Below are 110921 nucleotides of genomic sequence, written 5' to 3' on the forward strand. Positions count from 1 at the left end.
CCGTCGAATTCGGCACCCGCCGCGGACGCAAGGTCGTCAACATCGTGGGAGCAGCAGCAGAGTAATTCTGCCTGTACACGGTGCGAGAAGCATTCGGGTGGGGTGAGCCTCTACGGCTCGCCCCACCTTCTTTTAAGCCGATTAGACTCGGCACAGCGAGAGATTTGTAGAAGGAGACCACCGTGGCGAGCTTCGTTGACCGCGTAGTCCTGCACGTATCCGGAGGCACCGGTGGCCATGGCTGCGTCTCCGTCCACCGGGAGAAGTTCAAGCCCCTGGGCGGGCCCGACGGCGGCAACGGCGGCGACGGCGGCGACGTCATCCTCCGCGTCGACCACCAGACCACCACCCTCCTCGACTACCACCACGCCCCCCACCGGCACGCCACGAACGGCGGCAACGGCATGGGCGACTGGCGCGGCGGCAAGAACGGGGAGACCCTCATCCTGCCCGTCCCGGACGGCACCGTCGTCAAGACGAAGGACGGCCAGGTCCTCGCCGACCTCGTGGGCGAGGGCACGGAGTTCGTCGCCGCGGCCGGCGGTCAGGGCGGGCTCGGCAATGCCGCGCTGTCCTCCCAGAAGCGCAAGGCACCCGGCTTCGCGCTCCTCGGCATCCCCGGCGACGAACGGGACGTCGTGCTCGAGCTCAAGTCCATCGCGGACATCGCCCTCGTGGGCTTCCCGTCCGCGGGCAAGTCCAGCCTCATCGCCGCGATGTCCGCGGCCCGCCCGAAGATCGCCGACTACCCCTTCACCACGCTGGTGCCGAACCTCGGCGTCGTCGAGGCCGGCTCCACGCGCTTCACCATCGCCGACGTCCCCGGTCTCATCGAGGGCGCGAGCGAGGGCAAGGGCCTCGGCCACCACTTCCTGCGCCACGTCGAGCGGTGCGCCGCCCTGGTGCACGTCCTGGACTGCGCCGCGCTCGAGACCGACCGCGATCCGCTGGCCGACCTCGAGATCATCGAGCGTGAGCTCGAGAAGTACTCGGTGGACATGAGTTTCGCGGGTCCCGACGGCGACGTCGTCCCGCTCAACGAGCGCCCCCGGCTGATCGCACTCAACAAGGTGGACGTGCCGGACGGGCGCGACATGGCCGACTTCGTCCGCCCGGACCTGGAGGCCCGCGGCTACCGCGTCTTCGAGGTGTCCGCCTCGAGCCACGAGGGCCTCCGCCAGCTCGGCTTCGCCATGGCGGAGATCGTCGAGAACGCGCGTAAGGCCGTGGCCGCGGCGCCGCCGAAGGTCGCCCCGCCCGTGCTGCGCCCGCGCGGCGTCAACGCCGCCTCGTTCAGGATCCGGCACGAGGAGAAGGACGCCCTGCCGCTCTTCCGCGTGCTCGGCGAGAAGCCCGAGCGCTGGGTCATGCAGACGGACTTCACGAACGACGAGGCCGTCGGCTACCTCGCCGACCGGCTCGCCAAGCTCGGCGTGGAGGAGCAGCTGTTCAAGACCGGCGCCAAGCCCGGCGACACCGTGGTGATCGGCGAGGGCGACGGCGTCGTCTTCGACTGGGAGCCGACCATGATGGGCGGCGCGGAACTGCTCGCCGGCCCCCGCGGCTCCGACCTCCGCCTCGCCGAGTACGTGCGGCCCACGCGCGAGCAGAAGCGCGAGGAGTACCAGGAGCGCAAGGAGGCGAAGGCCGCGGCCCGCGCCGACCTCGAGGCCGACCGCAAGGCCGGTATCTGGACCGAGTCCGTGCAGAACCGCGCGCGTCCTGCCGGTGCCCAGCGGGACACGGACGGCGAGACCGGGGACTGACGCGTGGCGCTGGAGCGGGCCGGTCAGCCCTCCGTGTCCCGGGCGGGGCTCGCCGCTGCCGGGCGGATCGTCGTGAAGGTCGGGTCGTCGTCGCTCACGTCCGTGTCCGGCGGCATCTCCGGTGAGGCCCTCACGGGCCTCGCCGACGTCCTCGCGGCACGGCGGACGGCGGGCACCGAGATCATCCTGGTGTCCTCCGGGGCGATCGCCGCGGGGCTCGCGCCCCTCGGCCTCGCCCGCCGGCCGTCCCAGCTGTCCACCCAGCAGGCCGCCGCGAGCGTGGGACAGAGCCTCCTGATGGCGCAGTACGCGCAGGCCTTCGCCGCCCACGGCGTCACCGTGAGCCAGATCCTGCTCACCGCCGACGACCTCGTCCGCCGCTCCCACTACGCCAACGCGCACCGCGCGATGGAACGGCTCCTGAACTTCGGCGTCGTGCCCATCGTCAACGAGAACGACACCGTCGCGAGCCACGAGATCCGCTTCGGCGACAACGACCGCCTCGCCGCGCTCGTGGCGCACCTCGTCAAGGCGGAGGCGCTCGTGCTCCTGTCCGACGTCGACTCCCTCTACGACGGCCCGCCCGCCGACGGTGCGCGCCGCATCCCGCTCGTCGGGTCGCCGGCGGACCTCGACGGCGTCACGATCGGCCGTGCCGGCAAGGCCGGCGTGGGGACGGGCGGCATGGTCACCAAGGTCGAGGCCGCGACCATCGCCGCCTCCTCCGGCATCCCCGCCCTCGTCACCTCCACCGCCAACGCCGCCGCAGCACTGCGCGGCAAGGACGTGGGCACCTGGTTCACGCCGACCGGCAAACGCCAGCCCATCCGCCTGCTCTGGCTGGCGCACCTCGCCCGTGTCCTCGGCACCCTCGTGCTCGACGACGGCGCGGTGCGCGCCGTGGGGGAGCGGCGCCGGTCCCTGCTGCCCGCCGGGGTGGTCGACGTGTCGGGTGTCTTCGAGGCCGGCGATCCCGTGCAGCTCGTGAGCGGCGACGGGACCGTGGTGGCGCGAGGCCTCGTGAACTACAGCTCGGCCGAGCTGCCGCGGATGCTCGGGCGGTCCACCCACGACCTCGCCGACGACCTCGGCGCCGAGTACGAGCGTTCGATCGTGCACGTCAACGATCTGGTGGTGCTGCGGACCGCCGCGGCGTCATGAACGGCATCGCACACCCCGGGCGGGCGGCTCCTCGCTAGACTGCTGGGATGACCGATCTGCAGGCCGAGACGACCCCCCGGACCGACGACGCCGACGTGCTGTCCCCGGACCAGCTCACCGCGGCAGTCCACTCCATCGCCGACCGGTCCCGTGTCGCGTCCCGGACGCTCGGGCGCGCCAACCGCGCCCGCAAGGACCGTGTACTCCTCGCCGTCGCCGACGCCCTCGTCGCCCGGCGCGACACCGTCCTCGCGGCCAACCGGTCCGACGTCGAGCGCGGCCGTGCCTCCGGCACCTCCGCCTACCTGCTGGACCGGCTCACCCTCGATGCCGCGCGCATCGACGGCCTCGCCGACGCCCTGAGGGAGCTCGCAGCGCTCCCGGACCCCGTCGGGACGGCGGTCCGTGCCGAGACCCTGCCCAACGGGCTGAGGCTGCGGCAGGTCCGCGTGCCCCTCGGCGTCGTCGCGGCCATCTACGAGGCGCGCCCCAATGTCACCGTCGACATCGCGGGCCTCGCCCTCAAGAGCGGCAACGCCGTCATCCTGCGCGGCGGCAGCGCGGCGGCCACCACGAACGCCGCGCTGGTCGGCATCATCCGCGACACCCTCGAGGACCAGGGGCTGCCGGACGACGCCGTCCTCACCATCGACGAGTTCGGCCGCGAAGGAGCCCGCGTGCTCATGGAGGCCCGCGGACGCGTGGACGTCCTCATCCCGCGCGGCGGCCGGGACCTCATCCAGTCGGTCGTGACCTCGGCGCGGGTCCCGGTGATCGAGACGGGGGAGGGGAACGTGCACATCCTCCTCGACGAGAGCGCGGACGAGGAGATGGCGATCGACATCCTCCTCAACGCCAAGACGCAGCGCCCCAGCGTCTGCAACACCGTGGAGACGCTTCTCGTCCACAGCCGTTCCCGCGCCGCTGCAGGCGTCCTCGCGGCGCTCGTGCGCGCCGGGGTGGCCCTGCACGTCGACGACCGCTCACGCGTACTGCTCCCCGCAGGCACCGACGCCCAGCCGGCCACGGAGGAGGACTGGGGCCGTGAATACATGCAGCTCGATCTGGCGGTGCGCACCGTGGACAGCGTCGACGAGGCGCTGCAGCACATCCGGCGGTGGAGCACGGGGCACAGCGAGGCGATCATCACGAACAACCTGGCGTCCTCGGAGGAGTTCGTCGCCGGGGTGGACTCGGCCGCAGTGCTGGTCAACGCCTCCACCCGGTTCGTCGACGGCGGCGAGCTCGGCCTCGGCGCCGAGGTGGGGATCTCCACCCAGAAGATGCATGCCCGCGGACCCATGGGCCTGGCCGAACTGACGACGACCAAGTGGATCGTGCAGGGCGAGGGGCAGATCCGCCGTTGACGGCAGGTCGTGACGGGCCGGGCGCAGGGGGTCCGGCCCACGGTACGCGTACCATGGGAGAAACGACCGCGCCGGACCGGACGGACCGGCAGACCCAGACCCAGAGGAACCACGATGCTCTATTCCCTCGGCAGCACACTGCTGGCGACCGAAGCCATGGAACACCATACGGAGCTGCCGATGCCCGCTCTGGCCTACGGGCTGATCGTCATGGGCATCCTGCTCACCCTGATGATCATCGCCGTCTCGTTCTCGAACGTGCGGAACCGCCACGAGGCCGTCGAGGAGCACATCGACCCGCACAAGCAGCACGCCAACAACCACGACCACGGTGAAGCGAACCGGCACTAGCGGTCCAGGTGGCGACTGACAGCATCGCGCGGGACGTCATGGGCGGCCGGCGGCATCGCGACGGCTCACCATGGCGCCTCGGCGTCATGGGTGGCACCTTCGATCCGATCCACCACGGCCACCTCGTCGCTGCGAGCGAGGTGGCCTCGGTGTTCGACCTCGACGAGGTGGTGTTCGTCCCCACGGGCCAGCCCTGGCAGAAGGCCGACAAGGACGTGACCGCGGGGGAGCACCGTTACCTCATGACCGTCATTGCGACGGCGTCCAATCCCAGCTTCACGGTGAGCCGCGTGGACATCGAGCGCCCCGGGCCCACCTTCACGATCGACACCCTGCGCGACCTGAAGGCACAGCGGCCCGACGCGCAGCTGTTCTTCATCACCGGTGCCGACGCGATGGCCCAGATCCTCACCTGGAAGGACGCGGAGGAACTGTGGTCGCTCGCGCACTTCATCGGGGTCACCCGGCCCGGCCACGAGCTGAACGGGCGTGGGCGCGACGTCAGCCTGCTGGAGGTGCCCGCCATGGCCATCTCGAGCACCGACTGCCGCCGCCGTGTGGGTGAGGGCAAGCCGGTCTGGTACCTGGTGCCGGACGGCGTCGTCCAGTACATCGCCAAGCACCGGCTCTACCGGAGCGAGGCACCGCCCGAGGACGGACTCACCACGGGCGCCGACGACGAGGAAGTCCTTCCCGCAGAAGGGAAGCACGCGGGCAATCCCCGCTCCGTACAACAACCAACTGGGTGAACACGCGATGGGCAAGGCAGAGGACGACGCACGGAGGACCGGGTCTCAGGAAGCGGACCGTGCCGAGTCGGGGGGACTCGGGATGACAGGCAGCGACAGGTCCGGATCCGTCGTGGGCGGAGCGGACACGACCACGAGCAGCACGGACAGCACGGATGGCACGGATGGCACCGACGGCGGAGCACGGCGGAGCAGGAGGGCCGCCGAAGCTCCGCTCGACGCGGTCCCCGAGCAACGGCAGGAACGGGAGTCGCAGGCGCGCGCCCGGAACCGGGAGGCGCTGAGGACGTACCGGGCCCTCGCCGACGGTCACGGGGCGCCGGAGGAGGCAGGGACCCGCGTGGAGACACCCACCCGCCGGCAGCTGCGGTTGCAGCAGGTCGACGGCAGGGCGGTGCCCCCCGCCGTCGGTACCGCACGGACGCCGGTCCCCGGAGGACGCCGCGACCGCCGTCGGCACGCCGGCTCGACGGCGGATGCTCCGGCGACCGCCGTCGACACCCCACCGGTCCACGGCACTCCTGCCGACCGCCCGTCCACCGACGCAGGCGAGGGACGACGCCCGGAAGGCATGACCGTCGAGGAGGCCCTCTCCGCACGGAATGCGATCGCCGCGGAGGCGGGGGAGCACGTCCTCACCCTCCAGGCGTCGGGCACCGATGATCCGTTCACGGTGGACCTCGAGGTACTGGCGCAGCAGAAGGCCCTCGCCGAGCGCGCGGCGGTCCTCAACTCGCGTGCCCGCCGGATGCAGGAGCTCTCGGAGCAGAACCGCCAGCCGTCGGCTGAGCCGAGCGACCCGACCACGGCGCACAACCTCTCGATCATCGCCCCGCAGGAGTTCGTCATCGCGCCGGGAGGCTCCCGGGCCGTCCTGCAGGCGCCCTCCACCTCCCTCGTGCCGGTGGTCCTGCCTCGGCCCGCAGCAGTACCGGCCGATGCGCCCGCTGCACCCGCCATCGGCGGGGACCGCATCGACGCCGCGGCGCCCCAGCACCCCGGCGCACACGAGACCGAGCCGATCCGGGCCCGCAGCGCCTTCGGGCTCGACCCGCTCGATGCGATGACCGCAGGCCTGGGGCGCCTGCGCCGGGTGCGCTACCTGCAGTATTCGTTGCTCGGCGTGGGCGCGGCGGCACTCTCAACCGGAATAGTATTGACAGTCAGCTCCCTCAATGGGTGAAACCGCTGGCACCACACAAGGAGATCAGTGAGCGCTACCGAAGAGTCCATCAGCATCGCCCGCACGGCGGCCCACGCCGCAGCGGACAAGATCGCACAGGACATCACCGCCATCGACGTCAGCGACCGGCTCGCCATCACCGACGTCTTCCTGATCGCATCGGCGCCGAGCGAGCGCCAGGTCAACGCGATCGTCGACGGCATCGAGGAGGAACTCTCGAAGCAGGGCCTCAAGCCGGTCCGGCGTGAAGGGCGCAGCGAGGGCCGCTGGGTCCTGCTCGACTACGCCCAGGTGGTCGTCCACGTACAGCACGAGGAGGACCGCGTCTTCTACGCCCTCGACCGGCTCTGGAAGGACTGCCCGTCCGTCGACCTCCAGCTCGAGGGTGCGCTGCAGAGCTCGCCCCAGGTCGCGGCGTCCGACGACGCCGAGTGACGCGGTACCCCCACGCCGACCCCGCCGCCCGCCGCATCATCTTCTGGCGGCACGGCCGCACGGAGTGGAATCGCTCCGGCCTGTTCCAGGGCCAGGAGGACATCGACCTGGACGAGACGGGCCGGGAGCAGGCGGCGCGGGCGGCCGAGGTGCTGGTCACCCGGCAGCCCGCCCTGATCGTCTCGTCCGACCTGCGGCGCGCGGCTGACACCGCTGCCGCGCTCGCGGAGCTCAGCGGCGTGGCCGTGTCCTTCGACGAGCGTCTCCGCGAGACGGACGCCGGGCAGTGGCAGGGCCTGTCCTTCGCCGAGATCGACGAGAGGTTCGCCGAGGACAACGCGGCCTGGCGCGGGGGCGACCCCGACGTGCGTGCAGGCGGCGCGGAGAACCGGATGGACGTCGGGGATCGCATGCTCGCCGCGGTGACCGATGCGGTCGCCCGCATCGAACCCGCGGAGACACTCGTGGTGGTCAGCCACGGTGGGTCGATCAGGGCCGCCCTGGCGGCGCTCATGGGGTTGCCGCCCCAGCGGTGGGGTTCCCTCGCCGGGCTGTCCAACTGTCACTGGTCCGAGGTCCACGAGGTGGTGGGCAGGGCCGACGCCCTCTTCTCGTGGCAGCTGACCGAGCACAATGTGGGTCTCGGCTCGCTGCCGGTGGAGCCCATGGAAGGCTGAGCCGCGGAGGACCGTCGATTTGGCGAAGCCGCCAGAATTTACTACACTGATCAAGTTGCTTCGGCGGGGTGAGAACCTCCGGAAGCGGCACAGTACGGGGCTATGGCGCAGCTGGTAGCGCACCTGCATGGCATGCAGGGGGTCAGGGGTTCGAATCCCCTTAGCTCCACGACGAACCGCTGGACCACAGGGTGAAAACCCTGGGACGGCGGTTTTTTGTTGCCTTGAACAGGCCCACCTGTCGGCCGTCCCTCCGGCCCGTGTGTCCTACGTCTCACTCCTTCCCCGTCGCCAAGGCTTCCGTTCTGCCTGCGCTCGGCCTAGAGTATTTATTGTCTGAATGACAATAAATGGGGGACGATACATGAACGCAGTACTGGAGTGGATGAACTCGCCGGCGGCACAGCTGCTCGGAGCACCCGTCAGCTGGATCGAAGTGATCGGTTTCGTCACCGGCGCCGCCTGTGTCTACGGCGTCGCGCGGCAGCGGGCCTGGAACTGGCCGGTCGGCATCGTCAACAACATCGCGTTCATGATCCTCTTCCTAGGCGCCGGACTCTACGGGGAGACTGTTCTGCAGGCCGTGTTCGCCGCCGTCGCGGTCTACGGCTGGTACAACTGGATCCGCGGGGCCAGGGACACCGAGGTGACCGGCGACCTGCCCATCCGCGACGCGACCCGCCACGAGATCCTCGCCGGCCTGGGAGCCGTGGTCCTTGCCACCGTCGGGATCGCGATGATCCTCACGCATGGCACCGATTCCCAGGTCCCGTGGCCGGACGCCTTCGTCCTCGCCGCCTCCCTGCTGGCCACCTACGGGCAGGCCAGGAAGGTCTTCCAGCACTGGTACGTCTGGATCGGCATCGACCTGGTGTCCATCCCGCTCTACTTCTCCCGCGGCCTGAACCTCACCGCCATCCTCTACATCGGCTTCACGGCCCTCTGCGTCTACGGCCTCATCGACTGGAAGCGCACCCGCACCGCCCGGACCACCCCCGCCACCGAGACCGGGAAGGTGCCGGCATGACCGTCCACCAGGGACTCGTCATCGGGAAGTTCTACCCTCCCCACGTCGGCCACCGGCACCTCATCGCCACCGCCGCCGCGGCGAGCACGAAGCTCGCCGTCGTCGTCCTCGGCAACCGCTTCGAGAACATCTCGGTCGAGGACCGGGTGAAGTGGCTCGCCGCGGAATTCGACGGGACCGACGTGACCATCATCGGGATGCCGGACGACTGCCCCGAGGACTACGCGTCCAAGGCGATCTGGAAGGCGCACGACGAGCTGATGCGCATCGCTCTCAAGGTCAAGGGCATCACCACCGTCGACGCCGTCTTCAGCTCCGAGGAGTACGGCAAGGAGCTGGCCGCTGACTTCAGCGCCGAGCACGTCATGGTCGACAACGCCCGCACCGCCTACCCCGTCAGCGGGACCCTGTGCCGCGACGATCTCACGGCGGCCTGGCGGAACATCATCAAGCCGGCCCGACAGGACATGGCCGTGCGCATCATCCTCGTCGGCGCCGAATCCACCGGCACCAGTACGCTCACCCGGGCCCTCACCGAGCACTACCGGGCCCAGTACCCCGAGCTCGTCGACGTCCCCGAGTTCGGCCGCCAGTACACCTACGACAAGCTCGCCGCCGCGCAGGCCGACGACCCCGACACCGTGCTCTCCGACCTCGTCTGGACCTTCGAGGACTTCGCGGTCATCGGGGAACGACAGAACGAGATGGAGAACGAGGCGGCCGCGCGGTGCCCGCTGGTCATCGCCGACACCGACAGCCTCGCGACGACCCTGTGGGAGCGGTACTACATCGGCGACGGCAGCCACGGCTCCTACCGGGCGCTGGACCAGCTGCCGCACCGCGACCTCTACCTCATCACCGACCACGAGGGCGTCGACTTCGAGGACGACGGCTGGCGCGAGGGCGAGCACCGCAGGGCCGAGATGACCGAATGGTTCAAGGAGGAGCTCACTGCCGCCGGCCACTCCTGGATCCTCGTCACCGGCGACCACAAGGGGCGCCTGGACACCGCGACTGAGATCATCGACCTGATCATCGCCCAGCGCAACCGCTTCACCTCCCCACCCTGGGCCAGGCGCACGGTACTGGCAGGAGACCGATGAGCACCGAAGAAGAGCAGTTCCTCAGGGACTACGAGCCCAAGGAGTACCCCTCCGTCGCGCTGACCGTGGACCTGGTCGTCTTCGCGGTGACCGACAGCATCCTCCACGGGGCGTTCGTCCGCCGCGGCGGCCACCCGTTCAAGGGCGCCCTGGCCCTGCCCGGAGGATTCGTCGAGCCCGACGAGGACGCCCTCCAGGCTGCCTGGCGCGAGCTCGAGGAGGAGACGGGACTGGACCTCGGTTCGCACCGCGCGCACGTCGAGCAGCTCGCCACGTTCAGCTCCCCGAAGCGGGACCCGCGCATGCGCGTCGTCTCCGTCGCCCACCTGGCGCTGCTCGCCACTGACGGCCGGACCCTGCCGGAGCTGAACCCCGGAAGCGATGCCAGTGCCGCGCACTGGCAACCCGCCCATGAGGTGCTCGCCGACGAGGAGCTGGCGTTCGATCACCGGGACATCCTCACCGCCGCCCTCGAGCGCCTCGCCGGGAAGATCGAGTACACGCTCACCGCCGCGAAGCTCGTCCCCGAGGAGTTCGCTCTCTACCAGCTGCGCCACGTCTACGAGGCGGTCTGGAACACCGCGAAGCTCGACGCCGGCAACTTCACCCGCAAGATGAGCGGAGCCCTGAACGACACAGGGAAGAAGCTCACCCGCTCGAAGGGCGCGCCGGCCTCCGTGTTCACCGTGAAGGACGAATACCTCAGCCCACCCCTGGTGCGGCCCTCGGCGGGTGCCCAGTGACCGGCGATGCCACAGCTGCGACGGACACCGTCCCGCGCGCCTTCAGGGCCACGGCCTACTACCGGACCTCGCGGTGGCTGCGCCGCCGGGAGCGTGCCTTCCGTTACGACGTCCTCTGGTCGGACGGCACCGTGGACCATGACATCGACCTGGTGAAGGTCATGTACCGGCGCGCCCCTGCGGACTTCGACGTCACCAAGACCGGCATGATGAAGCACACCCCCGACGTCGGAACCGGGCCCTGGATCGCCTATTCCTACGGGATGCCCGTCGACGGCCCTGAGTGGATCCGGTTCATGACCGAAGAGGGCAGGAAGGCTGCTCCCAGGCTGCCCGTGGTCGCCGTCAGAGCAACGGAGGTCACCAAGCAGCGCCGGACCCTCATCCTGCGGCGATCCGTCCCCTGGTCGCACAACGCCTATGACGTCCGGTACGCAGACGGGACGGTCCGGCATGACGTCAACCTCAACGCGGAGCTCAAGGGCGGACGCTACCCCGCGGACTTCTGGACCACCGAGCGGGGCGCACGGGCGGCAATCGGAGTGTGGGTGGACTACCCCTATGGTCGGCCGCTCCGCGCCGACGGCAGCCCCGACCGGTAGTACCGGGGAAACGGGTCCGGTCCGCCGCACACCCGGGCGGTACATCACCGACCGGGGATTCTCCAGGGCCCTACACTTCGAGCCCCGAAGGTGTGACGATGGCCTGACACTCTTCGAGATGGGGGACATCGATGAAGGCACGGCCTCCGCTCGGCGTCGCGCTGAGTACCGGTGCCGTCCTGATCGGCGCATGCTCCGCCTGCACCGCGGCAGCGGGAGCGCCGGCCGAACTGCCGGAGTTCGCGTCATTGCAGCAGGCGGTCGACGCGGTCGACGAGCAGATCGGCTGCCTCGACGAGGTGGACGGACCGACGTCCGTCCACGACGCGGCCGGCCTGGTCACGACGGAGTCGGTCAAGTGCACGGAGACCGTCGAGGTGTTCCACTTCGACCGTCCGGAGGAGCTCGATCACGTCGTCACCACCTTGTCCGCCGCGGCGGAGGCCGACGGATCCATGCAGTTCGTGGAGGGCGGTAACTGGTTCGTCGTCGACTTCACCGAGGTCGCTGCCGGCGCGTCACCCGACGGCACCCGCGATCTCGCGGGGCTTGCCGAGGCACTCGACGCCGACTTCAGGGACGTCCCGTAGCGACGCATCCCGGAGCGACCCACGGCGCCGGAGATGCCACCGAGGGAGATGCCTAGCCCCGGACCGCCGTGAGCGCATCCCTCACCGCGCGGACGGCGAGTGCCGCGTCGTCGTCGTCCGTGCTCCAGTTGCTCACCGAGATCCGGAGGATGTCCCGGTCCTGCCATCGTGAACCGGACATCCACACCCGACCGTCGGCGATGATCCGTGCGGTCACTGCCCGCGTGGTGGCATCGTCGCCGAACGCCAGCGACACCTGGGTGTAGGAGACGTCGTTGAGCACCTCCACGCCCTCCAGATCGGCCAACTCCTCCGCGAGCCGACGCGCGTGGAGCACCAGGCGCCGGACCTGGTCGGCGACGCCGTCCCGACCCAGCGACTTGAGCGCCGCCCACACCGGCACCCCGCGGGCGCGCCGCGACAACTCCGGGACGGTCTCGAAGGGATCGGCAGGGCCGGTCACCTCGTGCATGAGGTAGTCGGTGTGGAAGCCCATGGCAGCGCGCAGCGCGACGGTGTCGCGGACCACCGTGACCCCGCAGTCGTACGGCACGTTCAGCGTCTTGTGCGCGTCGGTACCCCAGGAGTCCGCGCCCGCCACCCCCGCCGTCAGGTCGGCCAGTTCCGGTACGGCGGCGGCCCACAAGCCGAAGGCACCGTCCACGTGGACCCAGGCACCGTGGGACTTGGCCACGGCGATCGCCTCCCTGAAAGGATCGAAGGCGCCGGAGTGCAGGTTGCCGGCCTGCAGGCAGACCAGCAGCGGGGTGCGGCCCGATGGGCCGGATCCACTGTGCCCGGAACCGGTCAGGGCGAGATCCAGGGCGCAGTCCAGTTCTGCCGGGTCGATGCGGCCCTGCCGGTCGACGGGCACCACCGTGGGCCGGCCCAGTCCCAGATGCCGGAGGCCCAGATCGATCGTGTCGTGCCGCTCCTTGCCCACGAAGCAGCGGATGCGGGGGCCGCCGGCAAGGCCGTCGGCATCCAGGTCCCAGCCGGCGTCGGTCATCAGGCGCCACCGCGCGGCGGCCAGGCCCGTGAAGTTGGCCATCGTCGCGCCGGTGGTGAAACCGACGTCGGCACTCCGGGGGAGGCCCAGGAGGTCGAGCAGCCACGCACCGGCGGCCTCCTCGATGGCCGCCGTGGCAGGGCTCGCGAAGCGGAGTGCCGAGTTCTGGTCCCACGCGCTGACCAGCCAGTCGGCGGCCAGCGCCGCGGGCAGGGCCCCGCCGATGACCCAGCCGAAGAACCGTCCGGAGGGCATCGCCATCAGTCCGGGATCCGCCTTCGTGGCGAGCTGGTCCACCACGTCGGCGGCTGGGGTCCCGTCCTGCGGCAGCGGACCGCCGAACTCCGCCGCGAGCTCCGCGGCAGTCAGGCTGGGGCCGACACGCCGGTCGTCCTGGCTCTCCAGCCACTGCCGCGTGTGCCGGTGCGCTGCGGCCAAGGCGTCACTGTACCGATCCTCCGGTGCTGACATAGCAGCATGCTACGCCCGCACGCGGCGTTCAGCGCCCGGAGCGCGGCCGTGAATACCTGCGGGTCAGATCGGTCAGGGCGAGGGTGGCGATGATGATCGACACCGCGACGGCGGCCAGCATCACATAGAGCCCCGTCAGCATGGCCATGGGCGAACTCGCGTCGTGCAGGAAGCCGATCCCGCCGACCGCCCCGACGACCCAGAACAGGGCGACGCCGGCCAACGCGACGATGGACGGCAGAGCCCCCCGATTGTTCTTCAACCACTGCGTCGGTCGTGCCGATTCGAACCCCATGAGCGCCATGCTCCAAGTGTCGGGTTCGGGAAGTAGGAAGGGCACTGACGACACGTATCGGTTGGGTCACGGTTCCGGCGGCGGCCCGACCGGGACGACCGGGCAGTGCACCGGCACCGCCCGTGCACGCCGCATCAGCTCAGGCGCGCTCGGCCTCGGCCCGTGTCCCCTCAGGTGCGGCGGCGTCCCCGGACGACTGGTCACGCGCCTCCTGGCGACGATCGAGTTCCTCGCGGAGGTCGTGGTGCCGGCCCTCCGTCTCGGGATCCACTTCTCCGTCACGGATGTACTGGAGGTCCCGTGAGCGGTGGTTCCTGCTGTTCAGGATGTCCAGGTCGTCCCGGTCCACACTCGTCAGATCGTCCGGGAACTCCTTGTCCGGATCCAACCTGCTGCTCTCGCTCATATCGCCTCGTTCCCGTCGTAGGTTCCCCAACCTCCCTGATTCTAGGGCCGGAACCGGCGCCGGGACGCACGCCCTGCCCGTCAGGTGCTCCTGCCGCAGACCGGCGTGCCGAGCCTCGGGCGGGCACGATCGCCGGTCGGACTCCCATGCGTCGGTCGTCCGGACCAGGAGGAGGCGACAGGGGCACCGGCTCCCGCACGCCAAGACCGCGGCTGTTAGTCTGGCGCCACCCGATCGAGGAGCGCAGTGCCAGCTGATATCGACCCGCACGACCTGACCCCCGGACAGATCGAGCTGATCAACGAGGGCCGCAAGCTCGAGGGCGTTCATCTGACGATCTTCGGCTACTTCGGTGGTCCGGAACTGCAGGGCGCCTGTATCGGACGCATGCAGCTCGATGAGGACGGCCAGCTGCCGGCTTCCAACTACGACTCGCCCGAGGACCGGCTGAGGGACCTCGTGCTCGCCCAGCTCCTGCGTGGCGCACTGCGGCAGTCCATCCCCATCGTGCTCGCAGGGATCTTCGACGACGTCTTCGCCCTGCGCACCCTGGAGGCCGCGGGTGGTGATACGCAGGGGTACATCACCTCCGCCGGAGCACAGGTGGTGGACCTGCTGCCGCCGGCGTACCGGCACCACTACACGTCCGGTTTCCTCCAGCGCTTCGCCGTGGTGGCGGCCGAGGTGGCCTCGGACTTCGAACTCGGCTGGGAGGAGCCGCGCACCTTCGCGCATGCGCTCGCCGCCTACTGCTTCGCCAGGAAGGGCATCCGGAACGCCGATACGGAGTACGGGGCCAACCTCGGCGCAGTGAACCTGGACCGGACGATGGCGGGGCTGCTCGAGGACCCGACCGTGATCGAGGAGGCGTATCGCGCGGTTCCCGACGACGACGTCGCTCCCGCCTGGTTCGTGCCCTACGACCCGGCGTCCCGGGTGAACCCCTACCTCTATCCGGAAGGGATGCCCAGCACCGAGCAGGTCGACCTGCTCGAGCACCAACTCGCCCACGAGATCCCGGAGAAGTACGTGGGACCCGCACGACGGCGGGCCCTCCAGGAGGGCACGCTGATCGACATCAGCCCTTTCGCTTCACGTCGGTACTTCCTCTGCCCGGTCGCCGTCGAGCACACCGTCGTCTCCGCCCTCGGCCTCGCCGACCTGCCGGCCGACTCCGAATGGGAGGACCTGCTGCTGCAGACCGCATGGTACGGCGCCGCCGAACACCCCACCTGGAAGAGCTTCGACTACGTGGCCACCGGATTGGAGGGGCAGCACCTGTACGTAGCGCTCGTCGCCGGCACCGACGAGATGGAGTCACCGGTCCTGACGATCCAGTACGTCGGCGAGGTCATCGAGGAACCGGACGCGGGGGAGTGACACCGGAGCCCGGTACCACTCCCCGGCGCCGATCCGGTCACGCCCGGTGTCAGCCCTCGCACTCGGTGCAGTACTTGTCGCCGTTCTTCTCGCGGGCGAGCTGGGTGCGGTGGTGGACGAGGAAGCAGGACATACACGTGAACTCGTCCTCCTGCACGGGGACGACCAGTACCTGCAGTTCCTCGTCGAGGATCGCGCCCGGCAGGTCGAAGCCTTCGGCGGTATCGACGTCCTCGGTGTCGATCACTGCCGTCTGCGAGGTGGCGCTGCGCTGGGCCTGGATCGCATCGAGCGACTCGTTGGCGGGCTGGTCCTCTTCGCGGACGCGCGGTGCGTCGTAGTCGGTTGCCATGGCGGTGTCTCATCCTTCTGTTGTGGGGGAGTCGCAACAGGTTACATGCGCAAACAGGGAGCCCGTGACGCCGCATCGGCGACCGCGGACCGGGTGAGCGGGTGTACCCTGCCCTCCTGCCGCGGTGCTCGAGCAGCACCGCCGGCCTCACCTCCCCGTGCGCCCGCCGTCGTCCTCGGCAACCGGATCAGGACTCCCCTTTCGTCGGCGCCTCGTCGAGCAGATCGCAGACGTCGGTCATGTTTCGGGCCGTGTTCCTGGTGATCTCGACGGAGGTGGGCTCCAGGACGGCCGGATCCTCCCGGAACTCGAGGTCGACCGTGGAGCCGCCGCGGTACCTTATGACGGTGCTGCCGTCGTCCCGCACCCTCACTTTCCACTCGACATCCCGGACGTCAGCGCGACCGTCGTGCCACAGGCCTCGATGGCGATCGGGTCGTAGTAGTCCGACGGAACCGGCACGAAGTTCCCATCCGTGTCCTGCGACAGGCCGCCAGGTGATTCGTCGGTGGGCTCCGCTCCGGCAGGGGCGACGCCGGCGGTGAAAGTCAGTGCGAGCAGCAGGGGGAGAAAGCGGAATGTACGGGGGTCTTTCACGGTGGCTCCTCGGCCAACGGACCCTCGGCCACGTCGTCGTCGAGGGTGCCGTGGCTCCAGGACGGTTCCGGGCGAGGACGAGGACGCGGCGGACGACGGCCTCAGGCGCGTTCGCGCCTGCCCCGGTGGAGCGTGTCGATCCTGTGTCCGGAGACCCGTCCCGCCGTCAGCTGCAGGTCGTCGAGCGACCCGTGGGAGCCCTTCTGCCCGGGGATGCCGACGACCCGCACGAGCCCGGCGAGGCATCCGACGATCACGACCGACAGGAGTGCGAGCAGCGGGGCGTTCGGGCCCGGCCGGGAGTCGCTGCGCTCGATGGCGACGGCCTCTGCGCTCGCGGTGGTCGACGGTGATGCCGAAGGACCGGCCGTCGGAGTAGGTGATGGGGTGGCACGGGGCGATGGCACGGCAGGGCTCGTGGTCGCCGGCGCCGCCTCCGTGGGCTCCTCGACAGGGATCTCGAGCGGGACGTCGGGGGCGACGTCGGGAACGACACCGGGAGCAACCGGCGCGAGGATCGAGGGCCCGACCTGCTGGAACTGCTCGACGGGCGCGACGGGCGCGACGGGCGGCGGTGGGGGAGCGGGGGTTTCCGTCGTGGGCGGAGGGGTGGTGGGCAACGGGGTGGTCGGAGGGGTGGTCGGCGGAGGGGTGGGTACCGCTGTCGGGGCGGGCGGTGTCACGGGCTCGTCCGAGGGCGGCGGAGGGACAGGCCCCGGGGTGACGGGAGCCCGAGGCACCGAGGCAAGGGGAGGGGCCGGCACCTGCGGACCCGGACTCGGGGACACCGGAGCAGGCGACGTGGGGGGCGGCCCCGGTACGTTCTCGACTGCAGCTGCCGCCGGAACACCGAAGGTCAGGCCGGCCGAGACGACGACGGCAGCGCAGAACGTCCGCTTCAGCGCATTGCTCATGATTTCCCCCAGTCCGCGGGCCCAGCGCCCACCTCGGACAGCTTATCCTCCAGCAGCACCGTCGTTCTGCGCCCCGGGGAGGGAAGCCCTCCCGGTCCCGGTCATGTCCCCGTCATCGAACCCCTCGGGCCGTTGCCGTCGATGTGCCGTCAGGTCGAGGCACTCGGAGTTGTCGCCAGGTTCTGGAGGCCGGTGACCCGCAGCAGGTCGAGTCTGGCCTCGTCCTCGGAACCGGGGACCACGGTGTAGACGACGACGCGCAGATCGCTTCCCGGCACGGTGAGGACGTCGCAGTCGACACTGATCGGGCCGGCGGGAGTACCCGTGACGGTCTTCCGGCTCGAGCGGTGCTCGGCGACCCGCGCTTCCGCCCAGCGCCGTTCGAACTCCGCCGACGCCGCCCGGAGCCCCGCGACGAGCCGCCCCAGTTCGGCGTCGTTCGGGTAGCGTCCCACCGCGGTGCGCAAATCGGCGGCGAGGTCGCTCGCGAAGTCGTCGGCGTGCCGGTCGTCGAACTCCGTACCCTCGTGGCCGGAGGTGAAATGACGCCAGACGAGGTTCCGTTCGAGCCCGGTCAGCGCGGAGGGGTCGCCGTTGAGGGCCGCCCAGAGCGGGTTCCACAGCAGGATGTCGTGCGCGACGCTGAAGACGGCCAGCGGGACGTCCCCCAGGCGGTCGACGATCCGCTGCACGCCGGGCGAGATGTGCCGGGGCACCTGGCCCGACGGCGGCGCGGCGCCGGCGGCCCGGTAGAGGTGGTCCCGCTCGCTGTCGGACAGCCGCAGGGCGACGGCGAGCGCGCCGAGGAGCTGCGGCGAGGGATGGGTGGCCCGCCCCTGTTCCAGCCGCACCACGTAGTCGACACTGATGTTCGCGAGGGACGCGAGTTCCTCGCGCCGGAGCCCCACGCTCCTGCGACCGGCACCTGCAGGAAGCCCGACCTCCCGGGGCGTCAACCGCTCACGCCAGGACCTGAGCACACTGGCGAATTCGTTCTCGGCGCTCACGAGGGTCCGCCCTCCCCGGGTGGTACTCCCGGTCCTACCGTCCAACGGTGCCTTGGAGTCCCGACGAGCCGGGCACAGGATGAACTCATGACAACAACACTAATCACCGGGGCCAACAAGAGCCTCGGCCTCGAAACAGCCCGCCGCCTGATCGATGCCGGCCACACCGTCTACGCAGGGATGCGCGACGCGGCGAACGGGGACGCCGCCCGCGGACTCGGGGCGCACGTCGTCGAGCTGGACGTCCTGGACCAGGCGAGCGTCGACGCGGCGCTCGGCACCCTCCCGGCCCTCGACGTCCTGATCAACAACGCGGGGATCCTCGGCACCTCCTACGGCGTCGACGACCTCACCCCGGAGGCCATGCAGGGCGTGCTCGAGACCAACGTGGTGGGCATCGTCCGGGTCACGCAGGCGGCACTGCCCCTGCTGCAGGCGTCGCACCAGCCGGTGATCGTGAACGTCGCCTCGGGCGTGGGCTGGCCCCGCAGCCTGTCCACCGAGGGCTCGGACGAATTCGCCGTCCCGGTCATCCCCTACGCGGCGTCGAAGGCGGCCGTGATCGCGCTCACCGTCCAGTACGCGAAGAACCTGCCGTCGTTCCGCGTCAATGTCAGCGACCCCGGCTACACGGCGACCGACTTCAACGGCCACGGCGGGCACCAGACGGTGACGGAGGGCACGGACGCGACGGTCGCCCTCGCTCTGGTCGGCGCGGACGGGCCGACCGGGGAGTTCCACAACCGGTTCGGGCGGATCGCCTACTGAATCCCCGCTGAGGGAGCCGTGGCCGACGGACCGTCGTCACGGCTCCCGACCGGACCGATGATCCCGGCGGGCCGAGATCGCGTCTGTCCGGTACATGCCCGCAGGGCCCAGCCCTGGGGGCGCCATGGTGGTACCGGACAGATAAGGAAGAGCTCATGACCGAAGCAGCAGGCTCCGCCGTCAACCGCGTTATCACAGCACCGCCCGAGGCAGTCTTCGACGCCTGGGTGACTCCCGCGACCCTCTCCCGATGGTGGGGCGGCCGGGAGATCGAAGTGCCCCTCGACTCCATCGCCATGGACGTCCGTCCCGGGGGCACCTGGAAGGCCACCATGATCCTGGGCGAGGACATGCCCGCGTTCCATTGGCGGGGGGAGTTCCTCGAGGTCGACCGCCCACGCCGGCTCGTGCTCACCATGACGGACGAACCCGGCGAGGACCGTGAACTGCTCAGCGTGGCGCTCACCGCGGTGGACGGCGGCACCGAGCTGCGGTTCACCCAGACCGGAGGCCATCTCTCGCCTGAGCAGTACGAGGGGACCGCAGCGGGCTGGCAGCTGGCCTTCGACGAGATGGACACGGTCCTGGCGGCGTCGCCCCACCCGGGTCCCTGACCGCGCGCAGGTCAGGAGCCCGCGATCGTCTCCAGCGGGTGGTGTGCCAGTTTCGCGGCGACCCCTCCCTGGACGATCCGCTGGGCCGCGGTCGCGGGCTTGCGCCCTGCCTGGTCCGTCACGCTCGCCGTGAACTCCTCGCCGAGGGTTAGGCGGGGGTAGGCGGCCAGCACCTCGCGCACCAGGCCGTCCGGCAGGACGTCCGCCCGGGCGCCGCTGATGTCCAGTCCCGTGGCGATCTCCAGCAGGTATCCCTCGACGTCCAGCGCCGGGTCCACCGAGGGCCAGTTGTGACGGACGATCACCTCGAGTGCACGACGTCGTCGTTCGGGTGCCCAGCCGGCACCGGCGGTCAGGGCGACGGCGACGTGCCCGCCCGCCTCCTCGTAGGACAGCGCCACGTTGTCGTAGGCGGGGACCAGCCCGATGTCATGCAGGATCGCGGAGGTGTACAGCAGTTCGTGATCGATGTCCCGCCGGTCCTCGACCCGCGCGAACGCCTCCGCCCAGAGCCACGACCGCACCACGTGGTTGAGGACGGCGGGTGTGTGGTGGGAGGCCGCGAGCTCCAGTGCGGCCGCGGCTGCCGGTGTGGCGGGCGCGATGAAGTCGTGCAGATGCATGGCGCCATCATCGCAGACCCGACCAGACCGGACGGGGCCGGGAGAGGACGCCGCGCCGGCCTCCGGGGAGTTACTGCAGCAACCAGCGCACGGCCTCGTCGCGGTCCGTGAAGAACCGGATGTCGGAGGAGGATTTCACGGTGAAGGCGGTCAGCACGAGGTCGACGGCGTCCGAACCGACGATCGCGATCCTCGCCGGATGTGCGTACCCGATGATCGCCGTCCGCGCGTCCCAGGTGATCTCCTTCAGGCCGGCCACCTCCACCAGCAAAGGGAGTGTCGAACGGCCGGAGGCCGCCACCGCGGCACCGACGCGCGAGATGTCCGCCCGGTGGATCTCGAGGCGCGGAGCCCACTGCAGCCGGAGCGCGAAGGGCAGCACGGTGAGCGAGAACCGGTCCGCCCCATCGGCGGCTGCCTGCACGGTACGGCTGTCCGCCACGATCGATTCCATCCCTGTCCAGCGCCTCCCGGGCGGTCCCGCCGGCACGCCGGAGCGTGGATCGGGACATCAGTCGGGCCGCCGTCGGCGGCAGGCCGCGCAGGAAGGCGGCGGCCGGTCGGTATTCGGCGCTGGAAACGGGGCGGATGGGTGGGCGGGGGTGGGTCAGAGCTGCCAGGCGGGCTGGCCGTCCCACAGGCCACGGCCCGGCAGGCCGTCGATGAGCTGCCGGACGCCGGGAGCGAGCGCGGGGAGGCCGTCCACCACGGCGATGAGCGGGCCGTAGTGCCGTAGCTCGGCCATCTCGTTGGCGAAGTGCAGCGCCCGGGCGTGATCGACGGTGAGACCCACGCCACCCGCCGCTACTGCCTCGAGGGCGGCTTGGGCCCGGCCGAAGAGCACGGCGTGCGCCAGGTCGGCGGCCGCGGTGTCGGGGTCCTCGAGAGCGGCGCTGTCCCACGCCCTCAGGGCGACCCCTTCCTTGGAGCGGACGCCGATCGGTTCTCCCTCATATGCCATGGTTCCCCCGGATGGTGATGCGCTGACTGGAGGTTCCAGAGTCGCAGCCACCGGTTCCCGCCTACAAGACGGCGCACGAGTGATCCGGAAGTTGTTAGCCGCCCGTTACCTGTGCACACGCGCCCGCTCCGGCCGACGGCGTGCCGGTGCACCTCGTCCGGCGGGGCGCGCCGTGCCAGACTGGGACGCATGTGTCCCCGTTCCGCGAAGCCGCAGCCTCCCTCCACGACCCCGAGCAGTAGCTCCTCGCCGAGGGGCGGTGTCGGGGAACGCCACCTCGCCATGCGCCTCGACGACGCCTGGCTCCGGCTCCAGACCCGCCTCGCGGTGCGGCGCGGCAGGGTGGAGACGGTCATCCCGTACACCGGGTACGGCACGACGTCGTGGGTGCGGGTACTCGCCCGCGTGGTCCTCAGCGACCCGCGCGACACGGGGCGCGGGTCGGAGGCCGGTCCGCTGAAGCCACTGGCCGAGGGCATGCGCGGCTGGCGCAACTTCACGAGCGCCCCGGTCCCGCACGCCGTCGTGCACGTCACCATCGGTGACACGGTGCACGATGTCGAGGCGGACCGCGGCGGCGTGGTGGACTCCCGCATCCCGGTGACCCTCGACGCCGGCTGGCACACCATCACGGTGCAGTCCGGCGAGTCGAAGGCCGTCGAGGCCCCGGTGCGGATCGTCGCGGACGGCACGGAGTTCGGCGTCGTCTCGGACATCGACGACACCGTCATGGTCACCGCCCTGCCCCGGCCGTTCCTGGCCGCGTGGAACACGTTCGTCCTGGACGAGCACGCCCGGACCCCGACGCCCGGCATGGCCGTGCTCTACGAGCGGATCGTCCGGTCGCTTCCCTCGGCGCCCGTCCTGTACCTGTCGACGGGCGCGTGGAACGTCGCGCCCACGCTGTCGCGCTTCCTCTCCCGCAACCTGTACCCGGCGGGGCCGAAGCTGCTCACCGACTGGGGCCCCACCCGCGACCGCTGGTTCCGCAGCGGCCAGGAACACAAGCGGACGTCCCTGGAGCGCCTGGCCGAGGAGTTCCCCGACGTGAAGTGGCTCCTGGTGGGCGACGACGGCCAGCACGACGAGGCCATTTACTCCGAGTTCGCGCAGCGCCACCCGCAGAACGTCCGTGCCATCGCGATCCGCCAGCTCTCCACGGGTGAAGCGGTCCTCGCGGGCGGACGTTCCAAGACCGGGGTCCAGCCGACGCCCGGCATCCCCTGGATCTACGCGCCCGACGGTGCGGGGATGTCCGACCGGCTCGCGGACCTCGGCATCATCCAGAAGGATCCGGAGATCGCCGACGTGCCCGACGTACCGGAGGAGCCCGAGTAGACCTGACGGGCCGGCGGCCGCGCGTCATTCTTCCGCCGATCCTTGATGCACGCAGCGGCCTGTCGTAGCGTGTGGTTCCAGGTACAGCCGGTCAGCGACTCCCGCAGGGGAGTGTGGGTGCCCCCATGCGGGCCTGACATTCGTACGCAGCACCGCCGCGGCACCTCGCGGTCATCCGCCTTTCGACCGCTCCCATGCCCTCCGGGCGACGGACGGCACGTACGAAGAGGACCCCATGTCGTCACCGTCCTACCCTGCACTCTCCTACGAACTGTATCCACCGCGGAACGCCGAGGCGGAGGAGTCCCTGTGGACGACCGTCCGCCGGCTCGAGGACACCCGGCCCGACTTCGTCTCGGTCACCTACGGCGCCGCCGGCAGCAACCAGGAGACCGCGATCGCCCTGCTGCGGCGCCTGCTCACCGAGACCACGCTGAAGCCACTGGCGCATCTCACCTGCATCGGCAGCAGCCGCGAGGAGCTGACGGGCATCGTCGAACGGCTGATCGGCGGGGGAGTGCGCGGCATCCTCGCGCTGCGCGGTGATGCGCCGGACGGCCACGCCCACGACGCGGACGGGAGCCACGCGGGCGACGTCGAGCACGCCGACGAACTCGTGCGCCTGATCCGCGAGGTCGAGGCCCAGCACACCGCGCAGCTGGCCGCCGGACGGGTCTCCGTGGGGGTGGCCGCCTACGCCACCCGTCACCCGGACTCGCCCTCCCTGGAGCAGGACATCGAGGTGCTCCTGGCGAAGGAGGCCGCCGGAGCGGACTTCGCGATCACCCAGGTGTTCTTCCGGCCCTCCGACTACGCGGGCCTCGTCCGCCGCGCACGCCGCGCCGGCGTCACCCTGCCGATCATCCCGGGCGTCATGCCCCTGACGAGCACGCGGCGGCTGAAGAGGCTCAGCGGGCTCGCAGGGATCGACGTCGACCAGGGTCTGTGGGACCGGCTGGAGGGCGCGCGCAGCCCCGAGGAGCGCCGCCGCATCGGCGTCGCCGCTACCGTGGACCTCGCGCGGGCCGCACTCGCGGACGGCGCCCCGGGCATCCACCTTTACACCTTCAACGAGCACGCCGCAGCACTGGACGTCCTCGACGCCCTCGACCTCGAGCGACCCCCGCAGGCAGGCCTCGCGGCATCCCTGTAGGGCAGGCACCACCCGAGCGAACCCCGAGCAGGCAGCACGCCCCATCCACGACAGCCGTCAGGAGACCCCGTGTCCGTCCCCTTCCCGCACAGCACGATCATCGGCTACCCGCGCATCGGGCCGCGCCGCGAACTGAAGAAGGCACTCGAGGCCTTCTGGTCGGGACAGGCCGACGGCCCGACCCTCGAGCGTGAGGCCCGACGGCTCCGGGAGGCCACCTACGCCCGACTGACCGATCTCGGGCTCGATCCGCACGGAAGCGCCATCCCGGCGTCCTTCTCCCTCTACGACCAGGTGCTGGACACGGCCGTCGTCCTCGGTGCGGTGCCCGAACGCTTCGCGGACCTGCCGGGCCACGACGGCGCCCTCGACCTCCCCGCGTACTTCACCCTCGCACGGGGCGACGCCGAGCGGCCGCCCCTCGAGCTGACCAAGTGGTTCGACACCAACTACCACTACCTCGTCCCCGAGATCGGCGAGCAGTCACCGTTCCGGCTGTCCGCCGGCACGATCCTGCGCGACGTCGGGGAGGCCGCGGACGCGGGTTACAGCGTGCGCCCCACGCTGATCGGGCCCGTGACGTTCCTCCTGCTGAGCAAGGCGGCCCGCGGGTCGCGGGACTCCTTCGGCCCGCTCGACCGTCTCGACGACGTGCTGCCCCTGTACGCGGAGCTGCTGCGGCACCTCGCCGGGAGGGGCGTGCGGTGGGTCCAGTTCGACGAGCCCGCGCTCGTCGCCGACTGGCCCCTGCCCGAGGAGCGCATCCACGCGGCCGTCGGGCGCGCCTACGGCAGGCTCGCCGGGGAGTCCGAGCGTCCCGCGCTCTTCGTGACCACCGCGTACGGATCACCGGGGACACGGCTCGCCGCGCTCGCCGGAAGCGGCGTCGACGCCGTGCATCTCGACCTGGTCCGGGGCGCCCCGCCCGCCGCCGAGGACCTGGCCCTGCTGCGGGGCAGGACGCTCGTGGCGGGGGTGATCGACGGGCGCAACGTGTGGAAGGCCGACCTCCGGGCGGCGGCCTCGACCCTCGATGCGCTGAGGACGGACCGCATGGCGCTGTCCGTGGCGACGTCCACCTCGCTCCAGCACGTCCCGCACGACACGGGCGCGGAACAGGCACTCGACGCACGGCTCCGCTCCTGGCTGTCCTTCGCCGACCAGAAGGTCCGGGAGGTCACCGTCCTCGCGGAGCACGCCGCGCATCCCGGGGCGGTGGACCGCGAGATCGCGGCGGCGTCGCGGCTCCTGGCCGGGCGGAGCGCCGCCCCGGGCGTCCACGTCCCCGCGGTCCGCGCCCGCGCTGCCGCGCTCACGCCGTCGGACGCGCAGCGCAGCCCCTACGCGGAGCGGCGCGTCGCCCAGCAGGCGGCGCTGGGCCTGCCGCTCCTACCGACGACGACGATCGGCTCGTTCCCGCAGACGGCGGACGTGCGGTCCGCACGGGCCCGGGCAGCGAAGGGGGTGCTCTCCGCCGGGGAGTACGAGGCGGCCCTGCAGGACGAGATCCGTCGGGCGATCGGGCTCCAGGAAGAGCTCGGCTTCGACGTCCTGGTGCACGGGGAGCCGGAGCGCAACGACATGGTGCAGTACTTTGCGGAGCACCTCGACGGGTTCGACGTCACGCAGCACGGCTGGGTGCAGTCCTACGGCTCCCGGTGCACGCGCCCGTCCCTGCTCTGGGGGGACGTCGCCCGGACGGCACCCATCACCGTGCCCTGGACGTCCTTCGCCCAGTCGCTCACGGAGAGACCGGTCAAGGGCATGCTCACAGGGCCGGTCACCATCCTCGCCTGGTCCTTCGTCCGCGACGACCAGCCGCCGGCCGACACCGCCGTGCAGGTGGCGCTCGCACTGCGGGACGAGGTGGACGACCTCGAGCGGTCCGGGACGCGCATCATCCAGGTGGACGAACCCGCGCTGCGGGAACTGCTGCCGCTGCGGCGGTCCGATCAGCCGGCCTACCTCGACTGGGCGGTGCGGGCCTTCCGGCTGGCGACGTCGTCGGCGGCTCCGGCGACCCAGATCCACACGCACCTCTGCTACTCCGAGTTCGGGGCCGTGATGTCCGCGATCGACGGCCTCGACGCCGATGTCACCTCCCTCGAGGCCGCCCGCTCCCGCATGGAGGTGGTGCACGACCTCGAGGCCCATGGCTTCGGGCGCGGCGTCGGGCCCGGGGTGTACGACATCCATTCGCCGCGCGTGCCCGACGACGGGGAGATCCGCCTGCTGCTGGAGCGCGCCCTCCGGCACATCCCGGCCGAACAGCTCTGGGTCAACCCGGACTGCGGGCTGAAGACGCGCGGGTACCGGGAGGTCGAGCAGTCGCTGCGGAACCTGATCGAGGCCGCCCGCGTCGTGCGCACGTCGGTTCCGGTACCCGGCTAGCGGACGGTCCGCCCGGCCGGAGGTCGGTCGCGCCGGCCCAGGAGCCGTCGCGGACGTCGGCGAGGCTCAGGAATCGCCCACGGCCCGTCGGGCGGCCGCCGTCACCGCGGGAGCGGCCGCCTTCAGCTTGTCGCTGAAGACGACGGCGCCGACACCCACGAGCGCCGTGCCGAGGACCATCCGCTGCGCGGTGCGTCGCCGGCCGCTCCAGCCGCCGGCCACCGCAGCGTTCGCGGGATCGAGCGAGGGGCCGTAGAGGTTGCCCGTCGAGTCCTCCGCGGACTCCTTCTTCGACAGCTGGCTGAGCTCGGCCTGCACGGCCATGCTCTTCTCCACCTGGGCCGGCATGAGGCGGTGCTGCCGCACCATGGCGCGACCGATCCGGCCGACGGCGATCTCGCGGACCGGCTTCTCGACGACCGCGAGGATCATCCTGGCCACCTGGTCCGCGGGGTAGACGGGAGGCATCGCCACCACGCGACGGCCGGTGTAGTTGGCCGCATGGTGGAAGAACGGCGTGTCGATGGTCGGTGGGAGCACGGTGGACACATGGATGTGCTTCTTCTTCTCCAGCATCAGTTCCGAGCGCAGGCTCACGCCCAGGGCCCGCACCGCGGCCTTCGCCATGGAGTAGGCGGAATTGTAGGGCTGCGGGACCACCGCCAGGATGGAGGACACGTTGACGAGGACGCCGGAGCCCTGGTCGTGCATCTGCGCCAGCGCCGCGCGCGCCCCGTACACGTACCCCATGAGGTCGACGTCGATCACGCGCTGGAAGTCGCGGAGCGGGACCTCGAGGAACGGCGAGAAGGCGGCTACGGCGGCGTTGTTCACCCACACGTCGATCCGCCCGAACTCCTCGACGGCCCGGCTCGCGAGCTCCTGGACGGCGTCGTGGTCCGAGGTGTCCGTGGGTACGGCGATGGCGCGGGACCCGAGGGCCGTGCACTCCGCGACGAGGGATTCGAGGGCCTCGACGCGACGGCCGGCCAGGACGAGGCACGTCCTGCGGCGCGCGAACCGCAGGGCGGTGGCCCGGCCGATGCCGCTCGCCGCCCCGGTGATGACGACCACGCTGTTCCTGATGCGCATTGGATCTCCTCCTCGACAGGCTCCGGACGGCGCGCGGCTGTGTGCCCGCCCTGTCCCGAAGCTACGGAGTGACCGGCGGCGGCGCAACGGCTGATCAGCGACCGGCGGTGGGTGCGTATCCGGTGGCCGTATGCTTCGGCCCGATGCTCTGGCTCCGCAGGATGTCGGCGAGCTGGTCCATGAACAGCCGCACGCGCGCATCGTCGGCATCGCCCGTCCGCAGGGCGAAGATGCTGCGGGCGAGGCGGATCTCCGGGACGTCGAGCGCCACGATGCCCTCGGGTCGGTTGACCATGGCGAGTTCGGGGACGAGCGCCGCGCCGAGCCCGGCGGCGGTGAGCTCCAGGCTGGCATTGAAGTCGTCGCAGTACGCGGCGATCCGGGGGTGGAGGTTGCAACTCGCGAAGAGCCGCTCGATCACCGTGGCGTCGGCGGTGCCCGGATGGTGCATGATCCACGGCATGTCCGCGAGCTGGTCCGCCGTGACGCGGGAGCCGCTGCGGATACCCCAGCTCGAGGGCAGGATCACCCGGAAGTCGTCGTCACCGATCCACTGGCGGCTGAGCGTGGACGGCCAGGCGAGACCTGCCTGACCCACCTGGTAGACGAGCGCGAGGTCGAGGTCGCCACCGCTCCGCAGCCCCTGGATGGCGTGCGCGGGTTCGCCGACGAACAGGCGCAGCGAAACCCCGAGCCGCTGCCACTCCGGCATGCGGAGCAGCCGCGGCAGGGCGAAGGTCGCGAGGCTTGGGAAGATCCCGAGCCGGAGCTCGTGCGCCGGCCCGGACCCGGCGCGGGCCGTCGAGGCGAGCAGGGCGTCGATGTCCGTGAGGACCTTCGCCGCGTGCCGTGCCATGGCGAGCGCGGCGTCCGTGGGGATGGCGCTCCGTGCGGCGCGGGTGAACAGGGTGGCGCCCGTGTCGCGCTCCAGGGCGGACATCTGCTGGGACACGGCGGACGCCGTATAGCCCAGGCTGACGGCGGCCCCGCTGAAGGACCCGTGCCGGATGACCTCGAGCAGCGTCCGCAGGTGGACCGGGTTGACCATGGCGTACTCTCCCTTGCAGTCGTCCGGCGGGTTCCCGAACGGATCGCGTCGAGCCTACCGGGGGCAGCCGGGGGACCGGCCTGCGCTCCTCCTGCGGGGCGGTGTCGGCCGTCGTCGTGTCCGGCCGATTCCTGCCCGTCGGGACCGACGCGACACGCCAGGAAAAGTGCGACACGAAAATTCTTGCGCCTGTGTGGAAGTCCTCCACAGCGTGTGGACCGGGGCCCCGGAACAGGCCGAATTCGGCGCGTTTCCGGGGTTCCGCCGGGCGCGGATCTGTGGACATCATGTGGACTACTCACTCCCGGAATGACATACTTGTAATACATCATGTAGGGGTATGTCCCAACGGCCCGCACTAGATGTAGTATCGAGGGACAGAAACAACCGCTGCACAGCATGAGCCGCAAGGTGCGAGAAACCCCAGATTTCTTCCCCATTTCCGGGGCCGCGCCGCTCATGTCTCGACAGCACGCTGCTGGTATGAAATCAGCAGCCGAATGAGGAAAAGGGGATCAGGATATGACCGTCACGGTTTACACGAAGCCGGCTTGCGTTCAGTGCAATGCCACCTACCGCGCCCTGGACAAGAAGGGCATCGCCTACCAGAGCGTCGACATCTCGCAGGACCCGACGGCGCTCGAGCGCGTCCGGTCGATGGGCTACATGCAGGCCCCCGTCGTCATCACCGACAACGACCACTGGTCCGGCTTCCGTCCTGACAAGATCAGCGCCCTCGCGGACTCGACCGTCAGCTCCGTAGCCTGAGCGGAACCCTCCGGGGTTCCCAGCGTGGCATCGCCATGAGCGCTCTCGCCGTGGACGACCAGGCGCCCTCCGCATCCCCGGTCGGGGACGCGGAGGGGCCGGTGACCGACGCCCCGCTGATCTACTTCTCGTCGGTCTCCGACAACACCCACCGCTTCGTCACGAAGCTGGGGGTCCGGGCCGCCCGCATGCCGCTGCTCACCAAGGAGCCGACCCTGCAGGCAACCCGCCCCTACGTCCTGGTCCTCCCCACCTACGGAGGGATCACCGGCAAGGGCGCGGTGCCCCGGCAGGTCGTCAAGTTCCTGAACAACGAGCAGAACCGCACCCTCCTGAAGGGGGTCATCGGGGCGGGGAACACCAATTTCGGTGAGACCTACTGCCTTGCCGCCGACATCATCGCGGCCAAGTGCCACGTGCCGGTGCTGTACAGATTCGAAGTCATGGGCACGTCCGAGGACGTGGACCGAGTAACCAAAGGATTGGAAGAGTTTTGGACATGAGTGTTGCAGAGACGGAGACGGGCGCACCCGCTGCCGCGGCCGACCGCTTCAAGGACCTGGGCTATCACGAGCTGAACGCGATGCTCAACCTGTACGGACCGAACGGGGAGATCCAGTTCGACGCCGACCGCGAGGCTGCGCACCAGTACTTCCTGCAGCACGTGAACAACAACACGGTTTTCTTCCACGACCTCGAGGAGAAGCTCGACTACCTGGTGAAGAACGAGTACTACGAGCGTGAGACGCTCCACCAGTACACGATGAACTTCATCCGCGACCTCTTCAAGCGCGCCTACGCCAAGAAGTTCCGCTTCGAGACCTTCCTCGGCGCTTTCAAGTACTACACCTCGTACACGCTGAAGACGTTCGACGGCAAGCGCTACCTCGAGCGCTACGAGGACCGCGTCTGCATGGTCGCCCTGCACCTGGCCCGCGGCAACGAGCAGCTCGCCGAGCAGATGGTCGACGAGATCATCGACGGCCGCTTCCAGCCTGCCACCCCCACGTTCCTCAACGCCGGCAAGCGCCAGCGCGGCGAGCTCGTCTCCTGCTTCCTCCTCCGCATCGAGGACAACATGGAGTCGATCGGCCGGTCCATCAACTCGGCCCTGCAGCTCTCCAAGCGCGGCGGCGGCGTCGCGTTCGCGCTCACCAACATCCGCGAGGTCGGCGCGCCGATCAAGCAGATCGAGAACCAGTCCTCCGGCGTCATCCCCGTGATGAAGCTCCTCGAGGACAGCTTCTCCTACGCCAACCAGCTCGGCGCCCGCCAGGGTGCCGGCGCCGTGTACCTGCACGCCCACCACCCGGACATCAACCGCTTCCTCGACACCAAGCGCGAGAACGCGGACGAGAAGATCCGCATCAAGACGCTGTCCCTCGGCGTCGTGGTTCCCGACATCACGTTCGAGCTCGCCAAGCGCGACGAGGACATGTACCTGTTCTCCCCGTACGACGTCGAGCGCGTCTACGGCATGCCGTTCTCCGACATCTCGGTCACCGAGAAGTACTACGAGATGGTGGACGACGCCCGCATCAAGAAGACCAAGATCAAGGCCCGCGAGTTCTTCCAGACCCTCGCGGAGATCCAGTTCGAGTCCGGCTACCCGTACATCATGTTCGAGGACACCGTGAACCGGGCCAACCCGATCGAGGGCAAGATCATCATGTCCAACCTGTGCTCCGAGATCCTCCAGGTCTCCGAGCCCACCACGTACAACGAGGACCTGTCCTACGACCAGGTGGGCAAGGACATCTCCTGCAACCTCGGCTCGCTGAACATCGCGAAGACCATGGACTCGCCCGACTTCGGCCGGACGATCGAGACCGCGATCCGCACCCTCTCGGCCGTCTCGGACATGAGCCACATCAGCTCGGTGCCCTCGATCGCGAAGGGCAATGACGCCTCGCACGCCATCGGCCTCGGCCAGATGAACCTGCACGGCTACCTCGCCCGGGAGCGGGTCCACTACGGCTCCGAGGAGGGCCTGGACTTCACCAACATCTACTTCTACTCCGTGGTGTACCACTGCATCCGGGCGTCGAACCTGATGTCCATCGAGACCGGCCGCCGGTTCGCCGGCTTCGAGAAGTCGAAGTACGCCAGCGGCGAGTTCTTCGACAAGTACACCGATCAGGTATGGGAGCCGGCGACGCCGCGCGTGCGTGAGCTGTTCGCCGACGTGCACATCCCCACGCAGGAGGACTGGCGTGCCCTGAAGGCCTCGGTCATGGAGCACGGCATCTACAACCAGAACCTGCAGGCCGTGCCGCCCACCGGTTCCATCTCGTACATCAACAACTCGACGTCCTCCATCCACCCGGTGGCGTCGAAGATCGAGATCCGTAAGGAAGGCAAGCTGGGCCGCGTGTACTACCCGGCCCCGTACCTGACCAACGACAACCTGGAGTACTACCAGGACGCGTACGAGATCGGTTACGAGAAGATCATCGACACCTACGCCGCTGCCACGCAGCACGTGGACCAGGGCCTGTCCCTGACGCTGTTCTTCAAGGACACCGCCACCACGCGCGAGATCAACAAGTCGCAGATCTACGCCTGGCGCAAGGGCATCAAGACCGTCTACTACATCCGTCTCCGCCAGCTCGCGCTGGAAGGGACGGAGGTGGAGAACTGCGTCAGCTGCATGCTCTAGGCAACTAAATCAGTTCAGTCATCCGGAGGTGCGGAATGGTGGGGACGACGGTGGCAACGGGCGGGCTGGTCTACGGCATCCGGCTCAAGCAGGATGGTGAGTACCGGTATGTGGGTATCACGACCAAGACCGCGAGCCGTCGTTTCCACCAGCATCTTCGGGTGGCCGCCGAGGGGCGAAAAACGCCGTTCTACGACTGGCTTCGAAAACATGACGAGGTCGATGTCGCAATCGACGAACTGGATCGGATTGAAGGTCTGCCTGAACTCGGGCAGGCCGAGATCGACTGGATCGGCTATCTGAAGCGCCAAGGTGATCGGTTGCTCAACCTGTCGGATGGCGGGCTAGGACCGACCGGCGTCGTCTGGACAGAAGAACAGCGACAAGCTGCCCGGCTCCGAAGTACAGGCAGAAAGGGCCTCAGCCGGCCCGGTCCCGCAAATCCTTTCTATGGCAAGAAGCACAGCGACGAGCAGCGGGAACAGTGGACAGTTGATCGCAAGGGAACGAACTCGGGCGCCAGCAATGCGAATTTTGGGAAGTTCGGAGCGGATCATCCAAGCTTCGGTCACGCGATGAGCGTGGAATCCCGTAACGCTCTTTCGGAGGCGCGGAAGGGCGCGGGGAACGTCAACTTTGGTAAGAAATTTACTGATGAAACTCGAGCGAAGATGTCAGCAGCACAAAAGGGCCGTCCGAAGCCTGCCAGCCAGCGAAGCGCTCACACCAGGCATCACACCAACAAGGGCATCGAGAAAGCCGACTGCAGGCACTGCGTCGAGGACTCAGCCACCTTACGCAACACATCAGAAAGTTAATCACCGTCATGACTGAGAAACTGAAGCTCGTCGACCAGGTCCAGGCCATCAACTGGAACCGCATCCAGGACGACAAGGACGTGGACGTCTGGAACCGCCTGGTGAACAACTTCTGGCTGCCCGAGAAGGTGCCGCTGTCCAACGACGTGCAGTCGTGGGCGACACTCACGCCGGAGGAGCAGCAGCTCACCATGCGCGTGTTCACCGGCCTCACCCTGCTCGACACCGTGCAGGCGACGGTCGGCGCGGTCAGCCTGATCCCCGATGCGGTCACCCCGCACGAGGAGGCCGTCCTTACGAACATCGCGTTCATGGAGTCGGTGCACGCCAAGAGCTACTCGTCGATCTTCTCCACGCTGGCCTCCACCAAGGAGATCGACGAGGCGTTCCGCTGGTCCACCGAGAACGTGAACCTGCAGAAGAAGGCGCACATCGTCACGGACTACTACCGCGGCGACGATCCCCTGAAGCGCAAGGTCGCCTCGACCCTGCTCGAGAGCTTCCTGTTCTACTCCGGCTTCTACCTGCCGATGTACTGGTCCTCGCGGGCCAAGCTCACGAACACGGCGGACCTGGTGCGCCTGATCATCCGTGATGAGGCCGTCCACGGGTACTACATCGGGTACAAGTACCAGCGCGGACTGGAGAGCGCGACGCCGGAGCGCCGCCAGGAGCTCAAGGACTACACGTTCGAGCTGCTCTTCGAGCTGTACGAGAACGAGGTCCAGTACACGCACGACCTCTACGACTCCGTGGGCCTGGCCGAGGACGTCAAGAAGTTCCTGCACTACAACGCCAACAAGGCGCTGATGAACCTGGGCTACGAGGCGATGTTCCCGTCGTCCGTGACCGACGTGAACCCGGCGATCCTCTCGGCGCTGTCCCCGAACGCCGACGAGAACCACGACTTCTTCTCGGGCTCGGGCTCCTCGTACGTGATCGGCAAGGCCGTGAACACCGAGGACGAGGACTGGGACTTCTAGGTCCGTGTGAGACGCAGACCTAGTTGGAAGAATGCGGCTCTAGTTGGAAGATGCGGAGCACCTAGTTGGAAGTCTTCCAACTAGGTGCTCCGCCCTCAGGCGACCTTGAACCTGCCGGTTCGTGTAGATGGACAAGCTTCTTGGTCCTGAGTGTGAGTTGACAAGATAGTTGGCCGCCGTAGGGTGCAGACCTATCTAAGCAATTGCGGCGCACTCGAGCAGAAGTAGCTTTGCATCTGGGCATTGCTCCTATAGGAGACCTGCACCTTCTGTGGCACCCGACACCAAGCTGGTGTGAGCACTGCCAGGCTGCAAGCGCGTCCGCCAGTCGATGGGCGGTGCAGAAGGTCCAAGTTTCACGTCAAGTGCGTGCCCCAAGCCCCTCCTCGTTGATGAGTGGGACTAGTCGTCACAGCTGTAGAAAGACCACCACGTCGCTGATGCTGTAATGCGTCATCGGCTGATGTGTTCGATAGCCGTATTTGAAGCATCGAAATGTGAGCATTTTGCAGACAATGTTCCGACGCAGTCGGCACCTTGAGAGACTGACCTGAAACACTGAGCCGTCGACCTCTCAAGAAGTTGGCAAACGCTGCTTGAGATACGGCAGCTAGATCGACGTAGGTCTCAGATCGTTCGAAACTCGACAGCTCGCCGCCGGCCGACCGAAACGGCCGAAAAAAGATAGGAACAAATATGACGCGCGACAGGGGACGTTTCGCCAAATACGACGTGGCTGCGAAGTGAGTGCCACTATGACAACCAGTAACTCATTGCTTGCGAGCCTGGCCATCATTAAGGCGAACTGGGACTACTCACAGGAAAGCTACGTCGACAATTTTCTTCCCTTTTTCCTCGATGCAGTGAAAAATGCCGAAGGGCCAATCCCAACCGCTACCGCCAAAGTCCATATCAGGGAACGGTTTGGGATCGACATACCAGAGGGCGTACTCAGTACCTTAAGCCGTCGGGCCGTCCATAAAGGTTATGGCCAGCGCGAGAATGGCAATTTCGTTGCTGATCCAACAAAATTCGAAGATATTCGGGATTTGGGTCGCCAGAAGGCAGATTATCTACGGAAGCAGTCCGCATTAGTAAATGAACTTGTGAAGTACTCAGCGGATAGGTTTCAGCGGCATCTAAGTGTCGAGGACGCGGAGGATGCCCTGCTGAATCATATAGAGGAACACTCGGTCCCGATTCTTGGCTCAGTGATGAATGGCGCACCGTACGACAGTCGATCACCGTCCCGCTCTAACCCCGATACCGAGTATGTCGTCAACTCGTTCATCAGCGATGTTGTGAGCAGTATGCCAGCATCCTTTGACCACCTGGAAACAGTTGTGAAGGGAAGCATGCTTGCAGTTTCACTCTATCTCCCAAACAACAGCGAATTAGGTAAGCGCTTCGACCGCACGACTCTGTACTTAGACGCCCCCGTGTTGTTGAAGGCCCTGGGCTATGAAGGAAGTGAGGCGGGAGCAGCTGCGAAGGACCTCATAGTTTTGTCGAAATCTGCCGGCGCCGAGCTTGCCTGTTTTGAGCACAGTGTAGGCGAGGTCAGGGGTATTCTCGACAGGTCAGCTGGAAAAGCCAAGAACGGCGGTTTCAACGGTACTCATCGTAGAGCAACGGACGCCTATTTCGCCGGTGAAGGATTTGGCGCGAGTGACATTCTGTTGCTGTCGCAGCGCTTGGAGGATAATGTTGCTGCTCTTGGAGTATCGATTCATGAACGCCCCGAACCCACTGCGGAGCTAACGGTAGATGAACTTGCTTTGGAAGAAGCAATGGAATCAAGCATTTCTTACTCAAGTCGCGATACGCTGCTCAATGACCTGGACAGCCTCACTGCTATCCATCGTCTCCGCAGCGGGCGTAGCAGCTCTCGCCTAGAGACAAGCCGCGCCCTGCTGGTCACTACAAATGGCGCATTGACTCGTGTCGCTCGCTCGTTCTTTTCAAAAGAGGGCGACCATGGTTGGCCCGTGGCTTTGACTGATCATCACTTGGCCACTCTCGTATGGCTCAAAAAACCGCAAGCTGCCCCCAACCTGCCTCGGCGTCAGATCCTTGCTGACTGTTTCGCTGCGCTCGAACCGGGAGGGCGCGTTTGGGATCGGTACTTAGAGGAGATCCATCGGTTGGGAAGCCGGGGCAAAGCATCTGAAAATGATCTCATGCTGCTCCGCTACTCAACAGAGGCGCAGCGCAGTCTCATGGATCGAACGTTGGGGGACCATAATCAGGTAACGGCGGAAACGGTGGCCGATATTCTAAATAAAGTTCGGCAAAATATACTCTCTCCGACGGAAGAAGAGCGCGATGCTGCATTCCAGGCAGCAAGTACGACGAAATCTGCGCTTGACGAAGCGAAACAGTTGATTCGGAATCAGGATGCCTCTCTGGTGGCCGAACAAGCAGCTAAGCAAAAAGCAGAGAATCGATCCTCCGCGTTGGAAGACCGGCTTGCCGCACTGGAGGCTACAGCAAGAAGTCGGCGCGCGGCAGCTTCCGCGAAAGCGAAACGACGAGCCGCGCTTGCCTATCGGGGGGTTCTTATTTTCTGTGGTGCGGTGCTCCTCTACGCTGTCGCCGCTACGGTCCTGCCTGACGGCATCATCCCGGGCTGGGGGGAGCCCGCCGTGCCCTACTGCTTTACGTTCTCGGCTTTGGGGGGAGGCGCAACTCTAATGTGGGGCGGCAGCATTGAGGGGACAGCAGGCTATCTCAGGCGTCAACTCGAGAAGCGACTGGAGAGAAGGTATTTGGGTGATCTTGGAGGATAAACTCAGCCGCTTTCTCAATCCGTCACGACGACAGGTTCGTTGAGCGCCTTTTGATCACCCGGCAGGCTGAAGAATATGACAGCGCGGGTATCTTAGCGCCACCTGATCACGGGAAAGAGATTGATGGTTTGGTGGTAGCTCATGGTTCTAAGCCTCGCAAAAAGAAAGCATCGCTGGAGTGTGGTTCTGCAACTGCCGATGAATTGCGCGGTTAGCTTTCCATTCGGAGGGTTTGCTGGGTTGGACCCCGGTCGAATGTGGCCCCTCCTTTTGATCTTTGAGATCATGAAAGTGACCTAGATGCTAGGCGCCAACCCTGCCGGCTTAGGTGTGGCCGTGATGCTCATCGAGATCACTCAGCAATGTCGTGATGGGGATACCTAGAACATCGGCGATGTCCCAGAGCCGTTCGAAGCTCATACCTCGGCGGCCGAACTCAAGACTAATGATCATGTTGCGGCTCAGTCCGGACTCGAGCGCTAGCGCCTCCTGGCTAAGACCTTGGTCAACGCGGAGACTCCTGATGCGCCGTCCAACTGATTGCCGGCGCTTCGTCCACTTTTGCTGCGTTTCGGCGGAGGTCTGAGTCGGTCGGATGGGCACACTCCATGGCACTAGCTGTAGACCTCGATGTCTGCTCTACTAGTGATACATCGCGGGTGTAGGGAGGTGAGATGTGGCACTGCACGTCATCATCAGCCTTGATAACCCTGTGTCCCTGCGTGACCTCAGGAGGTTTGTCTACCTGACGGAGTCGAAGACGGGTCTCGATGAGGACCTGAGGTACCTCGATGAAGAGACGGGGCACGCGGAATTTCTGGAGGTAATTCTCTCTGACTCTGCTGCAACCGTTCACCTGTACAAGGACATCCTCGACTTGCGAAGGGACGGGCGGACCTTTCGCCGTGGCGCCACAGGCGAATCCGCATCAGAAGCTAGTCCGCCCAAGGATTGAGGCCTGGTACACCGTGAGTGAGCATGGACGCTGACAGGAACGCGGCACCAGCGAGCGAACCCGCCAGGGTGGTACGAGACACCGATCGTGGCGAATTTCTTGTCGAGACGTTCACGGGCAGCGTGTATGCCCTCGACTTGGACTTGCGAGTTATTAGTCGCTATGTCGGAGATGGAGGAGGTGTGCTCTTTGCTCCAGCCGGTTTGCGGAAGGACGGACTGCCGATCCCACTGCTATCGATAGTGATCTGCGAAGTCGAGAAACCTGCGGTGTTCTGGGTGCAGGTCCGCGAGGATCGCACGCCGACGCTGCGCACAACCAGCCCGGTGACGTCCATCTCCCGTCCCGGGCAGAGCCCCCAGTACTCAGGGAATCTCTGACCCACGCTCCGGTCAGTGCATGCCGCCATTTTGTTCTGGGCCCACGAAGAACGTTTATTCACCGACCTACGACGAATAGCGGTTCGGCCACCAGGGACCCGGTGTTGGTCGGAATCAAGAGGACGGCATTGCCCTCCCGGTTCAGCTCCTTGCCAAGGACATGCACTCGCGTTTCGGTGCCCTCGGCATGTGGAATCGAATGCTGGCGGCGGTGATGCCAGTGGCCACAGAACATCACCGGAGGCTGAAGGCGTTCGACGACCGAGTCCAGCAATCGCCTTGTTTGCTCAGCTCGGTCCGCAATGTGCGGCGGCAGGTCGAATTCCCCCTTCATGGGAACGGAGGCCGGTACATCGTGGGTGAGCAGAACCTTAACAGGTCCGCCGGCGATGAGATGCTCGGCTTCCTCCTGCGTGGGTTCCTCGTTGGGCCACCAGTCTTTTCCTGTTTTGCGCCATCCTTGGTCGACGCTGTAGGCGCCGCCGAGCCCGCCAATCACGACACTCTCAATGGTGGTGCGGCCACCACGGGGAAGTATCAGGACCTGCTCCGTGAACTGCGCGGTGCCGTCCTCACCTACGGGTAGTTTGAGGATCGTGCTCCAGTTGTCGTGATTACCGGGAGAGATGAGAATGCGCATGTCTGAGGCAGCCAGGCGACGGCTGAGCTTGCTTTCGTACCGGCCCCGCTGAGGACCGGGGAAGTCGAGACCGAAGTCTCCCACATGCAGCAGAGTCCTCACTCCGGCGCGTTCAGCAGCGTCGATGGCACCGAGGGCCCAGCCAAGGTGCCCGTGCCAATCGCCGAAGACGGCCAGGAGAGGGTTGGACAGTTCCATGCGATAAACCTATGTGCTGGTCCCAGATGAAGCTGCGCGTTGATGCTCCGACCCGTGGAGGCGGCAAGATGGGTACGGGCATCGGGGCGCTTGTTGCTGGCCTGTAAACCAGGGGTGCGTGACGTTCTCACCCTTTCACCGCTGCCACCTGCTCGTAAGCGGAGAAGACAAAGCGAGGGCCCTCCGCAAGGGGGTTGCTACTTCGAACTACCCCAAATTTTTCAGGCACGCGCTTCCAGGTATCTGCCGCTCGAGCCTATGATCAGGCCCAGACCTCTGCTGCGGTGGCGCATGCTGCCTGCCTGTAATCGTTTGGAGTGCCAGTGGATGAACTAGTGGAGTGGTCAAAAGATTTCGAGTACGACCTTCGGAACGGGTCAGGCGCACCGACGCTGCTCACCCTTGCGATCGCGGACAATGACGCACAAGCAGGACTGCTTGTAGAGACAGCATTGAAGCTGATTGAGTCCGCGGACGGACCGGTGGACGAAGTGTCGGCCAGACAGTTGACGCCTGAAACTGCGGCTTTCCAGCATGTGATCTCGCGTCTTCCGGGATTCCTGATCGTTCGGGATGTGGAGGTACCGCTGAACCAACTGGTGGTCAGTATGTGCGCTGCGCACCAGCACCGCATACGCGAAGACTCGCAGGCGGGTCTACTCGTTATCGGTACACCCGCAGGCATCGCCGCCCTACGGTCGCACCCAGCAATGGGCTTCCTGAGCCGGGCCACACCCTTGGACGTGCGTAATGGGCAGGGCCGGCCTCGTTAAAGGACGACAGCAAACGCGTGGGAGCAGGCCTGACAGATAATCCATTTGATGGGCATCCGGAGCGACCCCGAGGGCGAATTGACCTGGTCCTCGCCCTCGTTTCGGAAGACTGGGGGCGCTCAGGGGCTGATCAGCGATTCTTCCAGTACGTCACTAATCTCGCTCACGACACCATCGGCGCGAAGGACGCGTTCGTGGTCGAGGATGACACAGTCATCGAGGCCCTGCGGGCGCGGATCGATCTCAGGAGTCAGCGCTGGCCAGCGGGGTGCCGAATAACCTCCCACAGATAGCTGGGGCGGTCGTGACCGAATCCTTTGCTCAATCCTGCTTGCGGCTCGACGAACACCCAAGGATCCCGTGGAACGAGTGTGCGGGGCGCTTCATGGGTAGCGATTCCGGCGGGGTGCTCGCACTCTAACCCGGCGTGGCAGTACGCACTTGCTCGGCGAACTGAAATGCTGGGTGCATGACAGGCCACCCTTCGCGTGAGCAGTCCCGGCCGTTGCGTTTCCTCACCTTGCAGCAGGTAGCCGATGAATTGAACACCAAGCACAGCACCGTCCGCGCACTCATTCAATCGGGTGAACTGCCTGCTATTCAGATAGGCGGTCGCGGCCAGTGGCGTATTGAACGGGCCAAGCTCGAGGATTACATTGCAGGTGCCTACGTGCGGGCCCGGGTCGACATCGCCCGAGAAGAGGCCGATGAGGGTTCTAACCTCACCGTGGGGTGAGCGCTCTGACGTGCAATCCTGTTGCAATGCGCGGATTGCTCGGCGTGGCAATTCATAGTGTGCGTCGATGCACTAACAACGGCGCAGGCCGGAGACACTGGACAGCTGTCCCAGGAGAATTATCCCCATGATGTCGGAAGCATGGTGTTCTCCCACGCGGTCCGGTACCTAGCCAGGCTATAGGGTGCGGTGGCGGCTAGGAAGCGCCCCTGGCGCCGGAAGCTTCTCACCTGTAGGACTGCCAGGACAGCGAAGGCTGTGAAAAAGGCCAGGTACACCCAGTCCAGGTTTCCCATCGCTTGGCCGATGAAGTAGGTGTAGGCGGGGACGATCAGGAGCGTGGTGGCGGCGTCCTTGCGGCTGCGCACGGCAACGGCCCGTGCCACGCTGAGGTGGGCTGCTGGTACGGGTTCCTTGCCGTTGATGCCGCGCATCAAAGCCTTCTGCTCGTCCTTCTCCAGGGGGAAGGTGATGGCAATGTTTGATCCGAGCTTGACCCGGAGTTTGAGCCGCTTTGCGTTGTACACGAGCCCGCCGCCTAGGGCGGTGATGGCGAAGATGAACCACCCGGCCTGCACGAGAGTCGGGACCTGTTCTGGCCCGTCTGGAATGACGATGGGGCCCAGCAGGGCCAAGAGAAGGACGATGGCGAGGGCGCCGAGCGGCAGATAGCGGCTGTAGTAAACCCGCAGCGCCTCGTCCATGCCGTTGTCGGCGTAGCCTTGCGCGTACTGCCCGGCTTTCGCCCACCGGGCATCGGCTGCCGTTCTCGGATCCTCCACCCGGCCATCGCCCCCTGTAATCGATTTGAGCCGGTCAGCTTCTAGTGGGCTTCGTTGTAGGCGTCGATGATGGACTGGGTGATCCGTCCGCGGGAGCTGGGGTTGTAGCCGTTGTCCTGCGCCCACTGGCGGATCTGCTGGGTGTCCTCACGCTTAGCCCTGCCCGTCGAGGCGGACGTGGGTGTTTTCTGGCCGCCCTGGCCCCTGCGCCCGGTTTTGGCTTTGCGGGCCTTGTCCACGTAGTCGGACAGGGTTGAGCGCAGCTTTTGCGCGTTCTCCGTGGTCAGGTCGATCTCGTAGTCGATGCCGTCGATCCCGAAGCGGACCGTTTCCTGTGCGACGTCACCATTGAGGTCGTCTACCAATTGCACCTGTACGCGCTGCGCCATTTCCACTCCTGAGTTATTAGACATGAATCAATGATCCCCAGCCTTCCACCCTATCGTGTCGAAAAAATGTGGTGCACGCCTGCAAACTGTCCCGGTTTCATTCGCCGGTCCGGTTGTTCTTCTTTTTGTCGCGATTGCCGGTCTGCTTGTCGTCGTGATTGCTGTGACTGCTGTAGTTGGTGCTATTGGGGACGGGTAAGACCGAATTGAGCCATACCCAGCCCTCACGCTGGATCTGAATGAGAGGCTCCAGGAAGCGAATCTTCACCGCAGTCCGGGTGTAGGCGACCGCGTGGGCCTGAATCCGGATGGCTTTGGAGGGGTAGCGGATCCACGCGTACACCCGGCGTGGTTCGGGGAAGTCGGTGGGTTGGGTGTTCTCGAGGTCGAGTTCGGCTGCGGTGAGCATGATCAGCTCCTCGCGCATCACGAACTCCTCAATCCGGTCGTCCATTAGCCTCGCGTACCGTTTGGCGTATCTCTTGTTCTGACTCATGGCCTCGCACTTCGCCCTGGCACCTGCTCGTCATGCCATATGGCGCCGACCTGAGCCGACAGTGTTCGAGTTAAGCGGTGTTCGAGGTGATCACTATCCGCCCGTTGTCCTCGGTAATTGCTAGTAGCCGTCGATGGTGGTGACGCGGCGCAGCCGCCAGTCCTCCCACCGGGCATCGGCGTTCATGTCGAACTCCAGGACCGGGGACGCCGGCCCGGTCTGTGCCCGGAACCGCCAGAACCGGGTCGTCACAACACTGCCCAGACCGCCCAGGCCGCTCAGGGTGTTGTGCCCGCCCGCGCTGCCGAGGCTGCCGAGGCTGCTGTGGGTGTTGTCTGTCCCTGGGGGAGTGGTGACGGATTCTGGCCAGGTGTTCGAGCTGGACCAGGCGAGGGGTTCGCCGATGACCTGCCAGATACTGCCCCGCCAGCGCAGCGCCAACGGTGTGCCGGAGGGCAGGAACCGGACGGCCGCCGGCTCGTCCAGGGCATGCCACGCACCTGTCCGTGTGCCCTCATGTGCGGTGTCCTGAATCGCGTGTTGGGCTGTGTTGTGGGCTGGTTCTGTGGGTGGTGTGGTGTCCACTGGTTGCGCTGTCATCGGCTGCTTCTCCCTTGCCCTGGTGGTTCTTGTGCAGGCTTTAAAATAGAACACAGGTTCGATTATTTGGGAAGCCGGACAAGGGGACGAGGGTGGGGGTTGCGGGTCATCCATTTCTGGCCGGGTGGAGCCCGGAGGAATGAGCTCAAAGCCGTCCACCTGTGGATGAGCCGCCCGCAACACTGTTGCGGCGGTTGGTTACTGTCAACACCATGCATCGCATACCGCCTGGGTCCGACGAAGGAGGGGTATGTCCGGATCGTTGTAACCCTTCGCGGAGGCCGGGCACGGCGCCGTCGTGGTACGCGCGGTCCCTCGGTGGCGGGGGAGTAGCGGTGGCTGATCAGGCGGGCGGGGGGCCTCATGCGTTTTGATGACCTGATCCTGGCCGAGGACGACTACCCGCAGGGGGCGTGTGAGAACCGGCAGGAGTGGCTGCTGATGTACTCCCGCGGGGTGCCGCCGACGGTGATCGCCACATGGTGCAGGGTCGATGTCCGACGCGTCCACCGGGCCATCGACCGGCAGGCGGAACGGCATCCGGAGTGGTTCGACCGGTGCTGGCTGACCCATGACCAGCCCGCTCCCAGCAGCAACCGGCGCCGCTACCGGCGGAGCCGGGAGCAGGTGTGGTGGGAGCACCACGCCCACATGAGCGCCTACGTGGCTCGGGTAGGTGGGTTGCCGGCGCAGAACGACAGCACGGAGGCCCGGATGCTGTATCGGTGGTTGGAGAACCAGCGCCGCAACCACGACGTAGGCCGGCTTGCCCACGACAAGGCCGCGGCCCTGGACAGGCTGGGGGAGTGGGTCGGTACCCGGAAGGGAAGCCCGGACGAGCTATGGGTGCGGCGCCTCGAGCAGGTACAGCGCTTCCGGGACGAGACCGGCCGGTTCCCGGTCTACGACCCGCAGCGCCACCCGGAGGAGAAGATCCTCGCGGTCTGGCTGGGCCGCCAACGTACCTGGTTGCGGAAGGGCCGGCTCCGCACCGACCGACAGGACGCTTTGGGCGAGATGCTGCCCGGTTGGGACAGGCCAACGGGCGGTGCCTGCATTGGTTGAAGGGATTGAACGGTGAACGGTGTGTGGGGTCCGGGCTGCCGGGAGGAGTGTTAGGGCGGGCGGACTACGCTGCTGGCAGGAGTGTGTCGTGAAGAGAGCCAATGAAGGGGGTGGTGGGTGTGGTTGGTCAGGATGTGAGCGGGCGGGGCGAACCGTCCGTTCAGGACGAGGGTGGTTTCGCTAGTCGGGATGTGTTGGCTGTTGCGCTCGGTGAGTTGGCGCGGTCTCTTCAGAAGGAAACCGATGCCGACGCGATCCTGCACAAGATCGTGGGTGCGGCGATTGATCTGATTCCCGGGGTGGAGGAAGGCTCCATCAGCACGGTCCAGGCGCGCCGTCACGTCATCTCCAGGGCGCCCTCCAATGAGACCGCTGCTCGGCTCGATACCTTGCAGAACGAAGCCGGTGAGGGCCCGTGCCTAGACGCGATCTGGAAGCAGCGGACGGTTCGGGTGCCGGATATGGGCACTGAACCGCGGTGGCCGCACTTCTCCGCACTGGCAGCCGAGGCTGGGGCCGGGAGCATGCTGTGTTTCCAGCTGTACGTTGAGGGCGACAACCTGGGCGCCCTGAACCTGTACTCCACCCGCCCCCATACGTTCACCGATGAATCCGAGCACGTGGGCTTGGTCGTGGCGGCCCACGCCGCGGTGGGCTACGCCGAAGCGGTGAAAATCGACCACCTCGAAACGGCGCTGCAGTCCAGGGACCTTATCGGCCAGGCAAAGGGAATCCTCATGGAACGCCACAAGATCCCCGCTGACCAGGCGTTCGGCATCCTCAACCGCGCAAGCTCTGAATCCAATATCAAATTGCACGAAATCGCGCAGCGAACGGTCGACACCGGAGAGGTCCCGACCCACCAACGACCCGGCCAACCACGCTGACAGACATCTTTTTCACAGCCGCGGACAGCGCGTCCCGGACAGTACCTCAGGAGAGGATCAGGGGAACACTCTGGTGTTAAGGAATAGCCCGTCACCCCTCAGGGCAACCCCCACTTCTTCCTCGCGGATGGCACGGGTACCCATGATCCGGGCATCACTCTGCGCCAGAAAGGTCCTCCCGGCGCAGCTTTCCTCGCCATGCATTCCGACGAAACCACCGACCAGTGTTTGTTTGAAGCGCAACGAGCACGGTCGGTGAAACGCGGCAGCCAGCCCGTCAGGTCAGGTGGGAGGGGAAGGTGGGTTGCCGGCGTCGTGAAAAGGTCGGATCTTTCCATGGGCAGCGGGAGCAGGACTGGTTAGTGTCACTGCATGGAACGAGTTCAAGGCATCGGAGGCCTATTCTTCCGAGCAGACGATCCGGACGCCCTTTCGCGCTAGTACGCCGACCACTTAGGCATTGAACCGCCGCCGGCGGCATACGACGTGTCCTCATGGCGCCAGGATGCGGGCGCGACGGTGTTCTCCGGCCTATCCGGGGAATCAGGTCACTTTCCGCCGGGAAAATCGTGGGCAGTGACATTCCGTGTCAGGGATCTCACTGCAATGATCGATCAGCTTGAAGCAGCAGGAGTCGCCGTCACGCGGGACCCGGAAATATACCCCAACGGTTCATTCGCCACGCTCATCGACCCTGAAGGAAACGGAATCCAGCTGTGGGAACCAGCAGGATCAGACACCTGAACCGTCGGTAACGATCGGCTTGTCGGCGGTCAAGGTTCGGCGCTGACCATACGCCGAACTCGTTGCCGCCACCGGGGGTGTCACCCGACCGGAAGGATGGAGGACCGGACCTGCGCGATGACATCATCCGGCAGGACGTGGAGACCGTGCGCCGATGCAGCATGTGCTGCGACCTGTGTCAGAACCTCATCATCCGAGCTGCACACCCATCGGGCGTCGCAGCCGGGCACCACGTCACCGCACGCGAAAGACTTCATCTCGTTCTCCGTTCATGTCCTGCTTCTTCCCTGAAGCAACCGTCCTGAATATACGGACCGCGCTCTCCCTGCAGGACCAGAATCAACCGGTTCGTCGAAAGACAGAGCTTTTCATGCGCTGATCCTTCGTTGACATCCGGGCGAATGACGACTGTGGCAGTTCGACCTCTTGGGCTTTACCGCCAGCAGGCGGCTGACTTCCACTACACGCAGTTCTTCCCTTCAGTCATCCGGTCAGATGAACACCCATGACTTGGCGCTTAGGTGCGGGACGCGGTGTTAGAAAATTGCCCGACAAATGCAGAATCGTGAGCGACGCTGGCCGTCGTCGCTTCCGTCAGTTCTGAAATCAAGCAACATGCTTCAAGCGCTGACCCGGCATCCGTCTTCAGGTCCTGACGGACGGGGGGGGAGGCTGAACTGGTCAGCGTTGGTCGCTTATCAGCTGGTACTGGGGGTGATCAGTGTGGACCCCAAGGTCCCCTCCCTCATCCTCGCCGGCTAGCTGAGACCCAGGGTTTCCGTGCTCGCACCAAGGTTTAGTTGCCGACGGATCCGGTCGTTATTTCGATTTCCACCTTGGCGGCGCAGGCCATGACATCCCATACATCCTCGGTGCTGAAGGTGGCATAAAGCTGCCGATGTGATCTGCGGACCTGACGACCGAACCCATCCAGAAGCCACCGGATATGGTTTCGAGCCGGAGCGCCCTTAATCACCGGTCCTCAGTTGTTGACGATTGACGGGGTTGCCGTCGGTCCGTATCCGCATCCCGATGCGCCCTGGCTCCTTTATGAGTGGTGCGTTGCTGCGTCGGACGGATCTCCTCCTGGTCATGAACTCGGTGTCGGTTAGTCCGGGCCTGACCGCTGGTCTGGTTGCCGGTGTGGGCCTCAGACAGTCACGTCCCGTTGCCGGATCAGGCGGGTGGCTGCAGCCGTCATAGCGATGGCCACGGCTATCATCAGCAGGGCGCCTTCTGGATGGAAGGCTTCAACGGGCATGGCTGAGGAGTGCCGGAACGGGCTCAGGTCCTGGACCCATCCGGGCAGGCCGAGCAGTTCTCCGAACTGCGCGAGGACCACGGCGACTGCCAGGGCGCCCCAGCCGGCAGCGCTGCTCCACCGGGGTATGACGGCGAACGCGAGCAGGGTCAGGGCAGGGAAGACGAGTGCTGCGGGGATGTGGGCCAGTGCCGCGGCCAGTACTGCGCCGGGGCTGCTGCCCTCCGTTTGCCCCAGGGCGAGGACAACCGAGGCAGAGACGCCGGCGGCAGCGGCGACGGCGGTCGTCGTGACTGCTGCCACAGTGAGGGTGCTGCCGAGCCAGCGCAAGCGTGACACCGGCACGGACAGGAGCAGTTCGGCCCGGCCTTCCGCCTCTTCCGTGCGAAGCCGCAGGACCGCTTCGATCCCGGCGACAGCGGCCATGATCCCGGCGATGCCCAGCATGGCCGTGGTGAACAGGTCGACCAGGCCCGCGTCGCCGGGGACGATGCGGCTCATCAGGTCCGCCAGGGACGGGTTGTTCTCCAGTGCGTCTCTGACCACCGGGCCCAGAGCGCCGGCCACCGCCCCCAGCGCTGCGGTGGCGATGCACCAGGTGGCCAGGCTTCCGCGTTGCAGCCGCCAGGCCAGGCCCAGCATCGATGCCAGACCGGCGCCGGCCCGTTCGGCGCCCGACGGATCCGCCGTGATGTAACTGGTGCCCAGATCCCTGGTATTGCGCAGCACCACGGCGATCCCTGCCAAGGCGACGGCGACGGCGCCGATGATGATCAGCGGCAGCGGGTCCGTCTCCGTGAAGGGGCGGGTGCGCTGGCCCCAGCCGATGGGCGAGATCAGTGCGGGCCAGGCCGCGGTGACGTGCAGCAGCGATGGGTCGGCTGTGCCGAGGGCGTCGCCGGTACCGCGGATGAGGTAGGCGAGACCCACCAGCGCTGCGGCCGTCGCGTTGGCGCTCCGGGCGGAGGGCATGAGCTGTGCCACCAGGGCGGCGGCGGACAGGAAGAATAATCCCACGGCGCCGACAGCTGCCCCCGCCAGGAGTGATCCCTGTGCCGGGAGGCCGGCGCCGATGAAACCGGCGGCCACGGCGAGGGCAAGGACCACGTTCGCGCAGGTGCCCAGGAGCAGGGTCGCGTGCAGGGACGTCGCCCGGGTGACCGGGGTGGAACCGACCAGTTCGGACCGGCCCTGGTCCTCATCAGCGCGGGTGTGCCGGATGACCAGGAATGCGCTCATCAGCCCGGCGAGCACTGCGGTGAACGAATATCCCTGGAAGAAGGTGACCGCTCCGGAGCTGATGCCGTCGGGCAGCCCCCGGAGGAAGAGGAAGGCCGGACTGGCCGCGGCTACGGAGATCAGGGCGGCGCGCTCGGCATCCTCGCCGAACTGTGTGGAGACGGCGGTCGCAGCCGCAAAACCCAGACCGGCGATGCCCAGGATCCAGGCGGTCAGGGTCCCGCGGTCCCTGCGGGCCTGGAGCAGGGCCAGGCGGAGGACAGCGCTCATCACAGCACCTGACCGTTCCGGCTGTTGTGGCTGGGCTGCCCGGCAACCTGCACACCGTAATGGCGCATGAACAGCTCCTCCAGGGAAGGGGGTGCGGCCGTGAGACCGGTGACGCCCGCTGTCGCCAAAGCATCCAGCACGTGACCCAGGTCGGCTGGGTCGGTGTCGAACTCCAAGGTTGTCCCGTCGACGCGGAGGTCATGGATTCCCCGCCAGGTGGAGACCACCTCAGGTGTCAGCGCCGAGGTGACGCGGAACCGTGTGCGGGTCAGGTGCCGGAGTTCGGCCAGTGTCCCGGATTCCACGGTCACCCCGGAGCGGATGATGGTCACCCTGTCGCAGAGCTGTTCCACTTCGGCCAGGATGTGGCTCGAGAGCAGCACGGTGGCCCCGTCGGCGGTGACCCGGCGGATCTGGCGGCGGAACACGGCGTCCATGACCGGGTCCAGGCCCGAGCTCGGTTCATCCAGCAGGTACAGCCTGGCCGGGCGGGAGAACGCTGCGATCAGGGCGGCCTTCTGCCGGTTGCCCTTGGAGTAGGTCCGTGCCTTCTTCCGCGGATCGAAGTCGAACTCGTCGACGAGCTGGCGGCGTGGGTTCTCATCCGCGCCGCCGCGCAGTCCGGTCAGCAGGTCGATGACCTCGCCGCCGGTCAGGTTGGGCCACAGCGTCACGTCCCCGGGAACGTAGGCTACATCCTTGTGTGTGCGCACCGGCTCGGCCCAGGGATCGACGCCGAACAGTCGGACGGTTCCGGACGTGGGGCGGATCAGTCCCAGGAGGATGCGGAGGGTGGTGGATTTCCCGGCCCCGTTCGGCCCCAGGAATCCGTGGACCTCGCCCGGCAGGACGGACAGGTCCAGACCGGCAAGCGCAGACGTCCGCCCGAAGGCCTTGGTGAGGCGTGAGGTGTGAAGAACGGGAGAAGAGTCTGACTGCATCACGGCACTGGTTCCTTGGTCGCGGCCACCACGCCACGACGGTCGCCATGGCATGCCGCAGGCGTTTCCGCGTGCGGGCCGACCAGGCTTCCCGGCTCTCCACCCCACAGTCTACGACCGGCCGGGAGGCGGCGGAAGTAGCCCTTGGTGTTGCCGTACACGGTGGCTTTGGGGAACGCGTTCTCGGGGGTGATGCTCGGCGTGGTCGACGGTGAAGCGTGCCATGGTTCCGTCCTCGCGCACGACATCAATCGGGTCTCCTGCTGCGAGAACTCGCAGGTTGGCGAAGACGCCGAGGCCCCCGTCGGCGGCGTTGACTTGTCCGAGGACCACGGCCGGGACCGTGTTCGCCGGGTGTCGGCGACAGGTCATACCAGCTCGCGGGTGCGCCCGGGACGCCGCAGGCACGGACGGTGGGGCCGCTGCCAGCGACGCGGAACCAGGAGGTGTGCCTGCCTTCGCGGTGCTGTCGGCGAGTGCGGCGGCGCAGCCGGTGAGCCTTAACAGGGCGACCGCCGCAGAAACCAGACGGTTTCTGCGGCGGTCGCGGGGAGAACTAATCAGGCGTACGGTACATCGGATCGGTTGGTCGTGCTGCCTTGGTGCTGCTTGTGGCTGGTGGGGCCTGGTGTCAGGCCTTGGCGCCGCTGCGGCGGACGAGGTAGGTTCCGCCGGCTGCTACTGCCAGGACGAGGCCGCCGCCGAGGGCGAGCATGCCGGTAGTGTTGCCGGTTTCCTGGGCGACACCGGTGTCGGCGCCACCGCTGGGCATGGCACCCATCTGAGATGCGACGAGCGTGCCACACAGGGCCGGCGAGGTCGCGCCGAGGGGCAGATCCGGGTTCAGGTCACTCGGCGAGGAAAAGACCTCGGTGGAGACACCGGCAGTGGCGGGGTCCAGGCCGTGGACGACGACGACGGCCTTGCCGGACTCGAGTGAGGCCTTGGTGGCGGCATCGAGGGGGATTTCGCGCTGGATGGTGTAGCTTCCGCCCTGGCCGCCGAGCTGCAGGTTCAGGCCCTCGGCGGGGGTGGTGGCGCCGCTGGTGGTCAGGGTTGTCTGGATGTCGCCGTACAGGCTGGCTGCTTCGGAGGTGCTGACGATGCCGTCGCCGTTAGTGTCATTGGCCGGGGTCGGGCAGGCACCCTGCGCTCCACCGTGGATGTGCTGCACGTGCGGGTACGGGCCGTCCATGAAAGTCTGGGCGAGACCGTTGACCTGGAGGTTCACCATCGCCGTGTCGCCGGTGACATCGACGGTGATCGTGCCGGTCCCGGTGGTGCCGTTGAGTTGGCCCAGGGTGGAGGAATACGAGGCGTCCGCGGCCATCGCGGATCCGCCCGAGAAGGCCAGGGCGCCGAGGGCGAGGGTGGGAACTGCCAGAAGTCGCATGGTCTTGTTCATCAGAATCAGGATCCTTTGCTGTGCGAATGAGACGCACCCGGTACGGGCGCGCGTTAACTGTGATTCGGAGCACTCCTGTGCGCGGATGGGACTTCCCCAGCAATCCACCTGCACAACAGTCAGCCTGCTTATTACTAGGCTGGTTACCCAATCAAAGCAGCGATTGCGTGCTACCGGAAGTGCATGGAGTGAAAGAAGTGAAAACGCGATGATCCTGAGCGAGGGACAAGGTTGCTCGGAAGGTAGTCGTCGTGCCGAATGGCTTCTTGCAGCGGGCGCCCGGGAAGTTTTCAGCTAAGCGTGGCTACGATGGGGTCATCTTCATGTGCGAGTGAGGAATGGCCGGGCGGCAGTGACGACCGGGTGCAACACGAAGGGCACGAGCGGCTTCTGCCGCTCGTGCCCTTCGTGCTTTCGGTCCGGAGGCGGCTTTAGCAAGCCCTGTCAGCCCCCGCGCCGCGGCGCTCGATTCCGGCGCCGCTGGGCAAGTGATCATCATGCTCACGCCCGTCCGCACATGGACGTACGGTTCCTGCGCGGTGTTCTTATGAGCAGGTCGTTCGTTCCACGGTGATGTCCAGGGGGTGAGCTACCGAGTAGTCCCGGTTGGGTGAGGTGAAGTCCACGGTGATGTTCTCTGCCGTCCCGGTTTCTGCGGTCTCATCGAGGGCCACTTCGACAACGATGTCGATGTGAGCGTCGGGTACGAAGGCGAACCCCCGAACCGGACGGGGTTCCGCCGGGGTTGTTGCGGTCGCCGTCGGGGCTGGCAGGGGAGTCCCTGCGGCATCGTGCCCGGCATGGGCGCCGGACTCCTTGGAGGCCGCGCCGTGGTGGTTGTGGCCTTCCTTGTTCGCGGGAGTTACTTCCGCGGAAAGGATACTCAAGTTCTCGGGGGACCCAAGTTCCACACCCGAGAACGTGAATGTTTCCAGCGTCGGGTTATGCAGCAGGAGCGTGTACCGCTGAAAGCTATCCGTGGGTTGAACCCCGCACAAGATCGCCCCGTCCTGAGCGAGGTCCAGCGGATCCTCCCCCCAATCCGACCCCACACCCACCGAATCCGGCGACTGCCCACCGGCTCCCAGGTCCTTCGCCGCCGATACCTCCGGCCCGGCGCTCTGCCCGCTCGAAGAGGAGGAGTCAGCGCCCCGGTCGCCGTTCACGCCCAAAGGATCCTCATCCGCGATGCTGCACCCGACACAGGACAAGGCGACCCCGACCAGCACGGCGACCACATGGCTTCCGCACCGATCCCTCAATCGATCCCTCCATTGATCCTTCGGCTGGTGCTCTTGTTGGTGCCGCATCTGCCTGGCCCTCTCTCCGCTGATCCTTCCCGGTTTATGCGGTCCATCACCTCCGGGCCCGCACAAAGGTCCTTCGTTGACCATCACTCACCGGACGGGCCCGACAACGGCGTCCTGACCAATGGCCCTCCTGATCGCGAAATGTAAGCCCTGCAGGAAATGCGACCCACTCATACCGTGGCAGGTCAAAGGTCCGGTGTCGGTGCGACATTGCACGTAGGCTGGCGAAGTCGTTGCCGCTGCTGCAATTTCATGAATTGCAGCAGCGGCCGGGACAGGTCTCAGGGCCTTCGGCCGACGCAGACCAGCACTTGCCGCCGTGAGCGAAGTCTGGCCGGTCACACCACCACTTGCACGTCACACTGGGAGAACATTCATGACCACCGCAAACACGCCCCACGCGGGCACCCGCACCAATGTCCAGAAAGCAGCCCTCGCCGTCGGCGCGGTCTTCCTGCTCGTCGGGATCCTCGGCTTCATCCCCGGCATCACCTCCGACTACGACACGATGATGTTCGCCGGCCACGAGTCGGAAGCGAAGCTCCTCGGCCTGTTCCAGGTCTCGATCCTGCACAACATCGTCCACCTGCTCTTCGGTGCAGCCGGCATCGCCATGGCCCGCACCATCAGCGGCGCCCGCTCCTACCTGCTGTACGGCGGCATCATCTACCTCGTCCTCTGGGTCTACGGCCTGGTCATCGGCGAGGACTCCGCCGGCAACTTCGTGCCGCTCAACGGCGCGGACAACTGGCTGCACTTCCTCCTGGGCGTCGGCATGATCGCCCTGGCGCTGCTGCTCACCCGCAACCACAAGCGGACCACCACACGCGCCTGACCACAGCAAACCCATCGCGCAACCGCATCCAGCAGAGAAGGCCCTGAGACTAACGTCTCGGGGCCTTCTCAGTCCCCAGAAACGACTCAGCGCTTGATTGGTTCAAGGACGTCCCCGCCGTCCCAACTGTGGCCGGCGGTGTAGGTGACGTTGTTCGAGCCGGTACCGGGCACGCCATAGAACGTGAGCTACTAGGCGTCGATGGTGAGCGGTGGCACTAGGGTCCACGCGGCGCGATCCGAGTCGCTGGGCGTTAGTGGCAGGTACCGGCAAGCGCTGAAAGGTTTCGGTGTCCGCTCCGTTCTCGCCTCCCTGATCCGGCTACTTGGAGAATCAGCCAGCGAACTAAACCTCTACTCCACGACATCACGATTTTTCACACGCCCGATTGCGACGGTGCGCGCCGCTTCGCTGCAGAAGCATCAAAGTCCATGCAGATCGCGGCGCGGATCGCCGAACTGACCGACACCGTCGTGGACCTCCGGGCTGCCATGGAAAGACGCCACGTCATCGACACAGCGGTCGGCGTCATTATGTCGCAGAACCACGGCGTCGCTTTCTCAGCCGCCGTACCCGCCGCTGGAGGGGGCATCGGGATCATCGGCAGGTTCGTCCGAGGAGCCGGTCACGATCTCGTCCGCGTCGGACCCGGCGGCTGCCGCATGGGTGGACGGATCCGGCGGGATCAATCCCGCATCGCGGGCTGCCTCCTCATCGGAGAAGGCCCAGCCCGCCGAGCCGTTTTCGCTGGGAACCGCACCAGTGTCAGACGCGTCACCGCCGTTCGGGGGGATGCTGTTCATGGTCGTCCTTTCCTTTCAGGAAGCGCAGGTGCAGGTGGATGGGTCAGGGGTGGAGGAGGACCTTTGTCCAGCCGTCCTCGCGCTTGTCGAACCGGGAGTAGGCGTCCACGGCATCGTCGAGGGACAACTCGTGGGACACGATCCAGGACGGTGTCGCCCGTCCGCGGATGATGAGGTCCCGAAGCTCCCGGTTGTACTTCTTCACCGGGCACTGCCCCCCGGCGATGCTGATGCCCTTGGTGAACGCTTCGCCGTAGTTGAAACCGATCCGTCCCTGCCGGGCGTCCTCGTTCGCAGCTTTCGGGTCCTCGGGTACATAGACACCGACGACACCGATGTGCCCGGTGGCCCGGACGACTTTCACGAGGTTGTCGAGCACCATCTCGGGGTGTTCCTCGCCATGGTGATCGTGGGCCTGGAAGCCGACGGCCTCCACACCGCAGTCAGCACCGAATCCGTCGGTGCCCTCCATGATCGCTTCCGCCGGGTCGGTGTCGGCGAAGTTGATGGCGGTCGCGCCGATCTGCTCCGCGAGGGCGAGGCGGTCCGGTTCCTTGTCCACCACGAAGACCTGCGAGGCTCCACGGAGGAACGCGCTGTGGGCGGCCATGAGGCCGACGGGTCCGGCCCCGAACACGGCGACGGACTTCCCCGGGGTCACCATTGCCATTTCGGTGGCGTGGTATCCGGTGGGGAAGATGTCGGAGAGCATCGTGAAGTCGTTCTCGTTCTCCATGCCCTCCGGCAGTTTCAGGAGGTTGAAATCCGCCCATGGCACACGCAGCAGTTCGGCCTGGCCGCCCCAGTAGGGCCCCATCATCGGATACCCGTAGCCGGCTCCGGGCTGCCCGGAAGGGTTCGCCCGCAGGCAGGCCGAGGTGTATCCGTTGTTGCAGTTCCGGCAGGTGCCGCAGGCCAGGTTGAAGGGGACGGACACGCGGTCGCCGACGCTGATCCGGTCAACGCCCGCCCCGACGGCTTCCACGACGCCCATGTTCTCGTGCCCGAGCACCATGCCGGCGTCGAGCTCGCTGCGACCCTCATAGGGGTGCAGGTCAGATCCGCAGATATTCGCTGTCGTGATCCGGATGATGGCATCCAGAGGACCCTGGATGGTTGGGTCGTCGACGGTTTCGACGGATAGTTCGTACGGTGCTTTGAAAACGACTGCCTTCATAGGAGAACTCCCTCACTGAAGATCGGCCCGATCACTCAAGGATCCGGGCGGGCCCAGGCTGCTGGGCTGCTTGACCTGCGCGCCGCACTACCTTCAATCTCAGGGAGGCAGTGCGTCGCAGCGGCCCTGCTCAGCATCCAGCCGCTTCTTGACCAAATACTAAGTCTACTGATGAGTCAACGTGACAAGCCGCGGTGAGGTCAAGGGGAGCACCAGCTGACCGGCGCTGCTTGACTCCCAGTGCAGCGCAACCGACGTTCGCAGAACGCCCTTCATCTCCGGCGCACCCAGGCCTCAACATCAGGTCCGCCTATCCAGCGGGCATCACGCTCCCTACGACATCGCAACCTGTACCCATCCGAAAGACAGCATGCTGACGAATATTTAGGGTGGAATGACGCGCCCACGGCGCATCACCGACAGCATCACCGACAGCACCGCCGACAGCACCGCCGACAGCACAAGCATCAGAAGGAGATATCCCTATGACGGAGATCGTCGCTCACCATGGTTTGTTCAAGAACACCAACCTCCACGTCGATGACACCGGTGGAACCGGCCGCCCCGTGGTCCTGATCCACGGGTGGCCCCTGTCCGGGGAGGCATTCAAGAACCAGATTCCCGCACTGGAGGCTGCCGGGTACCGGGTGATTACTTATGACCGTCGCGGTTTCGGTCGCAGTGACAAGCCGATGACCGGGTACACGTACGACACCTTGACGGAGGATCTTCAGGCCCTGCTTGAGGAGCTCGACCTGCGGGATGTGACCCTGGTCGGGTTCTCCATGGGTGGGGGAGAGGTGGCCCGCTACTTCGCTAAGTACAGCCCGGAGCGTATCCGCAGCGTCGTCTTCGCCTCCGCGGTCCCACCATTCATGATGCAGGGCGAGGACAACCCCGATGGACCCCTCACCAAAGAAGCAGCTGCGGGGATGACCAAGGATCTGACGAAGGACCAGGAGTTGTTCTACGACGGGTTCACCACCGATTTCTTTTCTGCCAATGGTGAGCTGAAGGTCACCGAGGCGCAGCGTCAGGAAGCCCTCGAACTGTGTCGTCAGGCCGACAAGAAAGCAGCCCTTGCCTGCATGGAGGCGTTCGGGAGCACCGATTTCCGCGATGACCTGCTCAAAGTAACGGTTCCGGCCCTGGTGCTGCACGGCGACGCCGATGCGACCGTGCCGTTCGACGGCTCCGGGCAGCGCACCCACGCCACCCTGCTCGGCAGCGACCTCCACGTCATCAAGGGTGGGCCGCACGGGTGCAACGTCAGTCACCCCGACGAATGGAATCAAGCCCTCATCACCTTCCTCGCCAAGTAGGACCCGGGCTCCTTCCTGTGTGCGGCGGCACAGGAAGGAGCCGGTCCTCCCGGGCAGCCTCGCTTGCATCCTCGTAGCGTCCCGAGCTGACTGCGCGGCACATTAGGATCGGCGTGCCTGGCCAGTGACAGACCGCAGAGTCATGTCGGGACGATCCACTTTCGGAGCGGTAACGGTGTGATGTAGCGGGGGATCAGGGCGGTGGTATGACCGGCGGAGAGGATGAGGCATAGCACGGCCGCGCCAGTGAAAGGCGACCAAATTGGGATGCCGAATCCCGCCGCACGGGTTGGACGGGGTTGTAGCGTCGGGTAATCCGTCGGCGTCCAGTGGACGGAACGAGGACAATTCAATGGCGGGGCGACAGGGGAACCTGTTTCTTTCGCGCCCCGGTGTCGGGTCCGTGACGTTGGTGAGGTTCATGATGGCGCAGGACCCTTCAATCTCGGATCATCCGTCCCATGCTGGCGAAGAAGTCAGTGGTTCGGATCCCTTCGAAACCGATAGCGGGCTGGGAGCCCGGTTGCATCACCTGGTCGCGGACAGCGGAGACATCGTCGAATACCTCGACTTCCTCACCCGCACCGCCGTCGAGGTCATCGGCTCCTACGGTGGTGACGTGTTCTGCGGGATCACGCTCCTTCGACCGCGTAGGGCTGCGACGGTTTCGAGCAGTAACGACCTCGCGCAGCGGATGGACGAAGCACAATACGGGTTCGACGACGGTCCCTGCCTGACCGCCGCACGTGAGGCACGCGAGGTGTACATCGAGGACGTCGACGACCTTCCACCGTCGTCCGGGTACCGGAAGGCGATGGAGGACTTCGGCGTCCGCTCCGTGCTCGCCTCCCCGATCCTGCTCCCGGGAGACTCAGCCAGCGCACTGAACCTCTACTCCACGGCCGCAGATGCCTTCCCGCCGCGTGATCGGGATGTCGCGCGCCGCTTCGCGGAGGAAGCATCGAAGTCCATGCAGATCGCAGTGCGGATCGCTGAACTGACCGATACCGGCGCTGACCTGCGGGCCGCTATGGAAGGACGACACATCATCGACACCGCGGTCGGCGTGATCATGTCGCAGAACCACTGCAGCCAGGAGGAAGCCTTCGCCATCCTCCGCAAAGCCTCGAACAGCCGCAACATCAAACTCCGAGACCTCGCCCAAACCATCATCGACGGAATGATCAATCACTCCCCCGGAAACCCCAACACACCCACCTGACCTGCTGCCTGACCTGTCAGCTGAACGGGATCGTGGTTCAGGTGCCTCAGGTGCCTCAGGTGCCTCAGGCGGTCCTGTGGGGAGTGATGCTGGGTGGTTGAAGGAGGTCCTTCAGTGCCAGTTCCGCGCCGTTGCAGGTGTCGGCGCAGATCCGGCAGTGGGGGTGGTCGTGTTTGCCGCATTCGATGGCGCAGGCGTTGCACGCGGTGCGGCACGCCAGCAAGACTTGCTGGATCAGAGTGTCATGCGGGTCTGTACGGCGGGTAAGGATGTCCGCTGTAACTCGGCACAGGTCAGCGCAATCCTGGTTCCTGCGGATGCAGGCGGTCATATGCGAAACGTCTTCGTCCGCGAGGCAGGCGTCGGTGCAGCTGGTACACGTCTGCGCGCAGCCGTTCAGGGCGGTGATCGCAGCGAGAACGGCGTGATCCTGCGCCGGCGTCCCTTCCGTGCGGGGGTGTGTAGTCATCATCTGCTGGGTGCGACTCACAGTATGTGATCCTTCCAAGGCGGGTACACGCGGATGAGGACGGTGTTTCACTGCCCGATCGACGGAGGAGCGTCAGGTGACGGCGCGTGCCAATCGTCCTCAAGTGTCAGCGTTGGGGAATGCCATTGCCCTGCTGGGGTGCAGGGCGCTGCAGGCGGTCAGCAGCAACGCAGACCACGATCAGTCCCGTCAGGGCCATGGGCAGGAGTTGAGCGAGGGCGCCGAGGATCAGGAGCCAGGCGCCGACGGCGAGGATGGTGATGAGGATCAAAGCGCGGCTGAGCGCTGGCGGCAGGATCCCGGTGGAGGTCGGGCCTGCCGTCATTGCGACAGCGCTTGCCGGCGTGTAGGGGAGTTCGTCGGCGAGGATACGCTCGAGTTCGTTCCACGCCTGGCGTTCTTGCCTGGAGAGCGTCACAGAAAGTCCTTCCTGGTGATGGACTGAGGAAGTTATGTGGAGGTGGTGCCTAATTAGTTCATCGAACGCGCCGGCCCCATGCCTCTTCGAATCTATTCAGCCAGCTACTTGACTCCTAAGGACCACTGTCTTCCCCCTCGGAAACCAAAGTGCTCACGTCACGATCCTTCAGGATCGACTCTGCCCCATCGCGGGCTTCGCTGCTGATGATGTAGGTCCGTCCAAGGGCGGCTGATGTCATTGCTGCGTCGACCCACAGTCCGCTCGGTGGTGTGATGTGTAGTGCTGAGACGGCGTGGCTGAAGACCTTTCGTGCGTCGTGCACGGACCGTCCCTTGGCGCGGGCAACCGTGTAGAAGATCGCTAGCTGCAAGTCGACGGCTTCGGTGCGTACAGTATGCGGTTCTGCCGATCCTGCTTTCTGATTCATAGGGATCACCTCCTCGAAAGACGCTCCAGAAGTTGGCACCGCTTTTAATGAGCGTCGGGCCACTGTGGGTTCGACGCATCACGATTCACCTCCTGCACGCAGCTTCGGAGGCTGCGCGCAGGGTGAATTCATTCCTTCTCGGTGGGAAGCCGTGCGGCGTGGATACCACTCGGCGACACGGGGGGCTCCGCTTCCTGCTCGTTTGAGAAGTCTGCGAGGTGCTCCTGTACCTGGCGTTCGACCTGGTCGGACATCGATTCGCTGACCTGGTCACTGACGCGGTCGACCATGGCCGCCGCGGCTGCTTTGCGCTGGGCTGCTTGCCAGGCGCGGTGTTCGCCGTGGAAGGCTTTCGCCGTCGCGACGCACATCAAAAGCATGACGACGCTGAATGGTAGCGCGGTGAGGATGGCCGCCGTCTGGATGGAACTCAGACCGGTGTCACCAACCAGCAGGAGGGAGATCGCCACCAGGGCGGCGAGGCCGGCCCAGAACACACGGATCCAGTTCCGCGGGTTGGGATCGCCGCCTGTGGAGATCATGCTCATCACCAGGGCCCCGGAGTCCGCGGACGTGATGAAGAAGATGGCGATGAGGAGGATCGCGCCGATGAGCAGTGCTGGACCCCCAGGCAGCTCACCAAGGAGGCCGAAGAGCGCGTTCTCGGTGTCCACTGATCCGTCCTCTGCGATCAGGCCGCCCTGGCCGAAGATCTCGCGATAGATCGCGGAGCCTCCGAGCACGGAGAACCAGAGGAAACCGAGGGTCGTGGGGACCAGCAGGACGCCGGCGACGAACTCGCGGACGGTGCGGCCCTTGGAGATCCGTGCGATGAAGATGCCGACGAAGGGTGCCCAGGACATCCACCAGCCCCAGTAGAAGGTGGTCCAGGCTGCCTGCCAGGCTTCTCCCTCGGCGCCGGAGAACGCGAGGGTGTTGAACGTGAGACCGACGACGTTCTGCAGGTAGTTGCCGATGGACTGGACGAATTCACGCAGGAGGAAGAGCGTGGGTCCGGCGAAGAGGACCACGAGCAGCAGCACGCCGGCGAGAACGAGGTTGATGTTGGACAGCCACTTCATGCCCTTGCCGACCCCGGAGATGACCGAGACGATCGTCAGCGCTGTGATGCAGAGGATCAGGCCGACCTGCGTGGCCTTGGTCGCGGCGAGGATTCCGGCGGTGTCGAGTCCGGACGAGATCTGCAGGACGCCGAGTCCGAGCGAAGTCGCCACACCGAAAAGCGTTCCGACGAGCGCGACGACGTCGATGGCGTGGCCCCAGCCGCCCTTGACGCGATCACCGAGGAGTGGCTCGAGGGTCCAGCGGATGGAGATGGGGCGTCCCCGACGGTGGACGGCGTAGGCGATGGACAGGCCGACCACCACGTAGATGCTCCAAGCGTGCAGTCCCCAGTGGAGGAAGGTCTGCGTGATGGCTTGCTGCCCGAGCTGGACGTCGGTGCCCGCGACGCCTGGTCGTGGGCTGGCGAAGTGGTTGAGCGGCTCGGCGACTCCCCAGAACACCAGGCCGATGCCCATGCCGGCCGCGAAGAGCAGCGCGAACCAGGACATCACGGAGAATTCGGGCTTGTCGTCGTCTTTCCCGAGGCGGATGTCACCGTAGCGGCTGAACCCCACCCAGAGGGAGAAGGCGACGAAGAAGGCGACGAGGGCCACGTAGTACCAGCCGAAGGCACCGATGACGTTCTCCTGGATGCCGGAGAACAGCGAAGAGGCGGAGTCCGGAGCGATCAGCGCGTAGGCCACGAAGAGCACAATGAGCGCCGCCGCGGGAACGAAGACGGGCAGCGCCAGGCGCGCGGTGTGGACAGGCTTCGTACGGGAAGTCGGACGGGCGGAGCCGGGTGGACTGGTTACTGTGTTTTTCCTGGTCTTATCGCTCATCGGAGTTCTCCTTTATTGACGCGTAGCAGGCGCGGCGAAGGGTTCCACCACGCGCTCAGGACAAGATGACGGCTACCAACACTACAAAAAGTCGCTCCTCTCAAGGGCTGCCAAGCTCATAATCTGCTGGTGAAAGGTGTGAGGGAAGCCACCTCTGCTGTTCTCCTGAGCCGCCTGATCCGCGTCAGCTCGGCGATGAAAGGACTTGCTCCAGGCGCTGCTCATCAGCGGCATCGTAGGGCAATCGTTACCTTCCGAGGTCCACCTGACCAGTGCTTCCGGGCTTTCGGCGGATGATTCCTTTCCCATGGGCTCCATGTCAGCAGTAGCAGGACGGGGAGGTCCTCGGGACCTTGGTGCCGGCCTATTCGCTGGTCGTTCCGGAGATCGTGATCGGGTTTGGGCTCCTATAGCAGGTCGGGATAGCCGTGTACTTCGCGCGGCAGATCGTGACACCTTCGCACGTCTCGTCAAAGGATCCGTTGCTTGGGCGGTGCAGGGGCTTAGGGGGTCTCGATGAGCGTGTGGGAGGGTGCCGGTGGTGGTTCGGCGTTTTGTTATCGGTCGTGGGGTGCTTCTGGGTCATCCGGGGCTTCGCTTCTGCGCTTCTCGAGGAGTTCCTTGGTGCGCACGAGCCGGAGGAGGGTGACCAGTACCAGTCCGCCGAGCATGTTGAACAGCAGGGTGTAGCCGAACCAGCTAAGCCATTGTCCGTAGCTGATGTCGGCGCCGGCGTGGATGGCGGCGAAGATGAGCAGCGAGTCGAGGACGGAGTGGAACAGCTGGAGTCCGGCCAGGAGGAATCCGCCGATGATGGTGGCGACGATCCGGGCGACGTCGTTGTTGGTGCCTTGCTGCATGCGGCTCATGAGGGTGATGGTGCTTCCTCCGAGGACGGCGAGGGCGACGGTCTGCAGGGAGAAGGGCGCGTCGACGTAATGGTGCGCGCTCTCGCTGACGGTGTCGGCCCATTCCGGGAAGGCCTGCATGACGATCCAGACGAAGACCCAGCCACCGGCGAGGTTGGCTACGAGGGTGCCTGCCCATAGTTTCCCCAATTGGGCGGCGCTTCCCTCTTTGGCGACGACGGCGGCGACCGGCATGAGGAAGTTCTCGGTGAACAGCTCGCTGTGCGCCAGCAGGAGTGCCACGAGGCCGATGCTGAAGGCGAGCCCGGCGAGCAGGTGGTTGCCCGTCTCGTGCATGACGGCGAGGTAGGCCATGATGCCGAGGCCGATCTCGAACCCTCCGAAGATACCGGTCACGAGGATGTTCCTCGTGGTGCGGTGGAGTCTTTCGGCGCCTTCTTCGATCGTCTTGTCGAAGGATTCCTTGAGTTCGTCCTCGACCGGGGCGTCTGATTCGCCCAGTTCCCGTCTGCGGTCCTCGCTCATGTCACCTTCCTGTGTCTGGGTAGAACCCGGTTGGTGAGGTTCCGGTCCCTCCGTCGCCGATGCCGGGGTCACCCCAGTGAAACAGTGACCCCGGTGATCTGCTCGCGACGACCAGTACTTGATCTTTTCGGAGCTCCAGCCACCCAGTGTGGGACGGGTAGGCCACGCCCACGACGCTTGACCAGTCCTGAAAGCTCAGGCTCTCCCGGTTCCACGTTCCTCGACCTCGACCTGGCCCTCGGCGTTAGCCTCGACGGTGGACTCGGTGTTGCTGAGGCTGTCGTTTTCCTCTGCATCGTCGCTGGTGGTGGCGCCGCGCAGTGCTTGCCGGCGGTCCAGTTCCTCGCGTAGCTCATGGTGCTGGCCTTCGGTCTCCGGATCGACGTCGCCGTTCCGGATGTACTGCAGGTCGCGGGCTCGGTGGTTCCGGCTGTTCAGGATGTCCAGTTGATCCCGGTCGAGAACGGTCAGGTCTTCCGGGAAGTCTCCTTCGGGGTCCAATCTACTGGTATCACTCATGCGGTGCCTCATTTACGTGCTGGGTGTAGAAGCCCCGCGCTTCTAGAGGCACGAGCGACGATACCGAAGTGGCCATCCTCCGTCCTACCGTTGGCCGCGGGCGTGTCTTGTTCTCGTGCGTCCCAGTCCTGTCGCTGGCGTTCCACCCGGGGCAACGGTCCTCTTGGGTCGGCGAGCTGCAGTCCAGCACCGGTAGGTCGCTCAAAGATTTTCCTCCGTCGCCCTGTCCTCGTCGTTGTACTTGTCGGTGTCCTCTTCGCGGTTGCGGAACAGTCCGTGGAGTCTTTCGCGTGAGTTCCTGGCGACGATTTCAGTCAAAGCCAGGTCAAGGAGGTCCCGTTCCATTTGTGGGAGGTCGCCTCGACCGTACACATAGTCCGCGACGGCGGGATACGACTCGATGCCGGTCAGGGCAAAGTATTCGATCCATAGGTCCCCTAGATGAAGTGCATTGTCCTTGACGAGGTTGATGACGTTCTGTTGTTGGTCGTCTGGGCCTTCGGCCATGAAGCATCTTCCGAGTCGATGATGATGCTGTTGCAGTGTGTCCAGAAGCCGGCCTGGTGCTCCATCGAGCGATGAGGGGTATGACCTCTTCAGGTGATGGCTTCACCTAGCTGGGAAGCAGCAAAGATCCGGTAGTGCTGGTGTGGTGGAGCTGCCGGATCTCACATGAGGGCCGCGCCCCCTTGATGATGCCCGGCCCCTTGTGGACGGAAGGGCCGGGCATCACCGGAGCGTCTATCTCACGCCAACTGCTTGACCAGAAAGAGCAGCCCACTTACTAGTCGATCATGGGTCGGTGGGGCGAGGTCAAACGCGTCGCCGTGTAGCCCGGGACCAGTAGGGGTGGGTGCCGCCGTGATAGACGCGCGCCTGATACCGGGCTGACCGCTGTGCCTGCCATAGGTCCTCAGGAATGGTGTGGTAGCCGTGGATCAGGCGGCGTTGGTGGTGGGACAGATGGCGTTGATGGTGAGGTGCAGTGTGGTCGTGGAACCGCACGCGTAGACGAGCGCGCGTGCGAGGGAGCTGACTTTCTGGTTGTGGTGCTGGCTGTACCGGGTGATGGCCAGGAAAGCCTGGTCGGCGTCGAGCCCTCGGAAGGCCATCAGGATGCCCTTTGCCTGCTCGATCTCGGCCCGGTTCCGTGCCGCTCGGGCGATCGCGTCGTTGGCCCGATAGGCCACGTCCTCGTGCAGGGGAGCGGTGAGATCCGAGACGTACCCGGTGATCTCCATCCCGGCGCCCGCACCACCGCTGATAGCAGCGCCACTGCCAGCTTGAAGGTCAGCGGCAGAGTCAACCTCGGAGTAGGACCTGGGAGCGACGTGCTCTTGATCGGTGGTGGTTTCGGGGTTGATGATCTGATGCGCGACCGTCAGGATCTGGTGGCGGCGGCCTTCAGCATCGATCAGACTGTGGTACCCCGATACCGGGTGAGGATCTGTAAGGACCTGACGCCACATTCCGCGAACATGTTCTCGTTCTGCAGCAGCGACGTGCGTCAGAGCAAGCTCGGGCGTGGGCACGACCTCCCCACGGGCATACCCGTACAGCTCATATACGGCGTCCGACCACTCCAGAGTCCTCGTTGCCATGCTGTACCGGAAAGTGCCGGTCGGGCAATCAACGCTCGAAGCCTGCAGGGCGACCGACGAATCGCCTGACGAGGGTGCGTGTGAGGACGGCGTGAGGGGTGGGTGCGACGGTGCGGAGGGGGATGGCGGGGGTGTTTTCGGCATCCCGGAGCCGGGATGCTCTGACAACTCATCGAAGGGATGAGTGGAGGCCATGGCGGAAGACCTTTCGCTGGACAACGGAGGCGAGCTGGCTTCTCAACTCGATCATCGAGGTACGCCGAAGATCCTAACGACGCGCACCGACACCTCTCTGACATTCGCCTGTGACCGTCCACGGGACGGCCCGCCCTCCAGGCGCGGACGAAGGAAGAAGGGGAGCCCCGCATGCCCCCGAGCCTGGAGGGGGCAGTGCAGGGGAGGTCGCGGGAATCATGTGATGCCCTCGTCCCGCAACCCCGCTCGTCCGAACGACAGCATGCTGAGGAATGCCTAGAGTGGGAGGTTGTGCGGCACCTGCGGGGCCGTCCCGGACACGACGAGAAATGGCTTTGTTCAAGAGGGTGGCAGGGTCAGTCATCGAGGGGTCCTGGTGAACACCGGGATCCAAGCGAAGTGGAGGACGCACCATGGGACCCGGTAATCACAGTGGCGATGACGATGCCCTGCTGCACGGTCGTCAGGACATCGCAGGCGCTGACGGTCCGGTCGGGATCGTGTCGCTGGAGGAATGGTCGACCAGCAGACTCCTGTCAACGGCAGCACGGTTGTGGGAGCGGGAAATCGCTGAAGACCTCCACGCGGTCCAGCTCTCACCCTCGAGTCTGACCGCACTGCAGGCCCTATCCGAGTCTGGAACGACGAACCAGGTAGGGCTTGCCCGGCGGGTCCACATCACCGCGCAAAGCCTCGGTCGAACCTTGAAGGCCCTTGAGGGCCTCGGGTACGTCAAGAGGTCATTCCGAACGGCGGGGCAGCGAGACATCATGATCTCCCTCACCCGGGCTGGTGGCCGGGCACTGACCGCCCTCCACCGCGAAACACCCCTCGGCGAAGGCACTGACCTATCGGCTATCGAACCGGCACGCGGAATGCCGATTGCAGCATTGAGGAAGGACCTCGTCGAGCTACTAGGGCACATCACCCCGCGGACCGGGACCAGCTGACACCAGATCGGCCTGTTCCGCCTCCCCGACCACCCGCCCGCCTGACAGCCCGCTTGGCCGCTCGGCGAAGACTCCTCCGTGTCGGCGCTCAACGTGTCGCACAACCATCATCGAAGTGGCCCCCATCCCCTCAGGGGTGTGTTCCGAACCACAGTAAGCACACTGACAAGTTGTGTCTCGTCTCAAGCACAGCAAAGGACTCACCTGATGAAGAACAGCATGCGACTTCTTGCCGTCCCTACCCTCGCCCTCGGCGCCCTGGCCCTGTCCGGCGGATCCGCCATGGCAGCGGACGCCTCCTACTCCTCGACCCTGGGTCAGCTCAACGGCACCACGGGCACCGGCACGATCACCGTCGATGTCACCGGTGACAAGGCCATGGTGAACCTGCAGGTCTCCGGTCTCGCCCAGACCTTCATGGACGGACCGTACCCGCACGTCCAGCACATCCACGGTGGCGCTCTTGGCCAGTGCCCCACCCCGGCCAAGGACGCCAATGGTGATGGCATCGTCAGCGTCACCGAAGCTGCGGATCTTTACGGAGACATCCAGACCACGCTGACCACCAGCGGCGCCACCACCCCGGCCGAGGGCCTGAACCTCGAGCTCGGCGGCCAGGGCGGCACCTACAGTGTCCAGCGCGAGATCACCCTCGACGCCGCCACCAAGGCATCCCTGGAGTCCGGGACCGCCGTCGTCGTCGTCCACGGCCTGGACCCCGCCACCGCAGGTGTCTCGACCGAGGTCTTCTCCTCGCCCAGCGACCTGAACCCGGACCTGCCGCTGGGTGCGACGTCGCCGGCACTGTGTGGCACGCTCGTCGCCACGCAGATGGGCGCCATGCCCGAAGGCGGAGCCGACACCGGTGTCTCCCAGGAATCGGGTAGCACCAACGCCGGCGTGATCGCCCTCGGTGGTGGCCTCGTCCTCGCCGCAGCAGCCGGAGGCGCCTACATGGTCCGCCGCAGCGCAACCAAGGCCTGATCACCAGTCGAACACCGGTCGAGCACTGATCGAGCATCCGGTCAAGCACCGGTGTGACACGCAAGCGCCGCGCATCCCCGACGGGATGTGCGGCGCTTCCGTCTGAGCATCATGAAGTACGGATCGTCATGAGGTTCTCCATCTACAGAAATCTGTCAATCTACACCACTGCTTCTGTAAGGCCGCTCGTGGTCGCTGTTGGTACAGGGTGCAGAGGGTGCAGAGGGTGCTGAGGGTGCTGAGAGTGTTGCCGGTGCTCAGGGGTAGTGGGGGAAGGGTGGGTAGGTGTAGCCGGCGGCCCAGAACGGGCCGAGGCCGTAGTACCCGTACACGGACTCGTAGTAGCGGGCCTCGGTCAGCTCCGGATCGTACGCGGGAGCTCCGTGCACGCGGTCCTGGTCCTGGTTGATGTGCACGTCCTCGGCGGTGATCCGAACGATGGCGTCGACCGGTATCAGGACGGTTCGCTGCCCGATGCCGAGGACGCCACCCTGACCGACGTGCAGGAACCTCACCTTCTGGCCTGCCTGGTCGATGATGAGGTCCTTGACCGTGCCGAAGTCATTTCCCTGGCTATCGCGCACCGTCCGGTCCCGCACGTCCTCATCCGGGTGAGCGAGGATATGCGGTGATTCGCTGAGCCTCACCAGCCCAGGATCCTCGTTCCCTGATGCAATAGATTCCGTCGTGATCGTCATGTCGATGATTCTTCCGCACTGCCGGGGCGGACCGACACCCCCTTTCCGCGGACATCTACGCCCTCCCCAAAGCGTTAAGCGGATCGAGACCTGTTTGATGGCGGGCTCGCCTCTTGTTATCGAGAAAATGATCCGGGCCTGCTGCATCAGCGTCGAGAACACGGGGTCACGTGGCAGCGGTCAGTACCCGCACACCGCTCCTCATGAGGAGGGCCCTCCTATTGGGGCAGAGTCAAACATTCTGGGGGTCAAATTCGGGGATGCGCCAGATTCGAGGATTCGATGGACTGGCTGGAACAGCCTGACCAGCAGAGAGGAAGCCTCGTGTCCCTGTCCAAGCATGAACGTCAGGTGTGGAACGAGCTCGAGCGGGTTCTCGCTGACGATCTTCCCTTTACGAGTGCGGGCGCCAGGCCGCCGCTACCTCATTCCTCGGCAGGGTTCCTGCCCCCAGGGTTTCACCGCATCGCACTGCTCATTACCGCTCTGATGACTGGGGTGTGGCTTCTGATCATCGGCGCCCTCGCGCACCTCTTCCTACTGGCGGTGACCGGCCTCATCGTGATCTGCGTCGCCGTCGATCGTCTGCAGCGGACCGCACCAGGCCGCACGGGGCCGCACCGGGACAAGCGGAACGGGTGAAAGGGGAAGAGTCTGATCACTGATGTCTGACCCGGACGCCCGCTGCAGGTGGATTACTCGACACGGTGATGGATTGATAGCTCGTCAATGGATCTATGGAAGGACCACCTTGTGAGTCGTACCCAGCAGATGATGACAACCCATCCACTCGTGGACGGGACTCCGGCGCAGGACCACACTGTCCTCGCCGCGATCACCGCCCTGAACGAGTGCGCCCAAGCCTGTATCAGCTGCGCGGATGCCTGCCTCGCGGAAGACGACCTTCCACAGTTGACCGCGTGTATCCGCAGGAATCAGGACTGCGCAGATCTATGCCAGATCACCGCAACCATGCTCATTCGCCGCGGGAACACGGATCCAATGCTGCTGCAGCAGGTCCTGCTGGCTTGCCGCACTGCATCCAATGCCTGCGCCATCGAATGCGGCAAGCACGACCACCAGCACTGCGCTGTCTGCGCCGAGGCATGCAAGACAGCAGAGCAAGCCCTGACGGACCTCCTGCAACCGCCCGCCGTCACCCCACACCGCACCCTTTAATGACACCGCGCGGCGACACTCTGCGGAGAGAACCACATCCCGTAGAGCCCGGATGCGGTTGGTGGCAGTAGGACCGCTTAGTACTCGCTCGACCTTTCCCGCCTATGAAGGCCTCTGCCGTGTCCTACGGTGTGTTGTCCGCCTTAGCCTCCGAGGCGTGGTGGTGCCCAACTTGCCCGTCATCCTCCGTCGACCCGCCACGTGGCCCACCGCACCCTCTTTTGGAGGGCGTCCGGGTTCCCGGGTGGCTCGTCCGAGAACCCGATGATGATCTCGTCTGGGTCTGTCCCGTTCATCGACGCATGGGTGGACGGATCCGCGGGTATGAGTCCCGCGTCGTGGGCTGCCTTCTCGTCGGAGGAAGCCCACACTGAGGAATCGCCGTCAGCGCTCCTTCCCGTGGGAGGGATGCTCTTCATGCCGGCGTAGTCGCTTGCGGTGTAGCTGGTTGTCGACTTGTTCGAGGTCAGCGACTGCGGCGCACAGGAGGCGCTGGAGGTTTTCGGGACGGGGACGGCTCGTTCCATCCGGGGGTACAAAGTCTTTTGTGGCCAGGATCGTCAGGATGTCGTCGGCGAGTGTCTCGCGAACGAGGTCGAGTTCGGATTTCGTCTCCATGGGTCGTCGCTTGTCCATCGTGGCGGCTGAAGCCTCCTCATTTACTCTGGCGTGCTGGGGCCTTTGTGGGTTGAAGGTGATGTCGGTGTCGAGACTGACTGTGGCGTGCGCGAAACGCAGCACCGATGTGTATGGGGCTCTGTTCAGCGCGAGCATCGCTAATCATCGTGTAGCCGGGTGTGAGGGCCCCACGAGGCGGAATGTTCTGCCTGGCGATCTGTCTGATGTCCGGTGCCGACGCGGTGAAGCCTTGGCCTGCTCCACCAGCTGCTTGTTCCTCGCTCTAGCCGGGCTACTTCGCCGCTGCCCGCTCTGCGGCGGTCGGTTCCCCTGGCAGTTCGGTGCCGCGAATTGAGGCTCCGGCGGTTTCACGGGCGAACGGCAGAGCGATGATGCCGATCAGGCACGCGGCCATCATGTAGAACGCGGGGACGAGCAGGTTGCCGGTGGCGGCGATCAGCGCCTCATTGACCAGGGGAGCGGTGCCGCCAAAGATCGCGGTCGCAAGGTTGTAGGTGATGGCGAAGCCTGCGAAGCGGACCTGGGTGGGGAACATTGCCGGGAAGGTCGCCGAGATCGTGGCGAGCTGCAGGACGTAGAGGACGCCGAGGACGGCGAACCCGATCAGGGCGCCGACGAAGCCGGTGCCCATGACGAGGTACATCGGGATCGCCGCGATGAAGAGACCGGCCATCGAGGTCAGCCACAGGGGTTTACGTCCGACCCGGTCGGACAGGGACCCGGCGAAGGGGATGAGGCACATCATCACGAGCTGCCCGACGAGGATCAAGGTCAGGGAGCCATCGGCGGTGAGACCGATGCGTGTTTCGAGGTAGGTGGGCATGTAGCTGAGCAGCGTGTAGTTCGCGACGTTCAGGGCGATGACGAGCCCTGCCATCGAGACCATGGGGCGCCAGTACCGGGTCACGAGATCTCTGATGCGGGACCGTCCGCGTTCCTGTGGCCCGGCATCGTCTTCGAGTTCGCGGAAGACCGGCGTGTCTTCCAGTTTCGATCGGAGGTACAGGCCGATCAGCCCCATCGGGCCGGCGATCAGGAAGGGCAGACGCCATCCCCACTCGGTCATCGCCTGGTCGCCGAGGATGATCTGGAGGAACAGCGTGACAGCCGTGCCGAGAGCGAATCCGAAGATGGTTCCGAACTCGAGGAAGCTGCCGAAGAAGCCGCGCTTCTTGTCGGGGGAGTATTCGGCCATGAACGTTGCCGCCCCTCCGTACTCGCCGCCGGTCGAGAACCCTTGCACCAGTCTCAGGAGGATCAGGAGGACAGGGGCTAGGTAGCCGATCTGATCGAAGGTCGGTAGGAGTCCGATGCAGAAGGTGGCGCCGGCCATCAGGACGATGGTGAGTGCGAGGACCTTGCGTCGCCCCAACCTGTCGCCCAGAGGCCCCCAGACAAATCCGCCCAGAGGTCTGACGAGGAAGGACACGGCGAATGTTGCCAGCGCCCACAGAGTGCCCGTTCCTTCATCGCCTCCTGGGAAGAAGTTGGTGGTGATGTAACCGACGACGACGGCGTAGACGCCGTAGTCGAACCACTCCGTTGCGTTGCCGACCGCGGAAGCGCCGATCGCTCTCCGTATGGTTTTGCGCCCTTCGGCAGTTTCAGTGTGGGAGACAGCAGTGCTGTCCTGGTCCGTAGCTTTTCCTGCCGATGCCATGCGGGCGGCAACCTCCAATTGGTGTGGTGTCGGGTGTGGACGCTGCGAGGGCCGATGCAATGGGGCCGGGCGCCTCTAGAAGCCATCAACGGTACACAGCACACTGATCATCTTCCAACGCTCAGGGGCCCGCACCGTGTTCCAATCGGGTCACGGTGAACCGTCTTGGTACCAGGGCCTCTGACGGTTCCGCATTGCGTCCCGGGTATTTCAGCCGTCAAGTCGGTGTTCGGACGTGGCATGAACCGGGCTCGCACGGGATCGATGGATCGATAGTGCATCCACACTTGGTTGGGCAAGGGCTGTCAGGGGCAACGGGGCAAGGACGTCGTAGCTACTTAGTGCTGGGCGGGCGTTTGGCTGCTTGTCCTGAGGTGTCACTGCACGACGGTGGCGGAGGTGCTGGATGGCGCTGCCGAGCAAGGCACCCGCGAGGACGACGGAGAGCGTGACATGGCTGCGTACTGCGGGCGATGTTCGCGTGCGTACGCCGCGCCCCCTTATACAGGCGCTCTTCAGTAGGGGGCTGAGATTGTCGGTGGAATCCGCAACTGGCCCCTTCCGGCGCTGGAGGGATGAGACGGCAGGGAGTTGATGGAGCTCGGTGTGGAGGTTAAACGCTGCCCGGAGGGAGCTTCATGCGGGGCCCAGCATGCGGTGCCCTGTGGTTCTGGTCTGACGTCCGGGGGAGGGCCGAAAACCGGGACCCATCCGGTTGGGAGGGGGAGTCCGAAGGGTTAATGTCCTTCAACCCCAACAGAAATGATGGAGGCAGAAACATGAGGAACATCTGGACGAAGTCCCTGGCAATCACCGCGGCTACCGGCGCGATGTTCGCAGGAGGTGCTGGCATGGCCAGCGCCGACACCGGGACGACAACCGATACCCGTGTGGACGAGGTCGCTCAGGTGACCAACAACCGCATCGTTGACAGCGGCAATGTGTCGCTGGAGAACATCCTCAACGATGCCGTCGACATCGACGATGTTGCGAGCAACAACACTGTTCTCAACGGAATCGATACTGACGTGACGGACAACCTAAGCGGCATCTTCAGCGGCAACAACGCCGCTGTCGACGTCACCCCTGACGTGGACAGCAACGTGGATGCCGATACCTCGGCCGACAGCACCACTGACGGTGGACAGGACAACGAGGGACTGCTGGGCGGACTGCTCTAGCACCACCTCAACCACCAGTGGCCCCTACCCCCTTGCGGGGTAGGGGCCACACCCAACTTCACGGCACTTCATACCCGGCAGCGAAGCGATAGCCATTAGCAACGGCTCTTGCAGGCACCGTCCGAGTCCACCCCCGGTTTCATCGCCCCACACCAACACGCATCGCGCCCAAAAACCAGGCTGCGAAAGATAAGCCCCGCAGGACGTGCGACCAACTCATAACGGGCCAGGTCAAAGGTTCGGTGTCGGTGCGACATTGCACGTAGGCTGGCGAAGTCGTTGCCGCTGCTGCAATTTCATGAATTGCAGCAGCGGCCGGGACAGGTCTCAGGGCCTTCGGCCGACGCAGACCAGCACTTGCCGCTGTGAGCGAAGTCTGGCCGGTCACATCACCACTTGCACGTCACACTGGGAGAACATTCATGACCACCGCAGACACGCCCCACGCGGGCACCCGCACCAATGTCCAGAAAGCAGCCCTCGCCGTCGGCGCGGTCTTCCTGCTCGTCGGGATCCTCGGCTTCATCCCCGGCATCACCTCCGACTACGACACGATGATGTTCGCCGGCCACGAGTCGGAAGCGAAGCTCCTCGGCCTGTTCCAGGTCTCGATCCTGCACAACATCGTCCACCTGCTCTTCGGTGCAGCCGGCATCGCCATGGCCCGCACCATCAGCGGCGCCCGCTCCTACCTGCTGTACGGCGGCATCATCTACCTCGTCCTCTGGGTCTACGGCCTGGTCATCGGCGAGGACTCCGCCGGCAACTTCGTGCCGCTCAACGGCGCGGACAACTGGCTGCACTTCCTCCTGGGCGTCGGCATGATCGCCCTGGCGCTGCTGCTGACCCGCAACCACACCCGCAACACCGCAGCCCGAGCCTGACCACAGCAAAGCCACTACACAACCGCACTCAGCAGAAAAGGCCCCGGGACCAACGTCTCGGGGCCTTCTTCATATACGACATGGTGGGGTCGGGATGAGTGCGCTTCGGTGGGTGCTGCGTAGCGAGTGGGACTTCCTCGACACCTGATTTGCCGCTGTGAGCCAGTTCCCTTTCGTGACATCGATAATTATCACCGGGCCAGTCCCTCTCGGCCTACCCGACGTTGGGACACGATCCTCCTATGACCGGCCCGGGTTGATGCCCGGTAAAGGCCCCTTTGCGGGTTCGACGTCGACCGCCACTTGTAGCTGAATCGAACGAATCCGCTACACTCGCCTCCGACGTTGCCAAGCGGCTCCTAAGCCCTTGTTCTGTGTTGCGATACTCAATGCCAGACTCTATGTTTCACTTCTGCTCCTCCGCGATGAGTTCCGCTACATTGCAGGGCATGGGAGACCTTCTCGGGTACGTGCGAGTGTCAACGACTGACTAAGACGCCGCTCTGCAGGTCGACGCGCTGAACGTTGCCGGCTGTTATCGGGTGTTCGTCGACACGATCTCGGGGTCACTCGATCAAGGGCCGGAGGTCACCAGGCTGCTCGATCAGATGCGAGGTTCGTGACGATGATGGTCGTCAGCCTCGTGAACGTCAGAAAACCCGGCAGGAAGAAACTGGTCACAGACCGGAGCGAGACAGTGGGCGTGAAGCAGTTCGTGATCACGGCTGTACGCTCCTTCCACTGCATGCTCTTGGCTCGTCGTTCCCATTCGAGCCTAGCCAGAGGCTCACACCCGCAGCCAAACGACCTTCCAAGGTTGAAGCGGTGTTACCGCTGTAGCAGGCCTGAAAGCCTGAGCGTCGGACGCGCGATTCGGTGGCGGGTCGCACAAACCAATTTCCGCAGCAGCTTCCAACAGGCCAGTGTCGGCGAACGGTTGGCTCCAGAGGTGTAGATCCCCGCCGTCCACGCACTCGCTATCGGTGGCGTCGACCGAACGACCGGACTGGTCGCTCACGAGGGAAAGTTCAGGCCGCGGGAACACGTAGTTGGAGCGAGCGTGGCCCCAGACCGCGGACGTCCGCGCGTGATCGTCGAAAGGCTTGGTGCCCCGGTAATGACCTTCGTGGATGCGCGGCCAGATGCCGTTGCGGCATGAGTGCGTAGCTGATAGCCTCTAAGGTCAAGAATCAGAGCATGACTATTAGGAGACCCCTTCGTCTCCGCTAGCGTAACAGGCTCTCGTGGGTAGCGACAAGTGGTTTCAGCCAATTTGTTCAGCTCGCGGTACCGGTTGGGGGCGGTGCAAGGGGTGGAAGGAGGATAAGCGGTAGCGCACCGTGGCGAAGGTGAGAACGTGCGGCCCGATTTGAGCTGCTGTGGCAGCACTTCGGATCGACCCTTAGAGGAGCAGGGCATGGCTTCCTTGCAGAATCACCCGTTCCAGGACGTCGTGAACACCGCCGCTTGTACGCAGCTGTTCGCGTTCGATGCTTCAGGTGAACGATTGACTTGGAACCTTGACGAGCGGCAAAGCGGGATAAGGCCTGAGACATTTCCGCCATGTCGGTGCAGTCCTCAATACGAACAACGCCCCAACTACTCCGGGCTGTATCCGTTTCCGGGGCAGGCCAAAATGGTGATGTTCGAGTCTCTGACTGAGATGCGGTGCCTCATGGAGCTGGAGCACGGTGGGGAGGTTGGCACCATCGCAGCTCAACCGTTCGGGCTTGTCTTCTTGGACGGGAGTATGCACTACCCAGATTTTGCGGCGAGGATGCATACCGGCGAGACGTGCATCATCGATGTGAAGCCCGAAGAATTTGCGACTGGAGGAAAATTCCTTCGTATCGAAAATCTGACGCGTCAAGTGTGCAAGGTGCAGAAGTGGGAGTACCGCGTGATGCACGGCCCAGTGGGCTGGCGTGCCGACAATTTGGAGTGGATGTTCGCGTTCAGGTTTGCCGAGTACAAACCTCTCCCGGAAGCGACAGCGAGGGTGCTTGCCGCCCTGTCAAATCCTCAGACGATGCGTTTTGCGGCCGAGACGATAGATCCACGGATGCACCTCGGCTTGGGGTACGCCTTCCTATCCAACATGTTGTTCAACCGTCAAGTGGTTCCGTGCGAGCCAGGCCCTTTCCACCCGGACCTGCTGATCCTAGGGGTTTTCGGGTCGGGTGCCGTGGGGGCGCCGACATGAGTGCGTACTGTATCGGTGACAGGATCATGTACGCCGACCACGGCTGGGAAATCGTTGACGTTGCGGGGCAGCTTGTCGGCTTGCTCGATCGTGACAATGGCGAACGACTAACCACGTCTCTGTCCAGCCTCATCGCGCAGAACCCTCCCGAGGATCGTTTCGGACGCGTTATTGCTCAGATGAACGTCATCGAGACTTTGGCGGCTGGTGCCCCCAACGCCAATGACCGCCAGGCATGTGCGCTTCGGGAGATGCAGCGGAAGGCCGCCGACGCTTACGAAGTCCTGCACGGCACCGCTATGGGTGCTTCCTGCCCGCGTCCCGGGTACGGCGAAGGTTCGTCCCGTTGGTCGCGCGCCCACTTGAAGGCCCGGGAGCTAGCTGCAATAGCGGACGAGATGAGAGCACGGGATCCTGCTTCTGCACGAGCGCTAACGAGAAGTCATTCCTCTCTCCTTCGTGATGCGGAAAAGCTAATGCAGAGCGGCTTGGCGGCATTGATCGACGGGCGGCGCTCGCGCAACCACACCGTACTCGACGGGATCGCCGCGGAGGTCCTCAAGGAGTGCAACTGGGTTCTTCGGGACCTGGGAAAACGTTCCCGGGTCCCGAAGCAGGAGCAAGTTGCGAGGGTGCAACGCCGCTTGAGGAAGAAGTATCCCGATGCAGATTTCGCTCTGCCGCCTGCCAGACGGCTGGGAAAAATTCTCGACGAACTCTCCGACGGTCAATACTTGGACGGGGACGCTCTCAACCGGCTAACTGCTGCCAACACCCCGAAACGCGTCAATCAAGCTCGGTCCGCCTTACTCCCTGGCTCAGAGATCCAGGTGGATTCTACCCGTCTGGACATACTCCTGATCCTGCCGGGTGGCAAAATCGGTCGTCCCGAATGCTCCATCATGGTCGATAAGGCAACACGGAGCATTTTGTCGTTCTCCTTAGCTAAGAATATTGACGGAGCCGATCTCGCATTCATGATCGCCCAGGCCATGACCCTCCGACCACGGACGGACCTGGAGGACGTCCCGGCCAACTACTGGGAATTGAAGAGTCGGGATCTTCCGTGGGCGCAGATGTACGACGCTGCAGAACGGGAGAGGCTGGATGTGATGGTACCGCTGGTGCGGCCGCGGTGCATCGAGACCGACCACGGCCGCGACTACACATCAGAAGTCGTTGAGTCGGCCTGTCGCCAGCTCGGCATCACTCTTGTCCGATCATCCGTCCGAACGCCGACGGATAAGGCAGTGGTCGAGAGGGCATTCGGAACTATCAAAACACGATTCCTGTCGCAATTGCCTGGGTTCACCGGGGGTGCACTATCCAGCCGGGGTGATCATCCTGAGAAGGACAATCTGCTAACGCTATACGAATTCGCTTGGTTGCTAGACCGATGGATTGTGCACATCTGGCAGAACACCCCGGCTGAAGGACTTCGTGAACCGTTGGTCGGGGCTTTGCAGCCGCTCAGCCCAAATGCCGCCTACCAAGCAATGTTCCCCTATGTTGGATTCGTTCCCGTGCCCTTGTCGAGGCGTGACTACATCTCGCTTCTTCCTATTGCAATGAGGACGATTCAGAGCGACGGAATCCAGCTTGAATACAGAATGTACGACTCCCCGGGACTTGACGTGCTTCGACGGCGCACCTCCGGAACTTTGCTGCCGGAGGGCAAATGGGAGGTGCACTACATCCCGACTGACCCAAGAGTTGTCTGGGTCCATAACCCGACCGGCAACACGTACGTCGAGTGCTACTGGAAGGAGAATCGTCTCGATAAGCCCTTCTCTCGCCCTATTCGGGAGCGCGCCCGGCAAATGATCGACGACGGAGAAGTGGATCCGTCCTACTGTTCCACCGACGCGACGATGAGCCTTATAGATGTGGCATTGAGTCAGGTTCGTAAGGGGCGGCGTGAGGAAGCGAAGAAGGAACTGGAGCGGGGATTTCAAGAGGCCCAAAGAGGACACCAACCTGCCATGACCACAATCAATGGCGTCGAAGATTTGGAACCCGTCGACCAGTCCGATCAGCTCGACGTGAGCGAGTGGGGGCCCGACGACGAGATTCAGGGCTTTGATGCAGTGAATGGAGTCGTCCGGTGACCCAGTATCCGCTCCGGGTCCATTCGGGGCTCGATACGAAGCACCACAAGGGATATATCGAGAACCTCCTCGACCTCGGCGCCCCCATCGAGCTGATGCCGATGGACGCCTTTACGGGCATGACCACTGATGCTCGCCGCGACTTCAACAGACTTCGAGCGAAGGCAATTACCCGCGGCATCATGGTCCGCAGCGATTCATTCCTAAACCTGCAGGAAGTCCTCATAGGCGTCATGCGACAACACCAGTTTCGGGAGGGCGGCGGCCACGGTGTCATGGTTTCGGCAGATTCTTATACAGGCAAGACCACTGCGGCGAGGATCCTGATGCTCGACGTCGTGAAGCAGGGCATCTTCGAAGATCCTGAATCCGTGAGCAGGGGCGACGTCCTCGTGAGCTACGTGAACTTACCCTCCACGGGAACACCACTTGGGTTGTACCGCATGCTGGCCTACTACTACGGACTTCCCATCGGCGCCCGTGAAACGGAGGCCACGATGGAGGGCATGGTGCAACATGCCATTAACGTTTGCAACACCCAGCTTGTCGTGATTGACGATGTTCACAATCTGAAATACGGCGGCGCACATTCCCGGAAAGTTAGCGCTGCGATCCGTCGTCTGGGAGACGACATCAATTGCCCCATCCTGCTCATGGGTGTGGCCTTAGAACGGACCAATCTGCTCACTGGACAGGAGGGAGCGCAGATATTTGAGCGGTATCGTCCCGCCGAGATGGCCTCATACCTCAGTATCAAACGTCCGGACGACAAGCAGCGCTGGTTGCGACTAGTCAAATCGATCATCGGCGCGATGCCACTATTTGCCGACAACACACAAGGATTAAGGGCGTTCGCAAGTGAACTCCATAGCTTGACGGGTGGTCGCATTGGCCCCCTCAACTCCATCATCAGCAGGGTCGCCCTAGACCTCATAGAGGCAGATGACCCTGAAAACGAGACGATCCGCGTACAACTGGCTGAAACGAAGGCGGACGAACTGGCGCACGAGGACCGCATCAAAGCCGCCATTGCAGGTCGTTCAGGAAAAAGGGCGAGGGGTGCGGCGTAAGGCCATGGCAGCTGAGATAGCAGGACGACTACCGAAGGCACTAGCACCTGTGCCGCTTATCGGTGAGGTCGTGTCTAGTTACGCTGCCAGACTGGACGCGGCCACTGGTGCGCCGATCGGTCACCTCTGGGGACTGGGTGTATCTCACTCACGTGAGCTGCACGGAGGAACTCCACGCAGCCGAGTTGCGGAGGACGCCGCAGAACAAGCGGCGTTGGATCTCTGCAGGGAGGCGGTTGGTCAACAGGCCGATCGCCTCCAACTTCTAAGGGGCGCCCCAAGAATGAACTGGCATGCCTGCCAGGAGTGCAGCGCTGGCGCTCGTGTCGCCCTGCATCCGGATTTCGCGAGCTTGGTGTGCGCGAGGCACTCACGCTGGACTGGTCCGTCAATCGCTTACGGGGCCCGTACTCTGCGCCGCCTCGCGTCACCGAGCCGCGACCACTCCCGAATCGTTGAGCACGACGTTGTTGAGGCGTCGGCAGCACTCGACGTGCGAAGCATCGAAGCGACGATCGTGTGGGAGTGCCTTCGCCGCGCATCTTCGATTCGCGAGAACTCGTGGGAAGGAACGCCGATACCGGAGGACCTTGTGATTGCGGCGCCGATTTTCCGAACGGTAACGACGCACAGCGTCATCACCACCGTGTGTGACCCCTCGCTGACCTTCTTGGAGATGTACCAAATTGTGGGGGAGCAGATGGCCCAAGCAGGAAATCCATCTGGAGGGGCTGGCACTGATCAAGCTTGGCTCATGCTTCGTCGAACTGCGGCCGCGGCCCGCTTTCGATGGATGGGGGAATGGAACAGCCAAGACCCGAGACCGTGCGTACAGCCGGTCGAGCCCCTAGGGCGACAAGCTGGCCCATTAGAGCCCTTCGGGCGCTATTTGGACTGTCTGCATGGGACCGAGCGCGACGACCAGTGTTGGTGGGATGACCAGTTCAGCAGTCCCGAGGCGAATGCCGGGCTTATGTGCCCCTCCGGCCACATCGTCGACTTATCCCGCAACGCGGCCCAGAGAGCTGACGGTAAAGCGTTTGCCTGCCCGCTGTGCTCCGGACAGCGGATCGTTTTTGGGTATAACTCGTTGGCAGACGTACTGCCGTATCTCGCTAGAGAGTGGGACGAGGGCGGCCCGAGCGATCACGGGCCCTGGGAGGTCGGCCCCGGCAGCAACTTCATGGGTCACTGGATCTGCCCTAAGGGCCACCACTACCCGGCAACTTTCGCGAACCGCGCACTACGAGGCTCGGGCTGCCCGGCGTGCTCGGGCAAAGGCGTTATAGCCGGGGCCAACGACCTTTGCACGACCCATCCCGAGCTGGCCGCACTTTGGGATCCAAACAGTACGAATACATGGGCAACCAATCAGGTGTCGGCAGGGAACTCGAAGCACAAACTCAATTGGCGGTGCCCCTTTGGACACCCCTTCGTCCGCACTACGGCGAAGCTAGTCGAGACAAACGGACGCTGCCAGACCTGTACCGGACGCGTCCTCATACCAGGAGAAAACGATTTGGGTACCGCTCGTCCGGATGTGGCTGCCCAATGGCACCCGCACCTCAACGGAAAGATGACGCCAGCAGATGTGAAGCCGGGCTCGGAGGTGGTGGTGTGGTGGCTGTGCCCCGCAGGGCACGAGTTCCCCATGCAGGTAGACCACCGGTGCAGGGGCGCGGAGCTGACGTGCCCGAAGGAATCCGGCCGGATGCTCGAGAAGGGCGTTTCTGACCTCGAGTTTAGAGAGCCCGAGCTCTGTGAAGACTGGGACTCGACACTCAACGGCAAGGCTCCCGATGAGGTTGTGCCGGGCAGCGGCCGTTGGTGGTGGACCTGTCGAGCTGGCCATCCACAGTATCGCTCGGTCGTGAATCGACGCCGGGCGGGTGGCTGCACCGAGTGCCCGCCAGAGGAAAGGGTCGCTGCCGGCAGTCGCAAAAACACTCGAGGTCGGCAGGGGTGGGACAAGCGAATTGTGGCGCTCGAGCCGGAGAATCTTCCAAGTACGAACCCACCAGGACAAGGAACCGCTGATGATTGAACCGCGACGTGGAGGGGTTCAAGTGCGTCAGTTCTTCCAAGTAGGTCTGCAACTCACAGTCCGGAACCGAAGGCGAGAAAGGGAAGGCGGCGCTCGGATCGAGCGTCGCCTTCCCTTTCTTCATGGGACGGACATGCTGGTCGAAACGCTCAGGCCGGCTGTCCGTGCATGTACTGAGTGGCGCGTGCGCTATTCGTGCCCGTAATCGCCACCCCTATCGCACTTGACCCTGATCGTCTCGCTTCTGTCCCAGCCATCCTTATGGCTGTAGCTGTAGGCCTGGTAGGAGTCGCCGCACTTCCCTTTGTCAGAGGTGTACCTGAAGTCGCCGCCGCGGTCCGTCCAGACGTTGCGCTCGTCAACTGTCCTGGCGTTGTCGTGGTAACTGAATTTGACGATCTTGACGTAGACCTTCTTCGCGTCGTAATTATCGCCCGTGACTCTCAGATCGCCGTTTCGATTCACATCGAGGGTCAGATCCGAGTCATCGCCGTGGTAATTCCCGTTGGCTGCTACCTGGACGGGAGCGGCAACGGCTGGAGCCGAAAGACCCATGCCTGCCAGAAGGGCGAACAGGGTTCCTGCGACGAGGATGAACAGGCGCCAGCTCAGAGATTTTTTCATGATGGTTCTCTTCCACGCATGCCGGGCCGAATAGTAAATGGGTGCGTGTCGCTGTCAGCACGCCGCGGACGGTTGTCCGGCGATGCCGTCCGTGCAGGGCGGAGTAGATTCACGTGAACGAGGACCGGTGTGGGCAGCGATGCCCGCACGGAAGTGTTCCCGTTGTCTCCAGTTGTGATCGTCACGTTCGGACTGGTCTTCCCCAGCGGAACCGTCCCTACACCTTCTCTGGGTGCACCCCCCATGGTAGATGAATGGCAGCTCCGAGAGAAGGGTCCGGGCACAGGCCGAGCGTGGGGTCAGGACCTTTCGAGGGCATGCACTGCGCGTTCGATGACGGGGCGCATGTCGAGCTGGGGGTCCACGGTGAGGCGGTGCAGGAGCAGCCCGTCGGCGAGCGCCATGAGGGCGCGGGTCGCCGGACCGGGGTCGGCGAAGCCGACGGCCGTCACGATTGACTCGGTCCACGTCTCGAACTCGTGGCGCTGCTGCCGCAGGGGCTCTCCGAGCTCGGGATCGGCTGCGAGTTCGAGGAAGAGGGCGTAGCGCGCGCGGGTCCGCACAGCGAACGGTCCGGCCTGCAGCTCGACCATGGCACACAGGCCCTCGATCAGTTCGTCGGCGCCAGTGACGGCGGGCATCGCGGCCGGATCGAAATCGGCCCGCTCGCGCTCGGCGATCCAGTCGACCACCCCGCCGAGCAGCGCCCGGCGGGTGCGGAACCAGTTCGACGTGGACCCGGCCGGCAGGCCGGCCCGCTCATCGACCCGCGCGTGACTGAGAGCGCGCACGCCTTCCGCACCGAGCAACTCCACAGCCGCCTCGAGGCCCCGCTCGCGTGTGGACGCCGGCATGGACACCTCCTTTCTCCAGGTTTACTATGAACATAGTATCTCCGCCCCACGAAGGAGGTCGCCATGTCCACGCCCATCCCGACCTGGTCTCCACCTCTGCCCGAAGCAGCAGGCTTCGACCACCTCGTCGTCGAGACGCCCGGCCTGCGGACGCACGTGGCTACTGTCGGCGAGGGCGATCCGGTCCTGCTCCTGCATGGATTCCCCCAGCACTGGTGGCAGTGGCGCGCCGTAGCCCCGCTCATCGCCGCACGCGGTTACCGCGTGATCTGCCCCGATCTGCGCGGCGCGGGCTGGACCGTGGTCGACGACCCGCGGATCGACCGCGAGAGCCGGCTGCGCGATCTGCTCGCTCTCCTCGACGTCCTCGCTGTCGGGCGGGCCCACGTCGTCTCCCACGACATGGGCGTCATCACCGCCGTCCAACTGAGCTACGACCACCCCGAGCGGGTCCGGACAGCAGTGCAGCTCGCGGTGCCGCCGGCCTTCTTCGCGTTCAGCCCGAAGATCGTCCCCGGTTTCCGGCACCTGCCCCGTTTCATCTGGCATCGCCCGGGCACCTCGCTGCGCGGCATCTTCTCCGAGGCCTACGTGGCCCGGCCCATGTCGGAGGCCACCATCGAAGCCCACCTCGCCCCGCTGCGCCGGCCCGGGATCGACGAGGCGGTACGTCCGCTCACCCGCGGCATGATCCTGCCCGAAGCCGTCCGCATGATGCTCGGCGTCTACCGCCGTCGGCGGCTCACGGTGCCGACCCTCGTCGTCTACGGCCGCCGGGACCGCCCCTGGACCGAGCAGGTCCTCGAGCGCATCTGCCGCAATCCGGAACGGTACGCCGATCGCGTCGAGCTCGCCTACGTCGAGGACGCGGCGCATTTCATCACCGACGACGCACCCGCCGAGGTCGCCGACCTCGTACTCGACTGGTTCGATCGCTCGGCGTGAGCGGCCCGATCGGCCGCCTGCCACTCCGGCCTTCTTCCGGCAACCGGTGGGGGAGCAGGGGTCAGGGCTCTTGGCGCGACGGCCATAGGGCCGGCTCGGGCGCAGCGCCGGTCAGTAGGCCTGCTGGATGGCCGCGGCCACCGCCCCGACGTCGTCGTTCGCCTTGAACACGCCTTCGATACCGGCGGCGAACCCCTGATTCAGGATGATCGCGAACGCGACGTCGCGGCCGCTCCCGGTGACCATGACCCCTCCGAGCGTCTTGGTGCCGAGCCGGGCGCGCCCGTTGAACAGGTCACCGCCGACGAGGGTGCCGGTCTTGGCGAACACCTTCCCGGCGGCGGGACTGCCCACCTGTACCGTCGACAGCGAGCCGTCGACGCCGAGGATCGGGAGGGTGTCCCGCCAGCGTCCGGCGTCCGGGCGGTCCGCCATGATCGTCTGGACTTGGACCGCGTTCCCGGTCGTGACGTAGTTGCCGTCCAGGCCGGAGCCGTCGATCAGGGAGGCCCCGGTGGTGTCGAGACCGGCCTCCTTCCAGATCCTGCCGGCCTCGCTCATGCCCGTGCTGCAGTCGTCCTTGCCCGTCTCCACGGCCAGGAGACAGACGAACGTCTGGGCGCCGCGGTTGTAGCTGATCTTCATGACGTAGGTGGCCTCCTGCGCCAGCGGGAGCGACTCGAGTCCGGCGACGGACGGGAGCGTATCGATGTCGGCCTGCGGTGCGAGCGTGGCGGTGGAGTTGACGGCGGTCGGATCGGCGGCCACGGCCACGCCCGCCCGCTCAAGTGCCTCGATGAACGCCGTGCGGGCGAAGGTGGCGGGATCGTCCAGCACGAGCACCTTCAGCTGCGGATCGCTGTCTGCGGAGATCGTGCCGCTGATGGCGATCTCACCGCCTCCCGTCGACTGCGGATTCGTCACCTCCGCCGGCTCGCCGGCCGCAACGGTCCGGATGTCGCTCACCACCCGCCACGGCTCCACGGCAGGGGTCAGCTCGACCGTGGCCGCTTCCCCGACCGCTCCCGGCGTGATCTGCAGGTCGAGGATGTTCTGGTTGACGATGATCGGCGTGATCGGTTCTCCGGCCAGTTCACCCGCGAAGAGCCGGTCGTCGATGACGACGTTCCCGCCGACCGTGTCGATCCCCGACGCCCTGACCTGCCTGGCGAGATCGTTCAATCCCGTCAGCGGGTCCTGCGGCGTGAGCGTGGCCCCGGGAAGCGGATTGGCATCGTTGTGATCGAGATCGGTGTAGTCGACGGTGCCGTCGGGCTTCGTCCGCCCGCCCATCGTGAGGTCTCCCTTCCCGACGAGGACGAGGTCGCCCTGGAGCACCCCGTCGACGACCTCGCCGACCCGCTTCACCGGTGTGGTCACCGTGTGGTCCGGTCCCCAGGTCAACCACGCCGCACCCGTGCTGTAGGTCTTCGCGAACGATCCCGGCTCGGCCATCCTGCTCCCGTCGAGATCGACCAGCAGCTCACCGGTGTCGAGGTCGGTGGCCGTGATCTGCCAGCGGCCACTCGCGTACTCCGGCTGGTTCATGACCTCCAGCGCGGCATCCGGCAGCTGCGACGGCGCTCTCTCGACATCGGCGGCAGGTGCGACGGTGCAGGACGTCGCCCCAGCTGCCAGCAGCAGTGCGGCCGCCGCTGCTGTCGTTCTCCGAAGGCGTCGAATCATGGCTTTGCCCCACTTTCGATGACTGCCGCCAAACGACGGAAGAGCTGATCGGCGGGATGGGCGCCGGAGGCCTCGTTGGACAGGTTCATGAAGACCACGATGGATGCACCGGTGTCCGGCTGGTGGAAGAGGGCAGCGGTGAAGCCGAAGCCCTCACCGTTGTGGCCCCACCAGCCCCCGGTCTCACCGATACCGAGCGCGTAGAGGTCGTAGGGCGGCCCCGCGTCGAGAGGCGCACCGACGAGGCGTTCCGCCTGGGGCGACGCGTCGAGCAGCGCACCGGTGGCGAGCGTCTCCGCCCACACGCGCCCGTCGTCGAGCGTGGACACCATCGATCCTGCGGGACCGAAGACGGACATGTTCGCATCCTGCGGGTCAGGCCCGTCCTCGGTGGGTGCGTAGCCCACGGGGTGGGCGGTGTCCCATGCGGAGGCGTCCACGATGTACTGCGTGTCGGCCTGGCCGAGCGGCTCGAGGATGCGCTCCTGCAGCACGGCGTCGAACGGCTGTCCGGTCACCTGCTCGACGACGGCGCCGAGCAGGTTGGTGTTCGCGTTGGTGTAGACCTTCGCAGTGCCCGGTGCGAACTGGGCGGGCTTGCCGAGCATGAATCCGTTGAGGTCCTCGAGGGTGAAGATCCGCTCCGGATCCTCGGCGAACGCCTCCACGAAGTCCTCGTTGGTGTAGTCGGCGTTGCCGCTGGTCATGCCGGCGAGATCGCGCAGAGTGATCCTGTCGCCGTCGGTGACCCCCTCGACGTACTCGTCGATCGTGTCGTCGAGCGAGATCACGCCCTGATCGGCGAGGTGGAGGACGAGCGTGACCGTGTAGGACTTGGTGATGCTGCGCAGTGGCCACTGCATCCCGGGCTCCACTGCGATGCCGTGCTCGATGTCGGCCGTACCGGCGGCCGAGGTCCACGTGCCCTTGCCGGGAACCCAGACGCCGACGGCCGCGCCGGGCACCCCGTAGTCGGCCATCGTCTGCTCGACGGTCGCCCGGAGGGCGGTCTGCGTCCCGCCGGGCAGTTCTCCCTCGGGCGCGGCCGGCCGCTCGGTCACCGCGGCGGATGCCGACGAGGACGGTGTGGAGGACGGTGTGGAGGACGATGCGGAGGACGCCGTCGAGGAAGGAAGGGAGGTGGCGGCGGGCGATGCTCCGACACATCCCGTGAGCAGGATCGCCGCGCTGAGGCCGGCGGTCACGCCGACGCCGGACGTACGTGAGCGGCGCCTCGATCGTGCGGTGCTTCCCATCACGAGCAGCTCCTCGGGTCGTCAGCACCGTGGAACCGGCCGGTCAGGCGGAAAAGGAGCGCGGCACCGTGGAATCGGTCGGAATGCATGCCCGTAACCTAGTCCTGTCGCGGGCAGGCCACTAGCGACCTAGGTCCACATCTCCCTTCCGGCACCGGTCCGGTCGGTTCACCCGCCCGGCGAGGTCAGCCAGCGCCACCACGACGACCGTTCGGGCGCCGGCTGGTGCTCCGGCTCCGGCTCCGGTTCCTCGCCGAGGGCCTGGGCGGCCTTCACGAGGTCGTCGGTGGTGAGCGTCATGACGTCGTCCCGATCGAGCGCGCCGAGGTCGCGGTCCGCGTCGAGCGACAGCCTCAGTGCCTGGCGGTTGAGCGCCTGTTCGAACAGGGTGCGGGCGAAGCGCGCATTGCCGGAGTCCTCGCCCGCATGGACGTTGGCGAGGATGCGGCGCAGCATGTCATCCGCCCCGGGCTCCAGGGCGTACTCGTGCTGGCCCAGCATCTGGTGGAAGATCGTCTCCAGTGCGTCCACCGAGTAGTCCGGGAAGGTGATCTCGCGGGCGAATCGGGAGCGCAGGCCCGGATTGGACAGGAGGAACTGCTCCATCAGCCGCGGATAGCCGGCCACGATCACCACGAGGCGGTGGCGGTGGTCCTCCATCCGCTTGAGCAGCACCTCGATGGCCTCGGGCCCGAAATCCACGCGGCCGACCTCCGGGGTCAGTGCGTAGGCCTCGTCGATGAACAGGACGCCGTCCAGCGCCCGGCGGATCACCCGATCCGTCTTGATGGCGGTCTCGCCCACGTACTGGCCGACCAGGCCGGACCGGTCCACCTCGACCAGATGACCCTTCTGCAGCAACCCCACCGCACGGTACATCTCGGCGAGCAGACGCGCCACGGTGGTCTTGCCGGTGCCGGGATTCCCGAGGAACACCAGGTGCTGTGACGTCGCGACCTCCGGCAGGCCGTGCTCCTTCCGCCGCGCCTGGACCTGCAGCAGTGCCACGAGTGCGCGCACCTGCTCCTTCACGCTCTCCAGCCCGACCAGTGCATCGAGCTCCGCCTGCACCTCGGCGAGCGGACGCGCGGGCCCGGGTCGAGCGCCGAAGAAATCGCCCACGCGGTCGTCGATCCGCTCCGAGCCCGGCAGCTTGAGCTGTTCCGCCAGGTGGCCGAGCGTCTCGCGCAGCTCATCGAGCGGGTTGCGGCTGGGGGCCATGGGCTTCTCCTGTGACGACGACTGAGGGGCGGGCGACGGATGCGTGGTGGCTGGATGAGGACCGGTCCGTGGACGTCCGGCGGGTGGCTCCAACTGTAGCCCTGCAGCCCGGCGCCGTGCGGAGCCGTAGCCGGCAAGGACCAGGCCGGACGTCCTGACCTGGTCGCCGTGGCCCGTCCCCGACGCACCGCGGAACCGCCCTCCGGTGCAGCACGTCTGGCAGCGAAGCGCCGGTCCCGCTGACGACCTACGGGCGGCGCGAACTGGAGGGATCCCCGTGGGCCCTTTCAGGCAGCGTCGAGGACGGAGGCCCTCAGCCGCCTGATACCGTCCCGGATGCGGGTCTTGGCCGTCGGGACGGGGATGTCCAGGTGTCCCGCGACCTCGGCATAGGTCATTCCTGCGAAGTACGCGAGGTGGATGGCCTCGCGCTGCACGACGGACAGGCACGCCAGGCTCGTGTGCACAGCGCCCGCTTCGAGTCGATGAAGCACCGTATCGGCAACCTGATCGTAGTCGACGTCCTGGTTCCTGATCCCCCACCGGAGAGTCCTGCTGCGGTGGGATTCCTCGGACCGGACCTTGTCGATGGCACGCCGATGCGCGAGGGTCATCAGCCAGGACATCCCGGTACCCCGGGAGGGGTCGAAACGCGCCGCCCCGCCCTGCCACAGGGCGAGGAACACGTCCTGTGTCGTCTCCGCACTCAGCTCGGCATCGACGACGATCCTGCGGACGAGCCCGAAGATGCGGTGGGACGTCTGCCGGTAGAGATGCTCGAACGCACACCCATCGCCCTGTCCGACACGCAGGATCAGCGCCTCGACCTGATCCACCGGACCGGGCGGACCGGGCGGACCGGGCGGACCGGGCGGAGCGGTGCGAGGAGGGGCGACGGGTGAGGATGTGGGCAGCACGGGAAGCGGCGTCGGAGCGGTACGCATGGGCTTGAGACCTTCTGGCCACCATCGGCGTCAACCAGCAGTCGAGGACACGGGGCGGTCTCGATCAGCTGATTGCTAAGTAACCTAAGGACAGCCAACCACGTGCAGGCCCATCGGCAACAGGAGGAGAACGCGAACGGGCGGCTCGCTCAGAACTCCCGGAGGTAGCAGAGCATCCGGTAGCCGGTGCCGGGCTCGATGTTGACGAACCCGTGGCGCTCGTAGAAGCGCCGGGTGTCGACGTCGATCTCGTCCACGTTGATGTGCATCTCCCCGACACCCCGGGACCGCACGCGGTCGATCGACGCGGTCAGCAGCACCGTGCCGATACCCTGATCGCGCAGGCCCGGCCGGACGTACAACTCCTCGAGCTGCGCGAGGGGTCCGTCGTAGTAGGGCGTGGGGCGCAGTGTGAGGAGGGCGAAGCCGGTCGCGTCGCCGGCCTCGTCCTCAGCGAGGACCACGACGACGTCGGGCCGTGCGAGCAACCGGCGGAAGCGCTCGCCGAGCAGCTGCGCGGTCGGGGTCGGGGACTCGAATTCGGTGTTGAAGGCGTACAGGAGCGCACCGGCCACGTCGGCGTCGCCCTGCACCGCCGTCCGCACCCGCGGTTCGGGGACTCCGGCCGGCAGGGCAATCATTGCGTCAGGCTCGCGGCGGCGCGCGCGTACGACGCCGACACCTGGCGGTAGACCGGCGTGAAGAACGCAGCCACCGCGGCCAGGATCATGATGATCCCGGCGACCAGGAACACCAGGGCGATCCCGCGGGACGTGCCCTCGCCCAGCAGCGGGGCGAGCGCGGCGGCTCCCTCGGCCGACCGCGCGTAGGGGATGATCCAGAACTGGGCGATCGGCGCGATGACGAACGCGGTGACCGGTGCTGCCGCGGACTCGAACGCCATGGCGAAGCCGAAGACGCGGCCCTGCCGCTCGAGCGGGACCGTCTGCTGGATGACCGTCTGCTCGGCGGCCTCGATGAAGGGGATCAGGACCAGGTACGCCCAGATCCCGGCGATGTACAGCCAGCCCCACTCCCGGAGGGTGAACACAGCCCCGAGCACCCCCATCGCGATCACCGCCAGGAGCATGGTCCGCAGCGGATTGGACCCGAGCCCGAACTTGCCGATCAGCGCCCCGCCCACGATGAACCCCGTGGCCCCGACCGCGAACAGCGTGCCCCACATCTCCACGGAGAACAGCTCCAGGCCGTAGGGGTCCATGAGCGCCATGTAGACGCCGCCCACGAAGTTGTTGAACGTGGAGAACAGGATCAGGGCGAACAGCCCGGGGATGACCAGCACGGCGGCGAAGGACCCGCGGAGGTCGAACCCGCCGTGGGCGTCGCTCGCGGCGACGTGGACCTCCTCGGGCATGCGCAGGGTGAGCAGGTGGAGGGCGGTCAGGGCGGTGAGGACGACGGCGACGGCGATGGTCCAGCCCATCCCCAGCAGGCCGACCGAGAGCCCGGAGAGCACGGAGGTGACGATGAACATCAGCCCCTGCACCATGCCCACGAGCCCGTTGGCGTTGGCCCGCCGATCGGGCTCGATGAGGATGGTGACGGTGGTGGACAACGCGATGTTGCGCATGTTCTCCACGACCGCGCCGATCAGGACGACCAGCGTGAACACCCAGAACCACGGCTGCGTCAGGTCCAGCAGCCACGCGGTGGGCGTCACCAGGAACATGCCACCCGCCAGCAGGAACATCACCAGCGTGAAGCCGGCGGCGAACCGCATCACGGCCAGTTTGCGGAAGCGGTCCACGAAGGTGCCGAAGCTGATGCTGGAGAGGGCGATCAGGAGCATGTACGCACCGCCCACCACGCCCGTGGCGATGACGTTGCGCGTCTCGAGGTACACCCAGAACGTCAGGGCGAACCAGAGGTAGCTGGTGGTGATGTTGGCGAGCGCGGTGTTCACGAGGATGCCGGCGAAGGTCCGGGACCGCTGCTCCGGAGTGCGGACCGAGCCGTCGGTGGCGTCGCGGTCGCCGAGCGGGTCGGCGGCACCGGAGGGCCCCTCCGCGACATCAGGGCCGCTACGGGAGGCCGCAGCGGTGGAGGGCGTGGGCGGTTCCTGCCCGGTCATGCCGATCAGTGTACTGAGAACCCCCGCCGGCCGGAAGGACTTCCGACCCCGGACCGCCGCAGCGACGATGGGGACTCGCGTGGCCCTCCGGCGTCGCTGCCTCCTCAGCGTCCGCGGCGCCGCGGGAACGGGACATGGTCCAGATCGGCAGCAGCGACCACGTCCACGGGCCCGGCCGTGGCGCGGGCCTGGGCGGCGAGCACGCCGACGTCGTCGTACCGGGACGAGAAGTGCGTGAGCACGAGGGTCCCCGCGCCGCCGGTCGCGGCCATCGCGCCCGCCTGGCCCGCCGTGAGGTGCCGGTACCGTTCGGCGAGGTCGGCGTCGTCGTCGCTGAACGTGGACTCCGAGACCAGGAGGTCGGCCCCGTCCGCGAGCGCCGAGGCGCCGTCGCACACGGCCGTGTCCATGACGAACGCGAAGCGCCGACCTGCGCGGTGCTCGCTCACGTCCTCCAGCCGGACCCCGCGGAGGGAGCCCTCGCGCTGCAGGCGGCCGACATCGGGTCCGGTGATGCCGGCGGCGGTGAGCCGCTCGGGGATGAAGGAGCGGCCGTCGGGTTCGGTGACCCGGTAGCCGTACGCCTCGATCCGGTGGCGGAGCGGCTCCACCTCGATCTCCGGTGCGATCGCGCCCGCCGCGCCGTGGGGGTGCAGGTGCAGGTCCAGTCCGGGCGTCGCGAGACCCACCAGGGCCCGCACCACGGTCTCGCCGGACGCCGGGTAGTGCAGGTGCACGGGGTGGGCGACGCCGTCGAGCACCATGCGGGACAGCACGCCGGGCAGGCCGAAGCAGTGGTCACCGTGGACATGCGTCAGGCAGATCCGTGTGATCCTCGACGCCGGGACGCCGGCCAGGAGCATCTGCCGCTGCGTGCCCTCGCCGGGGTCGAACAGGATCCCCTCCCGTTCCCAGCGGAGGAAGTAGCCGTTGTGGTTGCGGGTCCGGGTGGGCACCTGCGACGCGGTGCCGAGGATGACGAGCTCACGCATGGCTCCAGTCTCGCACCCCGCCGCACCCCGCCCGGGCCCTCCCGTGGCGCCGTGCGGCGGCCTGCAGGCGGGACACGGTGGACCGACCGCACGGCAGGCGAAACAATGGGGAGCATTCCCCGGCGCGGCCGGGGGAGTGCACACGTGACCAGGAGCGTGATCGGGTGGATCGACGAACCCTGCCGCCGGCACCCGGACCGGAGGCGACGCGGCAGGCGGCCTGGAAGCAGGGCCGATGGGCGACGCCGTCGCCGGCACTGGTCCCGGCCGCCCTGGTGTCGGTCGCGGGTCCCGTCCTGTTCGTCCTGCACCAGCCGGTGATCGGCTACTGCCTCCTCGTGGTGGCGCTCGCGGCGGCGGTGGTGGTCGACCGGGCGCTGTTCCGGGACCTGCTGCTCATCGCCTTCGGCCTCACGGTCATGAGCCTGGTCCCCATCACCACCGACATCAGCCCGGAGCACATGGCGGTCATGGGCACGGCGATGATCCTCGCGGTCGGCGTGCCCTACGCGGTCTCACGCTTCGCCTACCGCGACCACGCCATCGCCTTCCCGGTGCGGACGGGCATCCCGTGGACGCGCACCGAGAAGTGGTACCTGCCGGTCGTGGTGATCATCGGGTACGCCCTGCTGCCGGTCTACATGCTGCGCACCGGCGTCTACACGAACTGGCCCGCGGCGTCCGAGCCCGACGAGATCGTCCGCCTGTTCATCGGCACGAACGGGCTCGGGATCTGGGACGAGCTGTTCTTCATCTGCACGGTGTTCGCGCTCCTGCGCCGCCACCTGCCCATGGCACAGGCCAACGTCCTGCAGGCGGTGCTGTTCACGTCCTTCCTGTGGGAGCTGGGCTTCCACGCATGGGCGCCGCTGTTCATCTTCCCCTTCGCGCTGCTGCAGGCCTTCATCTTCACCCGGACCCGCTCCCTCTCCTACATCGTCTGCGTGCACCTCCTGTTCGACTTCGTCCTCTTCCTCGTGCTCATCCACGCCCACCACCGCGCCTGGGTGGACATCTTCCTCTACTGACCCTTGACCGGCTGCTACTGAAGGGGTTCACTGGTTGAGTAGCTAACCAGTAGAGATGGAGACCACGGTGGTCGAGGAAGGCAAGCCCCTGTTCGTGCAGATCGCCGAACAGGTCGAGGACTCGATCGTGGACGGCACCCTGACCGAGGAGGCGCAGGCGCCGTCCACCAACGAACTCGCGGCCTTCCACCGCATCAACCCCGCCACCGCGGCGAAGGGCGTGAACATGCTCGTGGACAAGGGTGTGCTCTACAAGCGCCGGGGGATCGGGATGTTCGTCGCGGCCGGCGCCCGCGAGCTGCTGCTCGAGGAGCGCCGCAGCGACTTCGCGCTGCGCTACGTGCACCCCCTCCTCGTCGAGGCGCGCAGGATCGGGCTCGCACCCGACGACGTCGCGGCCCTCATCCGCGCCGGCGCCGAGCCGGCGACCCCTTAAGGTCTATCGAATCGAAGGACACCATGGACACAGTCATCGAGGCCCGGAACCTCACGAAACGCTACAGGGACGTCCTCGCCCTCGACGACGTCGGTTTCGACATCCAGCGGGACACCATCTACGGCTTCCTGGGCCGCAACGGGGCCGGCAAGACCACCGCGATGTCGATCCTCACCGCGCAGAACCTCCCCACGAGCGGACAGGTCCGCGTGTTCGGTGAGGACCCCTACGAGAACGCCCGCGTCCTCAGCCGCATGTGCTTCGTGCGGGAGAGCCAGAAGTACCCGGACGACGCCTCACCACGCCACGCCCTCGCCTCCGCCCGCCTGTTCTTCCCCCGGTGGGACCAGGATCTCGCCGACGAGCTGGTGGAGGAGTTCCAGCTGCCGCTGAAGCGCCCCATCAAGAAGCTCTCGCGCGGGCAGCTCTCCGCCGTCGGCGTCATCATCGGGCTGGCGTCCCGCGCGGAGGTCACCTTCTTCGACGAGCCGTACCTCGGTCTCGACGCCGTCGCACGCCAGACCTTCTACGATCGCCTGCTGACCGACTACGCGGAGCACCCGAGGACGGTGCTCCTGTCCAGCCATCTCATCGACGAGGTCTCGAACCTCATCGAGCGCGTGCTCGTGATCGACGCGGGGCGCATCATCATGGACGAGTCCACCGAGGACGCCCGCGCACAGGCCACGAACGTGGTCGGCGACGCCGCCGTCGTGGAGCAGGCCCTGCGCGGCCGCGAGGTCATCCACCGTGAGAGCCTCGGCCGCGTGGCATCCGTGACGTTCCTCGGCCGGCTCGACGGCGCCGAGCGCGGTGCGCTCACCGCGGCGGGACTCGATCTCGCGCCCGTCTCCCTGCAGCAGCTCATCGTCCGCCTGACCCAGCAGAGAGCGCCCGGCCCGGACGCGTTCGCCGGTGCCGCCCAGGAAGGAAGCCTCCGATGACCACCCTCGAATCCGCCGGCGGGACCCGCGCTGCCGCGGGACGCCACCGAACGCGGAACGTCGTGCGCCTCCAGTTCGTCAACACCCAGACGTTCCTCTGGGTGCCGGCCCTCGTGCTCGCCGGTGCCTGGGTCCTGACACTGCTCATCTACTGGATCCTCCAGAACGCAGGAGTCGGCGCGGTCAAGACCGGCGGGGGTTCGCAGGCCCCGCTGTGGTACTTCCTCGTGGTCGGCATCCAGGCCATGACCCTGACCTTCCCCTTCTCGCAGGCGATGAGCCTGACGCGCCGGGAGTTCTACCTCGGCTCCCTCGCCGCCGCGGCGGTGAGCGGACTCGGGATGTCGCTGGTGTTCGTGCTGCTCGGGCTGGTCGAACAGGCCACCAAGGGCTACGGCATGAACGGCTACTTCGCCTACCTCGACTGGGTGTGGGAGGGCGGTCCGCTCGCGGCGGGCCTCACCTACTTCGTCCTCACCATGCTGTTCTTCGTCATCGGATTCTGGTTCGCCACGATCTACAAGCGGTACGGCACGGCGGTGCTGACGATCGTCCTGATCGGGATCGGCCTCGCGCTCGTGGGCGCCGTCGGAGTCGTGACGCGGCAGCAGGCATGGCCGGAGGTCTGGCAGTGGATCCTCGACGCCGGGGCGCTCGGACTGACCCTGTGGGCCGTCCTGCTGGGTGTGCTGCTCGCCGCCGGGTCCTACCTCACGTTGCGCAGGATGCCCGCCTGATGCTCGAGGAGACAGACGGGCCGGCCGGCTTCATCGACGAGTCCCTCCAGTACGAGAGCTCGTGGGAGCGCGCGGAGGACTTCGAACGGCGCTACGGCGACCGCCTGGAGTACTACGGCGCCTCGATGGGCGCCGTGCGCGGCACCGTCCGCAACGCCGCCCGGCGGTACCCGGACCTGGGGCACGACGACGTCACCGCCCTCGCGTCCGAGCTGTGGTCGCGGCCCGTGTTCGAGCGGCGGCTGGCCGCCGTCGTGCTCCTGCAGTCCTTCGTGCGACTGCTCCGCTCCTCGGACCTCACGCGGATCGAGGGCTTCCTCCGGTCGGCGCACCTGCCCGAGCTCGTGGACCCGCTCGCCGTCGACGTGGTGGGGCCGCTGCTCCTCCGCCTCCCGGGACCCGAGGCGGCCCGCGCCCAGGCGGTCCTGCACCGCTGGGCGGCCGCGGACGACGCTTGGCTCCGCCGTGCCGCGGTCCTCGCGCACCTGCCGGCGTTCCGGGCGGGGGAGGGCGACGACCCCTCGTTCCGCCGGACCGTCCGCCTCGTCTCGGGCGCGCAGCAGGGCAGGGTGTCCGCCGTCGAGGAGGCCGTGGACCTGGTCCGCGCGAGTGGAGCGGGCTAGCGGACGTCGATGGTGCGGATGAGCCGTCCCCGCAGGGCCGGTACGAGATGGTGGAGGCCCATCAGGCTGAGCCCGTAGCGCCGCACGCGCCGCATCGAGGTGGCGACCCGGAGCCGCGGGTCGATGAGGACCGCGCCGCGACCGAGGCGGTGGGCCACGCGGGCGGAGAAGTCGATGTCCTCGTCGCGCGTGTCGATCGCGGTCCGCTCGAAGCCGCCGGTCTCGAGGTACGCCGACGCCCGGACGGCCATGTTGTGGCCCGCCACGAAGCGGAGGTACGCGGCGTCGAGATGCTTCACCGTGATCAGGACCCGCAGCAGGCGCAGGGCGCCCGGCATGAGGAGGTCGTCGCCCCAGCGGTAGTGCCTGTCGCGCAGCGGGACGCTGGTGCCGCCGACCAGCGCCACCCCCGGGTGGCGCGCGAACAGGACGCGGATGCGGCCGGCCCAGTCCTCCGCGGGCTCGCTGTCGCCGTCGGTCCGGGCGATCAGTGCGTAGCCGTCGTCGATCGCCCTGCGGACGCCGGTGTCGCTCGCCGCCCCGGTGCCCTTCTGCAGCTCACTGAGGACCGTGACGCGGAGGTCCGGCCGGGCGGCGGCGAAGCGCCGCACCCGCTGGACCGTGTCGTCGGTGGAGCCGTTGTCCACCACGTAGACGTGCAGGCCGGCGCGGTCCCGCTGCCGGTGCAGCGCTTCGAGGGTGCGCGCCACGTCGGGTTCGTTGAAGACGGGGACGACGACGGCGAGCCGGTCGGTCATGGGGAGATCCTTCAGGGGGTGTCGAGGTCGCGTGCGGCGAACGTGTCGCAGGAGCGGAGATCGCCCGTCTCGAATCCCTGCGAGAACCAGGCCTGGCGCTGGGCGCTGGAGCCGTGGGTCCACCCCTCGGGATTGACCTGGCCGGTCGCCGACTCCTGGATGCGGTCGTCGCCCACGGAGGAGGCCGCGGACAGCGCGTCCGAGAGGTCGGCGTCCGAGAAGGGCCGGAGGAACGGCTCACCGGACTCCGGGTCGGGTACCGATGTGGCGTGCGCCGCCCACATGCCCGCGAAGCAGTCGGCCTGCAGCTCGACGCGCACGCCGCCGGACTCGGCGCCCTGCGGGTCCTGCTGTGCGGCGCCGAGCGTGCCGATCAGGTTCTGGATGTGGTGGCCGAACTCGTGGGCCACAACGTACTCCTGGGCCAGCGGACCGCTGGAGGACCCGAACTGCGTGACGAGCTCGTCGAAGAACGCGGTGTCGTAGTACGTCTGCTCATCGGTGGGGCAGTAGAACGGGCCCACGGCGCTCGTCGCCGTGCCGCAGCCGGTGTCGGTCTGCCCGGTGAACAGGACGACCCCGGGCTGGGTGTAGGCGACGCCGACCTGCTCCAGGTAGGGCGTCCAGAAGCTGTCGAGGCTCTCCGCGGTGCCGAGGATGCGGCAGTCGAGCTGCTCGTTGGCCTGGACGCCGGTCAGGCACGCGTTGATGGCCGGTTCCGCGCCGCTGCCCTGTTCCTGCCCGACGCCGGTTCCGGTGCCCTCGCTGAGCCCGAGCTGGTCCACCACCCCGGGTCCGAAGATCAGCGAGAGGATCAGGAGCAGCCCGCCGCCCACTCCACCGCCCACGGCGGCGCCCCGGCCGCGTCCGCGCCGGTCGTTGACGCGGGACGGGTCGAACCGGGCGTTGTCGTTGAAACTCATGAACCAACCATAAGCCGACTTAGCGTTCCCCCGGGGCACAACCCGCCGGGGGAGCCTGCCGCCACGGCATCGCTGCCGTCGTGCGTCCTGTCACCCGCCCCAGTGGGCAGGAGGGGCGATGCGCTCCGGCAGCCGGGTGCGGCCGTCACCTGCGGCTGCGGCGACCTGCATCGGGGTGAGGAAGAGTGCGCGTGAGAGGTCCGCGCCGTGCAGCCGGGCGTCCCGGAGGTCGGCGCCCAGCAGGTCCACCCACCGGAGGTCCGCGCCCGTCAGGTCCGCGGCGATGAGGTAGGCACCCCGGAGGTTCGCCCCCTGCAGCACCCGCCCCGCGAGGTCGGCGCCGAGGAGGTCCGCACCCGGGACAAGACGCCGGGGGACCCCCCTGCCCCCGGCGGCCGTCCGGACGGAGACGCTGACGTCCTTCAGCGCCTCGCCGACCCGTCCGCGCAGTTCGGTGAGGTCGACGGCGGTGAGCTGCGCCGGCTCGAGCCGCGTCAGCCCGACGGTCTCCTCGGTCAGCGACGCGACGGCGGCGCCGACGGCGTGCGGGACGGCGGCTGACGCGCCGCTGAGACGCCCGGCCTCGTCGAGGTACCACAGCACCTCGTGGAGCTGCCGGACGATCGGGAAGGCCGCGAACATCGGCCCGCGTACCTCCGGGTGGGCCGTCCAGCTCCGCCCGTCGAACAGCTCCTGGGCCACGTGTTGGCCGGCGCCGAAGCAGTCGAAGACCGTGCAGCCCCGGTAGCCCTCGCCGCGCAGCCGGGCATGAATGGTGCAGGAGAAGTCCGCGGCGAGATTGCGGCACGCCTGTCCGGCCGGCTTGTCGTGGGCGAAGTCAGTGGACCGCTCGAAGCCCAGCGCGGAGCAGCAGAGGGCGAAGCAGTTGCCGCAGTCGGCGGTCAGGGCGATGTCCGGGTGGCCGGAGAGGTGCAGGGGGACGGCGGGCACGGGCGTTCCTCTCGTCGTCAGGGGGCGGACCTGTCGGCGGTCCGGGGGCGGCGCAGCCGGCATGCCTCGCCCGCCACCCCGGGATTCTCGCACCGATCACCGGCAGCGCCAAGCGGAACCTCCTCGCATCGGGTCCGGTTGTCAGCCCCGCCACCTGCTGTAACGGTGGGTTCGGGCGGCACCGCGGTCACCCTGGACAGGCGAGACGCCGTCCCGATCTGAAGGAGCAACGGATGAATCTCGTGCACGCGATGCTGGACGGACTCGAGCAGGCCAAGGCGCTGGACAGGATCGCCGATCCGATCGCCGCTGCGCTCTCCAAGGCGGTGCGCCCCCGGGCGATCCGGAACCTGCTCAGCGGGACCGCCATCGGGCACCACCTCCACCCGATGCTCATCGTCATCCCGTCGGGCGCCTGGAGCATGGCCTCGTTCCTCGACCTCACCGGCGGCAAGGACACCCGGAAGGCCGCCGACCTCCTCGTGACCGTCGGGATCCTCTCGGCCGTCCCCACGGCGATGACGGGGCTGCACGACTGGTCCGACACGCAGGAGAAGGAGCGGCGCGTCGGGATCGTGCACGCCGCCGGGAACTCCGTCGCCCTGCTGCTCTACACCGCGTCCGCCGTCGCGCGGGCCAGGGACCGGCGTGCCCTCGGCGTGCTGCTCGGCCTCGGGGGCCTGGGCTCGATGCTGTTCAGCGCGTTCCTGGGCGGGCACCTGAGCTACGCGAGCGGCGTCAACGTCAACCGCACGGCCTGGCACGAGGCCCCCACGGACTGGACGCGCGTCGCGAAGGACACCGACGTTGTCGAGGGCGGACGGCACACCGTGCGCACCGACGGCGTGCCGATCCTGCTGCTGCGGCACGAGGGGAAGCTGACCGCGATGGACAGCGTCTGCAACCACCTCGGCGGCCCCCTGGAGGAGGGCACCATCGAGGACGGCTGCATCACCTGCCCGTGGCACCAGAGCATGTTCCGGCTGGACGACGGCAAGAACTACCGCGGGCCCGCCGCCGTGCCTCAGCCCGTCTACGAGACCCGGGTGACGGCCGACGGCTTCATCGAGCTGCGCCAGCCGGTGTCCTGACCGGGCACCAGGTGCATCGGGTCTCCCGGTGCACCAGGAGACCCGATGCGTGGACCTGCTAGTGCACCGGGACGGGTGAGTCCGCGGTCACCTGCGGTGCGCGCACGAAGAACGAGGCGACGACGGCGAGCAGGAAGATCACCGCGCCGTACAGGAAGGCCGAACGGATCCCGCCCGCCAGGGCGGCCTCCTGGGCCACGCCCTCTCCCAGCAGGGAGGTGCTCTGGATGGTCATCACCGAGATGAACAGGGCCGTACCGGCCGCACCGGCCAGCTGCTGGGCGGTGCCGAACACGGCGCTGCCGTGGGAGTACAGGGGCGGCTCGACCGAGCCGAGCGCCGAGGTCAGCAGGGGGGTGAACATCAGCGCGAGGCCCACGCTGAGGAGCACGTGCGCCACGAGGACCAGCCACACGGGCGTGGTCTCGGTCACCTGGGTCATGGACCAGAACACCGCGCTGACCAGGAAGGCACCCGGGACCAGGAGCACGCGGGGGCCCCGGCGGTCGTAGATGCGTCCGACCACGGGACCGAGCAGGCCCATCGCGAGGCCGCCGGGCAGGAGCAGGAGCCCGGAGACCAGCGGGTCCATCCCGAGCACGGTCTGCACGTAGATGGGGATCAGGATGATGGTGCCGAAGAGGGCCATCATGCTCACCGCGATCGCCACGATGGAGATGGTGAAGTTCCGCGAGGTGAACACGCGGAGGTCGAGCAGCGCGGCGTCCCGGCGCTGCAGCACGAGCTGCCGTGCGACGAAGAGGCCGAGCGCGGCGACGCCGACGACCAGCGGGAGCCATGCGGGCACGGCGCTGCCGGTCGAGGCCTCGCCCAGCTGGCTGAGTCCGTAGATGATGCCGCCGAAGGCGAACGCGGACAGGATGACGGACACGACGTCGATCGCGGACCTGCGCGGGGTCGTCACGTTCTGCATCTTCGCGGACCCGAAGCCGAGGGCCGCGAGGGAGATGGGCAGGACGAGCCAGAACATCCAGCGCCAGTCCAGCACGCTGAGGATGGCTCCCGAGATGGTGGGGCCGAGCGCGGGCGCCACGGAGATGACGATCGAGATGTTGCCCATGATCTTGCCGCGCGAGGCCGGCGGCACGAGGGTCATGACCGTGGTCATGAGCAGCGGCATCATGATCGCGGTGCCGCTGGCCTGGACCACGCGGCCGACCACGAGGACCCCAAAGCCGGGTGCGAGCGCGGCGATCAGGGTGCCGAGGCTGAACAGGGCCATGGCGGCCATGAAGACCGGGCGGGTGTTGAAGCGCTGGAGCAGGAAGCCGGTCACGGGGATCACGACGGCCATGGTCAGCATGAACGCGGTGCTCAGCCACTGGCCGGCCCCCACGGTGATGCCGAGGTCCTCGACGAGCCGGGGGATCGCGACACCCATGATGGTCTCGTTCAGGATCACCACGAAGGCGGAGATGAGCAGGAGCGTGATGACGAGCTTGTCGCGGGCCGGCAGGGCGCCCTGGACGCCGCCCGGCCGCGGGGAGGCGGGGGAGACGGCGTCGGGCTTCGCTGCCGTGCCGGGCAGTGCGACGGGGTCGGGGAGGGGGAGCGCGTCGGAGACGCGGGACGGGGGGCTCTGGGCCATGGGTGATCCGCTCGGTTCGATCTTCTGCTGCTCCACGCAAGGGAGCTCTTCTGGGTGCCGGGTCGGTGGACGCCCGGCCGGGCCGCGGGGGCGGCGGTCCGGTCAATGAACTGAACCCCGGCCGCCGGAAGTCTATTCCGGCGGCCCGCCCCGCGCCACCGCTTCCGTGGGACCGCCTCGCTGCCGCCGGGCTGTCTCCGCTGCCGTCGCACTGCCGAAGGTCGCCGTCGCACTGCCGGAGGTCGCCGCTCCGTTAGCATGAGCGGGTGCCCGGCCTGGATCCTGCCGGCCCGGCACCTGGTGCGCCGGCAGTCCCTCCGGTGCCGCGCCCGCTTCCCCCGACGAAGGAGTTCTCCGTGCCTGATTCTTTCTACCGCGATCTCGGCGGCGGGAGATTCGACTCGACGATCCACGCGCAGGGGGCCTGGAACCCGGAGGAGCAGCACATGGCTCCCATCTCCGGTCTCCTCACGCAGTGCCTGCTCGAGTGCGCGCCGCGCGAGGGCATGCAGCTCAGCCGCCTCAGCTTCGACATCTTCGGCATGATCCCCGGCGGTGAGTTCGAGGTGACCACCGCCGTCGTCCGCCCGGGACGCACGATCGAGCTGCTCGAAGCCCGCATGGAGTCCGGCGGGCGCACCGCGATCGTGGCGAAGGCGTGGCGCCTCGGCACGCAGGACACCGCGGAGGTGGCCGCGGTCGAGGACCCCCGCATCCCGGGCCCGGAGGAGGCCGGCCCCCACGAGGGCATGACGGCGTGGCCGGGCGGTTTCATCCGGTCCCTCGAGGTGCGCGTGGTCCCCGGGCACCGCCCGGGCCGCGGCCAGGTGTGGCTGAGGAACCCCCATGCGATGGTCGACGGACAGGCGACCCCCGACGTCGTGCGGCTCGTCGGGATGATGGACGCCGCCAACGGCATCGCGACCCGCGTGCCGCCCGGCGGCGACAGCTGGATGTATCCCAACGTGGACCTGCAGATCCACCTCCACCGGATGCCGCGCTGCGAATGGCTCGGCCTCGACACCCGGGTGACCTTCGGTGAGCACGGGGTGGGTCTGACCTCGAGCGTGGTGCACGACCTCGAGGGGCCCTTCGGGCGCATCGAGCAGATCCTGACCGTCCGGAAGCTCTGACCCCGGCGTTCCCGCGCGGACCCCTGGGCGCCCGCGCCGGAATGCTCCGCGGTGTCCGACCGTTGCACCCGGTGTGACCGCCGCCTCGTGCGGGAGCGGTCGCCGCACCCACGCGCCGTGGGGACCGAGGAAGAGGAAGCATGCCGAAAGCAGTGTGGAACGACAGGGTCATCGCGGAATCGGCGGACACCGTCCAGGTCGAAGGGAACCACTACTTCCCGCCGGAGTCGATCGCGCAGGAGTACTTCGTGCCCTCCGACACGCAGACCGTCTGCCACTGGAAGGGGACGGCCGCCTACTACAGCCTGGAGGTCGACGGCGAGCGCAACGCGGACGCCGCCTGGACCTACCCGGAGCCGAAGGAGGCCGCGGAGAACATCCGCGGTCACTACGCTTTCTGGAAGGGCGTCACGGTCAGCGACTGATCGCTGAGACACGGGAAGGGGCGCCGCCCCGCAGGCGGCGCCCCTTCCCGCGGCCCCGACACGAGCACGAGTACGAGTACGAACAGCAGCCCACCGACGACGGCGCCCCCGGCGCACAGACGAAGGAGTACCCATGGAGTACCGCAAACTCGGCAACAGCGGCACCTCGGTGTCCCACCTGGCCCTCGGCACGATGACCTTCGGCGCGGAATCGGACGAGGCGGCGTCGCATGCGATCCTCTCCGACTACGCCGCGGCGGGCGGCAACCTGATCGACACCGCGGACGTCTACACCGCCGGCACGTCCGAGGAGATCATCGGCCGGTGGCTCGCCAGGAACCCCGCCGAGCGGGACCGCATGGTCCTGGCGTCCAAGGGCAGGTTCCCGATGGGCGACGACGTCAACGATCTCGGCCTGTCCCGCCGCCACCTCCGCCGCGCGCTCGACGCGTCCCTCACGCGCCTGGGCGTCGACCACATCGACCTGTACCAGGTGCACTCGTGGGATCCGCTGACGCCCCTCGAGGAGACCCTCGGCTTCCTCGACGAGGCCGTGGTGCAGGGCAGGATCGGCTACTACGGTTTCTCAAACTACACGGGCTGGCAGCTCACGAAGGCCGTGATGATCGCCCGCCAGCGCGGCTACTCCCTGCCTGTCACCCTCCAGCCGCAGTACTCGCTGCTGGTCCGCGAGATCGAGGCGGAGATCGTCCCGGCCGTGCTCGACGCCGGGATGGGCATGCTCCCGTGGTCCCCGCTGGGCGGCGGCTGGCTCACCGGCAAGTACACCCGGGACACCGAGCCGACCGGCGCCACCCGGCTCGGCGAGAACCCGCAGCGCGGCATGGAGGCGTGGGAGAAGCGCAACGCCCAGGAGCGGACCTGGCGGATCATCGACACGGTGACAGGGATCGCGGGCGAGCGCGGCGTCAACGCCTCGCACGTGGCCCTGGCCTGGGTGGCCGCGCAGCCCGCCGTGACCTCCGTGATCCTGGGTGCCCGCACGCAGGACCAGCTGGCCGACAACCTCGCGTCCGCCGACCTCCGGCTGACGGCCGAGGAACTGGCCCGCCTCGACGAGGTCAGCGCACCGACCTTCAGCGACTACCCCTACGGCGCGCCCGGCATCGAGCAGCGCAGCCGCAGGATCGAGGGCGGCCGGTAGGCGGGGAGTCCCGCACGGAGCGGCCCGCCGCTAACCGACGCGGCGCACCATGGCAACCGGTATCGCGGGCCCCGGGCGACCCTAGACTCCCCTGTGTGGCCATGAGGAGCCGTGGGTCCGCCGCTGCACCGGGCGCGCCGCTCCTTCCGGCGGACCCGGCAGGCGGAGGAGGACCGATGGACAGCACACCACCACGGGACGCGGCGGAGGATCCCGCCGTCCTCACGGCACGCCCCGGCCCATCGGGTGCCACCCCCGCGGCCGTGGCCGGGGTGCACGCCCTCGGCGTGGCCGGGTCGCGGGACCCGATCGTCTTCGTCCCGGAGGGCCTGCCAGCCGACGGACCCGTGCCCCTCCTCGTGGCACTGCACGGTGCCGGCGGGGATGCACAGGGTGGCCTGTCCGTGCTGCGCGCCGCGGCTGAGGCGCTGGGGATCGTCATCCTCGCGCCTGCCTCCCGGGCCGCGACCTGGGATGCGGTCCGCGGCGGATTCGGCCCGGACACCGTCGTCATCGACAGGGCCCTCCGGGAGGTCTTCTCCTTCGTCCCCGTGGACCCGCAGCGCATCGGCGTCACGGGTTTCTCGGACGGGGCGTCCTACGCGCTGGGGCTCGGCCTCGCCAACGGCGACCTGTTCAGCAAGGTGGCCGCCTTCTCGCCGGGCTTCGTCCCACCCGGGCCGCAGAACGGCCGGCCGGCCGTGTTCATCGCCCACGGCACGCAGGACGCCGTGCTGCCGATCGACGCGACGAGCAGGCGCGTGGTCCCCGCCCTCAAGCGCCGCGGGTACGACGTCGTGTACCGGGAGTTCGACGGACCGCACACCGTGCCGCCGGCCATCGCCCTCGAGGCGGGGCTCTGGCTCGACTGGACGGCGCTGCCGACGCCCTGAGCATCCCGCACTGCCTACGATGGAGGGATGAGCACTCCGTGGAAGGGCGCACCCGAGCTGGCGCTCGTCGTCGACCCGGCATCGGCCGACGCGGCCGGCGAGCTCGACCGGGGGGTGGAGCTGCTCCACGAGGTGGCCGCCGGCACGCGTCCGGCGACACTGCGCCTCTACCGTCCGAGCCCCACCGTCGCGTTCGGGCAGCGCGACGCACGCCTCCCGGGCTTCCCTGCGGCGACCCGGTCGGCGGCGGCGCACGGGTTCGCGCCGCTCGTCCGCAGGGCCGGGGGCCGGGCCGCCGCGTACCACGGGGGGTGCCTGATCGTGGACCACCTCGAACCGACCGGTGACGCCGTCGCCGGGACGCGGGCGCGCTTCGCGGCGTTCGGCGACTTCTTCGCGGACGTGCTCGCCGGCGTCGGCCTCGAGGCCGGGGTCGGCGAGGTGCCGGGGGAGTACTGCCCGGGGGAGTTCAGCGTGCACGGACGGCACGAGGGCGTGCCCGCCGTCAAGCTCGTGGGCACCGCCCAGCGCGTGGTCGCGGGGGCCTGGCTGTTCTCGTCCGTCGTCGTCGTCGAGGACGCCGCACCCCTGCGGGCCGTGCTCACCGACGTCTACGCGGACCTCGGCCTCGCGTGGCGGCCCGCCACGGCCGGTGCGGCGGAGGACCTCGCACCGGGCGTGGCGGTCGACGACGTCGAGGCCGCACTGCTCGCGGCCTACGCGGCCGTCGTGCGCCTCGGGGAACGGGAGCGGACGCGCCGCTGACGCGTCCGGCCCGTCAGTGACCGCGCCGGATCCACTCCTCGAGGTGCGGGGCCTCGTCGCCGATCGTCGTGCTGTCCCCGTGGCCGGTCCGGGCGATGGTCTCCGGCGGCAGCGTGAGCAGGCGGGTCCGGATGGACTCGATGATGGTCGGGAAGTCGCTGTAGGACCGGCCCGTCGCCCCGGGGCCGCCCTGGAAGAGCGTGTCGCCCGTGAAGACGGTGCCGGCCTCCTCGAGGTAGTAGCAGACCGAGCCGGGCGAGTGACCGGGCGTGTGCAGCGCGGTCAGGGTCACGCCGGCAACCTCGATGGTGTCGCCATCGGCGATCGACTGGTCCGGGCTCAGCGAGGGGAACACCATGTCCCAGAGTTCCCGGTCGGCGTCGTGCAGGTGGATCGGCGCGTGGACGGCGTCGAAGAGGTCGCCGACGGCCCGGATGTGGTCGTCGTGCGCGTGGGTCAGGAGGATCGCCCGCACGGTGCGCCCGTTGACCTGCTCCACGATGGCTGCAGCGTCGTGCGGGGCGTCGATCACCACGCACTCGTCGTCATCGCCCACGATCCACACGTTGTTGTCGACGTCCCAGGTGCCGCCGTCCAGCGAGAAGGTGCCCGAGGTGACGAGGTGTTCCACGCGCGCGGCCATCAGAGCTCCACCACCGAGCGGAGGACGGTGCCGCCGTGCATCTTCCCGAAGGCTTCCTCCACCTGGTCGAGGCGGATGCGCTCGGTCACGAAGGCGTCGAGGTCGAGGTTGCCCTGCAGGTAGTGGCTGACGAGCATGGGGAAGTCGCGGCTGGGCAGGCAGTCTCCGTACCAGGAGGACTTCAGCGAGCCGCCGCGTCCGAAGACATCGAGCAGCGGAAGCTCGATGGTCATGTCCGGGGTGGGCACGCCCACGAGCACCACCGTGCCCGCGAGGTCGCGTGCGTAGAACGCCTGCCGGTAGGTCTCCGGGCGGCCGACGGCGTCGATCACGACATCGGCGCCGTTGCCGCCGGTCAGGGCGCGGATCGCCTCCACCGGGTCCTCGTCCTTCGAGTTGATGACGTGGGTGGCGCCGAGGCCCTTCGCGAGCTCGAGCTTCCGGTCGTCGATGTCGACGGCGATGATGGTGGTGGCTCCGGCGAGCCTCGAGCCGGCGACGGCGGCGATGCCGACCCCGCCGCACCCGATGACGGCGACGGAGTCGCCGCGGGAGACGTCGCCCGTGTTGATGGCCGCTCCGATGCCGGCCATGACGCCGCACCCGAGGAGGCCCACGGCGGCGGCGTCCGCCGCCGGATCCACCTTCGTGCACTGGCCGGCCGCCACGAGGGTCTTCTCCGCGAAGGCGCCGATGCCGAGTGCGGGGGACAGGACGGTGCCGTCCTCGAGGGTCATCTTCTGCTTGGCGTTGTGCGTGTTGAAGCAGTACTGCGGTTCGCCGCGGCGGCAGGCGCGGCACTCGCCGCAGACGGCGCGCCAGTTGAGGATCACCCGGTCGCCGGGGGCGACGGTGGTGACGTCGTCGCCCACGGCGCTGACCACGCCCGTGGCCTCGTGCCCCAGCAGGAACGGGAACTCGTCGTTGATGCCGCCCTGCTTGTAGTGCAGGTCGGTGTGGCAGACGCCGCAGGTCAGGATGTCGACGAGCGCCTCGCCCGGCCCGGGATCGGGCACCAGGATGGTCTCGATGGAGGCAGGGGCATCCTTCGCCCGCACCACGACGCCTTGGACTCTGTGCATCATGTTCTCGCTGTCCTTCCGCTGGGAGCGGCGCACCGACCGACGGGCGCCGCTTCCAGCATATGGGGGACGGCTCGAGCGCGGGGACGGCGTTCGGGGCAGGACCCTAGGCGGCGAGCCTGGTCCTGACGTCCGCCAGGGAGGGGTTCGTCGCGGTGGTGCCGTCCGGGAAGATCACGGTGGGCACCGTCTGGTTGCCGCCGTTCAGCGACTCCACGAGCTCCGCGGTCCCCTCGACCTCCTCGATGTTGACCTCGGTGTAGCCGATGCCCTGCGCGTCCAGCTGCGACTTCAGACGACGGCAGTATCCGCACCACGAGGTGGAGAACATGGTGATGGATCCGGCTTCTGGCGTGTAGTCCACGGTGCTCCTCAGGTCCGGGGACGGCTTCGCCGTCCCCTGTGTCGATACGCGGGCCGCTCCTTGCGCCCGCACAGGCGTCAACGCGGATCGCCGTCGCGCCATTCCGTGCACCGGTAGGCTCACGCCATGGCTGAAGCAGACGAAGAACAGAACGCGAAGCAGCTGGCGGCGGTCCGGGTGGCCATCGACGAGGTGGACGAGCAGATCGTCTCCCTCATCTCCCGCCGGGAACGGCTCGTGCGCCGGGCGGGCTCGCTCAAGCACGACGACGCCTCGGTCCGCGCCCCGGCACGCGTGGAGCGCGTCATCACCAACGTGCGCGACTACGCGTCGAGGCAGGGCGTGGATCCCACCGTCGTGGAGCAGACGTACCGTGCCATGATCTCGGCGTTCATCGAGTTCGAGCTGAGGGTGCGGCGGGAGCCGTAGGCCCGGGTTGCGGCGAGCTTGTTGGTCGGCCCTCCGCCCACCCGATACGATCGACACGGCGGTCCCAGCCCTCATCGGGTGTCGCCGCGCCCGTTCGGGCACCTATTCGCGATCCCCCAAGGAGACTGCCCGTGTCAGCGCCCCAGCCCATGAAGCTCATCGTCGACGGCGAAGAGAAGCAGGCGACGACGGGCACCACCGGCACGGAGCTCTTCGCGGAGCGGCGCGACGTCGTCGTGATGCGCGTGGACGGCGCCCTGAAGGACCTCGACCAGGAGCTGCCCGACGGCGCGTCCGTCGAGGGCGTCACGCTGGAGGACCCCGCGGGCCTCGAGGTGCTGCGCCACTCGGCCGCACACGTCATGGCGCAGGCCGTTCAGCAGCTGCGGCCCGGGGCGAAGCTCGGCATCGGCCCGTACATCACCGACGGCTTCTACTTCGACTTCGACGTCGAGGAGCCCTTCACGCCGGACGAGCTGAAGCAGCTCGAGAAGATGATGCTGAAGATCGTCAACGCCAACCAGCGCTTCGTACGCCGGGTCGTGTCCGAGGACGAGGCCCGCGAGGCGATGAGCGACGAGCCCTACAAGCTGGAGCTGATCGGGCTCAAGGGCGGCGCCACGGACGACGACGGCGCTTCCGTGGAGGTCGGCGAGGGCGAGCTCACGATTTACGACAACGTGGACCGCAAGTCTGGCGACGTCGTCTGGAAGGACCTCTGCCGCGGCCCCCATCTCCCCAACACCAAGCTCATCTCCAACGCCTACGCACTGACGCGATCGGCGGCCGCCTACTGGCGCGGCAGCGAGAAGAACAAGCAGCTGCAGCGCATCTACGGCACGGCGTGGCCCACCAAGGACGCCCTGAAGGCCTACCAGGAGCGCCTGGCCGAGGCCGAGCGCCGCGACCACCGCCGCCTCGGGACGGAGCTGGACCTCTTCTCGTTCCCGGACGAGCTCGGCTCGGGCCTGCCGGTGTTCCACCCCAAGGGCGGCATCATCCGTAAGGCGATGGAGGACTACTCCCGCCAGCGCCACACCGACGCCGGATACGAGTTCGTCTACACGCCGCACATCACCAAGGGCCACCTCTACGAGGTCTCGGGCCACCTCGACTGGTACCGCGACGGCATGTTCCCCGCGATGCACGTGGACGAGGAGCTCAACGAGGACGGCACGGTGCGCAAGCCCGGGCAGGACTACTACCTCAAGCCCATGAACTGCCCCATGCACAACCTGATCTTCCGCTCGCGCGGCCGCTCCTACCGCGAGCTGCCGCTGCGCCTGTTCGAATTCGGGTCCGTGTACCGGTACGAGAAGTCCGGGGTGATCCACGGGCTGACCCGCGTGCGGGGGATGACCCAGGACGACGCCCACATCTACTGCACCCGCGAGCAGATGAAGGACGAGCTCACGGGCACGCTGAACTTCGTGCTCGGCCTCCTCAAGGACTACGGCCTGGAGGACTTCTACCTCGAACTCTCCACGCGCAACCCGGAGAAGTCCGTCGGTTCGGACGAGATCTGGGACGAGGCCACGCGGACGCTCGCCGAGGTCGCCGAGGCCTCCGGGCTCGAGCTCGTGCCCGACCCCGGGGGAGCGGCGTTCTACGGACCGAAGATCTCCGTGCAGGCTCGCGACGCGATCGGACGCACCTGGCAGATGTCGACCATCCAGCTCGACTTCAACCTGCCCGAGCGCTTCGAGCTCGAGTACCAGGCCGCCGACGGCTCGCGCCAGCGCCCGGTCATGATCCACCGTGCGCTGTTCGGGTCGATCGAGCGCTTCATGGGCGTGCTCACCGAGCACTACGCCGGAGCGTTCCCGGCCTGGCTGGCACCCGTGCAGGTGCTCGCCGTCCCCGTCGCCGAGGCCTTCAACGACTACCTGTTCGACGTCGTCGACAAGCTGAAGGCCGAAGGCATCCGGGCGCAGGTGGACGCCGGATCCGACCGCTTCCCGAAGAAGATCCGCACGGCGAGCAAGGAGAAGATCCCCTTCGTCCTCATCGCCGGCGGCGAGGACCAGGAAGCCGGCGCCGTCTCCTTCCGGTTCCGGGACGGCAGCCAGGACAACCAGGTGCCCGTGGACGAGGCCGTCCGCCGCATCGTGGAGGCGGTCCGCAGCAGGGAGGCAACACGCTGATGGCAGACGGGGGGAGTCGGGACGGGAGCCCTGCCACGGGATACCCGGGGGACGCCGAGGTCACGGACCGGTTCGAGCTCGCCGGCGTGCCCGACGCCTTCCAGCGCCTGTGGACCCCGCACCGCCTCGCCTACATCAAGGGCGGGCAGGAGCAGGTCACCTCCGAGCAGACCTGCCCGTTCTGCCGCGCACCGCACCTCAGCGACGAGGAGTCGCTGATCGTGCACCGCGGCACCCACGCCTTCGTGCTCCTCAACCTCTTCCCGTACAACGCCGGCCACCTGCTCGTCTGCCCCTACCGGCACGTACCCGATTACACGGACATCGACGAGGCTGAGACCGCGGAGATCGCCGCCCTCACGCAGACGGCCATGCGCGTGCTGCGGAAGGTGTCCAACCCGTCGGGGTTCAATCTCGGCATGAACCAGGGTGTCACCGGGGGTGCCGGTATCGCCGCCCACCTCCACCAGCACGTGGTGCCGCGCTGGGGCGGTGACGGCAACTTCCTGCCGATCATCGCGCAGACCAAGGCCATCACGCAGACGCTCGGCGAGGTCCGCGAGCAGGTCGCGTCCGCGTGGCCGTCGATGGCCGACACCCCGGGACCGGTCGCCTGATGCTGAACCGCTACGCGCGTGGCTTCTTCACCCGCCTCTTCACACCGCTGGCCCGCACCCTGCTCCGCTGGGGAGTGACGCCGGACGCCGTGACCATCATGGGCACCGTCGGCGTGGCCGGCGGAGCGCTGGTGTTCTACCCGCTCGGACAGCTGTTCTGGGGCACGGTCTTCATCACGCTCTTCGTCTTCTCCGACGTGATCGACGGGATCATGGCGCGCCTGAGGGGCCACGGCGGTCCCTGGGGGAGCTTCCTCGACTCGACCCTCGACCGCATCGCGGACGGCGCGCTGTTCGCCGGCGTCGCCGTCTGGTTCTTCACCGGCGGGCAGAACGCAGCGATCGGCGTGGCGGCCCTCGCCTGCCTGGTTCTCGGCATGCTCGTCTCCTATGCGCGGGCCAAGGCCGAATCGCTCGGCTTCACGGCGAACGTGGGGGTGGCCGAGCGCGCCGAGCGGCTCGTCTCCGTCCTCGTCGTCACGGGACTGACGGGCCTCGGCCTGCACGAGGGCGTGCTGCTGGCGGTCCTCGTGGTCCTCGCGGCGGCGAGCCTCGTCACGGTCTTCCAGAGGATCAGGGCCGTCCGGCGCCAGTCCCTGGACACCCGGCGGGCGCCGTCGGATCCTTCCGGAGCGTCGCGGGACGCCTCCGGCGACTAGGGGCCGTGGGCCGCGCTGCGCAGCGCCTTCCCGTAGTGGCGGTCGGAGAGCAACGGCGGGATCCTGGACAGCACGTCGTTGACCCGGTCCGACCGATCCTGACACCGTGGTGTCCTGTTCGTGCGATTCCCGGTGACAGGACGACCACCGGTCAGCACCCCCCGCTGCAGCACATCCCGTGGCACCGATCCCGATCCGGACACCGCTGGTCTCCTGGATCCCCCTACCTGACGGGACACCGACGCCGTGCATGCGATGACAACCGAGTGGTATCCGCTACGGGTCACCGCGCCGCCCCGACCCCTGGTCTTCGGCGACCACGCGATCGCCAGGCGCCTGGGCAAGGAGGGGTTGCCCGACTGGGCCATCGGGGAGACGTGGGAGGTCAGCGACGTCGACGGCAGCCAATCCACCGTGATCGAGGGACCGCTGGCCGGGATGACCCTCCGCGAGCTCGTGAGCCGTGACCCCGGAGGCTTGATGGGGCCGGGCTGGTCCGGTGACTTCTTCCCGTGCGTGCGGGGGAGACCATCTATGTCCCCGGTGGCACGCTGCACAGCTTCGGCCCTGACACCCTGATCTACGAGATCGAGCAGACCTCCGACGTCCAGCAGCACGCGACGCGCTGGAACATGCAGGACGGGTCCCCGGTTCCCGATGAGGACTGGCACGCCGGCTCTGCCGAGCCCCTACGCCATTTCTTCGCCACGGCCCAGATCCTCACGAACGTCGGCGCTCCCGTGCGTGTGCGGGCCGGGGCGTGGGACCAGGAACTGGGGCGCGCCCAGACCCTGCTGTTGCCCGCGGCCGTGGGCGAGGTGGAGATCGCCGGTCCGGCTGATGTGCTCCTCGGCTACCTTCCGGATCTGACCCGCGATGTGATCGCCCCGCTCAGTGCCGCCGGCTACTCGCCGGCGCTCATCGCGGCCCTGGGCGAGGGTCTGGAGCCACCGGCCTGAACGTGCTCGAGGACGGTGGAGCGACTGCCCCGCCCTCCGCGTCAGCCCCGGGTGCTGTCCGCCCGGCGTCGAGCCGGATGACGTGGTCCGCTGCAGCGAGCGCCACGTCGTCGTGGCTCACACAGACGACGGTGGCTCCACGGCCCTGCTCTGCGCGCAGGACATCGGCGACCACGGCGCGCGTGACGTCATCGAGGCCCGTCGTGGGTTCGTCGAGCAGCACGATGTCGGCGCGTCGCGCCAGCCCCTGGGCGAGCAGGGCGCGTTGCCGCTGGCCGCCGGAAAGGGTACTCAACGAGCGGTCCTGATGGTCCCCCAGACCGACGAGGTCGATGCACTCACCGATGATCCGCCGGTCGTCGGCACGCAGGCGGCGCATCAGGCCGGCGTCGGCCCACCGCCCCATCGTCACCACGTCGCGCACCGTCAGCGGCATGCGGTCGGAGACCTCGCTGCGCTGTGCCACGAGCGCGCGGCGCCTGCGCAGCGGGAGGGACACCGTGCCGCGGCGGGGCACGAGCAGGCCCGCGAGAACCGCCAGCACCGTCGATTTCCCCGACCCGTTGGGGCCGGCGATCGCCGTGACGGCCCCCGGCTGGATGGACAGGGAGACGCCGCGGAGGGCATCGACGCCGTCGTGGTCGAACCACACGTCGGTCAGCTCGAGCAGCCCTGCGTCAGCCGGAGCCGGTCCGTTCGGGGGTCGGTCGGTGGGCCGGGCAGCGGGCCGGACGGACGAGGTTCGAAGGAGGGGC

117 protein-coding genes, 1 tRNA gene and 1 pseudogene (2 of these 119 cut by a window edge) are annotated in these 110921 nt (G+C 66.9%); 64 read left to right on the forward strand and 55 right to left on the reverse strand.

What is annotated here, in order from left to right; all coding sequences use genetic code 11:
• The 15 genes from rpmA to V6S67_RS06965 form a co-directional block, all read left to right on the forward strand.
• Positions 1 to 65, forward strand: partial view of a 50S ribosomal protein L27 gene (rpmA, locus tag V6S67_RS06895; protein ID WP_028280075.1) — the end only. It extends 196 nt beyond the left edge of the window; the window shows 65 of its 261 coding nt (coding positions 197-261); the start codon falls outside the window, past its left edge; it ends in the stop codon at positions 63 to 65.
• Between the two features lie 117 nt (positions 66 to 182).
• Complete coding sequence (obgE, locus tag V6S67_RS06900) at positions 183 to 1766, forward strand: GTPase ObgE (RefSeq protein WP_334209530.1); 1584 nt, start codon at positions 183 to 185, stop codon at positions 1764 to 1766.
• Positions 1767 to 1769: 3 nt separating this feature from the next.
• Positions 1770 to 2927 (forward strand): glutamate 5-kinase, encoded by a 1158-nt coding sequence (gene proB, locus V6S67_RS06905; protein WP_334209531.1) that lies wholly within the window; start codon positions 1770 to 1772, stop codon positions 2925 to 2927.
• Between the two features lie 47 nt (positions 2928 to 2974).
• On the forward strand, positions 2975 to 4294 hold the full coding sequence (locus tag V6S67_RS06910; RefSeq protein ID WP_334209532.1) for a glutamate-5-semialdehyde dehydrogenase: 1320 nt from the start codon (positions 2975 to 2977) through the stop codon (positions 4292 to 4294).
• Positions 4295 to 4408: 114 nt separating this feature from the next.
• Positions 4409 to 4645 carry a hypothetical protein gene (locus V6S67_RS06915; protein ID WP_334209533.1) on the forward strand — a complete coding sequence of 79 codons (237 nt, stop codon included), beginning with the start codon at positions 4409 to 4411 and terminating at the stop codon, positions 4643 to 4645.
• An 86-nt stretch (positions 4646 to 4731) separates the two neighbouring features.
• Positions 4732 to 5394, forward strand: coding sequence for a nicotinate-nucleotide adenylyltransferase (gene nadD / locus V6S67_RS06920; RefSeq protein ID WP_442884861.1), 663 nt, complete (start codon positions 4732 to 4734; stop codon positions 5392 to 5394).
• 82 nt (positions 5395 to 5476) lie between these two features.
• Positions 5477 to 6577: a hypothetical protein gene (locus tag V6S67_RS06925; protein WP_334209534.1), complete on the forward strand. Its 1101-nt coding sequence runs from the start codon at positions 5477 to 5479 to the stop codon at positions 6575 to 6577.
• 27 nt (positions 6578 to 6604) lie between these two features.
• Complete coding sequence (gene rsfS, locus V6S67_RS06930) at positions 6605 to 7012, forward strand: ribosome silencing factor (RefSeq protein WP_104049834.1); 408 nt, start codon at positions 6605 to 6607, stop codon at positions 7010 to 7012.
• Positions 7009 to 7689: a histidine phosphatase family protein gene (locus V6S67_RS06935; protein WP_334209535.1), complete on the forward strand. Its 681-nt coding sequence runs from the start codon at positions 7009 to 7011 to the stop codon at positions 7687 to 7689. Before rsfS ends, V6S67_RS06935 begins: the two co-directional genes overlap by 4 nt.
• A 96-nt stretch (positions 7690 to 7785) precedes the next feature.
• Positions 7786 to 7858 (forward strand) — tRNA-Ala (locus tag V6S67_RS06940).
• A gap of 195 nt (positions 7859 to 8053) precedes the next feature.
• Entirely contained in the window at positions 8054 to 8716 is a 663-nt protein-coding gene (gene pnuC, locus V6S67_RS06945) for a nicotinamide riboside transporter PnuC (RefSeq protein WP_334209536.1), read from the forward strand.
• Positions 8713 to 9819, forward strand: coding sequence for an AAA family ATPase (locus V6S67_RS06950; RefSeq protein WP_334209537.1), 1107 nt, complete (start codon positions 8713 to 8715; stop codon positions 9817 to 9819). Before pnuC ends, V6S67_RS06950 begins: the two co-directional genes overlap by 4 nt.
• Complete coding sequence (locus V6S67_RS06955; RefSeq protein WP_334209538.1) at positions 9816 to 10562, forward strand: NUDIX hydrolase; 747 nt, start codon at positions 9816 to 9818, stop codon at positions 10560 to 10562. The genes V6S67_RS06950 and V6S67_RS06955 overlap by 4 nt, the downstream gene beginning before the upstream one ends.
• Positions 10559 to 11164 carry a hypothetical protein gene (locus tag V6S67_RS06960; protein WP_334209539.1) on the forward strand — a complete coding sequence of 202 codons (606 nt, stop codon included), beginning with the start codon at positions 10559 to 10561 and terminating at the stop codon, positions 11162 to 11164. Before V6S67_RS06955 ends, V6S67_RS06960 begins: the two co-directional genes overlap by 4 nt.
• A gap of 131 nt (positions 11165 to 11295) precedes the next feature.
• The gene (locus tag V6S67_RS06965; RefSeq protein ID WP_334209540.1) at positions 11296 to 11754 is read left to right on the forward strand and encodes a hypothetical protein; all 459 of its coding nucleotides are present in this window, start codon (positions 11296 to 11298) and stop codon (positions 11752 to 11754) included.
• Positions 11755 to 11806: 52 nt separating this feature from the next.
• Here V6S67_RS06965 and V6S67_RS06970 read toward each other — a convergent pair whose 3' ends face one another.
• The 3 genes from V6S67_RS06970 to V6S67_RS06980 form a co-directional block, all read right to left on the reverse strand.
• Complete coding sequence (locus V6S67_RS06970; protein ID WP_334209541.1) at positions 11807 to 13234, reverse strand: pyridoxal phosphate-dependent decarboxylase family protein; 1428 nt, start codon at positions 13232 to 13234, stop codon at positions 11807 to 11809.
• Positions 13235 to 13262: 28 nt separating this feature from the next.
• Entirely contained in the window at positions 13263 to 13538 is a 276-nt protein-coding gene (locus tag V6S67_RS06975; protein ID WP_334209542.1) for a hypothetical protein, read from the reverse strand.
• A 130-nt stretch (positions 13539 to 13668) separates the two neighbouring features.
• Complete coding sequence (locus V6S67_RS06980) at positions 13669 to 13935, reverse strand: hypothetical protein (RefSeq protein ID WP_334209543.1); 267 nt, start codon at positions 13933 to 13935, stop codon at positions 13669 to 13671.
• A 246-nt stretch (positions 13936 to 14181) separates the two neighbouring features.
• Here V6S67_RS06980 and V6S67_RS06985 point away from each other — a divergent pair, with 246 nt between their 5' ends.
• Positions 14182 to 15315, forward strand: coding sequence for a hypothetical protein (locus V6S67_RS06985; protein ID WP_334209544.1), 1134 nt, complete (start codon positions 14182 to 14184; stop codon positions 15313 to 15315).
• A gap of 49 nt (positions 15316 to 15364) precedes the next feature.
• Here V6S67_RS06985 and V6S67_RS06990 read toward each other — a convergent pair whose 3' ends face one another.
• The 5 genes from V6S67_RS06990 to V6S67_RS07010 all read right to left on the reverse strand — a co-directional run bounded on the left by V6S67_RS06990 (position 15365) and on the right by V6S67_RS07010 (position 18185).
• Positions 15365 to 15667, reverse strand: a complete 303-nt coding sequence (locus tag V6S67_RS06990; protein ID WP_334209545.1) for a DUF4193 domain-containing protein — start codon at positions 15665 to 15667, stop codon at positions 15365 to 15367.
• Positions 15668 to 15854: 187 nt separating this feature from the next.
• The gene (locus V6S67_RS06995) at positions 15855 to 16034 is read right to left on the reverse strand and encodes a hypothetical protein (RefSeq protein ID WP_334209546.1); all 180 of its coding nucleotides are present in this window, start codon (positions 16032 to 16034) and stop codon (positions 15855 to 15857) included.
• 2 nt (positions 16035 to 16036) lie between these two features.
• On the reverse strand, positions 16037 to 16264 hold the full coding sequence (locus tag V6S67_RS07000; protein ID WP_334209547.1) for a hypothetical protein: 228 nt from the start codon (positions 16262 to 16264) through the stop codon (positions 16037 to 16039).
• A gap of 101 nt (positions 16265 to 16365) precedes the next feature.
• Positions 16366 to 16947, reverse strand: coding sequence for a hypothetical protein (locus V6S67_RS07005; RefSeq protein WP_334209548.1), 582 nt, complete (start codon positions 16945 to 16947; stop codon positions 16366 to 16368).
• Between the two features lie 380 nt (positions 16948 to 17327).
• Positions 17328 to 18185 (reverse strand): helix-turn-helix transcriptional regulator, encoded by an 858-nt coding sequence (locus tag V6S67_RS07010; RefSeq protein WP_334209549.1) that lies wholly within the window; start codon positions 18183 to 18185, stop codon positions 17328 to 17330.
• Positions 18186 to 18272: 87 nt separating this feature from the next.
• On the opposite strand from V6S67_RS07010, the gene V6S67_RS07015 reads away from it, so the two are divergent.
• The gene (locus tag V6S67_RS07015; RefSeq protein WP_334209550.1) at positions 18273 to 18953 is read left to right on the forward strand and encodes an SDR family NAD(P)-dependent oxidoreductase; all 681 of its coding nucleotides are present in this window, start codon (positions 18273 to 18275) and stop codon (positions 18951 to 18953) included.
• A 155-nt stretch (positions 18954 to 19108) separates the two neighbouring features.
• Entirely contained in the window at positions 19109 to 19567 is a 459-nt protein-coding gene (locus V6S67_RS07020; RefSeq protein WP_334209551.1) for an SRPBCC family protein, read from the forward strand.
• An 11-nt stretch (positions 19568 to 19578) separates the two neighbouring features.
• On the opposite strand, the gene V6S67_RS07025 is transcribed toward V6S67_RS07020, so the two are convergent.
• From V6S67_RS07025 to V6S67_RS07035, 3 genes are all read right to left on the reverse strand, one after another.
• Positions 19579 to 20190, reverse strand: coding sequence for an HD domain-containing protein (locus V6S67_RS07025; protein WP_334209552.1), 612 nt, complete (start codon positions 20188 to 20190; stop codon positions 19579 to 19581).
• A gap of 70 nt (positions 20191 to 20260) precedes the next feature.
• Entirely contained in the window at positions 20261 to 20644 is a 384-nt protein-coding gene (locus V6S67_RS07030) for a hypothetical protein (protein ID WP_334209553.1), read from the reverse strand.
• Between the two features lie 153 nt (positions 20645 to 20797).
• Complete coding sequence (locus V6S67_RS07035; RefSeq protein WP_334209554.1) at positions 20798 to 21151, reverse strand: hypothetical protein; 354 nt, start codon at positions 21149 to 21151, stop codon at positions 20798 to 20800.
• Positions 21152 to 21340: 189 nt separating this feature from the next.
• On the opposite strand from V6S67_RS07035, the gene V6S67_RS07040 reads away from it, so the two are divergent.
• From V6S67_RS07040 to metE, 3 genes are all read left to right on the forward strand, one after another.
• Positions 21341 to 22489: an App1 family protein gene (locus V6S67_RS07040; protein ID WP_334209555.1), complete on the forward strand. Its 1149-nt coding sequence runs from the start codon at positions 21341 to 21343 to the stop codon at positions 22487 to 22489.
• Between the two features lie 235 nt (positions 22490 to 22724).
• A complete protein-coding gene (locus V6S67_RS07045) occupies positions 22725 to 23642 on the forward strand; it encodes a methylenetetrahydrofolate reductase (RefSeq protein WP_334209556.1) in 918 nt (305 codons plus the stop codon).
• A gap of 69 nt (positions 23643 to 23711) precedes the next feature.
• Entirely contained in the window at positions 23712 to 26033 is a 2322-nt protein-coding gene (gene metE / locus V6S67_RS07050; RefSeq protein WP_334209557.1) for a 5-methyltetrahydropteroyltriglutamate--homocysteine S-methyltransferase, read from the forward strand.
• Positions 26034 to 26099: 66 nt separating this feature from the next.
• On the opposite strand, the gene V6S67_RS07055 is transcribed toward metE, so the two are convergent.
• Together V6S67_RS07055 and V6S67_RS07060 are read right to left on the reverse strand one after the other, a co-directional pair.
• Positions 26100 to 27125: an SDR family oxidoreductase gene (locus V6S67_RS07055; RefSeq protein WP_334209558.1), complete on the reverse strand. Its 1026-nt coding sequence runs from the start codon at positions 27123 to 27125 to the stop codon at positions 26100 to 26102.
• A 94-nt stretch (positions 27126 to 27219) separates the two neighbouring features.
• Positions 27220 to 28173, reverse strand: coding sequence for a LysR family transcriptional regulator (locus V6S67_RS07060; RefSeq protein WP_334209559.1), 954 nt, complete (start codon positions 28171 to 28173; stop codon positions 27220 to 27222).
• Positions 28174 to 28695: 522 nt separating this feature from the next.
• On the opposite strand from V6S67_RS07060, the gene nrdH reads away from it, so the two are divergent.
• The 6 genes from nrdH (at position 28696) to V6S67_RS07090 (ending at position 36190) form a co-directional block, all read left to right on the forward strand.
• On the forward strand, positions 28696 to 28941 hold the full coding sequence (gene nrdH / locus V6S67_RS07065; protein ID WP_334209560.1) for a glutaredoxin-like protein NrdH: 246 nt from the start codon (positions 28696 to 28698) through the stop codon (positions 28939 to 28941).
• 35 nt (positions 28942 to 28976) lie between these two features.
• Positions 28977 to 29444 carry a class Ib ribonucleoside-diphosphate reductase assembly flavoprotein NrdI gene (gene nrdI, locus V6S67_RS07070; protein ID WP_334209561.1) on the forward strand — a complete coding sequence of 156 codons (468 nt, stop codon included), beginning with the start codon at positions 28977 to 28979 and terminating at the stop codon, positions 29442 to 29444.
• Positions 29441 to 31600: a class 1b ribonucleoside-diphosphate reductase subunit alpha gene (gene nrdE / locus V6S67_RS07075; protein WP_334209562.1), complete on the forward strand. Its 2160-nt coding sequence runs from the start codon at positions 29441 to 29443 to the stop codon at positions 31598 to 31600. Before nrdI ends, nrdE begins: the two co-directional genes overlap by 4 nt.
• Positions 31601 to 31635: 35 nt before the next feature.
• Positions 31636 to 32418: an NUMOD3 domain-containing DNA-binding protein gene (locus V6S67_RS07080; RefSeq protein WP_334209563.1), complete on the forward strand. Its 783-nt coding sequence runs from the start codon at positions 31636 to 31638 to the stop codon at positions 32416 to 32418.
• Between the two features lie 8 nt (positions 32419 to 32426).
• Positions 32427 to 33401, forward strand: coding sequence for a class 1b ribonucleoside-diphosphate reductase subunit beta (gene nrdF, locus V6S67_RS07085; protein ID WP_334209564.1), 975 nt, complete (start codon positions 32427 to 32429; stop codon positions 33399 to 33401).
• 755 nt (positions 33402 to 34156) lie between these two features.
• Positions 34157 to 36190 carry a hypothetical protein gene (locus tag V6S67_RS07090; protein ID WP_334209565.1) on the forward strand — a complete coding sequence of 678 codons (2034 nt, stop codon included), beginning with the start codon at positions 34157 to 34159 and terminating at the stop codon, positions 36188 to 36190.
• Between the two features lie 324 nt (positions 36191 to 36514).
• Here the strand turns inward: V6S67_RS07090 and V6S67_RS19935 are convergent, their stop codons facing one another.
• Complete coding sequence (locus tag V6S67_RS19935) at positions 36515 to 36805, reverse strand: helix-turn-helix domain-containing protein (protein ID WP_442884723.1); 291 nt, start codon at positions 36803 to 36805, stop codon at positions 36515 to 36517.
• A 61-nt stretch (positions 36806 to 36866) separates the two neighbouring features.
• Here V6S67_RS19935 and V6S67_RS07095 point away from each other — a divergent pair, with 61 nt between their 5' ends.
• A complete protein-coding gene (locus V6S67_RS07095; RefSeq protein ID WP_334209566.1) occupies positions 36867 to 37145 on the forward strand; it encodes a hypothetical protein in 279 nt (92 codons plus the stop codon).
• Between the two features lie 438 nt (positions 37146 to 37583).
• Here the strand turns inward: V6S67_RS07095 and V6S67_RS07100 are convergent, their stop codons facing one another.
• On the reverse strand, positions 37584 to 38363 hold the full coding sequence (locus tag V6S67_RS07100) for a metallophosphoesterase family protein (protein WP_334209567.1): 780 nt from the start codon (positions 38361 to 38363) through the stop codon (positions 37584 to 37586).
• A 323-nt stretch (positions 38364 to 38686) separates the two neighbouring features.
• Between V6S67_RS07100 and V6S67_RS07105 the strand changes: the two genes are divergently transcribed.
• Both V6S67_RS07105 and V6S67_RS07110 read left to right on the forward strand, forming a co-directional pair.
• A complete protein-coding gene (locus tag V6S67_RS07105) occupies positions 38687 to 39136 on the forward strand; it encodes a hypothetical protein (protein ID WP_334209568.1) in 450 nt (149 codons plus the stop codon).
• A 469-nt stretch (positions 39137 to 39605) separates the two neighbouring features.
• Positions 39606 to 39872: a helix-turn-helix domain-containing protein gene (locus V6S67_RS07110; protein ID WP_334209569.1), complete on the forward strand. Its 267-nt coding sequence runs from the start codon at positions 39606 to 39608 to the stop codon at positions 39870 to 39872.
• Positions 39873 to 39991: 119 nt separating this feature from the next.
• Here the strand turns inward: V6S67_RS07110 and V6S67_RS07115 are convergent, their stop codons facing one another.
• From V6S67_RS07115 to V6S67_RS07130, 4 genes are all read right to left on the reverse strand, one after another.
• A complete protein-coding gene (locus V6S67_RS07115; protein WP_334209570.1) occupies positions 39992 to 40576 on the reverse strand; it encodes a hypothetical protein in 585 nt (194 codons plus the stop codon).
• Between the two features lie 119 nt (positions 40577 to 40695).
• A complete protein-coding gene (locus V6S67_RS07120) occupies positions 40696 to 41043 on the reverse strand; it encodes a histone-like nucleoid-structuring protein Lsr2 (protein ID WP_334209571.1) in 348 nt (115 codons plus the stop codon).
• Between the two features lie 97 nt (positions 41044 to 41140).
• A complete protein-coding gene (locus V6S67_RS07125; protein ID WP_334209572.1) occupies positions 41141 to 41497 on the reverse strand; it encodes a hypothetical protein in 357 nt (118 codons plus the stop codon).
• Between the two features lie 162 nt (positions 41498 to 41659).
• Positions 41660 to 42139 (reverse strand): hypothetical protein, encoded by a 480-nt coding sequence (locus V6S67_RS07130; RefSeq protein ID WP_334209573.1) that lies wholly within the window; start codon positions 42137 to 42139, stop codon positions 41660 to 41662.
• A 363-nt stretch (positions 42140 to 42502) separates the two neighbouring features.
• On the opposite strand from V6S67_RS07130, the gene V6S67_RS07135 reads away from it, so the two are divergent.
• From V6S67_RS07135 to V6S67_RS19940, 3 genes are all read left to right on the forward strand, one after another.
• Entirely contained in the window at positions 42503 to 43204 is a 702-nt protein-coding gene (locus V6S67_RS07135) for a helicase associated domain-containing protein (protein ID WP_334209574.1), read from the forward strand.
• Between the two features lie 101 nt (positions 43205 to 43305).
• Positions 43306 to 44091: a GAF and ANTAR domain-containing protein gene (locus tag V6S67_RS07140; RefSeq protein ID WP_334209575.1), complete on the forward strand. Its 786-nt coding sequence runs from the start codon at positions 43306 to 43308 to the stop codon at positions 44089 to 44091.
• Between the two features lie 519 nt (positions 44092 to 44610).
• Positions 44611 to 44835, forward strand: a complete 225-nt coding sequence (locus V6S67_RS19940) for a VOC family protein (RefSeq protein WP_442884863.1) — start codon at positions 44611 to 44613, stop codon at positions 44833 to 44835.
• 80 nt (positions 44836 to 44915) lie between these two features.
• On the opposite strand, the gene V6S67_RS07145 is transcribed toward V6S67_RS19940, so the two are convergent.
• The 5 genes from V6S67_RS07145 to V6S67_RS07165 form a co-directional block, all read right to left on the reverse strand.
• Positions 44916 to 45092, reverse strand: a complete 177-nt coding sequence (locus V6S67_RS07145) for a DUF1059 domain-containing protein (protein ID WP_334209576.1) — start codon at positions 45090 to 45092, stop codon at positions 44916 to 44918.
• Positions 45093 to 45985: 893 nt separating this feature from the next.
• Positions 45986 to 47605, reverse strand: coding sequence for an ABC transporter permease (locus V6S67_RS07150; RefSeq protein WP_334209577.1), 1620 nt, complete (start codon positions 47603 to 47605; stop codon positions 45986 to 45988).
• Complete coding sequence (locus V6S67_RS07155; RefSeq protein ID WP_334211552.1) at positions 47605 to 48546, reverse strand: ABC transporter ATP-binding protein; 942 nt, start codon at positions 48544 to 48546, stop codon at positions 47605 to 47607. The genes V6S67_RS07150 and V6S67_RS07155 overlap by 1 nt, the downstream gene beginning before the upstream one ends.
• 631 nt (positions 48547 to 49177) lie before the next feature.
• Positions 49178 to 49951: a hypothetical protein gene (locus V6S67_RS07160; protein WP_334209578.1), complete on the reverse strand. Its 774-nt coding sequence runs from the start codon at positions 49949 to 49951 to the stop codon at positions 49178 to 49180.
• A gap of 545 nt (positions 49952 to 50496) precedes the next feature.
• Positions 50497 to 51189, reverse strand: coding sequence for a hypothetical protein (locus tag V6S67_RS07165; protein ID WP_334209579.1), 693 nt, complete (start codon positions 51187 to 51189; stop codon positions 50497 to 50499).
• Positions 51190 to 51637: 448 nt separating this feature from the next.
• On the opposite strand from V6S67_RS07165, the gene V6S67_RS07170 reads away from it, so the two are divergent.
• Positions 51638 to 52096, forward strand: a complete 459-nt coding sequence (locus V6S67_RS07170; protein WP_334209580.1) for a DUF4383 domain-containing protein — start codon at positions 51638 to 51640, stop codon at positions 52094 to 52096.
• A gap of 560 nt (positions 52097 to 52656) precedes the next feature.
• Here V6S67_RS07170 and V6S67_RS07175 read toward each other — a convergent pair.
• Together V6S67_RS07175 and V6S67_RS07180 are read right to left on the reverse strand one after the other, a co-directional pair.
• Positions 52657 to 52899 carry a hypothetical protein gene (locus V6S67_RS07175; RefSeq protein WP_334209581.1) on the reverse strand — a complete coding sequence of 81 codons (243 nt, stop codon included), beginning with the start codon at positions 52897 to 52899 and terminating at the stop codon, positions 52657 to 52659.
• 43 nt (positions 52900 to 52942) lie between these two features.
• Entirely contained in the window at positions 52943 to 54076 is a 1134-nt protein-coding gene (locus V6S67_RS07180; RefSeq protein WP_334209582.1) for a glutathione-independent formaldehyde dehydrogenase, read from the reverse strand.
• A gap of 485 nt (positions 54077 to 54561) precedes the next feature.
• Here V6S67_RS07180 and V6S67_RS07185 point away from each other — a divergent pair, with 485 nt between their 5' ends.
• Entirely contained in the window at positions 54562 to 55398 is an 837-nt protein-coding gene (locus tag V6S67_RS07185) for an alpha/beta fold hydrolase (protein ID WP_334209583.1), read from the forward strand.
• Between the two features lie 421 nt (positions 55399 to 55819).
• Positions 55820 to 56620, forward strand: a complete 801-nt coding sequence (locus V6S67_RS07190) for a GAF and ANTAR domain-containing protein (protein WP_334209584.1) — start codon at positions 55820 to 55822, stop codon at positions 56618 to 56620.
• 64 nt (positions 56621 to 56684) lie between these two features.
• Here V6S67_RS07190 and V6S67_RS07195 read toward each other — a convergent pair whose 3' ends face one another.
• The 9 genes and pseudogenes from V6S67_RS07195 to V6S67_RS19945 form a co-directional block, all read right to left on the reverse strand.
• Complete coding sequence (locus tag V6S67_RS07195; protein ID WP_334209585.1) at positions 56685 to 57110, reverse strand: four-helix bundle copper-binding protein; 426 nt, start codon at positions 57108 to 57110, stop codon at positions 56685 to 56687.
• A 106-nt stretch (positions 57111 to 57216) separates the two neighbouring features.
• Positions 57217 to 57528, reverse strand: coding sequence for a DUF3040 domain-containing protein (locus V6S67_RS07200; protein ID WP_334209586.1), 312 nt, complete (start codon positions 57526 to 57528; stop codon positions 57217 to 57219).
• Between the two features lie 115 nt (positions 57529 to 57643).
• Positions 57644 to 57958, reverse strand: coding sequence for a hypothetical protein (locus V6S67_RS07205; RefSeq protein ID WP_334209587.1), 315 nt, complete (start codon positions 57956 to 57958; stop codon positions 57644 to 57646).
• A 128-nt stretch (positions 57959 to 58086) separates the two neighbouring features.
• Positions 58087 to 59865: a BCCT family transporter gene (locus V6S67_RS07210; protein ID WP_334209588.1), complete on the reverse strand. Its 1779-nt coding sequence runs from the start codon at positions 59863 to 59865 to the stop codon at positions 58087 to 58089.
• Between the two features lie 557 nt (positions 59866 to 60422).
• Positions 60423 to 61259, reverse strand: coding sequence for a formate/nitrite transporter family protein (locus V6S67_RS07215; protein ID WP_334209589.1), 837 nt, complete (start codon positions 61257 to 61259; stop codon positions 60423 to 60425).
• Positions 61260 to 61454: 195 nt separating this feature from the next.
• Positions 61455 to 61790, reverse strand: coding sequence for a hypothetical protein (locus V6S67_RS07220; RefSeq protein ID WP_334209590.1), 336 nt, complete (start codon positions 61788 to 61790; stop codon positions 61455 to 61457).
• Positions 61791 to 61979: 189 nt separating this feature from the next.
• Positions 61980 to 62285 (reverse strand): hypothetical protein, encoded by a 306-nt coding sequence (locus V6S67_RS07225; RefSeq protein WP_334209591.1) that lies wholly within the window; start codon positions 62283 to 62285, stop codon positions 61980 to 61982.
• 431 nt (positions 62286 to 62716) lie between these two features.
• A complete protein-coding gene (locus V6S67_RS07230) occupies positions 62717 to 63019 on the reverse strand; it encodes an ANTAR domain-containing protein (RefSeq protein ID WP_334209592.1) in 303 nt (100 codons plus the stop codon).
• 147 nt (positions 63020 to 63166) lie between these two features.
• Positions 63167 to 63574: pseudogene (locus tag V6S67_RS19945) on the reverse strand (PAS domain-containing protein); the annotation flags it as partial.
• 413 nt (positions 63575 to 63987) lie between these two features.
• Here V6S67_RS19945 and V6S67_RS07235 point away from each other — a divergent pair.
• Both V6S67_RS07235 and V6S67_RS07240 read left to right on the forward strand, forming a co-directional pair.
• Positions 63988 to 64524 (forward strand): MarR family winged helix-turn-helix transcriptional regulator, encoded by a 537-nt coding sequence (locus V6S67_RS07235; RefSeq protein WP_334209593.1) that lies wholly within the window; start codon positions 63988 to 63990, stop codon positions 64522 to 64524.
• Between the two features lie 207 nt (positions 64525 to 64731).
• Positions 64732 to 65508 carry a hypothetical protein gene (locus V6S67_RS07240; protein WP_334209594.1) on the forward strand — a complete coding sequence of 259 codons (777 nt, stop codon included), beginning with the start codon at positions 64732 to 64734 and terminating at the stop codon, positions 65506 to 65508.
• A 257-nt stretch (positions 65509 to 65765) separates the two neighbouring features.
• On the opposite strand, the gene V6S67_RS07245 is transcribed toward V6S67_RS07240, so the two are convergent.
• Positions 65766 to 66206 carry a PRC-barrel domain-containing protein gene (locus tag V6S67_RS07245; protein WP_334209595.1) on the reverse strand — a complete coding sequence of 147 codons (441 nt, stop codon included), beginning with the start codon at positions 66204 to 66206 and terminating at the stop codon, positions 65766 to 65768.
• Between the two features lie 282 nt (positions 66207 to 66488).
• Here V6S67_RS07245 and V6S67_RS07250 point away from each other — a divergent pair, with 282 nt between their 5' ends.
• Positions 66489 to 66848 carry a DUF3040 domain-containing protein gene (locus V6S67_RS07250; protein ID WP_334209596.1) on the forward strand — a complete coding sequence of 120 codons (360 nt, stop codon included), beginning with the start codon at positions 66489 to 66491 and terminating at the stop codon, positions 66846 to 66848.
• 111 nt (positions 66849 to 66959) lie between these two features.
• The gene (locus V6S67_RS07255) at positions 66960 to 67385 is read left to right on the forward strand and encodes a four-helix bundle copper-binding protein (protein ID WP_334209597.1); all 426 of its coding nucleotides are present in this window, start codon (positions 66960 to 66962) and stop codon (positions 67383 to 67385) included.
• Positions 67386 to 67564: 179 nt separating this feature from the next.
• Here the strand turns inward: V6S67_RS07255 and V6S67_RS07260 are convergent, their stop codons facing one another.
• Positions 67565 to 67912, reverse strand: a complete 348-nt coding sequence (locus V6S67_RS07260) for a hypothetical protein (protein ID WP_334209598.1) — start codon at positions 67910 to 67912, stop codon at positions 67565 to 67567.
• A gap of 383 nt (positions 67913 to 68295) precedes the next feature.
• On the reverse strand, positions 68296 to 69684 hold the full coding sequence (locus V6S67_RS07265) for an MFS transporter (RefSeq protein ID WP_334209599.1): 1389 nt from the start codon (positions 69682 to 69684) through the stop codon (positions 68296 to 68298).
• 779 nt (positions 69685 to 70463) lie between these two features.
• Here V6S67_RS07265 and V6S67_RS07270 point away from each other — a divergent pair.
• The 6 genes from V6S67_RS07270 (at position 70464) to V6S67_RS19950 (ending at position 79174) form a co-directional block, all read left to right on the forward strand.
• Positions 70464 to 70865 carry a hypothetical protein gene (locus V6S67_RS07270; RefSeq protein ID WP_334209600.1) on the forward strand — a complete coding sequence of 134 codons (402 nt, stop codon included), beginning with the start codon at positions 70464 to 70466 and terminating at the stop codon, positions 70863 to 70865.
• Positions 70866 to 71287: 422 nt separating this feature from the next.
• Positions 71288 to 71749, forward strand: coding sequence for a DUF4383 domain-containing protein (locus V6S67_RS07275; protein ID WP_334209601.1), 462 nt, complete (start codon positions 71288 to 71290; stop codon positions 71747 to 71749).
• 1417 nt (positions 71750 to 73166) lie between these two features.
• Positions 73167 to 73952 carry a hypothetical protein gene (locus V6S67_RS07280; RefSeq protein WP_334209602.1) on the forward strand — a complete coding sequence of 262 codons (786 nt, stop codon included), beginning with the start codon at positions 73167 to 73169 and terminating at the stop codon, positions 73950 to 73952.
• 26 nt (positions 73953 to 73978) lie between these two features.
• Positions 73979 to 76060: a hypothetical protein gene (locus tag V6S67_RS07285; RefSeq protein ID WP_334209603.1), complete on the forward strand. Its 2082-nt coding sequence runs from the start codon at positions 73979 to 73981 to the stop codon at positions 76058 to 76060.
• Positions 76057 to 77130 (forward strand): TniB family NTP-binding protein, encoded by a 1074-nt coding sequence (locus tag V6S67_RS07290; protein WP_334209604.1) that lies wholly within the window; start codon positions 76057 to 76059, stop codon positions 77128 to 77130. Before V6S67_RS07285 ends, V6S67_RS07290 begins: the two co-directional genes overlap by 4 nt.
• Positions 77131 to 78103: 973 nt before the next feature.
• A complete protein-coding gene (locus V6S67_RS19950) occupies positions 78104 to 79174 on the forward strand; it encodes a zinc-ribbon domain-containing protein (RefSeq protein WP_442884865.1) in 1071 nt (356 codons plus the stop codon).
• 189 nt (positions 79175 to 79363) lie between these two features.
• Here the strand turns inward: V6S67_RS19950 and V6S67_RS07295 are convergent, their stop codons facing one another.
• Both V6S67_RS07295 and V6S67_RS07300 read right to left on the reverse strand, forming a co-directional pair.
• A complete protein-coding gene (locus V6S67_RS07295; RefSeq protein WP_334209605.1) occupies positions 79364 to 79798 on the reverse strand; it encodes a hypothetical protein in 435 nt (144 codons plus the stop codon).
• A gap of 299 nt (positions 79799 to 80097) precedes the next feature.
• Positions 80098 to 80652 (reverse strand): TetR/AcrR family transcriptional regulator, encoded by a 555-nt coding sequence (locus V6S67_RS07300; RefSeq protein WP_334209606.1) that lies wholly within the window; start codon positions 80650 to 80652, stop codon positions 80098 to 80100.
• A gap of 63 nt (positions 80653 to 80715) precedes the next feature.
• Here V6S67_RS07300 and V6S67_RS07305 point away from each other — a divergent pair, with 63 nt between their 5' ends.
• Complete coding sequence (locus V6S67_RS07305) at positions 80716 to 81597, forward strand: alpha/beta fold hydrolase (RefSeq protein ID WP_334209607.1); 882 nt, start codon at positions 80716 to 80718, stop codon at positions 81595 to 81597.
• A 111-nt stretch (positions 81598 to 81708) separates the two neighbouring features.
• Here the strand turns inward: V6S67_RS07305 and dacB are convergent, their stop codons facing one another.
• The 7 genes from dacB to V6S67_RS07340 form a co-directional block, all read right to left on the reverse strand.
• Complete coding sequence (gene dacB, locus V6S67_RS07310; RefSeq protein ID WP_334209608.1) at positions 81709 to 83283, reverse strand: D-alanyl-D-alanine carboxypeptidase/D-alanyl-D-alanine endopeptidase; 1575 nt, start codon at positions 83281 to 83283, stop codon at positions 81709 to 81711.
• The gene (locus V6S67_RS07315; protein WP_334211553.1) at positions 83280 to 84539 is read right to left on the reverse strand and encodes a serine hydrolase domain-containing protein; all 1260 of its coding nucleotides are present in this window, start codon (positions 84537 to 84539) and stop codon (positions 83280 to 83282) included. The genes dacB and V6S67_RS07315 overlap by 4 nt, the downstream gene beginning before the upstream one ends.
• A gap of 168 nt (positions 84540 to 84707) precedes the next feature.
• Positions 84708 to 85760 carry an AAA family ATPase gene (locus V6S67_RS07320; protein WP_334209609.1) on the reverse strand — a complete coding sequence of 351 codons (1053 nt, stop codon included), beginning with the start codon at positions 85758 to 85760 and terminating at the stop codon, positions 84708 to 84710.
• Positions 85761 to 86047: 287 nt separating this feature from the next.
• Positions 86048 to 86704: a sigma-70 family RNA polymerase sigma factor gene (locus V6S67_RS07325; RefSeq protein WP_334209610.1), complete on the reverse strand. Its 657-nt coding sequence runs from the start codon at positions 86702 to 86704 to the stop codon at positions 86048 to 86050.
• A gap of 149 nt (positions 86705 to 86853) precedes the next feature.
• Positions 86854 to 87345 (reverse strand): GNAT family N-acetyltransferase, encoded by a 492-nt coding sequence (locus V6S67_RS07330; RefSeq protein ID WP_334209611.1) that lies wholly within the window; start codon positions 87343 to 87345, stop codon positions 86854 to 86856.
• Entirely contained in the window at positions 87342 to 88796 is a 1455-nt protein-coding gene (locus tag V6S67_RS07335) for an MFS transporter (RefSeq protein ID WP_334209612.1), read from the reverse strand. Before V6S67_RS07335 ends, V6S67_RS07330 begins: the two co-directional genes overlap by 4 nt.
• Positions 88797 to 88900: 104 nt before the next feature.
• On the reverse strand, positions 88901 to 89788 hold the full coding sequence (locus tag V6S67_RS07340; protein ID WP_334209613.1) for a ribonuclease Z: 888 nt from the start codon (positions 89786 to 89788) through the stop codon (positions 88901 to 88903).
• Positions 89789 to 90045: 257 nt separating this feature from the next.
• Here V6S67_RS07340 and V6S67_RS07345 point away from each other — a divergent pair, with 257 nt between their 5' ends.
• The 5 genes from V6S67_RS07345 to V6S67_RS07365 all read left to right on the forward strand — a co-directional run bounded on the left by V6S67_RS07345 (position 90046) and on the right by V6S67_RS07365 (position 93556).
• Positions 90046 to 90816 (forward strand): CPBP family intramembrane glutamic endopeptidase, encoded by a 771-nt coding sequence (locus V6S67_RS07345; protein ID WP_334211554.1) that lies wholly within the window; start codon positions 90046 to 90048, stop codon positions 90814 to 90816.
• A gap of 67 nt (positions 90817 to 90883) precedes the next feature.
• Positions 90884 to 91252 carry a GntR family transcriptional regulator gene (locus tag V6S67_RS07350; RefSeq protein ID WP_334211555.1) on the forward strand — a complete coding sequence of 123 codons (369 nt, stop codon included), beginning with the start codon at positions 90884 to 90886 and terminating at the stop codon, positions 91250 to 91252.
• Positions 91253 to 91275: 23 nt separating this feature from the next.
• Positions 91276 to 92196 carry an ABC transporter ATP-binding protein gene (locus V6S67_RS07355; RefSeq protein WP_334209614.1) on the forward strand — a complete coding sequence of 307 codons (921 nt, stop codon included), beginning with the start codon at positions 91276 to 91278 and terminating at the stop codon, positions 92194 to 92196.
• Positions 92193 to 92933, forward strand: a complete 741-nt coding sequence (locus V6S67_RS07360) for a hypothetical protein (protein ID WP_334209615.1) — start codon at positions 92193 to 92195, stop codon at positions 92931 to 92933. The genes V6S67_RS07355 and V6S67_RS07360 overlap by 4 nt, the downstream gene beginning before the upstream one ends.
• Positions 92933 to 93556 carry a DNA alkylation repair protein gene (locus V6S67_RS07365; RefSeq protein WP_334209616.1) on the forward strand — a complete coding sequence of 208 codons (624 nt, stop codon included), beginning with the start codon at positions 92933 to 92935 and terminating at the stop codon, positions 93554 to 93556. The genes V6S67_RS07360 and V6S67_RS07365 overlap by 1 nt, the downstream gene beginning before the upstream one ends.
• Here V6S67_RS07365 and V6S67_RS07370 read toward each other — a convergent pair.
• The 3 genes from V6S67_RS07370 to V6S67_RS07380 form a co-directional block, all read right to left on the reverse strand.
• Positions 93553 to 94314, reverse strand: a complete 762-nt coding sequence (locus V6S67_RS07370) for a glycosyltransferase (RefSeq protein ID WP_334209617.1) — start codon at positions 94312 to 94314, stop codon at positions 93553 to 93555. The two genes, V6S67_RS07365 and V6S67_RS07370, sit on opposite strands and share 4 nt — an antisense overlap.
• A gap of 11 nt (positions 94315 to 94325) precedes the next feature.
• Entirely contained in the window at positions 94326 to 95237 is a 912-nt protein-coding gene (gene ypfJ / locus V6S67_RS07375) for a KPN_02809 family neutral zinc metallopeptidase (protein WP_334209618.1), read from the reverse strand.
• Between the two features lie 90 nt (positions 95238 to 95327).
• A complete protein-coding gene (locus V6S67_RS07380) occupies positions 95328 to 96188 on the reverse strand; it encodes a pentapeptide repeat-containing protein (protein ID WP_334209619.1) in 861 nt (286 codons plus the stop codon).
• A gap of 233 nt (positions 96189 to 96421) precedes the next feature.
• On the opposite strand from V6S67_RS07380, the gene V6S67_RS07385 reads away from it, so the two are divergent.
• Positions 96422 to 97279, forward strand: coding sequence for a Rieske (2Fe-2S) protein (locus V6S67_RS07385; RefSeq protein ID WP_334209620.1), 858 nt, complete (start codon positions 96422 to 96424; stop codon positions 97277 to 97279).
• A gap of 58 nt (positions 97280 to 97337) precedes the next feature.
• Here the strand turns inward: V6S67_RS07385 and V6S67_RS07390 are convergent, their stop codons facing one another.
• Positions 97338 to 98888 carry an MDR family MFS transporter gene (locus V6S67_RS07390; RefSeq protein WP_334209621.1) on the reverse strand — a complete coding sequence of 517 codons (1551 nt, stop codon included), beginning with the start codon at positions 98886 to 98888 and terminating at the stop codon, positions 97338 to 97340.
• 356 nt (positions 98889 to 99244) lie between these two features.
• On the opposite strand from V6S67_RS07390, the gene V6S67_RS07395 reads away from it, so the two are divergent.
• The 5 genes from V6S67_RS07395 to V6S67_RS07415 all read left to right on the forward strand — a co-directional run bounded on the left by V6S67_RS07395 (position 99245) and on the right by V6S67_RS07415 (position 103269).
• Positions 99245 to 100021, forward strand: coding sequence for a thioesterase family protein (locus V6S67_RS07395; protein ID WP_334209622.1), 777 nt, complete (start codon positions 99245 to 99247; stop codon positions 100019 to 100021).
• Positions 100022 to 100161: 140 nt separating this feature from the next.
• Positions 100162 to 100446 carry a DUF427 domain-containing protein gene (locus tag V6S67_RS07400; RefSeq protein WP_334209623.1) on the forward strand — a complete coding sequence of 95 codons (285 nt, stop codon included), beginning with the start codon at positions 100162 to 100164 and terminating at the stop codon, positions 100444 to 100446.
• 133 nt (positions 100447 to 100579) lie between these two features.
• Positions 100580 to 101611, forward strand: a complete 1032-nt coding sequence (locus tag V6S67_RS07405) for an aldo/keto reductase (protein WP_334209624.1) — start codon at positions 100580 to 100582, stop codon at positions 101609 to 101611.
• A 176-nt stretch (positions 101612 to 101787) separates the two neighbouring features.
• Positions 101788 to 102504: an alpha/beta hydrolase gene (locus V6S67_RS07410; protein WP_334209625.1), complete on the forward strand. Its 717-nt coding sequence runs from the start codon at positions 101788 to 101790 to the stop codon at positions 102502 to 102504.
• Between the two features lie 27 nt (positions 102505 to 102531).
• Positions 102532 to 103269, forward strand: a complete 738-nt coding sequence (locus V6S67_RS07415) for a lipoate--protein ligase family protein (protein ID WP_334209626.1) — start codon at positions 102532 to 102534, stop codon at positions 103267 to 103269.
• Positions 103270 to 103282: 13 nt separating this feature from the next.
• Here V6S67_RS07415 and V6S67_RS07420 read toward each other — a convergent pair whose 3' ends face one another.
• From V6S67_RS07420 to V6S67_RS07430, 3 genes are all read right to left on the reverse strand, one after another.
• A complete protein-coding gene (locus V6S67_RS07420) occupies positions 103283 to 103912 on the reverse strand; it encodes an MBL fold metallo-hydrolase (protein ID WP_334209627.1) in 630 nt (209 codons plus the stop codon).
• A complete protein-coding gene (locus V6S67_RS07425) occupies positions 103912 to 104997 on the reverse strand; it encodes an S-(hydroxymethyl)mycothiol dehydrogenase (RefSeq protein ID WP_334209628.1) in 1086 nt (361 codons plus the stop codon). Before V6S67_RS07425 ends, V6S67_RS07420 begins: the two co-directional genes overlap by 1 nt.
• A gap of 103 nt (positions 104998 to 105100) precedes the next feature.
• Complete coding sequence (locus V6S67_RS07430; RefSeq protein ID WP_334209629.1) at positions 105101 to 105358, reverse strand: mycoredoxin; 258 nt, start codon at positions 105356 to 105358, stop codon at positions 105101 to 105103.
• A gap of 126 nt (positions 105359 to 105484) precedes the next feature.
• Between V6S67_RS07430 and V6S67_RS07435 the strand changes: the two genes are divergently transcribed.
• The 6 genes from V6S67_RS07435 (at position 105485) to V6S67_RS07460 (ending at position 110166) form a co-directional block, all read left to right on the forward strand.
• The gene (locus tag V6S67_RS07435; RefSeq protein ID WP_334209630.1) at positions 105485 to 105787 is read left to right on the forward strand and encodes a chorismate mutase; all 303 of its coding nucleotides are present in this window, start codon (positions 105485 to 105487) and stop codon (positions 105785 to 105787) included.
• A 149-nt stretch (positions 105788 to 105936) separates the two neighbouring features.
• Positions 105937 to 107931: a threonine--tRNA ligase gene (thrS, locus tag V6S67_RS07440; RefSeq protein WP_442884868.1), complete on the forward strand. Its 1995-nt coding sequence runs from the start codon at positions 105937 to 105939 to the stop codon at positions 107929 to 107931.
• The gene (locus V6S67_RS07445) at positions 107931 to 108548 is read left to right on the forward strand and encodes an HIT family protein (RefSeq protein ID WP_334209632.1); all 618 of its coding nucleotides are present in this window, start codon (positions 107931 to 107933) and stop codon (positions 108546 to 108548) included. Before thrS ends, V6S67_RS07445 begins: the two co-directional genes overlap by 1 nt.
• Complete coding sequence (gene pgsA / locus V6S67_RS07450; protein ID WP_334209633.1) at positions 108548 to 109207, forward strand: phosphatidylinositol phosphate synthase; 660 nt, start codon at positions 108548 to 108550, stop codon at positions 109205 to 109207. Before V6S67_RS07445 ends, pgsA begins: the two co-directional genes overlap by 1 nt.
• Before the next feature lie 255 nt (positions 109208 to 109462).
• Complete coding sequence (locus V6S67_RS07455; RefSeq protein WP_334209634.1) at positions 109463 to 109786, forward strand: hypothetical protein; 324 nt, start codon at positions 109463 to 109465, stop codon at positions 109784 to 109786.
• Positions 109720 to 110166: a hypothetical protein gene (locus V6S67_RS07460; protein WP_334209635.1), complete on the forward strand. Its 447-nt coding sequence runs from the start codon at positions 109720 to 109722 to the stop codon at positions 110164 to 110166. Before V6S67_RS07455 ends, V6S67_RS07460 begins: the two co-directional genes overlap by 67 nt.
• Here V6S67_RS07460 and aztA read toward each other — a convergent pair.
• A protein-coding gene (aztA, locus tag V6S67_RS07465; protein WP_334209636.1) for a zinc ABC transporter ATP-binding protein AztA crosses the window boundary here: on the reverse strand, positions 110126 to 110921 show its 3' portion. The gene runs 2 nt beyond the window's last position; only the last 796 of its 798 coding nucleotides appear in the window; its start codon straddles the right edge of the window (only 1 of its three bases is visible, at position 110921); its stop codon occupies positions 110126 to 110128. The two genes, V6S67_RS07460 and aztA, sit on opposite strands and share 41 nt — an antisense overlap.

Source organism: Arthrobacter sp. Soc17.1.1.1 (assembly GCF_036867195.1).
Lineage (GTDB): Bacteria > Actinomycetota > Actinomycetes > Actinomycetales > Micrococcaceae > Arthrobacter_D.

Excerpts from the sequence above, each read along its gene's own strand:
- V6S67_RS06910 (WP_334209532.1), top strand. The coding sequence starts at position 2,975 with ATGACCGATCTGCAGGCCGAGACGACCCCCCGGACCGACGACGCCGAC.
- V6S67_RS06915 (WP_334209533.1), top strand. The coding sequence starts at position 4,409 with ATGCTCTATTCCCTCGGCAGCACACTGCTGGCGACCGAAGCCATGGAA.
- nadD (WP_442884861.1), top strand. The coding sequence starts at position 4,732 with ATGGGTGGCACCTTCGATCCGATCCACCACGGCCACCTCGTCGCTGCG.
- V6S67_RS06925 (WP_334209534.1), top strand. The coding sequence starts at position 5,477 with ATGACAGGCAGCGACAGGTCCGGATCCGTCGTGGGCGGAGCGGACACG.
- pnuC (WP_334209536.1), top strand. The coding sequence starts at position 8,054 with ATGAACGCAGTACTGGAGTGGATGAACTCGCCGGCGGCACAGCTGCTC.
- V6S67_RS06950 (WP_334209537.1), top strand. The coding sequence starts at position 8,713 with ATGACCGTCCACCAGGGACTCGTCATCGGGAAGTTCTACCCTCCCCAC.
- V6S67_RS06955 (WP_334209538.1), top strand. The coding sequence starts at position 9,816 with ATGAGCACCGAAGAAGAGCAGTTCCTCAGGGACTACGAGCCCAAGGAG.
- V6S67_RS06965 (WP_334209540.1), top strand. The coding sequence starts at position 11,296 with ATGAAGGCACGGCCTCCGCTCGGCGTCGCGCTGAGTACCGGTGCCGTC.
- V6S67_RS06970 (WP_334209541.1), bottom strand. The coding sequence starts at position 13,234 with ATGTCAGCACCGGAGGATCGGTACAGTGACGCCTTGGCCGCAGCGCAC.
- V6S67_RS06975 (WP_334209542.1), bottom strand. The coding sequence starts at position 13,538 with ATGGCGCTCATGGGGTTCGAATCGGCACGACCGACGCAGTGGTTGAAG.
- V6S67_RS06980 (WP_334209543.1), bottom strand. The coding sequence starts at position 13,935 with ATGAGCGAGAGCAGCAGGTTGGATCCGGACAAGGAGTTCCCGGACGAT.
- V6S67_RS06990 (WP_334209545.1), bottom strand. The coding sequence starts at position 15,667 with ATGGCAACCGACTACGACGCACCGCGCGTCCGCGAAGAGGACCAGCCC.
- V6S67_RS07015 (WP_334209550.1), top strand. The coding sequence starts at position 18,273 with ATGACAACAACACTAATCACCGGGGCCAACAAGAGCCTCGGCCTCGAA.
- V6S67_RS07020 (WP_334209551.1), top strand. The coding sequence starts at position 19,109 with ATGACCGAAGCAGCAGGCTCCGCCGTCAACCGCGTTATCACAGCACCG.
- V6S67_RS07025 (WP_334209552.1), bottom strand. The coding sequence starts at position 20,190 with ATGCATCTGCACGACTTCATCGCGCCCGCCACACCGGCAGCCGCGGCC.
- V6S67_RS07030 (WP_334209553.1), bottom strand. The coding sequence starts at position 20,644 with ATGGAATCGATCGTGGCGGACAGCCGTACCGTGCAGGCAGCCGCCGAT.
- V6S67_RS07035 (WP_334209554.1), bottom strand. The coding sequence starts at position 21,151 with ATGGCATATGAGGGAGAACCGATCGGCGTCCGCTCCAAGGAAGGGGTC.
- V6S67_RS07040 (WP_334209555.1), top strand. The coding sequence starts at position 21,341 with ATGTGTCCCCGTTCCGCGAAGCCGCAGCCTCCCTCCACGACCCCGAGC.
- V6S67_RS07045 (WP_334209556.1), top strand. The coding sequence starts at position 22,725 with ATGTCGTCACCGTCCTACCCTGCACTCTCCTACGAACTGTATCCACCG.
- V6S67_RS07055 (WP_334209558.1), bottom strand. The coding sequence starts at position 27,125 with ATGCGCATCAGGAACAGCGTGGTCGTCATCACCGGGGCGGCGAGCGGC.
- V6S67_RS07060 (WP_334209559.1), bottom strand. The coding sequence starts at position 28,173 with ATGGTCAACCCGGTCCACCTGCGGACGCTGCTCGAGGTCATCCGGCAC.
- nrdH (WP_334209560.1), top strand. The coding sequence starts at position 28,696 with ATGACCGTCACGGTTTACACGAAGCCGGCTTGCGTTCAGTGCAATGCC.
- nrdI (WP_334209561.1), top strand. The coding sequence starts at position 28,977 with ATGAGCGCTCTCGCCGTGGACGACCAGGCGCCCTCCGCATCCCCGGTC.
- nrdE (WP_334209562.1), top strand. The coding sequence starts at position 29,441 with ATGAGTGTTGCAGAGACGGAGACGGGCGCACCCGCTGCCGCGGCCGAC.
- V6S67_RS07080 (WP_334209563.1), top strand. The coding sequence starts at position 31,636 with ATGGTGGGGACGACGGTGGCAACGGGCGGGCTGGTCTACGGCATCCGG.
- nrdF (WP_334209564.1), top strand. The coding sequence starts at position 32,427 with ATGACTGAGAAACTGAAGCTCGTCGACCAGGTCCAGGCCATCAACTGG.
- V6S67_RS07090 (WP_334209565.1), top strand. The coding sequence starts at position 34,157 with ATGACAACCAGTAACTCATTGCTTGCGAGCCTGGCCATCATTAAGGCG.
- V6S67_RS07100 (WP_334209567.1), bottom strand. The coding sequence starts at position 38,363 with ATGGAACTGTCCAACCCTCTCCTGGCCGTCTTCGGCGATTGGCACGGG.
- V6S67_RS07110 (WP_334209569.1), top strand. The coding sequence starts at position 39,606 with ATGACAGGCCACCCTTCGCGTGAGCAGTCCCGGCCGTTGCGTTTCCTC.
- V6S67_RS07115 (WP_334209570.1), bottom strand. The coding sequence starts at position 40,576 with ATGGACGAGGCGCTGCGGGTTTACTACAGCCGCTATCTGCCGCTCGGC.
- V6S67_RS07120 (WP_334209571.1), bottom strand. The coding sequence starts at position 41,043 with ATGGCGCAGCGCGTACAGGTGCAATTGGTAGACGACCTCAATGGTGAC.
- V6S67_RS07125 (WP_334209572.1), bottom strand. The coding sequence starts at position 41,497 with ATGGACGACCGGATTGAGGAGTTCGTGATGCGCGAGGAGCTGATCATG.
- V6S67_RS07130 (WP_334209573.1), bottom strand. The coding sequence starts at position 42,139 with ATGACAGCGCAACCAGTGGACACCACACCACCCACAGAACCAGCCCAC.
- V6S67_RS07135 (WP_334209574.1), top strand. The coding sequence starts at position 42,503 with ATGCGTTTTGATGACCTGATCCTGGCCGAGGACGACTACCCGCAGGGG.
- V6S67_RS07140 (WP_334209575.1), top strand. The coding sequence starts at position 43,306 with ATGAAGGGGGTGGTGGGTGTGGTTGGTCAGGATGTGAGCGGGCGGGGC.
- V6S67_RS07145 (WP_334209576.1), bottom strand. The coding sequence starts at position 45,092 with ATGAAGTCTTTCGCGTGCGGTGACGTGGTGCCCGGCTGCGACGCCCGA.
- V6S67_RS07150 (WP_334209577.1), bottom strand. The coding sequence starts at position 47,605 with ATGAGCGCTGTCCTCCGCCTGGCCCTGCTCCAGGCCCGCAGGGACCGC.
- V6S67_RS07155 (WP_334211552.1), bottom strand. The coding sequence starts at position 48,546 with ATGCAGTCAGACTCTTCTCCCGTTCTTCACACCTCACGCCTCACCAAG.
- V6S67_RS07160 (WP_334209578.1), bottom strand. The coding sequence starts at position 49,951 with ATGAACAAGACCATGCGACTTCTGGCAGTTCCCACCCTCGCCCTCGGC.
- V6S67_RS07170 (WP_334209580.1), top strand. The coding sequence starts at position 51,638 with ATGACCACCGCAAACACGCCCCACGCGGGCACCCGCACCAATGTCCAG.
- V6S67_RS07175 (WP_334209581.1), bottom strand. The coding sequence starts at position 52,899 with ATGAACAGCATCCCCCCGAACGGCGGTGACGCGTCTGACACTGGTGCG.
- V6S67_RS07180 (WP_334209582.1), bottom strand. The coding sequence starts at position 54,076 with ATGAAGGCAGTCGTTTTCAAAGCACCGTACGAACTATCCGTCGAAACC.
- V6S67_RS07185 (WP_334209583.1), top strand. The coding sequence starts at position 54,562 with ATGACGGAGATCGTCGCTCACCATGGTTTGTTCAAGAACACCAACCTC.
- V6S67_RS07190 (WP_334209584.1), top strand. The coding sequence starts at position 55,820 with ATGATGGCGCAGGACCCTTCAATCTCGGATCATCCGTCCCATGCTGGC.
- V6S67_RS07205 (WP_334209587.1), bottom strand. The coding sequence starts at position 57,958 with ATGAATCAGAAAGCAGGATCGGCAGAACCGCATACTGTACGCACCGAA.
- V6S67_RS07210 (WP_334209588.1), bottom strand. The coding sequence starts at position 59,865 with ATGAGCGATAAGACCAGGAAAAACACAGTAACCAGTCCACCCGGCTCC.
- V6S67_RS07215 (WP_334209589.1), bottom strand. The coding sequence starts at position 61,259 with ATGAGCGAGGACCGCAGACGGGAACTGGGCGAATCAGACGCCCCGGTC.
- V6S67_RS07220 (WP_334209590.1), bottom strand. The coding sequence starts at position 61,790 with ATGAGGCACCGCATGAGTGATACCAGTAGATTGGACCCCGAAGGAGAC.
- V6S67_RS07225 (WP_334209591.1), bottom strand. The coding sequence starts at position 62,285 with ATGGCCGAAGGCCCAGACGACCAACAACAGAACGTCATCAACCTCGTC.
- V6S67_RS07230 (WP_334209592.1), bottom strand. The coding sequence starts at position 63,019 with ATGGAGATCACCGGGTACGTCTCGGATCTCACCGCTCCCCTGCACGAG.
- V6S67_RS07235 (WP_334209593.1), top strand. The coding sequence starts at position 63,988 with ATGGGACCCGGTAATCACAGTGGCGATGACGATGCCCTGCTGCACGGT.
- V6S67_RS07240 (WP_334209594.1), top strand. The coding sequence starts at position 64,732 with ATGAAGAACAGCATGCGACTTCTTGCCGTCCCTACCCTCGCCCTCGGC.
- V6S67_RS07245 (WP_334209595.1), bottom strand. The coding sequence starts at position 66,206 with ATGACGATCACGACGGAATCTATTGCATCAGGGAACGAGGATCCTGGG.
- V6S67_RS07250 (WP_334209596.1), top strand. The coding sequence starts at position 66,489 with ATGGACTGGCTGGAACAGCCTGACCAGCAGAGAGGAAGCCTCGTGTCC.
- V6S67_RS07260 (WP_334209598.1), bottom strand. The coding sequence starts at position 67,912 with ATGGAACGAGCCGTCCCCGTCCCGAAAACCTCCAGCGCCTCCTGTGCG.
- V6S67_RS07265 (WP_334209599.1), bottom strand. The coding sequence starts at position 69,684 with ATGGCATCGGCAGGAAAAGCTACGGACCAGGACAGCACTGCTGTCTCC.
- V6S67_RS07270 (WP_334209600.1), top strand. The coding sequence starts at position 70,464 with ATGAGGAACATCTGGACGAAGTCCCTGGCAATCACCGCGGCTACCGGC.
- V6S67_RS07275 (WP_334209601.1), top strand. The coding sequence starts at position 71,288 with ATGACCACCGCAGACACGCCCCACGCGGGCACCCGCACCAATGTCCAG.
- V6S67_RS07280 (WP_334209602.1), top strand. The coding sequence starts at position 73,167 with ATGGCTTCCTTGCAGAATCACCCGTTCCAGGACGTCGTGAACACCGCC.
- V6S67_RS07285 (WP_334209603.1), top strand. The coding sequence starts at position 73,979 with ATGTACGCCGACCACGGCTGGGAAATCGTTGACGTTGCGGGGCAGCTT.
- V6S67_RS19950 (WP_442884865.1), top strand. The coding sequence starts at position 78,104 with ATGTGCCCCTCCGGCCACATCGTCGACTTATCCCGCAACGCGGCCCAG.
- V6S67_RS07295 (WP_334209605.1), bottom strand. The coding sequence starts at position 79,798 with ATGAAAAAATCTCTGAGCTGGCGCCTGTTCATCCTCGTCGCAGGAACC.
- V6S67_RS07300 (WP_334209606.1), bottom strand. The coding sequence starts at position 80,652 with ATGCCGGCGTCCACACGCGAGCGGGGCCTCGAGGCGGCTGTGGAGTTG.
- V6S67_RS07305 (WP_334209607.1), top strand. The coding sequence starts at position 80,716 with ATGTCCACGCCCATCCCGACCTGGTCTCCACCTCTGCCCGAAGCAGCA.
- dacB (WP_334209608.1), bottom strand. The coding sequence starts at position 83,283 with ATGATTCGACGCCTTCGGAGAACGACAGCAGCGGCGGCCGCACTGCTG.
- V6S67_RS07315 (WP_334211553.1), bottom strand. The coding sequence starts at position 84,539 with ATGGGAAGCACCGCACGATCGAGGCGCCGCTCACGTACGTCCGGCGTC.
- V6S67_RS07320 (WP_334209609.1), bottom strand. The coding sequence starts at position 85,760 with ATGGCCCCCAGCCGCAACCCGCTCGATGAGCTGCGCGAGACGCTCGGC.
- V6S67_RS07325 (WP_334209610.1), bottom strand. The coding sequence starts at position 86,704 with ATGCGTACCGCTCCGACGCCGCTTCCCGTGCTGCCCACATCCTCACCC.
- V6S67_RS07330 (WP_334209611.1), bottom strand. The coding sequence starts at position 87,345 with ATGATTGCCCTGCCGGCCGGAGTCCCCGAACCGCGGGTGCGGACGGCG.
- V6S67_RS07335 (WP_334209612.1), bottom strand. The coding sequence starts at position 88,796 with ATGACCGGGCAGGAACCGCCCACGCCCTCCACCGCTGCGGCCTCCCGT.
- V6S67_RS07340 (WP_334209613.1), bottom strand. The coding sequence starts at position 89,788 with ATGCGTGAGCTCGTCATCCTCGGCACCGCGTCGCAGGTGCCCACCCGG.
- V6S67_RS07355 (WP_334209614.1), top strand. The coding sequence starts at position 91,276 with ATGGACACAGTCATCGAGGCCCGGAACCTCACGAAACGCTACAGGGAC.
- V6S67_RS07360 (WP_334209615.1), top strand. The coding sequence starts at position 92,193 with ATGACCACCCTCGAATCCGCCGGCGGGACCCGCGCTGCCGCGGGACGC.
- V6S67_RS07365 (WP_334209616.1), top strand. The coding sequence starts at position 92,933 with ATGCTCGAGGAGACAGACGGGCCGGCCGGCTTCATCGACGAGTCCCTC.
- V6S67_RS07370 (WP_334209617.1), bottom strand. The coding sequence starts at position 94,314 with ATGACCGACCGGCTCGCCGTCGTCGTCCCCGTCTTCAACGAACCCGAC.
- ypfJ (WP_334209618.1), bottom strand. The coding sequence starts at position 95,237 with ATGAGTTTCAACGACAACGCCCGGTTCGACCCGTCCCGCGTCAACGAC.
- V6S67_RS07385 (WP_334209620.1), top strand. The coding sequence starts at position 96,422 with ATGAATCTCGTGCACGCGATGCTGGACGGACTCGAGCAGGCCAAGGCG.
- V6S67_RS07390 (WP_334209621.1), bottom strand. The coding sequence starts at position 98,888 with ATGGCCCAGAGCCCCCCGTCCCGCGTCTCCGACGCGCTCCCCCTCCCC.
- V6S67_RS07400 (WP_334209623.1), top strand. The coding sequence starts at position 100,162 with ATGCCGAAAGCAGTGTGGAACGACAGGGTCATCGCGGAATCGGCGGAC.
- V6S67_RS07405 (WP_334209624.1), top strand. The coding sequence starts at position 100,580 with ATGGAGTACCGCAAACTCGGCAACAGCGGCACCTCGGTGTCCCACCTG.
- V6S67_RS07410 (WP_334209625.1), top strand. The coding sequence starts at position 101,788 with ATGGACAGCACACCACCACGGGACGCGGCGGAGGATCCCGCCGTCCTC.
- V6S67_RS07415 (WP_334209626.1), top strand. The coding sequence starts at position 102,532 with ATGAGCACTCCGTGGAAGGGCGCACCCGAGCTGGCGCTCGTCGTCGAC.
- V6S67_RS07420 (WP_334209627.1), bottom strand. The coding sequence starts at position 103,912 with ATGGCCGCGCGCGTGGAACACCTCGTCACCTCGGGCACCTTCTCGCTG.
- V6S67_RS07425 (WP_334209628.1), bottom strand. The coding sequence starts at position 104,997 with ATGATGCACAGAGTCCAAGGCGTCGTGGTGCGGGCGAAGGATGCCCCT.
- V6S67_RS07435 (WP_334209630.1), top strand. The coding sequence starts at position 105,485 with ATGGCTGAAGCAGACGAAGAACAGAACGCGAAGCAGCTGGCGGCGGTC.
- thrS (WP_442884868.1), top strand. The coding sequence starts at position 105,937 with ATGAAGCTCATCGTCGACGGCGAAGAGAAGCAGGCGACGACGGGCACC.
- V6S67_RS07445 (WP_334209632.1), top strand. The coding sequence starts at position 107,931 with ATGGCAGACGGGGGGAGTCGGGACGGGAGCCCTGCCACGGGATACCCG.
- pgsA (WP_334209633.1), top strand. The coding sequence starts at position 108,548 with ATGCTGAACCGCTACGCGCGTGGCTTCTTCACCCGCCTCTTCACACCG.
- V6S67_RS07455 (WP_334209634.1), top strand. The coding sequence starts at position 109,463 with ATGACAACCGAGTGGTATCCGCTACGGGTCACCGCGCCGCCCCGACCC.